60 protein-coding genes, 1 tRNA gene, 2 pseudogenes and 1 riboswitch are annotated in these 81,823 nt (G+C 56.1%); of the genes and pseudogenes, 11 read left to right on the top strand and 52 right to left on the bottom strand.

Annotation, left to right across the window (positions count from 1 at the left end):
• The 3 genes and pseudogenes from BUB22_RS11435 to BUB22_RS11425 all read right to left on the bottom strand — a co-directional run.
• Positions 1 to 557 (bottom strand): annotated as a pseudogene (locus tag BUB22_RS11435) (hypothetical protein); the annotation flags it as partial.
• Positions 558 to 859: 302 nt separating this feature from the next.
• Positions 860 to 3,547, bottom strand: coding sequence for a leucine--tRNA ligase (leuS, locus tag BUB22_RS11430; RefSeq protein ID WP_073115227.1), 2,688 nt, complete (start codon positions 3,545 to 3,547; stop codon positions 860 to 862).
• Positions 3,548 to 3,665: 118 nt separating this feature from the next.
• Positions 3,666 to 4,358, bottom strand: coding sequence for a hypothetical protein (locus BUB22_RS11425; protein ID WP_139258974.1), 693 nt, complete (start codon positions 4,356 to 4,358; stop codon positions 3,666 to 3,668).
• Between the two features lie 152 nt (positions 4,359 to 4,510).
• Between BUB22_RS11425 and BUB22_RS11420 the strand changes: the two genes are divergently transcribed.
• Both BUB22_RS11420 and BUB22_RS11415 read left to right on the top strand, forming a co-directional pair.
• Complete coding sequence (locus BUB22_RS11420; RefSeq protein WP_073115225.1) at positions 4,511 to 5,524, top strand: outer membrane beta-barrel protein; 1,014 nt, start codon at positions 4,511 to 4,513, stop codon at positions 5,522 to 5,524.
• A 138-nt stretch (positions 5,525 to 5,662) separates the two neighbouring features.
• Positions 5,663 to 6,505: an outer membrane beta-barrel protein gene (locus BUB22_RS11415; RefSeq protein ID WP_072809496.1), complete on the top strand. Its 843-nt coding sequence runs from the start codon at positions 5,663 to 5,665 to the stop codon at positions 6,503 to 6,505.
• A 177-nt stretch (positions 6,506 to 6,682) separates the two neighbouring features.
• Here the strand turns inward: BUB22_RS11415 and BUB22_RS11410 are convergent, their stop codons facing one another.
• From BUB22_RS11410 to BUB22_RS16120, 5 genes are all read right to left on the bottom strand, one after another.
• Positions 6,683 to 9,685, bottom strand: coding sequence for a fused MFS/spermidine synthase (locus tag BUB22_RS11410; RefSeq protein WP_073115224.1), 3,003 nt, complete (start codon positions 9,683 to 9,685; stop codon positions 6,683 to 6,685).
• Positions 9,686 to 9,781: 96 nt separating this feature from the next.
• Positions 9,782 to 10,177, bottom strand: coding sequence for a P-II family nitrogen regulator (locus BUB22_RS11405; RefSeq protein ID WP_139258973.1), 396 nt, complete (start codon positions 10,175 to 10,177; stop codon positions 9,782 to 9,784).
• Positions 10,174 to 10,599 carry a hypothetical protein gene (locus BUB22_RS11400; protein WP_073115223.1) on the bottom strand — a complete coding sequence of 142 codons (426 nt, stop codon included), beginning with the start codon at positions 10,597 to 10,599 and terminating at the stop codon, positions 10,174 to 10,176. The genes BUB22_RS11405 and BUB22_RS11400 overlap by 4 nt, the downstream gene beginning before the upstream one ends.
• Positions 10,600 to 10,606: 7 nt before the next feature.
• Positions 10,607 to 12,139, bottom strand: coding sequence for a DUF1538 domain-containing protein (locus BUB22_RS11395; protein ID WP_073115222.1), 1,533 nt, complete (start codon positions 12,137 to 12,139; stop codon positions 10,607 to 10,609).
• On the bottom strand, positions 12,139 to 13,491 hold the full coding sequence (locus tag BUB22_RS16120; RefSeq protein WP_254794734.1) for an FKBP-type peptidyl-prolyl cis-trans isomerase: 1,353 nt from the start codon (positions 13,489 to 13,491) through the stop codon (positions 12,139 to 12,141). The genes BUB22_RS11395 and BUB22_RS16120 overlap by 1 nt, the downstream gene beginning before the upstream one ends.
• Before the next feature lie 77 nt (positions 13,492 to 13,568).
• Between BUB22_RS16120 and BUB22_RS11380 the strand changes: the two genes are divergently transcribed.
• Positions 13,569 to 14,135 carry a hypothetical protein gene (locus BUB22_RS11380; RefSeq protein WP_072809504.1) on the top strand — a complete coding sequence of 189 codons (567 nt, stop codon included), beginning with the start codon at positions 13,569 to 13,571 and terminating at the stop codon, positions 14,133 to 14,135.
• Positions 14,128 to 16,323, top strand: coding sequence for a PorV/PorQ family protein (locus tag BUB22_RS11375; protein WP_073115221.1), 2,196 nt, complete (start codon positions 14,128 to 14,130; stop codon positions 16,321 to 16,323). Before BUB22_RS11380 ends, BUB22_RS11375 begins: the two co-directional genes overlap by 8 nt.
• Before the next feature lie 71 nt (positions 16,324 to 16,394).
• Here the strand turns inward: BUB22_RS11375 and BUB22_RS11370 are convergent, their stop codons facing one another.
• The 3 genes from BUB22_RS11370 to BUB22_RS11360 form a co-directional block, all read right to left on the bottom strand.
• Entirely contained in the window at positions 16,395 to 17,237 is an 843-nt protein-coding gene (locus BUB22_RS11370) for a 50S ribosomal protein L11 methyltransferase (RefSeq protein WP_073115220.1), read from the bottom strand.
• Between the two features lie 68 nt (positions 17,238 to 17,305).
• Positions 17,306 to 18,460: an NHL repeat-containing protein gene (locus BUB22_RS11365; RefSeq protein WP_073115219.1), complete on the bottom strand. Its 1,155-nt coding sequence runs from the start codon at positions 18,458 to 18,460 to the stop codon at positions 17,306 to 17,308.
• A 40-nt stretch (positions 18,461 to 18,500) separates the two neighbouring features.
• On the bottom strand, positions 18,501 to 20,546 hold the full coding sequence (locus BUB22_RS11360) for a TonB-dependent receptor (protein ID WP_083535512.1): 2,046 nt from the start codon (positions 20,544 to 20,546) through the stop codon (positions 18,501 to 18,503).
• Between the two features lie 4 nt (positions 20,547 to 20,550).
• Positions 20,551 to 20,746, bottom strand: a riboswitch (cobalamin riboswitch).
• Positions 20,747 to 20,816: 70 nt separating this feature from the next.
• Between BUB22_RS11360 and BUB22_RS11355 the strand changes: the two genes are divergently transcribed.
• The gene (locus BUB22_RS11355) at positions 20,817 to 21,833 is read left to right on the top strand and encodes a Fic family protein (protein WP_073115217.1); all 1,017 of its coding nucleotides are present in this window, start codon (positions 20,817 to 20,819) and stop codon (positions 21,831 to 21,833) included.
• Positions 21,834 to 21,886: 53 nt separating this feature from the next.
• On the opposite strand, the gene BUB22_RS11350 is transcribed toward BUB22_RS11355, so the two are convergent.
• The 5 genes from BUB22_RS11350 to BUB22_RS11325 form a co-directional block, all read right to left on the bottom strand.
• A complete protein-coding gene (locus tag BUB22_RS11350) occupies positions 21,887 to 23,578 on the bottom strand; it encodes a DEAD/DEAH box helicase (RefSeq protein WP_083535511.1) in 1,692 nt (563 codons plus the stop codon).
• A 43-nt stretch (positions 23,579 to 23,621) separates the two neighbouring features.
• Positions 23,622 to 24,602, bottom strand: coding sequence for a BatD family protein (locus BUB22_RS11345; protein WP_073115216.1), 981 nt, complete (start codon positions 24,600 to 24,602; stop codon positions 23,622 to 23,624).
• Positions 24,603 to 24,884: 282 nt separating this feature from the next.
• Entirely contained in the window at positions 24,885 to 26,276 is a 1,392-nt protein-coding gene (locus BUB22_RS11335) for a glycosyl hydrolase family 8 (protein WP_073115214.1), read from the bottom strand.
• Between the two features lie 180 nt (positions 26,277 to 26,456).
• Entirely contained in the window at positions 26,457 to 27,368 is a 912-nt protein-coding gene (locus BUB22_RS11330; protein ID WP_072809525.1) for a T9SS type A sorting domain-containing protein, read from the bottom strand.
• A gap of 258 nt (positions 27,369 to 27,626) precedes the next feature.
• A complete protein-coding gene (locus BUB22_RS11325) occupies positions 27,627 to 28,541 on the bottom strand; it encodes a T9SS type A sorting domain-containing protein (protein ID WP_073115213.1) in 915 nt (304 codons plus the stop codon).
• A 374-nt stretch (positions 28,542 to 28,915) separates the two neighbouring features.
• Between BUB22_RS11325 and BUB22_RS11320 the strand changes: the two genes are divergently transcribed.
• Positions 28,916 to 31,132 carry a glycoside hydrolase family 5 protein gene (locus BUB22_RS11320; protein WP_254794733.1) on the top strand — a complete coding sequence of 739 codons (2,217 nt, stop codon included), beginning with the start codon at positions 28,916 to 28,918 and terminating at the stop codon, positions 31,130 to 31,132.
• Positions 31,133 to 31,360: 228 nt separating this feature from the next.
• On the top strand, positions 31,361 to 31,597 hold the full coding sequence (locus tag BUB22_RS17360; RefSeq protein ID WP_073115212.1) for a GIY-YIG nuclease family protein: 237 nt from the start codon (positions 31,361 to 31,363) through the stop codon (positions 31,595 to 31,597).
• Between the two features lie 156 nt (positions 31,598 to 31,753).
• On the opposite strand, the gene BUB22_RS11310 is transcribed toward BUB22_RS17360, so the two are convergent.
• The 6 genes from BUB22_RS11310 to BUB22_RS11285 are packed head-to-tail and all read right to left on the bottom strand — an operon-like array spanning position 31,754 to position 41,399.
• Positions 31,754 to 32,812: a glycoside hydrolase family 18 protein gene (locus BUB22_RS11310; protein WP_073115230.1), complete on the bottom strand. Its 1,059-nt coding sequence runs from the start codon at positions 32,810 to 32,812 to the stop codon at positions 31,754 to 31,756.
• A 14-nt stretch (positions 32,813 to 32,826) separates the two neighbouring features.
• Complete coding sequence (locus BUB22_RS11305) at positions 32,827 to 33,615, bottom strand: hypothetical protein (protein WP_073115211.1); 789 nt, start codon at positions 33,613 to 33,615, stop codon at positions 32,827 to 32,829.
• Between the two features lie 11 nt (positions 33,616 to 33,626).
• Positions 33,627 to 35,756 (bottom strand): hypothetical protein, encoded by a 2,130-nt coding sequence (locus BUB22_RS11300; RefSeq protein ID WP_072809539.1) that lies wholly within the window; start codon positions 35,754 to 35,756, stop codon positions 33,627 to 33,629.
• 15 nt (positions 35,757 to 35,771) lie between these two features.
• Positions 35,772 to 38,087, bottom strand: a complete 2,316-nt coding sequence (locus BUB22_RS11295) for a hypothetical protein (protein ID WP_072809542.1) — start codon at positions 38,085 to 38,087, stop codon at positions 35,772 to 35,774.
• A 45-nt stretch (positions 38,088 to 38,132) separates the two neighbouring features.
• Positions 38,133 to 40,622 (bottom strand): hypothetical protein, encoded by a 2,490-nt coding sequence (locus tag BUB22_RS16760; RefSeq protein ID WP_072809544.1) that lies wholly within the window; start codon positions 40,620 to 40,622, stop codon positions 38,133 to 38,135.
• Positions 40,623 to 40,661: 39 nt separating this feature from the next.
• Positions 40,662 to 41,399, bottom strand: a complete 738-nt coding sequence (locus BUB22_RS11285) for a carbohydrate binding domain-containing protein (protein ID WP_072809673.1) — start codon at positions 41,397 to 41,399, stop codon at positions 40,662 to 40,664.
• Positions 41,400 to 41,646: 247 nt separating this feature from the next.
• Between BUB22_RS11285 and BUB22_RS11280 the strand changes: the two genes are divergently transcribed.
• Entirely contained in the window at positions 41,647 to 42,825 is a 1,179-nt protein-coding gene (locus BUB22_RS11280; protein WP_073115210.1) for a glycoside hydrolase family 5 protein, read from the top strand.
• Between the two features lie 66 nt (positions 42,826 to 42,891).
• Here BUB22_RS11280 and lpxA read toward each other — a convergent pair whose 3' ends face one another.
• On the bottom strand, positions 42,892 to 43,659 hold the full coding sequence (lpxA, locus tag BUB22_RS11275; protein WP_073115209.1) for an acyl-ACP--UDP-N-acetylglucosamine O-acyltransferase: 768 nt from the start codon (positions 43,657 to 43,659) through the stop codon (positions 42,892 to 42,894).
• Positions 43,660 to 43,795: 136 nt separating this feature from the next.
• Between lpxA and BUB22_RS11270 the strand changes: the two genes are divergently transcribed.
• On the top strand, positions 43,796 to 44,899 hold the full coding sequence (locus tag BUB22_RS11270) for a glycosyltransferase (protein WP_073115208.1): 1,104 nt from the start codon (positions 43,796 to 43,798) through the stop codon (positions 44,897 to 44,899).
• A 6-nt stretch (positions 44,900 to 44,905) separates the two neighbouring features.
• Here BUB22_RS11270 and BUB22_RS11265 read toward each other — a convergent pair whose 3' ends face one another.
• From BUB22_RS11265 to BUB22_RS11250, 4 genes are read right to left on the bottom strand one after another with little or no spacing between them, the layout of a single operon-like run.
• Positions 44,906 to 46,237 (bottom strand): CCA tRNA nucleotidyltransferase, encoded by a 1,332-nt coding sequence (locus tag BUB22_RS11265; RefSeq protein ID WP_073115207.1) that lies wholly within the window; start codon positions 46,235 to 46,237, stop codon positions 44,906 to 44,908.
• Between the two features lie 13 nt (positions 46,238 to 46,250).
• The gene (locus BUB22_RS11260) at positions 46,251 to 46,670 is read right to left on the bottom strand and encodes a hypothetical protein (protein ID WP_254794732.1); all 420 of its coding nucleotides are present in this window, start codon (positions 46,668 to 46,670) and stop codon (positions 46,251 to 46,253) included.
• 10 nt (positions 46,671 to 46,680) lie between these two features.
• Complete coding sequence (locus tag BUB22_RS11255; RefSeq protein ID WP_073115206.1) at positions 46,681 to 48,795, bottom strand: T9SS type B sorting domain-containing protein; 2,115 nt, start codon at positions 48,793 to 48,795, stop codon at positions 46,681 to 46,683.
• Positions 48,796 to 48,844: 49 nt separating this feature from the next.
• On the bottom strand, positions 48,845 to 49,408 hold the full coding sequence (locus BUB22_RS11250) for an RNA polymerase sigma factor (protein WP_072809559.1): 564 nt from the start codon (positions 49,406 to 49,408) through the stop codon (positions 48,845 to 48,847).
• Positions 49,409 to 49,519: 111 nt separating this feature from the next.
• Between BUB22_RS11250 and BUB22_RS11245 the strand changes: the two genes are divergently transcribed.
• A complete protein-coding gene (locus BUB22_RS11245; RefSeq protein WP_254794731.1) occupies positions 49,520 to 51,355 on the top strand; it encodes a protein-disulfide reductase DsbD family protein in 1,836 nt (611 codons plus the stop codon).
• Positions 51,356 to 51,478: 123 nt separating this feature from the next.
• On the opposite strand, the gene BUB22_RS11240 is transcribed toward BUB22_RS11245, so the two are convergent.
• The 9 genes from BUB22_RS11240 to BUB22_RS11200 form a co-directional block, all read right to left on the bottom strand.
• A complete protein-coding gene (locus BUB22_RS11240; protein WP_073115205.1) occupies positions 51,479 to 53,209 on the bottom strand; it encodes a DUF4832 domain-containing protein in 1,731 nt (576 codons plus the stop codon).
• A 250-nt stretch (positions 53,210 to 53,459) separates the two neighbouring features.
• Positions 53,460 to 55,262: a glycoside hydrolase family 9 protein gene (locus BUB22_RS11235; protein WP_254794730.1), complete on the bottom strand. Its 1,803-nt coding sequence runs from the start codon at positions 55,260 to 55,262 to the stop codon at positions 53,460 to 53,462.
• A 157-nt stretch (positions 55,263 to 55,419) separates the two neighbouring features.
• Positions 55,420 to 56,229: an ABC transporter ATP-binding protein gene (locus BUB22_RS11230; protein ID WP_072809566.1), complete on the bottom strand. Its 810-nt coding sequence runs from the start codon at positions 56,227 to 56,229 to the stop codon at positions 55,420 to 55,422.
• On the bottom strand, positions 56,219 to 57,223 hold the full coding sequence (locus BUB22_RS11225) for an ABC transporter ATP-binding protein (protein WP_072809568.1): 1,005 nt from the start codon (positions 57,221 to 57,223) through the stop codon (positions 56,219 to 56,221). Before BUB22_RS11225 ends, BUB22_RS11230 begins: the two co-directional genes overlap by 11 nt.
• 11 nt (positions 57,224 to 57,234) lie before the next feature.
• The gene (locus BUB22_RS11220; protein WP_073115204.1) at positions 57,235 to 58,080 is read right to left on the bottom strand and encodes an ABC transporter permease; all 846 of its coding nucleotides are present in this window, start codon (positions 58,078 to 58,080) and stop codon (positions 57,235 to 57,237) included.
• A gap of 2 nt (positions 58,081 to 58,082) precedes the next feature.
• Positions 58,083 to 59,450, bottom strand: coding sequence for an ABC transporter permease subunit (locus tag BUB22_RS11215; RefSeq protein ID WP_254794729.1), 1,368 nt, complete (start codon positions 59,448 to 59,450; stop codon positions 58,083 to 58,085).
• Positions 59,451 to 59,492: 42 nt separating this feature from the next.
• A complete protein-coding gene (locus tag BUB22_RS11210; protein WP_073115202.1) occupies positions 59,493 to 61,319 on the bottom strand; it encodes an ABC transporter substrate-binding protein in 1,827 nt (608 codons plus the stop codon).
• Positions 61,320 to 61,705: 386 nt separating this feature from the next.
• Complete coding sequence (gene eno, locus BUB22_RS11205) at positions 61,706 to 63,118, bottom strand: phosphopyruvate hydratase (protein ID WP_073115201.1); 1,413 nt, start codon at positions 63,116 to 63,118, stop codon at positions 61,706 to 61,708.
• A 115-nt stretch (positions 63,119 to 63,233) separates the two neighbouring features.
• A complete protein-coding gene (locus BUB22_RS11200) occupies positions 63,234 to 64,322 on the bottom strand; it encodes a hypothetical protein (RefSeq protein ID WP_073115200.1) in 1,089 nt (362 codons plus the stop codon).
• 237 nt (positions 64,323 to 64,559) lie between these two features.
• On the opposite strand from BUB22_RS11200, the gene BUB22_RS11195 reads away from it, so the two are divergent.
• Positions 64,560 to 65,768, top strand: a complete 1,209-nt coding sequence (locus BUB22_RS11195; RefSeq protein ID WP_073115199.1) for a glycoside hydrolase family 26 protein — start codon at positions 64,560 to 64,562, stop codon at positions 65,766 to 65,768.
• A 5-nt stretch (positions 65,769 to 65,773) separates the two neighbouring features.
• On the opposite strand, the gene BUB22_RS11190 is transcribed toward BUB22_RS11195, so the two are convergent.
• The 16 genes and pseudogenes from BUB22_RS11190 to tuf form a co-directional block, all read right to left on the bottom strand.
• Positions 65,774 to 66,580, bottom strand: coding sequence for a hypothetical protein (locus BUB22_RS11190; protein ID WP_072809582.1), 807 nt, complete (start codon positions 66,578 to 66,580; stop codon positions 65,774 to 65,776).
• A 77-nt stretch (positions 66,581 to 66,657) separates the two neighbouring features.
• The gene (locus tag BUB22_RS11185) at positions 66,658 to 67,671 is read right to left on the bottom strand and encodes an FISUMP domain-containing protein (RefSeq protein ID WP_073115197.1); all 1,014 of its coding nucleotides are present in this window, start codon (positions 67,669 to 67,671) and stop codon (positions 66,658 to 66,660) included.
• An 18-nt stretch (positions 67,672 to 67,689) separates the two neighbouring features.
• Positions 67,690 to 68,445, bottom strand: a complete 756-nt coding sequence (locus BUB22_RS11180) for a hypothetical protein (protein WP_139258972.1) — start codon at positions 68,443 to 68,445, stop codon at positions 67,690 to 67,692.
• Positions 68,446 to 68,730: 285 nt separating this feature from the next.
• Complete coding sequence (gene rpsG / locus BUB22_RS11175; RefSeq protein WP_073115195.1) at positions 68,731 to 69,207, bottom strand: 30S ribosomal protein S7; 477 nt, start codon at positions 69,205 to 69,207, stop codon at positions 68,731 to 68,733.
• Between the two features lie 11 nt (positions 69,208 to 69,218).
• On the bottom strand, positions 69,219 to 69,608 hold the full coding sequence (gene rpsL, locus BUB22_RS11170) for a 30S ribosomal protein S12 (RefSeq protein WP_072809591.1): 390 nt from the start codon (positions 69,606 to 69,608) through the stop codon (positions 69,219 to 69,221).
• A gap of 69 nt (positions 69,609 to 69,677) precedes the next feature.
• Positions 69,678 to 74,126: a DNA-directed RNA polymerase subunit beta' gene (rpoC, locus tag BUB22_RS11165; RefSeq protein WP_073115194.1), complete on the bottom strand. Its 4,449-nt coding sequence runs from the start codon at positions 74,124 to 74,126 to the stop codon at positions 69,678 to 69,680.
• A gap of 1 nt (position 74,127) precedes the next feature.
• Positions 74,128 to 78,408: a DNA-directed RNA polymerase subunit beta gene (gene rpoB / locus BUB22_RS11160; protein ID WP_073115193.1), complete on the bottom strand. Its 4,281-nt coding sequence runs from the start codon at positions 78,406 to 78,408 to the stop codon at positions 74,128 to 74,130.
• Between the two features lie 106 nt (positions 78,409 to 78,514).
• Positions 78,515 to 78,892 (bottom strand): 50S ribosomal protein L7/L12, encoded by a 378-nt coding sequence (gene rplL / locus BUB22_RS11155; protein WP_072809599.1) that lies wholly within the window; start codon positions 78,890 to 78,892, stop codon positions 78,515 to 78,517.
• Between the two features lie 51 nt (positions 78,893 to 78,943).
• Entirely contained in the window at positions 78,944 to 79,489 is a 546-nt protein-coding gene (gene rplJ / locus BUB22_RS11150; protein WP_072809601.1) for a 50S ribosomal protein L10, read from the bottom strand.
• 8 nt (positions 79,490 to 79,497) lie between these two features.
• Positions 79,498 to 80,184: a 50S ribosomal protein L1 gene (gene rplA / locus BUB22_RS11145; RefSeq protein ID WP_072809603.1), complete on the bottom strand. Its 687-nt coding sequence runs from the start codon at positions 80,182 to 80,184 to the stop codon at positions 79,498 to 79,500.
• A gap of 40 nt (positions 80,185 to 80,224) precedes the next feature.
• Positions 80,225 to 80,650, bottom strand: a complete 426-nt coding sequence (gene rplK, locus BUB22_RS11140; RefSeq protein ID WP_072809606.1) for a 50S ribosomal protein L11 — start codon at positions 80,648 to 80,650, stop codon at positions 80,225 to 80,227.
• A 30-nt stretch (positions 80,651 to 80,680) separates the two neighbouring features.
• On the bottom strand, positions 80,681 to 81,223 hold the full coding sequence (nusG, locus tag BUB22_RS11135) for a transcription termination/antitermination protein NusG (RefSeq protein WP_072809608.1): 543 nt from the start codon (positions 81,221 to 81,223) through the stop codon (positions 80,681 to 80,683).
• Positions 81,224 to 81,228: 5 nt separating this feature from the next.
• On the bottom strand, positions 81,229 to 81,417 hold the full coding sequence (secE, locus tag BUB22_RS11130; protein WP_072809610.1) for a preprotein translocase subunit SecE: 189 nt from the start codon (positions 81,415 to 81,417) through the stop codon (positions 81,229 to 81,231).
• A 21-nt stretch (positions 81,418 to 81,438) separates the two neighbouring features.
• Positions 81,439 to 81,511 (bottom strand) — tRNA-Trp (locus tag BUB22_RS11125).
• A gap of 12 nt (positions 81,512 to 81,523) precedes the next feature.
• On the bottom strand, positions 81,524 to 81,676 hold the full coding sequence (rpmG, locus tag BUB22_RS11120) for a 50S ribosomal protein L33 (RefSeq protein WP_014545993.1): 153 nt from the start codon (positions 81,674 to 81,676) through the stop codon (positions 81,524 to 81,526).
• Between the two features lie 12 nt (positions 81,677 to 81,688).
• Positions 81,689 to 81,823 (bottom strand): annotated as a pseudogene (tuf, locus tag BUB22_RS11115) (elongation factor Tu); the annotation flags it as partial.

Genomic DNA, 81,823 nt, shown 5'->3' with positions numbered 1-81,823 from the left:
GGAATGGATGGAAGAAAAAGCTTACTTAACCGAGAAGGAAATGGAAAAATCTGCTTTTTGTGCATGAATTTACAGAAAAAGACTTGCCTAATCGAGTGCCAATCTGTATAATCTTGTAGCAAACTATTAAGCCAATCATATTTATGTTCATGTTCCTCATCATCAATGGAGCTTACATCATAATCAATCTTGGCTTCAACCTGATAATCTTTATAAGCATCAACGCCTTGCACAATAAGGCTGTCTAGGTTTTGCTTTATCTGAACAAATTTTTCATATATTTCGGTTTCTAGTTTACGGATATGCTGGTCAAGCCGAATCAACTTATCAACATTCTCTTTCGTCCACTCGAATTCATCGTTCAATTTAAGCAAACGATCAAAAAGAAACTCTTTGTTCACCTCAGCATAACGCAATTGCGATTTACTGTATTTTCCAAATACTTTTTCTTCTTCATTAGACTCACAATAGCGTTTCATCCTTTCGACTTTTTCGAAACCACCCTCAACATTCTTGTAGAAATTTTCCAGAATATCCCATTTAACGGGACGAGCCAATCGAAACATATTATGGTTCATAACAAATCACTCTGTTAAGTTTATTCATTAGTAAATATACAATCCGAGCATAATATTTTATTGCATAACACAAAATAAAATTGTGTATTCTGTCCACTCATTTCAGGGCGGGCGGGTGGGATAAAGCCCAGGCGTTACGGGCGCGGCGACTGAGCGCCCGTTAGAAGGGGTAGCGGAAGACCCGACCAGGGCGGGTTATATAAAAGACGCCCACTCAAATGAGTGGGCGTGATTATAAGGGTGGGGTCGGGGCTGAAGCGAGGGGGATTCCTCCCCCTTTATTACTTCACCACGATGTTGACCAACTTACCCGGCACAACAATCGACTTGACGACCTGCATACCCTTGGTGAATTCCTTCACGCGGTCGTTGTCCATGGCGAGCTTTTCCAAAGCGGCCTTGTCCATGTCCTTCGCGACAGATGCCTTCGCGCGGACCTTGCCGTTCACCTGGAACACGACCTCGACGGTGTTTTCCACGGCTTTGGAGTGGTCGGCTTCGGGCCAGGCGACGTTCGTGAGCGATTCGTTGTGACCGAGGATGCTCCACATTTCTTCGGCGATATGCGGGGCAAACGGGTGCAACAGCTTGACGAAGGTTTCGCACGGTTCGCGGTAGCGCTTGTCCATCTTCATCATTTCGTTGTTGAAGATCATCAGCTGGCTAATCGCGGTGTTGAAGCTCATGTTTTCGATGTCGCTCGTGACCTTGATGACGGTCTGGTGCATCACCTTCTCGATGGCTTCAGGGGCAGTTTCATCAACGAACACCGGGGCTTCGTCAGAATCACCCACCACAGAGCGCCAGGCACGGCCGAGGAAGCGGTTCATGCCTTCAATGCCCTTGGTCTGCCACGGCTTCACGGCGTCGAGCGGGCCCATGAACATTTCGTACAAACGAAGGCTGTCGGCACCGTAGTCGCGCACGACGTCATCGGGATTCACGACGTTCTTCAGGGACTTACTCATCTTCGCCACGATCTGCTTGAGCTCGATGTCGGTGCCCTTCTTGAAGAACTTTCCGTTCTTTTCTTCCACTTCGTCGGTCGGGACCTTGGAGCCAGCGGCATCTTCGTAAGCGAAGGCGAGAATCATGCCCTGGTTGAAGAGTTTCTGGAACGGTTCGTCGGTAGAGACGAGGCCAAGGTCGAAGAGCACCTTGTGCCAGAAGCGGCTGTAGAGCAGGTGGAGCACGGCGTGTTCGGCACCGCCCACATAGAGGTCCACCGGCATCCAGTACTTTTCGAGTTCCTTTGCCACAAATGCATCGCCGTTGCAAGCGTCGATGTAGCGGAGGTAATACCAGCAAGAACCTGCCCACTGCGGCATGGTGTTCGTCTCGCGGATACCCTTGCGGCCGTTCTTGTCCGTGACCTGGAGCCATTCAGTGGCGTTTGCGAGCGGGGACTGTCCGCCGTCACCCGGCTTGTAGTCCTTGAGTTCCGGCAAGAGCACCGGAAGTTCGGAATCATCGACGGTAGATATTTCGCCGTCTTCCCAGTGGATAATCGGGAACGGTTCGCCCCAGTAGCGCTGACGGCTGAAGAGCCAGTCGCGGAGCTTGTAGTTCACGGTGGCCTTACCGATCTTGTTCGCTTCGAGCCATTCGATGACCTTCGCGATGCCCTGCTTCTTGTTGAGGCCGTTCAGGCAAAGCGTGTCGTTCTGGCTGTTGATGTAGGTGCCGTCGGCAGCCCAGCAAGCTTCGCCAGCGAGAACCTTCGGGCGAACGTCCTCGGGGCAGCTTGCATCGGGTTCCATGATGCAGATGACCGGCAGATTAAACTTCTTCGCGAAATCGAAGTCGCGGGTATCGTGGGCAGGCACGGCCATGATAGCGCCGGTGCCATAGCCCGTCAAAACGTAGTCAGCGACCCACACCGGAATCTTGGTGCCGGTGAGCGGGTTCACGGCGTAGCTACCGGTAAACACGCCGGTCTTTTCCTTGGCGAGTTCCGTACGGTCGAGGTCGCTCTTCAAGGCGGCGGCGTGCACGTATTCTTCCACGGCGGCCTTCTGTTCGGCAGTCGTGAGTTCCGGCACCATCGCGTGTTCCGGGGCGACGACCATGTAGGTTGCACCGAACAGCGTATCGCAACGGGTGGTATAGACGCGGAGCTTCTTTTCGGTCGGCTTGCCGTTAGCGTCGGCAATCGGGAAATCCACTTCGGCACCGTAGCTCTTGCCAATCCAGTTCTTCTGCATGTCCTTCACGCCCTGCGGCCAGTCAAGCTTGTCGAGGCCCTTCAGCAGGCGATCGCCATACAGCGGAATGCGCATGAGCCACTGCTTGAGGTTACGGCGTTCCACTTCCTTGGTGCCGCACTTTTCGTGGCTGCCGTCGTTCAAGACTTCTTCGTTCGCGCAAACAATCTTGCAATGCTTGCACCACCACACCTGAGCGTCGGCGTAGTAAGCGAGGCGCTTGGAATCCTTGTACTTGCGGACTTCTTCCTTGCCCTTTGCTTCGACATCGGCAGGAATCGGGAGTTCTTCGATGGGGCGGCCTTTCTGCTGGTCTTCATCGAACCAGGTGCCGTAAAGGCGCTTGAAAATCCACTGCGTCCACTTGTAATACTTCGGGTCGGTGGTGTTGACTTCCTTGTTCCAGTCGTAGCTGAGGCCAAGGCGCTTGATCTGGCGGCGGAAATTGTCGCAGTTCTTCTTGGTCGTGATGGCCGGGTGCGTACCGGTCTGAATAGCGTACTGTTCAGCGGGGAGGCCGAAAGCGTCCCAACCCATCGGGTGGAGCACATTGAAACCGCGGCTGCGCTTGTAGCGGCAGATGATGTCGGTGGCGGTGTAACCTTCGGGGTGGCCCACATGGAGGCCTGCGCCACTCGGGTACGGGAACATGTCCAGGCAGTAATACTTGGGCTTGGACTTATCGGTGCCCGTCTTGAAAGTCTGATGTTCTTCCCAGTAGGCTTGCCACTTGGTTTCGATCTCTTGCGGATTGTACTTTGCCATTTTATCCTCTAGTGCCCCGGCGAAGCCGCGGCCTCTTTAAATTTTTCGGGTGTAAATTTAGAAAGAAAAAGGGATGGCGGTCAGCCATCCCGATGTTCAAAGCCCTTAAATGAGAGCGTTAATCTTCAATTAATTCTCCATCTTCATCGATTATTTCTTCCTCTATTACTTCTTCAAAGCAATCCGGGGCTGAATAATATGCCTGAGGCAACCACTGATCACGTTCATACTCATAGAGGGCGCTTCCATACCAAGGAAACTCCTCGGTAACCTCCGCAGGCGGCGTAAAACAGCACTGATTGTCCTTTTCTGGGTCTGGCTCGCCACATTGTTCTTGCAGAGCAGCATCAAAACGATTCTGTTTTGCAATCAGCGAATCAATCTGTGCCTGATTAGTCCGTTCCCAGACACCATCGCCCTTATACACAAAGGATATTTCACCAGCCTGAGGATTCATTCCTGCCTGGAATATGTTCGACGAACCTTGCTTAACACAAGTGTCACCCACCTGCACGCCGGCAGTATCGCAAGTCAACGAAATATCGCCTTCCACCCAGGAACCGTTTTTACACCTTTTGTATGTATCGTACCCATACTTGGGATTTCCGACCCATTCAACTTTAACTTCACCCTCGTTCTCGGCATTGCAACCATCACCCATAACCGATGAGGAAGAAGCAATTTCATCACTCGAAGAGCCCGGCTGTTCCTCATTGCTCGCAGACGAGGAATCGTCACCGCAGGCGACAAGTGCCATGGAAGCGGCAAGCGCAAGCGAAGCCGCAGAAAACAAAGTCGTTATTTTATTCATAGTCATTCTCCTTTACCCCATCAATCCGTAATATACTATTTTGCCTTTCTGTAGTCCCTTCTGATTTGTAAAGTTTCGTTTACAACATAAATTTATAAGCAGTTCGCCATACAGGCCAGGACTCTCCCCGCCACAAAAACTATATTTGGCGCATGAATTTCTTCAAATCCATACTGGCCTTTGCCGCATTCTCGGCCTCGGTAGCCCTCGCGCAGGGCGAATACCCCGCCGAAACCGATTCCGCATGGATAGCCTCGCAGAACGGGGGCAGCACCGAACTGAATGACGGTTCCGAAGAACCCAACCCCGAATGCATCGGGGACGGCTGCGGAGAACAGGCCGCGCCCGAGCCGGAAAAAGCGGCCGACGCAACCCGCAAGTCTTGGGAAAAGGAAGACGCCAAGGGCCCGGCCGACGAAGACGAATGCACCCCGGCAGACTCCCTGCTCCCCGAATGCCAGGAAGACAACGTCGCAACCTACGATGACGACGCAGACGATGACACCTACGACCGCTATATAAACGACAACTCCGATATTTCCCGTGCAAGCCGCGAAGGGTTCTCCAGCGGATTCTCGCTCGGTTTCAGGGTGGCGGGCGGCCTGAACAAGATTTTCCTGGGCGACGAAATCGATGACTGGGGAATCGGGTACGAGGCCAATGGCGGCATCATCACGTTGACAAAGCTTGGAAATTCAGGGCTGTACGCCTCGGCAGAACTTTCTGTAGGCTACTACCGTTACCGCTACGAGGCCAAACTCGACGAAGAAGACTACAACGAACAGGACGAAGCCACCCTCAACGTGGTGCTATTCGAGGTTCCCGTAGTGCTCAAGTATGCCATCGGTGGCGGAAACCTCACCCTCGGGCTCGGCGTGGATATCGGCCTCAAGCTCACGGGTTCCTCCAAGTTCAAGCAGACCATCGAGACCAGCACGCTCACCGAGACGGACGAATCCGACGACGACCTTATCCCCTCCGCGTTCGTGGAAGTCGGCGGCATCTTCGAAATCGGATACACCATCAACAGGAACTTCTCCGTTGACCTGCGATTCAACCAGCGTGTGCTGAACCTCCTGAACCAGGACGTGGTCGCCGTGACCTCGATGACCGGCATGAAGTTGCTCGCATCGCACGTGACCCTCGGTTTTTCGCTGTATCTCTAGCCTAAAAGCCTTAAAATCGGTATAAAATGCCCCGGATAGCCCCGGCGGCAGGTAAAAAAAAATTTGCCACACTCCCTTTGGACAAAATAAATTTATAATAAGGTGGGTGTTTAACTTTGCTTTTATTATAATTCTAGCATGAAATCGAGAATTGCTCCATTCCTGGCAGCGACATTCCTTGCTGTTTTCACGCCATCCTTCGCGGATGAGTTCGACGAGTTTGACAATGACAACAGTGCGGTTTCTGCCGGCAGCAGTGGCTCCGCGGAAGGGACCAGCTACGACGGTTCGCAGGAAAGCGAGTTCGCTGACGACGAGGAGTACGCGGCCGAATACGCACAGTACAAGAAAGAAAAGACTTCCAAGGCTGAAATCAACCGCCAGCGTACCGAGGGCTTTGCGAGGTCCATCCTCCTGGGCGTGCATGCGAACCTCGGCGTAAACACGCTTATCGGGCAGGATACCGACGGCTGGGGACTTGGTTTCCAGGGATCGGCGGGCGTCCTTGTGACCCTGCCGCTCGGCGTGAAGAACCTGAACATGGTTCCCGAGCTGGTATTCTCGTACCGCCATTATTCCTACGCGGCAGAAACCGACTTCGGCGACGACGAGGCGAGCATCGACGTCATGATGTTCGAAATTCCGCTCATCGTTCGCTACACGTTTGCAGACTACAACTTTTTCGTCGGCCTCGGCCTGAACCTGGGCCTGAAGCTCACCGGTTCTTCTGAATTTACCCAGAACCTGGACATGGGCGACGACGAGACCCGAACGAACACCATCCCGACGACAGGATTTGAACTGGGAGCGGCGCTCGACATCGGCTACATGTTGACACGCTGGGTGCAGGTGAACATCCGCGCCGTGCAAGGATTCACGAACCTGCTGAACCCGACCCTGGCCTCCGGTGGCGAGAAGAAATTCGCAGATGCGAACTTCCTGACATCTTACGTGCAGCTCGGCGTGAGCATGCTGTTCTAGCTAGTTATTAGTCATTGGTCAATGGTCATTAGAAAAAGCGGGTATCAAGCCCGCTTATTTCTTTGATAGGTATGCGTCATCCTCGCGAGAAACGTCATCCTCGCGTAGACGAGGATCCATACAGTTATGGATAGAAAAGCGCCCATGCAAGCATGGGCGACTGCAGGTTTTAATCGCTCATCTCCGGATAGAACTGCGGCGGAGCTTCACAATCTCGCGCTCGATAAGGAACTTCTCCACCGGGAAGAAGCTTTCGTGCTCCTTGATGGCATCGAGGTAGATGGCATTCGCGAGTTCGGGTTCACCCGCAAGCATCGCGATAAGCAACACGTTGCGGAGGAAGAACTCGTCCATTGCCTTCATCTCGTACTTCTCGTAGAAACCTGCAACGAGGCGGGCGGCCGTATGGTAGTCCTTGGTGCGGGCGCATTCCATGATGTTGAACTCGTCCACGAACGACGCCGGGAAGGCCCCCTCGTCCACAAGCCTGCGGACCTTCACATAGACCTCGTTCGTATCGCGCGCTTCCAGCGGGACACCGCGAATCCACTCGATATAGTCTATGCGGAACTTGGTCCACAGGGGCGAACCTTCCGCGGCGGCAGGCAATGCGGGCATCGCAGAAAGTTCCGAAACGGAATCGGGTTCCTTGACCGTGAAGCCCCTCGCGGAATCGAGTTTCGCCTGCACGTCGTCAAGGTAGGCGTTCAGCGCGAGCTGCTTGTACGGGTCAGCCGCATTCAGCATCATCTGCTTCACGCGGGCGGGGCGACGCAGAGCGTTCTCCGCAGAATCGAGATACTCGGGCCAGCACACTTCGCAACTGTCGAACACCTGTACGATATGCGCCTGCGAATGCACGAAGCGCGCCTCTTCGGCCTTGTTGTCGACCATCGGCGTGAAGATGCTGTTCGGGGCCACACCATCCATGAGCGACTGCACCATCTTGGAGGTGAACAGGAAGTTCTGTTCGCCGAAGAATTCCGGGTCGCGGTGGATGCGCTTGAATTCCTTCACGAGCGTAGAATCAGTGCTGAAGCGCGATATCGCCTTCTGGTAAACGGGCTCGTCGCTTGCGATAATGATGATGTCGGGCTCTTCCGGCGCCTTGTACAGGCTCACGTACGGGAAAGCGACATCGAGCGCCTTCAAGATGTTCAGGAACAGCTGGTCGTTGAACTCGTAGGTCTGAATCCACTGCACCCACAGGCCACCCGGCTTGATGTAGCGGCGCATCTTGGTATAGAACTCGTGACTGAAGAGGCTTGCCACGCCGGAAACCCACGGGTTAGAGGGCACGCTGATCATCAGGTCGTACTTGCGGCGGTTCGTGAGGAAGAACGTCTGCGCGTCGTCGATGTAGATATGGATGCGCGGGTCATCATAACCGCGGGAATTCCACGGGTAGAATCCCTTCGCGAGGTCCATCATCTCCTGCTCGATTTCCACGCAGTCAAAATCCTTCAGGAGCGGGTCGGCAAGCAGGTAGTGCGCGCCCATGCCGCTCCCGAAGCCAACCATCGCGGCATCGTAGGGTTTGTCCTTCACGGCCATGGGCATGAAGGCGGTCGCGGCCTGCGTGAGTTCGTCACCCTCGATGGGGCGCGAGCGGTCCTTGCCGAGGCTTGCATCGGCCTTGCCATTCGTCTTGATGTAGTAATGCACGTTGGATTCGTGGAAACTGATGGTAGCCGTCTTGCCGTCGCGTACGATAATCTTCTCGTCCGGGTGGAGGTTCTTGTAGGCACGGAACGCGCCCGAGGTAATCAGGTGCGGGTCGAAATTCACGAAGATGGAGGGCAACACCATGAAGGCGCAAATCACGTAGAACGCGACGCTGTAGCGGAATCGCTTGCGATAAACGACAAGCAACGCGAAGCCTATCGCGAAGTCGAGAACCGCGGCGAGCACGAGGGCGCCCTTGAGCTGCAGCAGCGGGAGCAGCAGGAGTCCGCCACCCGCAGAACCGAGAATCGAGCCGACCGTATTCCAGCCGTAGACCTTCCCGATGGGGGCTTCGCTCTTGAATGCGCGCGTGAGGATAATCGTAATGAGCGGGAGCGTCATGCCCGCAAAGAAGCTCGTGGGCACCATCCACAGCACGGAGAGCGCATACTTGAAGAGGCTCCAGCAAACGTAACCGTCATTCGTGGGGTTGAATATCTGGTTCGCCTCATTCATCATCTCCCAGAACGGCTTGTGGAAGTAGAGCGTGCAGAGCGCGAAGAAGGCCATCAGGATTTGCGCCATCGAGAGCACGACGAGGGAATCCTTCTTCAGGAGCTTGCCCGAGACGGCACTGCCTATGGCCAGCCCGAGGATGAACGCCGAAAGCATCTGGTCAAAACTGTGGCTCGACGACCCCATCAAGAGGCTCAGCAGGCGAATCCACACGATTTCATAGACAAACGAAGTGAGGCCGGTGATGCCCGCAATCCAGAACCACGTGGATTTCGGGGGCATCGCAAGGTGATGTTCCGCCGCGTAGTCCTCGTTCAGGGGCTCGCGGGCAGCACTTGCCCCCTCGGCGGCATCGCCTGGAAGTTCATCCTCGTCATCCTCGTGGTTCGGCGACGTGGTAAACCCAATATACCCGAAAATAGCGGCAAGCAGGAAGTTTATCGAAGCGGCTACACACAAGGTAACGTGATTCCCGAGAACCGGGATGAGCATGTAGCTCGTGAAAAGGATGCCAATAGCGGAACCGAAACTGTTCGTAAAGTAGAGCATCGGGAGCGAGACCTCCGCGCCGCTCTTGCGCATGAGACCCGCAGCGATGAACGGGAAGGTCATGCCTACCGCAATCGCAATCGGGAGGGTCGAACCCGTAGCAAGCACAATCTTTGCAATTTCCGCACCCGTGAACCCGAGGCCGGCCACCCATTCGCTATCGAAGAAGAATCCCGTGAGCGCATTATACAGCGGGTGGTAGGCCACACCGCCAATCCCGATGGCAAGTTCCACCGCGGCGTACCCAAGCAGCGGGCGCCTCACTTTCTCGACCATCTTGCCCGCGACAAAGCTGCCTATGGCAAGCCCGCCCATGTAGATGCAGAGCGTGAGCACCTGGCCGTAGCTGGAATGCCCTAGAAAGAGTTTGAGGTACCGCGCCCACGAACCTTCGTAAATGAGGCCAGCGAACCCGGAAAGTGCAAACAGAAAATAAATGAGAACGTTCATGGTATGTAATTATAGTAAGTAGTCACTAGTTATTAGTTACTAGTTACTAGAATTGCCGGCCTCAAGATGTTTATTGCCGGTACGCGGGCAATTACTTTACTTTGTTTCTTCGGTAGCTTCGCTAGGCTTCTTGAATATGGGCATCTTGATGGTCTTGCCGTCTTTATCCACGGCCTTCCACGGGGTAAGCCCGACCACGTCTTCCACGGGGAGCGAGAACGCGATTCCCTGCCCCATCGTGTCAAGGCCCGCCTTCTGGTAAAGCGCATGCAGCACCGCGTCCTTGATTTTCGAGTCCACGAGAATCATCACGATTTCCTTTTCGGGCTGTATCGCAATGTGGAAGAACGATTCGGCCTCCTTGTTCGCCGTACCGCGGGCATTCAGGATAGTGCCTCCGCGGGCGCCGGCATCCTTCGCCGCTTCCATCACGGTTTCCGAGAATCCGGTATTCACAATGCAGAAGATGACTTCGTGGTTGAATGCGCTCATGCTTCGTTCCTCCGTACCGCATCGCGGTTATCGCTCAGGAAGTTGAAAATGGACTTGCCGATGATGCTCGACATCGGGATAGTGTAGGCAATTCCCTTGCCTCCCGCAATGGTATTGAACTTCTCGCCGAGGCTATCGAGGGCGGCGCGCAGGTTGTTCTCGCCAATGACGCTGAAGATGACTGCGCGTTCAGAATCCGCAAGGCCCATCGCAGTCGCAATCTCGCGCGGGGCGGTACCGTGCCCGAACACGAGCATCTGCATGTTCACGCCGAAGGACTGGATGTGGTCCATGTAGAAATCCGCCTTTGCGCGGTTCACGACGGTCACGAGAATCTTAAGGCGGTTCATGGACACACGCGAACGCCCGTTCGCCCGCCCGTAAAGCCTTCTCGCAATGCTTGACTTCTTGAGTTCTGCCATGGCCTACCTACACAAAATCGATAATCTGTTCGTCGTCGGCATCCTGGATGCGGCGCATCATCAGGCGGTTCTTGATTTTCTTGGACGCAATCGCCCTGAAGCCCATCACCTGGATGGTAATGAGCGGGGTCATCGCGACCATCGCGACAATCCCGAAGGCGTAACTCAGTATGGAATCGCCTCCATCGTGAATCACGGAACACGCGCCGATAGAGAGCGGGAGAATAAAGCTCGAAGTAAGCGGGCCGCTCGCGACACCGCCCGAGTCAAACGCGATGGCGGTATAGAGCTTGGGCACAAAGAACGAGAGCGCAAGCGAGATGAAGTAGCCGGGAATGAGGTAGTAGATAATCGGGAAACCCACGATAATCCGGATCATCGAGAGCCCGATGGAGAGCCCGACACCCACCGAGAGGGCGATGAGCATGGAACGCTTGCTCACGAGGCCGCCGGTGATGTCTTCGACCTGCTTGTTGAGCACGTGGACCGCGGGTTCCGCGAGCACGACCACCATGCCGATGACAAAGCCAGAAACAACAAGCGCGCGGGGCATCTTCGCGAGGTTGCACCCGAGCTCGAAACCTACGGGCATGAACCCGACCGTCACCGCCGTAAGGAACACGACAAGCCCCACGAAGGTGTAGCAGATGCCAAACGACATCTGCACGAGCTTGGAGCGCGAAAGCCGGAGCGCCACGAACTGGAGGGCGAGGAAAAATACCACGATGAGCCCGAGGGCCACAAGCACCTCGTGGGCGACCGCGGCGACCGTCGGGATAAAGTTCTCGCCGAGGCTTGCGTCAATGGAATAGCTCTCGGGCGAAAGCTTGTAGGTAAGGTCGCCCTTCGAGAAAATCACGAGACCCATGAGCGCCATGATAGGCCCGATGGAGCACAGCGCGATAAGCCCGAAGCTGTTCTCGTTCGCGTTCTTGCCGCCGATGGCGCCGGCGACACCTACGCCGAGCGCCATGATGAACGGCACCGTGATGGGGCCGGTCGTCACGCCGCCGGAATCGAAGGCGAGCGGCACGAACTGCTCCTTGCCGAAGGTGAGCATGAGCATGCCCAGCATGAACAGTGCCATGTAGAAGAAAATGATAATGGTCGAGAGGTCCTTCTTCCAGACCACCTTCACGATGGCAAGGAGCAGAAAGAACCCGACTCCGATACCCACGGTAACGATAAGCAACATCGGTTCGACCGCGTTCTTCACCTGCTCGGCAAGCACGGAGAGGTCGGGCTCCGCGACCGTAATGAGCACGCCCATCACGAAGCACACCGAAAGGAGCAAAAGGAGTTTGCGCGACTTGGTAAGGCCCGAACCCACGTGTTCGCCCATCGGCGTCATGGCAAGGTCCGCCCCCAGGTTAAACAATCCGATTCCCACCACAAGGAACACCGCGCTCACCGCAAACACGAGCAGTTCCTTCGTAGAGAAACTCACCAGCGGGGTGAACGAAAGCACGAGGACTATGAGCGTAACGGGAAGTACCGACGCGAAGGATTCCTTCAGCTTTTCGGACAGGATTTTAAGCATTACTCGCCCAGGTACTCCACTGCGAAGATGAGCGTCGCGCCGCCCGGAATGGGGCCCGCGCCGCGACTGCCGTAGCCGAGTCCCGGAGGAATCACGAGGATGCGCTTTTCACCCGGAAGCATGCCCGCGACACCCAGGTCCCAACCGCGAATCACGCGGCCCTGCCCGAGCGGGAACACGAAGGGCTGTCCGCGGTCGCGGGAACTGTCGAACTTGTAGCCGTTGGTCATCCAGCCGGTGTAATGCACCTTCACCGCGGCCCCCACCTTGGCGGGTTCGCCTTCGCCCTGCTGGATTACCGCATAGCGCAGGCCCTCGGAACCGTTCTCGAACGTGAGCGACGCCGTATCGGGGAAGAAATCCATATTGGCCGCCACCTCGGGGTCCACCATGGATTCCACGAGCTCGACGCGGAACACAAGCGTAGAGTTCGGCGGGATCATCGTGAACGCGCTCGCGCCGTACCCCATGGAAGGGGGAACGCGAAGCCAGCGGACACCGCCCTCGCGCATACCGTCAAGGCCTGCTTCCCAGCCCTTGATCATCTTGCCCACGCCGAGCACCACCTCGAAAGGCTTGCCCAAGTCCTTGGAGCTACCGAACTTGCGGCCCGACACGAGCCAGCCCGTGTAATGCACCTTCAGGGTAGAACCCGCCATCGCAGGCTTGCCCGTACCCGCCTTCTCGTCATAAATCTTGAGGCCCTTGTCCTTCGCCTTCCACGCGAGCTTGTTCACATCCTTCGGGAACACGTCGGGTTCCATCGGCTTTTCGGCAGAGACAAGTTCCACCTCGAAATACAGGTCGGAATACGGGGGAATGCCCTCGAGAGAATTCTCGCCATATGCCATCACGTAAGGGATTGTAAGCTTGCGGACCTCGCCCACCTTCATTCCCACAATACCCTTGTCCCAGCCGGCAATCACCTGGCCCACGCCAATCGTGAACTCGAGCGGTTCGCCACTTGCATACGTATCGGCAAAGGGAGTAAGCGTATCTGCCGAGGCCTCGTCCACAAGCGCGCTATCTACCGCGGCACTGTCCGCGACTGCAACCGTATCGACCGGAGCCTTTGCCTTCTTGTCCTTCGCCTTCGATTTCGAGTCCTTCTTCGCCGTAGCGGCAGCAATGGAATCCGCCTGCGCCTTCGCGATAGAATCCTGAGCCGCAGCGACCTTCAGGCTGTCATAGTGAAGCATGTCGGCATACAGGTAGCCCCTGTAGTGCACCTTGATGAGCTGCCCTGCGCGAATCTCGTCGCCTTCACCGGTTTTTACCACATCAATATTGAACGGAACCGCCCATACAACGCTAGAAAACAACAGAACAATAAAAATCTTGAATTTTGACATAAAAACTCCTACTCCACAAGATAGAAAAATGCTAGTTTTGAAAAAAAGAGGAATTGCAATATAGAACGGGAAAGATTATGCTCTCTGTCGTCATTGTCATCGTTATCGTACTCCTGTCCATAATCCTCGCAGGAATCGGTGCGTACGTGGTCATCCACAGCGCCGACGAAAAAGAGGAAATCAAGCCGGTCATTGACGTATCCGGCAAGTACGCCGTGGTGGTCCGCCCGGCAAGGGAATCCATCACCGCGGTAAAGCCCTCCGAAAATTCCATACGCGCCTGGCTCGAGACACAGATAAACCTCACGCCCGAACAGAGGAAGGAATACCTCGACAAGTGGAACGAGAGCATCGAGGAAACCATCAGGACCATCGACGAGGGCGACCAGAACGGCACCGTCACCTACCGCATAGAACTTGGCCCCAAGGGCAAGGAATACGTGAAGTTCGTCCACGAGGAAAACTTCATTACCCGCGAACAGATTAGAAACCACGCCGAAATCCTGCCACCCTACGTACTCGGATGCGACTGCAAGCTCCTGCCCAAGCAGCCCTGGGAAAACCCGAGCAAGTCCGGCTGGAAGGCGGTACTCCCCACGCACGGAAGCAGCTACGACGTTCCGGACTGGAGGCAACTTGTTTAACACGCCACGCAACCTACTTTCCGCGCTCCTTTTTGCACCAGCACTCTCGCTTGCCGCAGGTTCGGCAATCATCACGCTCGAAATGCCCGTTGGCGCACGCCAGCTCGGTATGGGCGAAGTGGGTGCAGCGCTGGCCGACGACGCAACCGCCATGTACTACAACCCCGCAGGCCTCGCCTTCGGGCCGCTTGCCGACGAATGGAAGGTTTCGTTCCCCGCCGACGCAAAGACAACCCCGCACTTTACCAACATGGCAAGCCGTGCCAAGAACGGGTTCTTTTCCAAGAGCGAACTCTGGGCAGGGACCGTGAACGGAATCCTCAAGTACGACAGCGAGCAGTGGGTGGACTACCACACCGTAACACTGCAGGGCAACGCGAAGGTGAAAGACGCCGTGCGCGTTTTCGCGGGTACCGAACGCGGGCTCGACGAATACACCCGCCAGGTCAAGAAATTCAACGACATCAAGAACGCCGACGACGAATCGCACGTGGTGGAAGTGAAAATCCCGTGGAACCTCATCGTGAAGGACACCATCACGGCGCTCCTCTACGAGAGCCGCACCGAAAAGCTCTGGGTAGGCACCCCGAAGACGCTCTACCGCTTTGACGGCAAGGCATGGAAGAACTACGAAGATGAAATCGGCAGCCACCGCATCACGGCACTCGTGAACCAGGGCGCATCGCTCTGGATAGGCACCGACAACGGGCTGTTCCTCTACCGCAACGGCCAGTTCGAGCAGAAGGGCAAGGTGCTCCCGAGCCAAAAGATTAACGCGCTCGTGTGGTCCGAAAGCCGCAAGGAACTGTTTGTCGCCGTCGATGGCGCAGGCATCGCAAGGCTCGTGCCCAAGAAGAGCGTGAACGACAAGGACCGCTGGAGCCTCTTCAACGAAGAGGACGGCATCATGGACCTGCACCCGACCGCACTCGCCGTCGACAGTTCCGCACACGTATGGGCGGCACACAAGGGCGGCCTCAGCCATTTCAACCTGCGCAAGTGGGAACAGGTGCAGTTCGACGGCAACGTGGTGAACGACATCTCGGTGGACCAGAAGGGCCACATCTGGATTGCGACCGACAAGGGCGTGTGGCGCCACCTCCCCGACTACGCAACCGCAAGCGGACGCAAGGCGGAACTTGAACGCGGAGTCGCCGAACAGGAAGGCAGCGTAAAGAAGGATGACGAATGGCTCCACTTCCATTCGGGCAACGGACTTTCCACGAACAAGGTATGGAAGGTCCTGCCGCAGGGCAACGACGTGTGGTTCAGCACCGCAAGCGGCATGGAAATCTACAAGGACGCCGACTACCAGCTGAGCGCCTTCTACGAAAAGCTCCTGCCTGTCCTGAACATTCCCGACCTCTACCACCTCTTCGGCGGCATGACCGTCCCCGTTGCGGAATGGGGAACGCTCGGGTTCTTCGTGAACTTCGTGAGCTTCGGTTCCACGGTCGTCTCGGGCGATGTTGACGCCGACGACCTGGTGGCCTACAACAGTTCCGAAATCGTGGGCGGCGTAAGCTACGGTACCCGCTTCCCGAACAACTGGGGTCTGGGCCTCAGCATCAAGCTATTCTATTCCGACCTGAGTTCCGGTGCAGGTGCCGGTGAAGAGGAAGCGACCACCTTCGGTTACGCGTTCGACATCGGCGTGCTCAAGAAGGACCTGTTTATAGACAAACTAAACTTCGCCCTCGTGCTCGCGAACATCGGCCCGAGCGTGTACTACGTGGACAAGACCATCGAAGACCCGATTCCGCTCACCTGGCGCGTCGGGCTCTCTTACGAAATCCTTTCGCTCGCCGACTACAGGCTCACCGTCGCCGCCGACTACAACCGTGAAGTCGTGTACGACGACGACAAGGGCGACCCGGAACCGTTCTACATCGCCTGCTGGAAATCCATCGGGCATCCGGAACGCGGCGGACACGGGTTTACCGCATTCAAGAACTCCCTCCTGCAGGGCGTGTTCAATACGGGCCTGGAATTCATCTACGCGAATACGGTGGCGCTCCGCGTCGGTTACCTCTACGACCAGACGGGCAAGCGCAACGAGGCCGACTTCGGCATCGGATTCATGATTTCGGACATGCTCCAGTTCGACCTCGCGACCATCATGGACGTGGGCGACAACGACGGCGTGCGCGACGGACAGATGCGTTTCGGCGCACTGTTCAAGTTCTAGCAGGCTCCCAATCCTGTAAAAGCAAAACGCGGGCAACCGACCCGCGTTTCTTTTTTAGACACATATTGATTTTAGGATTGTGCAAGCACACTCCACCACTCTGTACTTATGCGTTCTTCCTTTACCTTGAAGCCGGCTTCTTCAAACCACTTGAGAATGTAGTCCTTCTCGGTCAGGAGCTGGCCGCTGATAATCAACTCGCCACCCGGCGCGAGCAGGTCCTCGATATCGTCGCGCAGGGGCCAGAGTTCGCTCCGGATCATGTTACAGAGGATTACATCGAACTTCGCGCCATCCCGGAAGGCGTCCAGGAATCCGAGCACGCAGTCGCTCTCGCCAAAACCGTTGCGCTCGAAGTTTTCCGCGATGCAGGGAACCGTGAGCGGGTCAATTTCGGTACCTACTGCAAGTTTCGCTCCCAGGCGGCGCGCGAACATCGCGAGGATGCCGGTTCCCGTGCCGATGTCGAGCACCGACTTGCCGTCAAAATCCACCGACTCCATCAGGGCGGCGCAACTGCTCGTGGTATCGTGCTCGCCCGTCCCGAACGCGGTCTTCGCCTCGAGTTCGAGCACTACGGACTTCGGGTCGTCGGGAGTGAATTCCACCCAGGGCGGGCGCACCCAGAGGCGTTCCGACACATGGACCGGCTGCGCACGGTCGCGCCACCACTTGTCCCAATCCTTCGCGGGCTCCTCGCTCAGCGTAAAATGGTACTGCGGGAACTCCGCCACAATGCGGTCACGCTCGGCCTTGTCGCCGGTATAAAAACAGAAGTCCGTACGGCCTTCCGCCTTCGGGTCCAGTTCCTCGAGCGTCGCCACTCCCGCCTCAAAGAGCAGGTAGCTTGCAAGTTCAAATTCTTCTTCGGGGCAATAGCCCTCCGCCTTGTACCATGTGTCAATTTTCTGCATATAAAAAATTTAATAAAAGGCGCATCGGAAAACCGACGCGCCTGTTTCTTGAGGTGTAATGATTAATGCTAGAACAGAGCGACGCTGTACGGAGCGAGCGCGCCTTCGGGCTGTTCAAGGGCATTGGCCTTGCCATCCTTGATCAGGTATGCCTTTTCGGCTTCGAAGCTGCGGTCACCTACCAGCACAACGCCGTCCTTGGCGGCGATGAACCCTTCGGCATCGGCAATGCCTTCCACCTTTTCCACCTTCTTGGCAGACAGGTCAATCTTGGCCAGAGGAACATCGCCATAACCCTTATAGACAGCGGCATAGGCGGTACCCTTGTCTGCAACGAACGCATAGACGCCGCCACCGAGCTTTTCGCCAGAAACCACCAATTCGGACTTTTTATCCTTGAGGTTCACCTTTTCGATACCGCGCTTGTCATCGGCATCGGTTCCGTAAGAATCGTTGTATTCACCCTGGCTTGCCACATAAATGGCCCCATCAAAGAAAGCCATGGCAGTCGGGTTTTGCTTGAGCAACTGCACGGTATCCTTCAGGTCGCCCGTAGATGCGTCGTAAATGGCAAGGAGGCCCTTGGGGTATGTGGTCGCCCAGGTTTCAGGGTCCATCGTGTAGCGCTGCATCAGCACATAAAGCTTACCGTCGTTCAGCTCAATGTCGGCGACGTACGGAGAGGTTTCGCCCTCATAAGCGAACTTGCCCGTCTTCACAGACTTGACCACCTTGCCGTCAACCGTAGAAATCTTGACCAGGGAGTCAGCATTCTGGAGAGCGACCCAGGCATTCTCGCCGTCAAAAACCATGTCGACCGGGTTTGCGCCGTCGTCCAGGGAAGCCTGCCACACCACGGCCTTTTCGCCTTCGGCTTCCAGCTTTTCAGGGTCAACCAGCGAAATGTTGTCGGCACCCATACGTTCCATCACGTACAGGTCGGCGCCGTTCACGACAACCTTGGAATCCTGGAAGAACGAGACGCCCTTCTTGGAAACCTTGCCGTCCTTGTCAATCCAGCGGAGTTCGCCGGTCTTGTAGTCAGAACCGAAAACCACGCCCGTCAGGGACACTTCCACTTTTTCGGGATCGTCCTGCGGACCCGTGCTGGAACTGGAGTCATCACCGCAAGCGGAGAGGCCGAAAGCGAGGGCTACTGCAGCCACGGCAGCGAAGGACTGCTTCGCCACGCCCGCAACAACGTTATTCATTTTCTTATTCATGTTTTTTCCTTTTCTGGCTTTACGCTTTTAAGCGCGGGGGCTAGAACCCCTGTATGATTGTGAACTTGTATTCCCTCCCCGGCATAGGGAAGGGCGTGTAAAAATTCCGGTATTTCTCGTCGGTAATGTTATCCACAGAGAAGGTGAGGCGCGTCTTGTCGAAGGGGCGGTAACTCAGGCTCGCCCGATGGTTGTCCACGGCAGGCTGGTCCATGCGGTTCGCACGGTCGCTGTAGATAACGCTGCGCCATTCCGAAGCCCATGTAAAATCCAGGCGCAGCGGCAGGTGGAGCGTCGCCTCGGCATAGTACGAACGTTCCGGTTCGCCGGGGAGCATGTTGCCCCTGTAGGTACTGGAGTTGGAGCGGTCCTCCGTCTTCTGGAACGTGGCGCGCAGTACCACATCCAAGAACCGCGAGGGGCTGCTGTTCAGTTCCAGTTCGGCGCCGCGAACAAGCGACCGCGCGACATTTTCGGCCCGCAGGAGCTCTACCGAAATTACCCAGCAAATACCATCTTCTATATGCGATTCAAAATACGACGCCCTGAACGTGGTCCTATTCCCGGGGAACCTGTAGAGCCCCGAAGCCTCGAACTTGGTCGCCTTTTCGCGCTTCAGGTCCGGATTCGAAAGTGCCCCGGGGAACGTCCCGTAAAGTTCCATCAGGGCGGGCTGCTGGTAAAAGCGCCCCAGCGAAACCTCGCCCGTCAGCGGGGAACCGCCCGCCCCCAGCCGCGTAAAGAGGCGCCCCGCAAAAGTCAAATCGCGGTCAGACGCGTACTCCAGATGGTGCGAGCCCGAAGGCTGTACAAAGTAACCGTCGTCCAGGTGGTCCTTCAGGTACTGCGCCGATCCCTCGCCGCCAAGCCCTCCGTACTTGAACATCTGGTAATAAAGTTCACCGGAACCCATTCCCGTCCAGCGGGTCAGTTCCCAGTCCTTGGAATCGCCGCGGGCCGCCGCATTCTCCCATTCCAGCGCCAGCCGGGCAGAACCCTTCAGCCGCTCCACGGGCGCCCACTCCGCCGAAACTTCGGGAACCACCTTGTAGGTGGCCGCCCCGTATTCCATAAAGCGGTTGTTGCCGTAGCCCACGTGGTCCAGCGGGTAGTAGGTGCTGGAAAGGTTCTTGTCGAACCGGGCCGAAACCCCTCCATAAAGGAAGAGCCTGTCGTCAAAATACCCCACGGATTCTATCCCGTAGCGGATCAGTGCCGACTCCCCCACGAATTTCGCGACCTTCGTCTGCTGCTCTTCCTTGCCGGGGTTTCCGCCCTCGTAGCGGGACGCTGTTACAGACAACGTAGAAAAGTAGCCGTTCCCGTGCAGCATGCGGAACTGCACGTTGCCCGAGACGTCGGTGTACTTCGCGTTCTCGCGGGTCGCCGTGTAGTCGTCATCGTCGTTGTACTGCGTCCCGTTCCGGTTGGTGTATTCGTAATCGTTGTCGGAATGCCTTGTGGCAAAGGACGAAGCGAACATGAGGCTATCGGTCACGGGAGTCGCCACCTGGAACGAGCCCTCCCACAGGTTATGGTTCCCGTAGGCGCCCAGCACGCGGCCGCCCTTCTTTACTGCATTCTTGGTGACAAAGTTGACCGCCCCGCCCAGGCCCGAAACCCCGAACCTCGCGGGCACATTGCTCTTGTACACCTCGACCTTTTCCATCTGGTTCAGGTCTATCGAGCCGAGGTTCACCGCACCCCCGCTCGCATCGTTCAGCGGAACGCCATCCACGCAAATCAGTATATTCCGTGCGGCAATCCCGCGGATAGATACCGTCTGGAAACTCCCGTGGCCTCCCTGCCTGTACGACTGGATTCCCGGAAGAGTCGCAAGCAGGTCCGCCGCCGAAAGCATCTTGCCTTCCCATGCGGCCGAGGTAATTTCGGTGTAGTTCGCGTCTTCTGCAGGCACGTATTCTTCGACACCTGCAACCTCCGTCACTCCCAAATCCTGCGCGGGTGCGGATTCTTCAACGGCGACATCTTTGGACGATTGCGGAACTTGCGCGTGGGCGCTAACCCATGCACAGCACAAAAACACCGCAGGTACAGCGGCTTTGCAGAATGACGTCGTTCGCATCGTTCCTCAACATCACGCTTCCCGCAGTTCTTCTGGCTCGGGGATCAACCTACTCCCGGCTCCTTCACACGCGGGTCACGCGCATTGGTTCATGCCGGTTTCGTCCTCCCTTACAGCGGCGCGACCGCCCCCGGCTTTCACGGGGTTCTCTCCTTGCAAACTGCCCGGCTGGGCCACCTGCAAGAGCTTTTCAGGGCACAGGAAACTTTTTGCAAAATATAGCATCTTTTTCTACGCATACCATGCGTCAAAAAAAATTATATTCTTACCATGCTGTTCATCCACCAATTCCCCGACTGGACTCACTTCCGATTCGATTCAAAGAAAGTGCTCGACGCACTCGGCAGGGCCCGTTTTGCCGAAGGGAAACTCGCCGGCATCTACGACATCTGCGGCAAACGCGAACTCGAAAACAGGCTCCTCGCCGAAGACATCGTGGCAAACTTCGCAATTGATTCGCACCCGCTCGACACGGAACCGGTTCTCGCGAACATACTGCTGAAGGCACAGGGGAACGAACCGCACGTCAAGAACTACCTGGGCGCCATCGCGAACTCCCAGAACCCGCTCACGCCCGAACGCCTCCAAAGCTGGCACCAGGCACTATTCCGCACAGGCAGTTCCGGCCTCCGCGACACAGGAAGCACCGTAACCGAAAACGCACAGGGCTTCCAGTTCAGCGGACCCGGTCCCGAAAGGTTGCAGGGCGAACTTGAAAACTTCCTGAACTGGTTCGAGACCACCCCGCAAGAAGGCATGATAAAGGCTGCGATTGCGCACTTCTGGTTCCTTACGCTCAGGCCGTTCCGTGAAGGGAACGGAAGGCTCGCCCGCACCATTACCGCGATGCAGCTCTGCAGGGCACGGAACTCCACGCACCTGATTTACGCACTGAACACGCAGATACTAAAGAACCGCGACGAGTACCTCAGCATAATAAACAAGACACAGTGCGGGAACGGAGACATTACGGGGTGGATACTCTGGTTTTTGAACCAGGTCGAAAGCGCAGTACATACAAGCGAAAACACGCTTGAACCCGGGCTAAAACGTTTCCAATTCCAGGCAAGGCACTCGGGCACGCCCACGGGCGAACGCGAGCAGGCGCTTCTGAACGCCGTACTCTCAGGGAGTATTCCGCGGGATTTTACGGCAAAGGATGCCGCTGCCCTTTTCGGAACAAGCCACGATACCGCACTGCGCGAAATCCAGAGCCTCATGGAAAAAGGACTTGTCGCCGCAAGCAAGAAGGGCGGGCGCAGCAAGACCTACAGTGTGGTGGAATAACCGCCCGCACGTTTATCGCAGTTATTAAGCCGCTCTCGCGTTTATCGCAGTTATTAAACGGCGCCGCCGTTCTCGCGCATGCGCCTGCGGGCACGGCTACCCGGCCTGTTGCGGCGATGGCGCCTGCGAGCGTCACCATCCTGGCCGTTGCTTCCAGGCTTTTTTCCCTCGTCACCCTCGCGTTTATTACCATCGTCACCCTCGCTATACGAAACTTGGCAACTTGTTGCCTTAGTTGAGTTATCCACTTTGTGGACGACAAGGCGAGGGTCTATACGCTTCTGTTCGAATTTTGAGCCGCGCATGTTACCGTCACCCCCGCGTTTATTACCCTCGTCACCCTCGCTATACGAAACTTGGCAACTTGTTGCCTTAGTTGAGTTATCCACTTTGTGGACGACAAGGCGAGGGTCTTTGCGCATATGCTCAAATTTTGAGCCGCGCGCATTCTCCTGTTTTAAACCGCGCGCATCATCAGCCCGTTGTTTCTTCCCGCGGGCGGGTTTCTCGCGGGACTTATCCGCGCGGGCCTGCGCTTCCCCGCGGTTCATGCGACCGCGTGCATTGCGCATCTCGCTCTCGGCGGTCTCCTTCTGCGGGGGCGGCAGCTTATCGTATATCGCCTGGTCGCCTTCCGGAATCTTCACGCGGGTCAGCTTCTCGATGGCGCGCAAATCCTGCTCCTCGTCGGGCGAGCAGAAAGATATCGCGATGCCGTCCTTGCCCGCACGCGCCGTGCGGCCAATGCGGTGCACGAACGTCTCGGGCACATCGGGCAAATCGTAGTTGAACACGTGCGAAACATCGTCCACGTCAATCCCGCGGGCGGCAATGTCTGTCGCCACGAGCACGCGAATCTTTTCGCTCTTGAAATTCCCGAGGGCTTCCTGCCTGCGGTTCTGGCTCTTGTTCCCGTGAATCGCCGCACACTTGACGCCCGCCTTCTCCAAGACGCGCGTAATCTTGTCGGCGCCGTGCTTGGTGCGGCTGAACACGAGCACCTTCTTCATCTCGGGGTGGGCCAGCAAAAGCTCCTTCAAAAGCGCCCCCTTGCGGCGCTTGTCGATGCGGTAGAGTTCCTGGCGGATGCGTTCAATCGGGGTGCTCTGCGGGGCAACTTCCACACGAACCGGGTCCGGCCGCAGAATCGTCGCCGCAAGCTTCGTGATGTCGTCGGGCATGGTCGCGCTAAAGAACAGGTTCTGCCTCACCTGCGGGAGCAAGGCCACCACCTTGCGGATATCGTGTATGAACCCCATGTCGAGCATGCGGTCCGCCTCGTCGAGCACAAAGAACTCGAGCGCCTTCAGGGATACCGCCTTCTGGCCAATCAAGTCAAGCAGCCTTCCCGGAGTCGCCACCAGCACGTCAACGCCGCGCACCAGGTTACGTTTCTGCGAGGCATCATTCACCCCGCCAAAGATGCACGCCGTCGAAATCGCGGTAAACTGCGCGTACTGTTTGAAGCATTCCTCCACCTGGATAGCGAGCTCGCGGGTGGGCAGCAGAATCAGCGCACGGCAGGTCTTGGGCGCACGGAACTTTCCGGAATCGAGCAGGCGCTGCAGAATCGGGAGCGCGAACGCCGCCGTCTTCCCGGTACCCGTCTGGGCGATTCCCAGCAGGTCACGGCCCTCCAGCAGGCTCGGGATGGAGCGTTCCTGAATCGGGGTCGGTGTCTCGTAGCCCACGGCGCGCACGGCACGCTGCAGGGGATTTGCAAGGGGAAGTTCCGAAAATAGCATAACGCGCCCAAAGATAGAAAAGCACGCCCGCTTTTCCTAGAGTCTATTCCTCTATGCCCATGAGCCGCATCGCGGCCTTCCAGGTTTCCCTATTCTCGAACCCGTCGCGCTTGCCACCGCCGTAGCGGGCGTGCGCGAATTCCTCTACAATCGTTTCCCAGCCTTTGAGCCTGCCTTCCTTCACAAGGGCATCCAGGTTCACCGCGGCGGCACTTTCAAAACCCGCGGCAGAACCGCCCGCGCCGTCCTTGCCCGAATTCAATCCCGAGCCGCCGTCCTTACCCGAACCGGCATCCGCGCCAAACTTCTCGAAAACGAACTCCTTCGCGATACTTTCCAGCTCCAGGAGCCATTCGCGGCTATCCGCCACGTTCACGCGCTGCTTGAGCACCATCATACGTTCGCGCAGGGCCTCCTGGGCGGCGTTTTTCGTGGCAACGGCCTCCCGTGCCGCCGCCCGCCTTTTCGCGCGCCACAGGCCCGCAAAAAGCACGCAGAGGGCCACCACTGCACCCACCGCAATCGGGAGCGGGTTAAAGGGTTCCTCTACGCGAATATCCACGCTCTCGCTCCGCAGGTCAATCGGTTGCCCCATCTGGGTCGGAATCTCGAAGCGCAACGCCGGTATATGCAGGCTTCCCGTATCCTGTGCCGCAATCTTGTAGGTAAAGGTAATCGAGGCTATTTCCTTGCCGTCCTTCACAGACCGCGAAGATTCCTGCGACAGGCCCACCTGCGTGAGCCCCTTCGCGTTCGCGGAGCCTGCGGGCACCACCAGGAGGGCGCTACCCTGCACGCTCCAGCTCACCGTTACCGGGAACTCGAACGTATCTCCCACGGTAATCGCGGGCATGCCGTCCGCCGGCCCCGCCGTAATCGAAATCCCGAGCTGTTCGGGCGTCGGCATCGCCGGCGCAACTGCCCCCGAATCCAAAGATGCACCCGAATCTGGCGCGCTACCCGCACCAGCATTCAACGCGGAATCCGCCGCAACATTTTCCACATTCAAAGAATCATTTTCCATGGTACTTAATATACAAAAAGCCGAGTGTCGCGTGCTAGCTCGCTTGCACATGACCGAGGCGCCCAATATGCATCTGCGAAGCAGATGCCATATACAAAAAGCCGAGAACCGCGCACATCCCCACTCCCGCCATAAACTTTCCTATACCCGAAACAATCATCGCCTTCCCAACAATAAACATCCCATACCCCGCAATTCCAGTAACTAATAACCAGAGACTAATGACTAATAAAAAAACGGCCCCCCGAAGGGCAGCCGTCTTTTCCACAATTTTCGTTTATCCTAAAGCGGGAGCGTCGCGGGCTTCACGAACAGGCCGTTCAGAAGTTCGCTGTACATCGTCATCAGGATATGCGGGAAGTAGTTGAACCCGCTGAAGCTCTTCGTGTTGAAGCTCGCCGTGCAGGCATCGAGCCAGGCCTGGTTGCCGCCCATGCCGGTAAGGCACCAAGCACCGTGCCAGTTCGGCAGCAGCGAGTTCGTAGAACCGTCAGGCTGGCCAGCCACCGCAGAATACATCACCTTGCCGGTAGTCTCGAGGTTCGCCGGGTCGCCGCCCGACTTGGTCGAGATGAAGGTGTTCAGGGTGTTCAGCACCTGCTGGGCACGCGGATCCTGCGTCCAGTAGTAGTCCCACGCAATACGCCACGGAATGCGCACGGATTCGTGGTAGAACATCCAGTAGGTCTTGTCGGCACTGCCGTTCTTCGGGTTCACAGCGACACCCGCCGTATTCGTCCAGTCGGGGAACACGCCCGTGCCCGCCGCCTGCACTCTCAGCATGTAGTCGTACATCGTGTTGAGCACGCCGGTCCAGTCGTGGTTCTTGTCCACCTGGGCAAAGAGCCTGATGGCAACCGGAGAGAAGTAGCTCAGGTTGAAAATCGGGTCCGCGGTCTTCCAGGTCGCCATGTTGCCGGAATAAATCATGAGCGACGGGCTGATTTCTTCGGTCCAGATAGAGTTCGCGATGGCAAGAGCATCTTCCAGGTACGGAGCCAGGCCCGTCTGGTAGTACGCAATGATAAGCGCAGTTGCAATATCCAGGTCGGCATCCGTCGCCGAGGAGGAATTCGCCGGAGCGCCGAGGGATTCGTACGAGAACGTACCCGTCTTCCACGGGGTCAGCTGCGGGCCTCCCTGGTAATCACGGTAGCCCTTGCTGTAGTACCACAGGGAATTGAACGCATCAAGGTCACCCGCGAACAGCGTAATGAGCATGCCGTAGCCGATACCTTCCGAAACGGTGCAGCCACGCTTCTTGTAGCTGTTGGTGCATTCGTCAATCACGCAGTAGGAGTCGCTACTCGTATCCCAGATGATTCGGGCAGGGAACATTCCCGCAGCCGTATAGGCACCGAATACCACGCCCCAGTCCTGTGCAAGTATCGGGTATGCAGCCGCTTCCTCGATATAGGACTTGTAGTAGGTGCCCTTCCACGAGGCGTACCAGGTGAGCGAAGCCGCAGGATTCGCGGTCGTGGGCAAAATACCGTAGGTCTGCGTGGTAGGCGTGGTGGGCGTCGTACCAGGATCAGGCGTAGGAGTCGACGGGGTGGACGGGGTACCCGGAGTCACAACCGGCGTCGACGACGTAGAAGAATCGTCGCCACAGGCCGAAAACATCATAGCGGCGCTAACAGCGAGCGCCGGCAAGAACCAATTGCGTTTCATTCAAAAAACCTCTCTGTTTTGCCTATAATATACTTTAGAATTTGCATTTTATCTACAAAATAAACAAAAAAACAGCCCGATGCCAGCACTGCAGGCCGCTTTTGTGAATCTTATCACTTATTGCTGAAACGAAAGGCCCCGGACTTTCATCCGAGGCCTTTAGAGATTCTACACAAAAGACTATTCGAGGATAATCTTCTGGGCGAACTTGACGTTCCTGCCTGCAACGCGGAGCATGTACACGCCCGCATCAAGGCCGGTGAGGTCCAGCGTGCTGCCCACGGTCGCGCTCTTCACCACCTGGCCCTGCAGGTTAATCACTTCGGCCTTGGCAGAAGAGATGCCCGAGAACGAGACGGTGCGGCCAGAGAGCATGGCCTTGGCAGAACCGGCAGCGGCGATAGCCTTGATGCCGGAGCAGCAAGAGCACATGCCGTTAGAACCGACCTTCTGGATGAGGAAGTCGCCAGAGGTACCGGCGGTGCCTTCGAACTTCAGCTTGATAGCAGCAGTCTTCGCAAGCACGGTAGCCTGGTCAACAATCGTGCCCCAGCCGGTGCCCTGCTTGAACTTGCTCCACGGGAAGTCGGAAACAGTTATAGTGGCAGCCTTGGCAACGGTAGCCTTGTAGTTGTTGTATTTAGTCACGGTAGCTTCGTCTTCAACACCGAGTTCGATGCCGAAACCAATCGTAGACTGGTACGCAAGGCAGATGCCTCCCCAAGCGGTAATGTCAACACCTTCCTGGCCTTCGCTCCAGATGTTGAAGCCGATACCGGCATACGGATAGTCGTAGCCAGCGCCGAGGGTGACGGTGGCCTTGATGCCGCCGTAGGCTTCGACGAGCGGGCCGTAGAAGTTGTCGTAAGCGTTGGGTTCGACGTCGGCCGGGAACGTAAAGGCAGAAGAACCGCCATCGTTCGCGTCGTTGTAATCGTACCAGTAGCCGGACGTTTCTTCGTCGGAACCGGTTTCGACCTTACCTTCGGTATCGGTGGTGCCGTCCCAGAGGAAGGTCGGAGAGACTGCGCCCTGAGCAAAAGCCATAGCGGCAGCGCCAGCAACGGCTGCAAATGTTTTTACCTTGTTCATAATAACCTCCTTGTGATTACCCACGTGCTTGTACCCCTTTAATCTATACAAAAATTCTCGCACGAGTAAAAAAAATGTGCACCCCCGTAAAAAAAAGCGCACCGTTTGTGACTCCGGTCAAGCAAGGCCCTGTAAAAGAGCATACAAATTATTCCAACTTGGAATACAGATAACTTAAAAATAATCTTTTGCAAGCATTAAAAAACAGGAAACCCCGGACTCGCATCCGGGGTTCCCTTAGACATTCAATTCAGGAGATTATTCGAGAACGATCTTCTGAGAGAGCTTGACGTTCTTGCCAGCAACGCGGAGCATGTAGACACCGGCGTCGAGGCTAGAGAGGTCCATAGCGGAGCTGACGGTAGCAGACTTCACAACCTGGCCCTGGAGGTTGATCACTTCAGCCTTGGCGGAAGAGATGCCAGAGAAGGAGAGGGTGCGACCAGAGAGCATGGCCTTGGCAGAACCGGCAGCGGCGATAGACTTGACGCTGATCGGACTGGTGGAGCACATGCCGTTAGAACCGACCTTCTGGATGAGGAAGTCGCCAGAGGTACCGGCAGTGCCTTCGAACTTCAGCTTGATAGCAGCAGTCTTGGCGAGGACGGTAGCCTGGTCAACAATCGTGCCCCAGCCGGTGCCCTGCCTGAACTTGCTCCACGGGAAGTCGGAAGCGGTAATGGTAGCAGCCTTAGCGACAGTGGCCTTGTAGTTGTTGTATTCAGTCACGGTAGCTTCGTCTTCAACACCGAGTTCGATGCCGAAACCGAGCGTGGACTGGTAGGAAAGGCAAATGCCGCCCCAAGCGGTAATGTCAACACCTTCCTGGCCTTCGCTCCAGATGTTGAAGCCGATACCGGCATACGGATAGTCGTAACCAGCGCCGAGGGTGATGGTGGCCTTGATGCCACCGTAGGCTTCAACGAGCGGGCCGTAGAAGTTGTCGTAAGCGTTGGCTTCGACGTCGGCCGGGAACGTAAAGGCAGAAGCACCGCCATCGTTCGCGTCGTTGTAATCGTACCAGTAGCCGGACGTTTCTTCGTCGGAACCGGTTTCAACCTTACCTTCGGTATCGGTGGTGCCGTCCCAGAGGAAGGTAGAAGAAACTGCGCCCTGAGCGAAAGCCATAGCGGCTGCGCCAGCAACGGCTGCGAGTGTCATTTTCTTGTTCATAGTATCTCTCTCTTTTTTTTTGTGAACGCCCCCCGAAGGGAGCAAGGTTTAACGCAAATATATCTTTTTTTTTTGAATGTGCAAGAACAAAAATCAAAAAATAAGCATTTTCCGAAAATGAGTTCATTTCGTCACACTTTTGCCCACAATCGTAGAAAATAGGAACTAACTACCCCGAACCGGCATACGCGGTCCGACTTTGGTGCGACCTGCGTCACTGTAAAAAGAATTTTACTAGTAATTGTGGTTCTATTAAATATTTTTAAGGCGGGAAACGGGTGTAGTGTTTAGGACACGAAAGTAAACAAGGAAAACGACATTTTACATCAAAAATAAAGACATATAATTTATCTTTGATGCAAAAGGAGTCTTTTATGACGATGTTCAGTAAAACTGTCAAGGCGATTGCAGCAGGCGCTATCCTCCTCGGGGCGGTAGAAGCCAACGCAGCAGCCGCAAACGCAAAACCCCTCCGCATAGGTCCCGTGCAGGTGCATGGCGTCCTGGGAACCAGCGGCAACAAAATCGTCGGCCAGAAGAGCGGCAAAGAAGCCATGCTCCGCGGCATGAGCATGTTCTGGTCCGATGCTACCGGCATCCAGTACTACAACAAGGAAGTCATCAAGTGGGCCGTCAACAATCTGAAAATCGACGTGTTCCGCTACGCCATGGGTGTCCAGTACTACGATAGCGATGGCGGCACAAGCAACAAGCTTGACGACAACTATTCCTACATGAAGGCAGGGGACACGCAGAAGAGCAAGATCGACCAAATGGTCGAAGCCGCTATCGAGAACGACATCTATATCATCATCGACTGGCACAGCCACCGCGCCGACAGCGAAAAAAGCCAGGCCGCTTCGTTCTTTAAGGAAATGGCCCAAAAATACAATAACGTCCCGAACATCATCTGGGAAGTGTTCAACGAGCCTGTCAACCAAGGCTCAGGCGCTATCGCAAGCTATGCGAACGACGTCATCAGCGGCATCCGTGGCACAGGCAACAACAACCTCGCCCTCGTAGGTACCCCGAACTGGTCCCAGATGCCAAATGGGTCCTGCGGTACCGTAAACCAAAAGAACGTCGGCTACGTGTTCCACTTCTACGCAGGCACGCACTCCGTGGGTCAATTCAGCGGCAACATCAATAGCTGCAGGAGCAACAACGCCGTGTTCATTACCGAATGGGGTACCACAACCGCCGACGGTAAGGGCGATGCCAACACGAGCGCGTCTTCCAGCTGGACCGACTTCATGGAACAGAACAAGATTAGCAACTGCAACTGGAGTTTGCGCCAGAAGGTGACCACGGTCGGCAACCAGTCCGAAGAAGGTTCCGCCATGTTCGCAGGCGACAAGCCGCTCATTACGCAGGCGGCCCTCTCCGCTGCAAGCTACACCAATTCCGGCACCTTCGTGAAGAACTACCTCACCAAGAACGCTACCGACTGGGCTAGCCAATTCGCAGCGACACTCAAGAGCGGCAGCTGCTCCTTCACTGCAACTACCGTCAAGGAAAGCGCAGGTAGCATTGCAAGCTCGCTGAAGTCGGGCTGCACCTATACTTCTAGCAACGAAGCCGTCGTAACGAACGCCGGCGCGATTGTCGGTCCGGGCTTTGTCATCATGACCGGCAATGACGGTTCCCAGTCGGTCGTCACCGTGACCGAAGAACCCAAGCAGACTATCGCCGGCTTCGAGGACTTCAACTGCTACATCAGCGGTTCCTGCACCAAGAGCCACACCATGGACGATATGGATGGCGACGGCAAGCAGGAAGTCGTCGTGAACGCCACCGGCAAGACCGACCAGGGCGCCACCTACACCCTCAAGTCCCTGAACGAAAGCATCGTGAAGGTCAACAAGGCCACCTGCACCGGCAAGAAGTGCTACGGCAGCCTCAAGAACTCGCAGGTGAACATGTTCGAATTCACGGGCACCATCGGTGAAGCCAAGATCGTGGCTACGGCACCCGCCGTCACGGGCTACATCGCCATGAACGACACCATTACCATTCAGTTCACCAAGACCGGCGACAAGGTTGGCGGCGACTTCAAGAACATGAAGGTTGCGAAGGGCTCCACCACGGCAGTTACCTTCCCCACCGAAACCACCTACGGCAAGGCCGCCATCACCTACACCTTCGATGGCCAGGCTGCCTCGCCCTACATTGAATATATCCCCGGTGCTCCGGGCTACCTCATCGCGGGTAACGAAGACGCCATCGTGACGGTGACGGCAACCGCTCCCGAAACCGCGGAACGCGCCGCAACCGAGCTCTCGATTACCATCATCGTGGGCGACAGCGCCACTGCGGCAAGCAAGGGCAACGTGCCTATACCGTTCGTCGCGAAGGCAGCGGGCAAGTTCTCCGCGCAGTTCGTCAACGGCGGCATGGTCCTCAAGGCGACCCGTAGCGGAAGCGCCTCCGTCGAGGTGATTACTAGCCTCGGCCAGGTGGCAAAGAGCATGCAGGTGAACCTCGCTGCGGGCCACAACTGGATTCCGGTTGCAGGCATCAGCACGGGCAAGTACATCGTCCGCGTAAAGCAGGGAAGCAGCATCCAGAGCTTCATCCTCGAAAAGAAGTAAGCCGGATTCCCTTACGCTAAGGCATTTAATCCCCGGGCAACACGCCCGGGGATTTTTTGCATATGAGAACGAGCATCTCTGTCGAATCCACATGCCCTTTTCCATAAAATACGGGACGGGTTAATAGCCCACATACGTCACTCTCGCGAAGGCGAGAGTCTATCTAGGCATTAAAAAGAATGGATAATCTTCTGGTTATTATCTCTATGATTTTATAGATTACAGCCCATGAACAGAACAAATGATTTAAAAAGAAGAATATGCGAGCATAAATCCAAATTAGATCCCAATTCCTTTACCGTAAAATACAACGTCGATAGACTTGTCTATTTCGAGCAATTTCAATCAATAAACGATGCTATCGCCCGAGAAAAACAACTAAAACATTGGAACCGTGAATGGAAAGAAAATCTAATAAACAGAAGCAACCCTAACTGGGATAATTTGTTCGATTATTCTTTATAATATTGATAGATGTCCGCCTACGCGGACATGACAAGAAACTTAGCAAGCACTATACATGCCATCACATAGGCGAAAATACCATTCCCCCATGCAAAATACATAAAAAAAGAAGGCTCCCTGAAAAGGGAGCCTCTTAAAACATTCTGATTGCGAGAATTACTTCTTCTTCGCGGGCTTGTAGTTCACGTCCGGGCGAAGTTCCAGGCCAATCGTCACCAGGATGGAAACGATGGGTTCGTGGTGGTCCTGCGAGAGGTCGTAAACGGCCACGCCGGCGTAGCCATTGTTCTTCACGTTCTCGGCAACCGCCTTCACGGAAGGAATGCCCATGAACACGATGGCTTCTTCCTTGCTCACGGCAATTTCGGACTGGGAGTCGGAATCGTAAGAAACCTTGTAGTCCGGAGTATCGAACTTGCCCATGAGTTCCTTGTACGGCAGGTAACCTTCGTTACCGCTACCCGTACCGTTGTGCGAAGAACCGAAGCCTGTCGCACCGAGGAAGGACTTTCCATAGAAGTACACGACCGGGTTCAGGAGATCCTTCTGGATGCCCGCGCCGGCGGCCTTCTCGAGCGTCTCTGCAATGAACTTTCCGCCCTGGTTCGGAACGAGCGAGGAGTTGTCCTCGTTCATCTGGTCGGGCATGAACACGTTGATGTAGCTCAACTTGTTCATCACTTCGGCGGTATAGGGTTCCATCGCCACGTAGGGGTACATGGTAGAAGCCACGATAGAGCCGGAGAAGGCATCCACGAGGGCGTTCACCATCTTGGCATACCCTTCGGCATCTTCTGCCGTGAGATTCTGCCAGTCGAGTTCCACACCCTTTGCATTGTGGCTACCGACCCATTCCTTCACGTTCGAAACGAAGGTGGAGAGCAGTTCGTCGGAACCGGCGATAGCCTTCAGGGCGCCCTCGGCTTCCATGCCGCCCACAGAGACCACGAGGTTCACGTTGTTCGCCGCGCACATGACAGCGAGCGAATCGTAGTTGGGGGCATCGTTCTCGTCGGGGAAGGCTAGCGAGCCGTCTTCACCCGGAGTAAGGGACGAGTAGTGAACGTGGGTAACCGTGTTGTAGCGGATATCCTTCGGGTAGAACTGGGAATACTGGCTCCAGTACGGGAAATAGCCAATCACCTTGTCGGCTGCGGCCTGGGACATTGCCACGCAAGCAACCGCGACTGTCGTTACAATAAGCTTGAGATTCATGATATTTCCCACCTTTATTCAGCTGAACTTGAACTTTCTGCGGAGGCTTCTTCGCTGCTGGAACTATCGGCAACGGGTTCACCTCCTTCGCTGCTGGAGCTATCGGCAGCGGGTTCGCCACCTTCGCTCGAACTGGATTCGTCACCTGCGGCATCGGAGGATTCCGGCTTGGCGGCGGAGCTCGAGCTTTCGGGCTCGTCGACAATCGCTTCGGGACAATCATCCTCGACCGGGTCGCAATCCATGCAGTAGGTCACGCCTTCGCTTGCGCAGTACACGTGCTTGGAATAACCAATTGCGGAATTTTCGTCCTGCTGGCATTCACCCTTCTTCACGAGGTTTGCATCCGTCGTGGCGCAAGTGCGGTACGGACGGCCACCAATGACACCATAAACAACGTACTGCCTTTCGATGGCGGCCGTATCGAGCGTAAGCGTATCAAAGATGGCGGCTTCGTTGTCGACACCATAGATGTTGTACGCCCTGACAACCTTCATCTTGTTCTTGTCGGTCCAGAAGTCCGTCTTGGTAAATCCCATATAGTTCGTTGCAAGCAATTCCACCGTCGGCGTATCCGCGAGGAAGGCAGCATCGTCGTTTTCGGCACCCGAAAGGGTGTTCATGATGAGCACCTGATCCTTGAGCTGCAGGCTACGCAAATCCGGGTTCACCTTGATATACTCGGCAGCCGACCAATCCTTCGGGAAGTTTTCCTCGATCGGGTTATCCACTTCCAAGGAGGAGCAAGCCAGGAGCACCAGGGTGGCGCCGGCTGCTAAAAGAGAAATCTTCACATTCTTCATCTACGACCTCACTAGAAATTGACCGTAACTTCGGCGGTGATAAGGTTCTTGTCGATAGAAAGTTCTTTCTTCTCGAATTCGCCAACGGCATTGATCGTCTGGTAGTCGACGCTGTTCTTGAGCATGCCGTAACGGACGGTAATGTAGGATTCGGGAGCGATGCGGACCTTGGGGCCCGCGAGCAGGAGCATCTCGTCGACTGCCTGCACGAAGGACATCCCGACCGGAAGGCCGGTCACGCCGACGCCGAACCCGTCGCCTTCGAACTTCTTGTTAAGCATCTGCACGCCTGCCTGCAAGGCAACCGGGCCCCAGATATCGGCGGTAAGGCCGGCAACGATTCTCTGGGCGGAGCGCTTGAAGTAGGAATCCTCGGTAGTCTTCTCGAAGGAGCCCTGAACCTCGAGCTTGCGGGCGAGCGAAGGAACGAGACGGCCCACGTTCACGCCGAGGCCTGCGCCGATGGTCGTGAACTTGTTGTCGCCTTCCACTTCGCTGTACTGCGAGAAGCGGCCGTTCAGAGTGATAGCGTCGTTCCAGTCGGCATCGAGAGATACCGCGAAGCCCTTGCGGTTAGGAGTTGCACGGCCAAGCGGCATCGCGAGATTCACGGACGGGTCCATCATGAGGAGAGCCTGGGCCACTTCCATCTTCTTCATGGTGTTCGCGTCGTAACCGTTGCGGTAGAAGTGCGCGAGCTTGAAGTTGTTGTAGAGGCGCCAGTACATGTTTTCCGAAACGGAGTTGCCCGAAAGCACGGTAGCCGTTCCCGAACTCATGAGGGTCGAAGCCGTCAGGAGGTCGGTATTGTAGACCATGAAGTAGAGGTTCTCGAGGTTACCCGAGGCGAAGCTCGATACGAGAGCCTGGTCGACATCGCCGTACAGCGCGTTTGCATTGAAGATTACGCCGTTGTTCGTGTAGTTGGGCGTGGAGGCGAGTTCGGACCAGAACTTTTCGTCGTTCTGGAGGTAAGAGGCATTCAGGTTGAAGCCGATGCCGGAGAAGTCACCCTTCGCGAAGAGTTCTGCGTAGAAGGCGGAACCCTTCTCGTCCATGACATCAACCGTACCGCGCTCGTTGTTGATCGCATCCACGATCGTCGCCACGTAGATGACGGAGTCCATCAGGTCGCCGTACGGAGCTTCCGTAATCTTGGTGCCGAACTTGGGGCTCGGCGACATGGTCTCGGCATCGATATCCCACCAGGACATTGCGTATTCGCCGTTAATCCCGAAGGTAATCGGCAGAGACGCAAGCATCTTCTTGGAATCGAAGCCCAGCTGGAACGAAAGCACGTGGTTGTCGTCGTACATGATCGTATCGTTCAGTTCCATTTCGCGGGAACGCGTGGAAAGACGGCGGTCAAACACGCTCACGTAGTTCGCACCGACATTCGCGCCGAACAGTTCAACACCGCCACGGAGACCGTAGGCATAGCGGTCAGACCAGTCGAAGTCGAAAAACACCTGGTCGTTCTTCTTTGCGGTGTTGCGCATACGGGAACCGGTCACCTGCGCGTAGATGTTGTCGATGGAACCCACGGCACCGCTATGGTAGGCGGCGTTCAGGCCCTGCATCAGGCGGCGAGACGTAGTATCGAGGTTACGTGCCGCAAGAGCCTCCACGCGGTTCTGCGCGAAGATTTCGGGTTCCTGGAGGATTTCCATCTGCGGGGTGAAGATGGTGAGCGGGGAGTACGCAACACGCATGTAGCCCAAGTTGAAATCCACGTGGTTGTTCAGGATATTGCCATCGTAGCTGAACCAGTGGCCAATCGCAGGATTGTTGTTTTCGTCAACGCCGCTCTGCCAATCCTTGTGCAGGCGGAGCTGCACGTCGAGGCGGGTCTCGGAAGAAGGCTGGGCGAGGAACCTGAGGTTCACGTCGGTATAGCCCTGGTTTTCCTGAGTCGCGGACTGGTCGAGGAACTGGTCAGAAGAAGCCATGGAAGTGAGAGCCCCCGCCTTGGCGGTTCCGCCCAAGCGGAGTCCGAGAATGGACTGGTTCAGAGAATCCAGCTTCTGCAAGAGGGACGTCTGCTTTTCGGCAACCGCGGCATCGCCTTCAGCGAATGCGGCGACCGCAGAGAACATCAAGGCAGATGCAAAAATGATCGAGGTCTTTTTAGTATTCATCATTTTTCATTCCTCCCATTAAAATTCCACGTTAATGGAGGCTTCAACAATAGTTTGTGAGAACTTGCTGGTGAACTCGGTCGGCCAACCGGCATCCCCCTTCACGTTCTCCGCATAAACAGGCAGGTTCACAGCAGCATCCGGGTCACCGAGGGCGGTATTGTAGGTATTCTCAACCGTAACCATACCGAAATTCAGGGAGAGCCATGCGTTCTTGTCGAGCGTGTAGTCGAGACCGACCATCCACTGCATCTGCTTGCCCTTGACCATCGGGGCCGTCATAGCGATAGGAGCGTATTCAACCTGGGACTGTTTCTGCTGGCCATCGTTCAGTTCCATGTTGATCATCTGGAAGCCGGCGGTAATGCCCAGGCGCGGCAGGTACTGCACGTAGATGCCGGCGTTGATGAAGTCCGTCTTCATTTCGGCAGTGCCGTCAAGCACGGCGGGCGTAATGCCATCGGCGGAGAGGTCCATGCGGCCGACCGTCGGGTCGAAATCCATCGTACGTTCGGTATGCTTGAAGGAGCCCGAGATTTCGAGCGGCTTCGAGAAACCGAGAACCTTGAACACGTCCACCTTCAGGCCGCCACCGTATTCCGTATAAGAAACATCGGTAAACCCGAAGAGCGGGGACACCTGCGTGTAGATGCCGAACAGGCCCTGGGCTTCGAGCCAGTCACCTGCGTTGGCAATCACGGTTGCACGGCCACCTTCACGGTTGGCGGTCGCCTTGCCGTTCGGGAGCACCATCTGGATTGCAGGGTCGGCCATCGCATTCAGGAGGGCGATCTGGGCCTTCGAGTAAACGTTACCCGTCCAGGAGTTCTTGTTGTACGGGGCGATGTTGTAGCTGTCGGACTGGCCCTTGTTCTTGAACGCGTTGTCGTCCGTCTTGAGGGAACGGGCAACCGGGGAGAACTTCGGCGCAAAGTTGTAGAGAGCGTCGAACGTGGTGTAGAGCGGGGAGTTCACGCTGTACTTCACAGTCTCGCCGTCGTAGTCAGAGTTCTGCACGCGCTGCGCGAAGAACTTGGGCGACTGGGCAAGGTTGTTGAACCAGAGGCTGTCGTTGAACACCACATCGCCCACCAGGCGCACGCCCCAGGAGTCGGTCTTGTAACCGGCATTGAGGGTGGCGTTGAGGGCCACGCCGCTCTTGGTTTCCTTCTCGGAAACATTCTTGACTACCGCATTGCCCGTCTCGTCAACCACGATGTATTCGAGAACGCCGTCAGCGTCCATGTCAATTCCGAGAGCCGCCGGATCGTCGGCCGTCGTGTAGACAAAGCTCAGTTCTCTCTTGTAGTTGTCGTCCATCGACATGGCGAATTCTGCCGTAGCGTCCAAGATGAGGTTCTTGTTGTTCATCATGCCGGCAACGTCGCCACCCACGCGGCCCGCGAGGATAAGTGTCTTCTGCGGGTCAAGCTCGAACGGGTTGATATCAGAGATAAGGAGATCCTTCGTCGGGTCGGTCGTAAGCTGGCCGTCCTGGTCGGGGTCGAAGTAGCGGTAGGTGTACGTGTAGGAATCCTCGTTGTCGAAGATGTACATCATGGTACCGCCCAAGTAGGCGTTCTTCTTCAGCGGGAGGAGTTCCAGGTTACCTGCCAAGAGGAACTTGTCGGTGTTGGCGGCCTGCGTAGCACCCGGCACCGAGTCATTCGGGAGGATGTTGCCTTCCGCACCGGAAAGGTCGAGCATCTGCGCACGGTTCACGCGGGCGAAGAGGCCTTCCACACGCACCTGGCCGAAGATATCGTTCAGGTCGGCGCGGAACTGCAGGTTCACACCCTGGAGGTTACGCTGGTTGCCCTCGAGCAGTTGCTGCTTTTCGGCCATGTGGCGCTTGCGGGCGAACACCTGGGGTTCGTACATGATGTCCACATCCGGGGCGAACAACGTAAGCGGAGAGTACTGCTGGCGGAAGTCACCCACGACCCAGTAGAAGTTGTTGCCAATCTGGCCTTCGACATTGAGCCAGGGCACCTCGATAATCTTTGCCGCAGAAGCGAAGTAGTCCTGCATGCCCGCGTAAAGGCGCAGCATCGCATTCGCACGGACGCTTTCCCAGGGGCGGAAGCCGAAGTTGAAGTCGGCATTCACGAACTCGTCCCTTTCGGTATCGGGCATGATGTTCTTGCCGTACGTATCCTGGTCGGTATTGAAGTAAGATGCCTGCGCGACACCGCGAACGGCACCGGTCACTTCGAGCCCGCGATGGGCATTGGCGGAATCCACCTTGCTTGCGAGCATTTCCTGGTTGTCGGCCACGGATGCGGCAGCGACTCCGGTCGAAAGCGCAAGGGCTGTCAAAGTTCTAGTAATCATTTTTGAAGCACTTTTATTGAAATTCATACTCTTATCGCGCCTCCATTAGAACCATACTTTAGTTTCGGCGGTAATGTAATGACCGGTCCAGTCATTATCAGGTTCCGTCTCGTCGGAGTGTGTAGCCCACTTGTAACGGAAGTGGATACCGGCACGATCAGCAAAGTTCCAGTCGAAACCGAGACCGAGGGCCGTTTCGAGGTAGTTAATCGGGGCCTTGCGGAAGTACATCGTAGAGACGTCGTTGAAGTAGGGCTTCGTCTTCGCGATGGTGTTCGTCGCGTAGTCGATGATGTAGCCGTATTCAGAACGGAACGTTTCGAGGCCGAGGATACCCACGAGGTGGAAGGTCGGCGTGAGGGCGATAGCCGGTTCAAGCTGGCCGTAGAAGCTCCACAGGAGCATGTCGCTCTGGGATTCGCTGTAGGCAAGCGGGGCAATCGTCTTCGAGACACCGGAGATGGAGGCGTAGCCGCTCATCACGATGTTCTTTTCGGTACCGAACCAGTGGCCGATATCGTAACCGCCCGCGAGGGAGAGGTAGCTGGACCACTTGGTGTGGCTCGGGATAACCGTATCCTGAATCTGCTTCGCGTCTTCGTAGGCGACGAAGGTTTCCCACATTTCCCAGGTACCGCCGCGGAGGCCACCCTGCTGACGGGTCATCTTGACGCCGACACCCGGAGTGAGCACACCGGCACGTTCGATATAGCCGTTGGCGCGGGCGCCCGCGTTACCGGAGTCAGCCCAGAAGAGCGGCTTGTGCTTGGTCCAAGAGTTCGTGGATTCCCAGAGGTTACGGCCGTTCAGGCGGTAGTTGAAGAGGAGCACGTCGTCGCCGTCTTCGATCTGGCTGTGCAGGCCGTACTGGATGTCCAGGTGACCGCGGTTGAATTCGGGTTCGATCTTCAGGTTGATACCCGCCATGTTAGGAGCATAGCGCATAGAACCGGAGTTGAGGGCGAATTCATCCTTGCGCCAGGCGAGGAAGCGGGAGGGGTTGCTCATGGAGAACGGAGAGTAGAAGTCCTTCGGGAGGAAGATGGCCTCGAGGGTCATCGGCCAGCCTTCGAGGTACTTGCTCTGGGCCTTCACGTACACACCGACCTGCGGGGTGCTCCATTCGGTATCGTAGGAGCCCTTCTCGTAGCCGGAAATATCCTTTGCGCCGGTAGCCTTGTAGAACTTGAGCGAGTCGGTCATGCTCAAGGCCACATCGGCCATCAAGTAGAACTTCGGAGTGATGTTGCCCTTGAAGTCAATGGAGGCAACGTGCGTATTCATAACGTACGGGTCGACGCTCAGGGCGTTGTACTGGCCGTAGAATTCAGGCTCGTAGATAACGGCCTCGTCGAACACGACGCCCATGTAGTTGAGGCCGACCGAGAGGTTGTCCGCAATCTTGTTCTTGGCAAGGCGGCCATGGTACACGGCACCGCGCAGGTCGTAGTCACCGGACATTTCAAGTTCGCCCGGCTGGCCACCGTACATACGCAGACCGTCGCGGGTACCCACGTCCATATCGGCAGGCTGCGACACCATCGCCTGGGCGGTCATGTCGAAGGGCAGCTGGTAGGCGCTCACGAACACGCCACCGAAGGAGCGGTTGGTCCAGAAGGCGCGGCCGCCTTCCTTCACCGGCTTGAAGACCTTTTCCTTGTAGTAGGTGCTCACAGTCTTTTCGTCTTCGAAGGTTTCGTACACCCAGGCGAAGCGCGGCATGGTTTCGCGTTCCCACATGGTAAGGGGAGAAGAGTTCGCCCAGATAACGCCACCCGCCGTAACGTAGGCGCCAAAGACGCCCGCGCGGATGTCGATACCGAAGTTCATTTCTTCATCGACAGTGGAGGAGTAGTAGTCGGTGGAGTGGTCGAACAGCACGCGCTCGTTAGAGGTGGGCACGGCGGTCGGCTGGGAACCCAGGTTGTTGCTGAACAGGCCCGAGAGGTCGAACGGGAAGGTGAAGTTCGTCCAGAGGGTCATGTAGGAGTTCGGCATGGCAACGACGTTCGCCTTGAAGATAGCGTCGACAGCGAGGCGCGCCTTGTCGGAGGCAAGGAGGGCCGGAGCGTCGGGATAGCTGAAGTTCTTGAGGCGGAAGGCCATGAAGCCCGAAACCGCGAGGGGCGCGTCATCCTTGCCCATCATAGTGGATTCGAGGTTCTCGGCGATGCCATCCAGGTTGTTCTCGATGGTGTTCATCTGCTCGTCGGCAGAAAGCGTCGCCGGAGCGCCGACCACGGGAGAAGGACCGGCCACCGGAGCGGCAGATGCAAATTCCTTCTTGGGGGCTTCCTCGGGTGCCGGTTCGGCTGCAGCAGTCTCTTCGGCAGCGGGTTCCTCGGCGGCGGCCTCCTCTACAGGGGCCTCCTCGGCGGGAGCGGCTTCTTCGGCAGGGGCAGATTCCTCAGCGGCGGCTTCCTCTACAGGAGCGGCCTCTTCGGCAGGGGCGGATTCTTCCACGGCCTCAGTTTCAGGTGCGCTTGCCTCGGGGGATTCCTCCTCCTGGGCAAAGGCAAGGGAAGTGCAAAGCAAAGTCGTAAAGAGTAACGGTAATTTGCGCATGGGGACCTCTTAAATTGCGTTGCGGAACGGGTAGTTGGACGGGCCTTCGTAGGCCTTGCCCTGCTTCTTGATTACGATATCGTCAATCCAGACCTTGAAGGCCTCGTTCTCGTCCTTGCGGACTTCAAGACGGAAACCCTTGAAGTTCGACCAGGCGAACGGGAGCATGACTTCACGCGTGTTCTTCGCATCCCAGTACACACCCGTCATGCCGAACAGCTTGAGCGGGATGCTGAAATGCTTCCATTCCGTGGTAATTTCACCAAGGCTCTTGGAGCGGAGCTTCACCTGCAGGGATTCGCCGTTGCTCTTCACGCCGTCATCGACGAGCACGAACAGTGCGTTTTCGCCACCCTTGTCGCCCTTGATCCAGAACTCGAGGACACCTTCTTCCAAGTACGGGGTCAGGTCCACGGAACCGGCGATACAGATGGCCACGCCGGAGTAGTCGCTCGCGATAAGCTCGATTTCCATGGAAAGAGCGCCTTCCATGGCGTACTTGTCGGTGAGAATCGGTTCGGGGTTCTCGCGCGGGTACTGGTAGGTGTATCCACCGCCACGGGGAATGGCTTCGCGCATAACGACGCTTACCACGTCCTTGTCCGGACGGAAGGGTTTGGCCTCGCGCGTGACGAAGCGGGAATTGTCCCTATCCCTGTAATCGCTGAAAGAAGCAAAGGAGAAAGACGCAAGAAGGAGTGAGCCCACGGCACACTTCCAGATGATGGTCTGCAGATGTGATTTCATAAGATACAAGATCTCCAAATTCAATGGCAACAATATAACTTGTTTTTAGGGGGTTGTTTTTCGAAAAAAAACAAAATGGGTTTACAGATGTACCCAAACGGGGCAAAATGTACCCAAAATCGCTAATTTTCGCATTTTTGACAAAAATCACACGTTTACCCAAGTAACCGAATTATTAAAAAAAAAGCAATCTTCGGCCATAAATATGTCTAAATTATCCATGTAAACAGCAACCGGAAGGTTTCCCATGAAGTTTTTCAATTTTCTAGCCCCCATTACCGCAGCGTTCCTCCTGGCCAGCTGTTCTTCCGGCGACAGCGGATTGAACAAGGCCGACGAAGACGGCAACGGAAGCGGGCTCAACCGCACGAAGGTCGACTACTCCAAGGGTCGCGCCATGAACCAGAGGCTCGGGCGCGGCATCAACATGGGCAACTCGTGGGAATCCACGGGTACCGGAGCAAACGCCGACTGCGGGTGGGGCAACTGCCTCAAGGACGAGGACCTCCAGATAGTGAAGGCCGCCGGATTCAACTCCGTGCGCATTCCCGTACGCTGGGAAAGCGACGTCGACATCGCGAACACCATCGACCCGCAGCGCCTCGCCGGAGTCAAGGAAGACATCCAGCTTGCGAACAGCCTCGGCATGCCCGTTATCGTCAACTTCCACCACCACCAAGACATGAACAACGCCGCGGCAAACGTCGAGAACGACCCGGAATCGTTCCAGGCGGAACTGCAGAAGTTCGTCACCATGTGGACGCAGGTGGCGGCCGCCCTGAACAGCATCCCGGACGACATGATTGTGTTCGAAATCATGAACGAACCGCACGATATCAAGAAGAGCTCCACGGTGAACGAAATCATGACGGCATCCTACAACGCCATCCGCGCGGTGGCCCCGACAAAGACCATCATGTTCGAGGGGAACGGCTACTCCAAGTTCGCCGAAATCAAGAAACTCGACCTTCCCAAGGACGACGGCAACATCATCGTGAGCGGGCACTACTACGAGCCCTACGGATACACGCACCAGGGCACCGCTACCATGTACCCCTGCGGAACCGGAATTACCGGATCGGACCTGAGCAAGATTGCGAAGGACTTCAAGGCATACGTGGATAGCGCCATCGCGTACTTCCCCGACGTGGACGGAGTGCACGGGGTGCCCATGAACCTGGGCGAGTTCGGCGCCATCGGCCGTACCGGGTCGAAATGCGCAACCGAAGCGCCGAGCGAAGCCTCCCGCGCGCAGTGGGCCGACTACGTCATCAGGGCAGCCGAGAAATACGGCATCAGCTGGCACTACTGGGCCTACGGAAAGACGAGCGGGTTCCAGGCCTACGACCAGGATGCAGGCGACTGGTTCCCCGAGATGAAAAAGGTCTTTGACGCCTATACCGTAAAGGCCTTCCCGGCAATCTAGTTTTAATTTGTTCTAGAATCTATTGCAAAGATTTCTTGTAAAAAAAAGCTGCAAACCATCGAATAGTTACGGCCGGACGAGAGAACCGCCCCAGTGCTCGTCGAAAAAGGCTTGGAACAGAGGTTCCGGGCCTTTTTTCAATTCCTCGATTATCTCGGCCACAGGGCGACCGCTACGGTAGAGTTCGCGGTAGGCGCGGGAAAGCGCTTCAACGCGGGCCTCGGGGAACAAATCGGGATGCAGGCGGAGCGCATGCAGGTTGAGCCCGCCGTAGCGGATGGGGTTCCCGCACGCCTTGGTGCAGGGAGGAACGTCGCGGTCCACCTTGTGCGTGCCGCCCACGAACGCGTAGGCGCCCACCTGGTTACGCTGCTGGATTCCTGTAACGCCCCCGAGGGTCGCGTACTCGCCGATGCGCACGTGGCCACCTATCTGGCAGCCGTTCGCGATGACGACACCTTCGCGGATGTCGCAGTCGTGGGCGATGTGCGAATACGCCATAATCAATACTTTGTCCGCAATACGCGTGCAGCCGCCACCCTGAGCCGTGCCGCGGTTGACCGTCACGTATTCGCGCAGCGTGCAGCCTTCGCCGATGCTCACGCGAGTCGGTTCGCCCGCATATTTCAAATCCTGCGGGGGAGCGCCGAGGATGGCCCCGTCAAACACGTGCGTATCCTTTCCGATGGAGACGCCTCCATACACATGCACGCGAGATTCCAGGACAACGCCCTCCCCTATTTCCACGCCGGAATCCACGATGCACCACGGGCCGATGACGGCTGTTTCGTGGACTTTTGCCTGCGGGCTCACAAATACGGACGGGTGAATCATGGACTATAATTTAGTAATTAGTTGTTAGTCATTAGTTGTTAGTTATTAGCAAAAAAAATCATATAGGTACAATTATAAGAACCAATGACCAATGACTAGTGACTAATGACCACATTCTTTTTCTAACTTTGTCCATATGGGCGGTATCATTGTCGCATGTCTCACGGCACTTTACGTGCTGCTGTTCCTATTCTTCATAATAGGTGTTACCCGTACACACCGTTACAGGGGGCCAAAGGCCACGCCGAGCGTTTCGGTGGTTGTCCCGATGCGCAACGAGGAAGAGTTTGCCGAGCGTACACTGGAAGCCCTCGCCGCGCAGGACTACGTAGGCGAATGGGAAGTCATCTGCGTGGACGACCGCTCGACGGACCGTACCCGCGAGATTCTCGAGAAGTTCGCCGCGACGCACCCGAAGTTCCACGTGCTCAGCCTTTCGCCCGACCTGCCCGTAATCGCAAGCCCCAAGAAGCGCGCCCTCGAGAGCGCGTTCAAGATTGCAAAATACGATGTGCTATTGACGATTGACGCCGACTGCATACCGCGCAAGAGCTGGATTACCTCGATGGCGGGCCGGTTCACGGACGGGATATGCATTGTGCAGGGGCCAAAGCAGAACAGCGGGAACCATTCCCTGCTGCACCTGTACCAGAAACTGGAGACGCTCGGGTACACCGCGATGGAAGCGGCCGGGTTCAGCATGGGGCACCCGATTATCGCCTCGGCCACGTGCCTTGCCTACAAGAAGGAGCTGTTCTTCGCGGCAGGAGGGTTCGGCGAGCTCATCAACCTTTCGAGCGGCGACGACGACATGCTCATCCACAAGATGATGAAAATCCCGGGCACGAAGGTCTGCTACAACCTGGACAAGGATGCCGTCATAGAGACCGCACCGGTCAACACGTGGAAGCAACTATTCAACCAGCGCGCCCGCTGGAGCAGCAACGGCACGAACTACGAAAGCAAGGCGTACATCCTGTTACTGACATTAATTTATACATACTACATCTGGATGTTCATCAGCCCCTGGTGCGTGGCATTCCTGGATTGTCCGTGGCAGTGGTGCGCGTTCAGCATCGCACCCAAGATCCTCGTGGATTTCGTGTTCCTGATGACCGCCTCGTGGAAGTTGCATACCAAGCGGCGCATGCTCGCGTTTATCCCGACCGAATTCATCCAGATTCCGATGATCGTGTTCGCCGTGCCCGCAGGCATTACCGGCATGTTCCGGTGGAAATAGCGTAGGCTAGATAATGCCACGCGCCCAGGCGACCGCCTCTTCGGCGCTCGTAATCTTCCCGTCGAGTTGCAGTTCGAAACTCGCCTTGATAATCTCGCCCAGCTGCTTGCCGGGTTTCAATCCCAGGTCCAGGAGCATCTTGCCCGTAAGGAAGGGCTGCGGCGCCGATTCGAGCAGTCCGTATTTGGCGGCGGAATCCCACAGGGCAGCCGCAAAATCCGTGTTTTGCAGGGTTGCAAAATCCGTGCCACCGGTACTTTCGCAGGCGTAAAACCCGCGCGGGGCGCACTTTACCAGCAGGCAAAGCAACTTGAGGCCGCCGAGTTTCACGGCGAGGCGGCGAAGTGCGGGGGCATCGTGCACGATAGCCGGGTCAAGCGTGCGGAACGTTTCCAGGAGCGGGGGCACGACCTTCAGCAGGTGAACCTCGTTCGTGATGCGTTCCAGGAACTTGAGCGAAGTCCCTGCACTGCCGGCCAGGAGCGCGGCAAACGCGAATTCCATTTTCTGGGCATCGGTAAGCGGTGCGGAGCCACCCTCATTCGAGTCCCGCAGTTCCGCCATCTTGTCGAGAATGCCGCCCAGCGCATCCCAGGAGCCCTCGAACGGGCGGATTTCGGGGAAGTATTCATGAAGCCTTATGTCCAGGAAGGCGCGGAGCCCGAGCGAAGGCCTGCCCGGTTTGAGGAGCCACTTCTTGAATTCCTCGAACAGGCGTTCCACGCTCAGGTCGTCGAGTGAGAGCGTGCGGCAGAGTTCAACAGTCTCGGGCGCGAGCGTGCACTCGAAACGGCTCGCGAACTGCACCCCGCGCAATATGCGCAGGGAATCTTCCGCAAATGCCGGGCCCACATGGCGCAGCGTATGCGTTTTCAGGTCGCCGATGCCGTCATACGGGTCGCAGAGCGTGAGTTCGGGCAATTCCATGCCCATCGCGTTGATGGTGAAGTCGCGCCGGAGGGCCGCCTCCCTAAAACTGAGTTTCTCGTCTGTATGCACCACGAATCCGCGGTGCCCGTAACCCACCTTGCTCTCGGTGCGCGGGAACGAGAAATCGAGCGACAGCCCCTTCATGGCGAGGTGAATCACCCCGAACGCTTTCCCGACCAAATTGGTGCGGCCATACTTCGAAAGAATCGGCACCAGAGCATCCTGCGCCATGTCGTAGACCTCGATATCGTAGTCCCTGCAGGCCTTGCCCAGGAGGGCATCGCGGACCCAACCGCCTACCAGGAAGGCACGGCCACCCGCGTCGCGGATATCGCCCGCGATTTTCAATAAACGGTTCGGCAGTTCCGGCTCGAACCACTCCCCCGCTAGCGTCTGGATGCGTGCCATCTACGGGACCGCCTTACTGGAAACTGCCCGCATCGGCAGCGGATGTGTCCGCAGTGGAATCCACCGCCTTGTAGCGGTCGTATATGCTCACCGTCTCCTGGCCCGAGGAATCCTTCAGCGCCTCCGAAACGGAGATGTTATCCCTCGCAGAATCGGCAGAAGCGCTGTCCGCCTGCCCGCTCGCCGCATAGCGTTCGTAAATGCCCTGCCTTGTCTGCGCATCGGCACCGCGCTTCTTCGCTTCTTCCTCGCGACAGACCCGCAGTTCCTCCTCGATATAGGCGCGCTGGTCGGGGGAATACGTCTGCGTATCGAGCCTGTACTGGATTTCGGAACACACGAGCCCCTGACGCTCGCCCGCGCAAGCATACAGGCACAATGCGACAAGAGCCATCCCGCAAACTACAGACAAATCAAATGCAACCGACTTCATACATTCTCCGTCAGCGAATCACGAGGAACTTTCCCCGCTCCTTTTTCGACGAGGTCCTGACCACGTAGTAGTACACGCCGGGAGCGACATACCTGCCATTTTTCCCTTGCCCTGTCCACTCGACCTTCCCGCCGGCGACCTCGTCACCGACAAAGGAGCGAATCAGCGAGCCGCCCCGGTTATAGATATCCACGCGTGCATTCTCGGCAATATTGTCAATGGTCAGGAACACGTGCTGCCCCGGGCGGAACGGGACCGGGTAAGCCTTCACCTTGGCCACTGCGGAATCCGTCATGAACGTCGTTGTTTCGCGCAAGTCGTTACGCCTATAGCGGGTAATTCCGTTCTCGTGACCGAACCACGCCATTCCCAGGCCCTTGTCTATAGCCACGTCGAGAATCCCGTCCGAAAGGAGGCCGTTCTTTGTCGTGTAGTGAGTTACGGACAAAGTATCAAAAGATTCACCCTTACGCTCTAGGCGGTACGCACCTTGGTTGGTGGAGCCTACCCAGACATTCCCATGCGGGTCAACGTCTATGGCGGAATACTCCGCGCCCGACAGCCCGTTCGTAGAGCTGGGCTTGCGTATCGTATCCTGGTCAAGTTCCATGTAGCCGATATCCGTCGTCGAAACCATCCAGAGCACGTTGTTCTTTTCGTCCAGCGCAAAATCGACCGGAGTCCTCTGCTCGATATTCTGGATCGTCTTGAGCGTGGCCCCGACAATGCGCCCGCCGTTCATCGACGGCGAGGGGAAGCGGATTACATCGAGCGCGCCGGTAGAGAACGCATCGAAGGATTCACGTGCCGACACGTACACTACCCAGTCCGAACCTTCCTGCCTTGCCACGAGCGGCCCGACATGGTGCGAGCTGCCTATCCCGGTAGCGCAACTGACATCGCCTTCCTTGGTCACATAGATAAGGCTGTACGTGCCATCGCGCCTTGCCGTCGCCGAAAGGAACCCGGACTTGTCCGGAGCAACGGCAGTCCCGACCGCAACCGTGTAGTTCTCGACATACTGGTCCATGCACGTCTCTTTCCAGGGAGCAAGGAAGTAATAAGGGAGACGGCCCAGTTCCTTAAGAATCATCATCCCCTGCCCCCAGGCATGGTACATCATCAGGTCCGCGTCCAAGATGGAGAGCGCCTTCATGCGGTAGCTGAATGCCTCGGAATGGTTCCCGAACCCGCTAAAGAGGAGCATCGCGTCGGTCCAGAAAGTTCCCTCGCTTATGGCGCCAAAACCCTCGGGAGTAACGGCATACACGCCACCGCCAGGAATCGCCTGGATTTCGTAAACAGTCCCGAGCTTATAGAGCGAATAGTTCGTGACATCTTCCAGCGCTCCGTTTTCGTACCGGAGTATGATATCGGAACCGACCAGGTACGTGAAGTTCGCTCCCTCGAGAATCCAGTTGATGCGGCTTTCCCCGGACTTGAACAGGAGCGTATCCGTAAGGGACACTCCCCCGACAATCACGTGCTTCGAATCCCTCGCGAACACATCGGATTCGACATGCTCCCAGGTGGACGGATCCACCAGGCGGAAATCCCGAGAGAGGTCACTCCAGTCCATCTTGCGGGCGTATGTCCCGTGTATGGTCTGGATGAACAGGGAATCGTTACGGCCCGCAATATCCTGCGGCGGGTAAATAGAGAGGGAAACATCGCCCACGCGGTCGACCAGGAGGAGCGACGAGCCGGATTCCGTATCGAAAAAGGCGAGCCCGTCCTCGAACAGTATCGCGATGTACTTGTTTGCAGAAAAGACCTTGCCGGGAACGACGCGGGCCTTGCGCGAAAGGTAGGAACGGTTGACGACTTTCCAGCGTTCGCCCTCGTAACGCGCGACAAGCCCGTATTCCGAAACGGCAAACAGGCTACCCTTCACGTTGGCCACTGCAGAAAAGGCCGATGTTTCCAGCCCCTTCTCGGAAGTATAGAGCACATCGACTTGCGGGCCCTTGAGACGCATGCCGCCATCGGTAGCGAGCATCAGGTCGTCGCCGATGCGGACCACATGCCTAATGGGGAAAGGCTCCGAAAAGCCCTGCCATTCCTCGTTGGCGAAAACAGGAAACAGGCACCCGACAAGGGCAAGGATTGCAAGGAAATTCTTCACAGTACAAAATTACGAATTTATCGCAGGCAAGAAAAGCGATAGACTCGGTTTATTCCGCAATTTTTGTCAAGATGTCGTTTTCCGTGTAGAATCTGCGGAGCTTGGTAAACGCGTAGAGGCGCCTTTTGCGGATGGCGTTTTCGGACAGGCCCAGGATGCAGCTCAGTTCGTGAATCGAAAATCCGCCGAGGTAGCGCATCTCCAGAATCATCCGCTCGAGCGGGCCCAGCAATCCGAGCGTCTTGTAGAGGAACATGCGCTGTTCCACCGTCGCCGGTCGAGAATAAAACGCGGCGTCCTCCTCGCTGAACGGCATGTATTCCGGAGAATCCTCGAGTACCGCCGACATGGTCCTTGTGCGGTAGTGCTCCCACGCCACGTCCAGATGCGAATTCTTTAGGACGGTGATAATCCAGGGCATGACGTCTTCCCGTTCCAGGAGTCGCCCCAGATTTTCGCAAAACTTGAGCGCCACCGTCTGGAAAAGGTCCCTCGCCTCCTCCGCGGTAGCGCATTTTTGCTCACATAAAGTGTAGATTTCTTCCGAATGCCGGTTCCAGAGCTTTTCTGCCGTTTCGCGAAATTCTATTTTTTCCTGTAAGTGATTAACCATATGACCAAACCCATAACTGAAAGCAGCAAATTTATGAATATCGATACTTTTTTCAAGGCAAAAAAAAATTATGCATCAATCCGTTGCTTTTTTGCCATCATTTTCGGGGTTTTGTCAACAGCTGTTACCAAAACGCAGGCTCAAGAGTTCAACATGAACGCGATGGAGCCCCCGGAAGCGTCGATGGCGTTCTCCGCGGGCAAGCTTTCTGACAAGTCAGAAGTCACTGTTGACATCGTAGTTCCCGACAACTGGCACGTAAACGCGAACGTCGCGGCCGACGAATTCCTGAAACCCTCGTCCATCGAGATTGCTGCACGCGGGATTGAATTCGGCGAGCCCAAGTGGCCCGAGCCCATCAAGGAATACAACGAGGTGCTCGAATTCGAGAACCTCGTGTTCAAGGGACACTTCCAGATAAAGATTCCCGTGAAGGCGGTAGCCGACGGCTACGACACCCTCACCACGAACGCCACGTTCCATTACCAGGCATGCGACAACTCCATCTGCCTTGCGCCCGCGAGTGTGGACATCCGCATCGGAAGGAATGCAGGCAGCTTAAAAAAAAACGATAAAGGGAACGGGGCGGGAGATGCGCCGAGATTAAACGGTTCCGCGGGGGACGCGCAGGGATTAAACAACGCCGCGGGTAACGACGGCTCTGCGGGTCAGAGCGGCCTTGCGGGCAAGGAAGGTGCCGCCGCCGTGGCGCTCCTGCTGTTCTTCGCGTTTGTCGGTGGTATAATCCTGAACCTCATGCCGTGCGTGTTGCCGGTACTTTCGCTCAAACTGTTCAGCCTTATAAAGCAGGCAGGGCAGTCCCGAAGCAGGCTCGTCGCCCTCGGGATTTCGACGACCGCAGGCATCCTCGCGAGCTTCTGGGCGCTCGCCGGAATCGTAGCCGCCATCAAGGCCGGCGGCGGCGCCGCGGGCTGGGGAATGCAGTTCCAGAGTGCAGGGTTTATCGCCTTCATGGTAGTCATCCTCACCGCATTCGCGATGAGCTTCTTCGGGGTGTTCGAAGTCTGGCTCCCGGGTAGCGCCACAACGCGCATGGATGCCGCAGGCCACAAGGCCGGGCTTGTCGGCGCGTTCTTTACCGGAGCGCTACTCGTGCTGCTGAGCACGCCGTGCTCGGCACCCTTCCTCGGGTCAGCGATGGGGTTTGCGTTTACCGCATCGACACCCGTACTCTTCTTGTTCTTTACTGCCGCAGGGCTCGGGCTTGCGCTCCCCTACCTGCTGGTGTGCGCCTTCCCCGCCGTGCTGAAGGTCTTCCCGAAACCGGGCCCGTGGATGGTCAAGCTCCAGAAGGCGATGGGCGTGCTGCTGCTCGCGACTGTCGCTTGGCTCCTGTGGATTGTGAACCAGCAGGCCGGCAACACGGGTGTAGTACTATTCCTGTGCATTGTCCTCGTGAGCGGAGTATTCAGTTTCATCATCGGGAAATTCGCTCCGCCGGGTGTCGCGTTCTGGCGCGAAGCGGTCTTGTTTGCCGCGGCGGCCATCGCCCTTACCACAGGCTGGTTCGCCATCGCCGCACCGCAATACGAAAAAGTTCTGAGCGACCGCTTCAATGCCCGCATGGCACAGCAGGTTCTCGAAGACGGGTGGTACCGCTACTCCCCGCAGCTCGTCGCCGAATTTGCGAAGGCCGGAAGGACCATCTTCATAGATGCGACCGCCGACTGGTGCCTTACCTGCAAGGCGAACGAGGCAGCCGTCCTTAGCGACCCGGCGCTGTTGCAGAAGCTGGACAGCGCGGGAGTCGTGCGCATGAAGGCCGACTGGACCCGCGAAACGCCCGAAGTGAACGAACTGCTCTACAGCATGGGAAAGTCGGGCGTGCCCGCCTACGCGATTTACCCGAAAGGTGACAAGGGCAAGCAGGTCGTACTGCCGGAACTCTTGACCAGCGGGCTAATTCTGGAAGCAATTGTTCAATAAGACTAGGGAGGGGCTCGTTCGACGGCCCCTCCCTAAGACCCTCCCAGCGCGCACATAAAAATTTATGTGCACGTGCGCCTTTCGGCGCGTATAACTCGGGGCAACTTCAGTGGGGCTCGTACATCAGTGCACTTTCGCGCCGTTCAACTTGTAGCGCTTCTCGCCGTCACGGACAATCACGCTGTTGCGTTCCCTCTGAACGAAGGGAGCGTTTTGCTTTTGCTCAGTACTCGACGGAAGAACGCGGGGAAGACCTGTCCGTTCGCATTCTCCCATGAGAAAACTTCCTATATAGGCATCGCTTTCTAAATTGCCCACGTAAGGATTTTTATTTGCAAAATGGATGCAATCCTCAGGGTTCTTTTCACTGCAAACTTTTAATTCAACATCCAAACGGACTCCAGACCAGTTCGAAAAACAGCCCACATCCGCCTCGATAGAAAGTTCGTTGTTTCCGTCGAACGTCATCACCGTATCCGCACCCTTGATTTCAATTTTACGGCTATATACCTTCATAAAATCGACATGCTCAAGCGGTTTATTGATATTGAGTGCAGCGATTGTATCTAGCGGTCCGATATTAGTCATTCCGTGAACATATAACGACACCTTCATCTTCCGCGTCAAGTTGCCAAAGCCCACGTTCTGGATGCGCAGTTTCGCACGCAAAATTCCATCGGCGCCCACCGTATCGCTCAACCACGATTCGCGCAGCACAAAGCGGTAACCCAGGTGGTCGTTGACGTACTTGAAACCTGTCAATGAATCTATTTTCGAGCCGTCATATTCAAAATCTTTCCCTTCAAAATGCGATTTTTTCCAGCTGTCAATCAGGTTGTTGTTCCACTGGACATTCAAATAGCTTGTATGCGTACGGAAGCCCTCGTACGCAAGAAACTCCGGCGTATTGATAACCTGGTAACCGCTCGCCGTCGTGAGCGCCTCGCCGCCGTAGGGCGTGTTGATGCTGTACTTTTCAAGCCAGGCTACACCTTCTTCGCGACAGATAGAAGTCTTGCAATCCGCGCCCCAGGTACCGTAATCGTATTGCGTTCCCAAATAGCCGTCGTTGAACATTCCCACGCGGTACATGGTGTCGCCCTTTGCCTTCGCAATCTCCGCAAACTTCTCGCCGTCAATGTGGAAGTCAACGCCCCAGTTGTCAAAGCCCAAGACCTTCGCTGAATAGTTTCCTGTGCGGGTCAGAATTTTCAATTCCGGTGGAGTGTTTCGCAGCATCAGGTTCACCGCTTCTGCAACGCGATCGTAAGTGATATTCGTGTCAGAATGCATCTCGCCGTAGGCGCCGTGCATGCCCATCTCGAGCGCTACAATCACGTCGGTATTCTTCGAGAGCACAGGAGCGAGCTGTTCCACGTGCTTCAGTACCCACTCGTGAGCCGGAGTCACGTTACTGCGACCATTGTACCACGGGTCGTAACAGATGCGCACGATTACGTGCCCGCCAAAGTTGCGAATGTTGTCAAAGGTCTGTTGCAAAACATTCAGGGCGTCTTCGGTCAAGTCCTGGCTCACGCCGCGCACCGTATCGCGCTTCCCACCCGTCGTGTCAATCGAGAGCCACGCATTGCTGCTGAATTCCGAAATCTCCGCACGCAAGTGCAACAGCTTGCCATACGGCTTTTCAATCGGCTTGCCGCCCGAAGGTTTTAAATGCAACACCTGCGGCGTATAGAACCCGCGGTCAAAATTTTCGAGCGTCGCCATCGCATCCGTCGTATCGATAGACTGCTTCACGAGGCCAGCCGCAAAGAGCGGTACCGTCGCAAACAAGAATATGCCGATCACGGCAATCTGCATGACATTCCGCGTAATCTCAGAAATCTTCTTCATCGACACCCCCTAATAAAAAAACGGGCATGAGGCGAACTCATACCCGTAATATACCTCTTTTTTCTCTAAATAGAAGATGCCCGGTCAAGTCGGGCATGACAATCTTCTAAGTTCTACCCGCTAAATAGCTCCTGCTCCTTCGAACCTAATTCAACTAACGCTCTAAAGAGCGAAGTTTCATATATCGATTCCGTGCTTCGCTCTTCACTCAGGATGACACGGAGCCTGCCCTGAGCATAGCGAATGGGTGTCACTTGTTATAAATCGCCTCGAGCGCGGCGGCCAGGTACGCCAGTGGTGCGTTCCAGTTGATGGCCACCTCGTTGGTCGCATAGCTGCAGCGGTCATCGATGTAGGCAAGCGCAGGCTTGTCGGCGGCGGCATAGTTCGGGCACTTCCAGGGTTCCTTGCCATCCAGGTTAATGTCCTGCTTACCCAGGTGCGGGCCACCCACGAGCATTCCCGGCACGGGGTCGTCCACAAAATCCGATTCGCTCGGGCGGTGGTGCGGGTTGCGCGGGCTCCTGTAGCCGAATCCTGTCACGTAGGTAATGTCCATCGGGTTCTTGCCCAGCAGGTAGTCGAGGCACTGCTGCGCGCCATCCAGATAACTCTTGTCGCCCGTCAGCAGGTAGGCATGTACCAGCACCATGCCGTTGTTCGCCATCGCGCTATTGCTACCCCAGTTCCAGCTCCACGGGAATGCGGGAAGGCGGTAGGCGCTCGTGTCGCCCACGGCACGCAGGTTGTTCGCCTCGTTCATCACGGTCTTCTTCGCAGCGGCAACCACGTCCTTGTCGAATACTGCGGAATCGAGCGCCACGCGGAACGCGGCAATCATGTTCATGTCGCCCCACCAGGCACCGTTCGCCGTAAACGCGTTGCCCTTCAGGTCCTTCAGGTAACCGGCGGCAGCCTTGTCGCCCTTCGCACCCGCAACAGCCTTCGCGCGGTAAAGTTCGGCAGCGGCCCAGCGGAACTCGTCCTTGCCGTCCTCGTTACCGGGCGCATAGCTACCCGTGTTCACGTCGGAAGGTTGCTTGTAGAACGCCTTCGGGTTCTTCTTCGCCCAGGCGTACGCGCTTTCTGCAGCCTTGAGCATCTTGTCGGCATACGCCTTGTCGAACTTGCGGTACACCACGCTCGCCTGCGCCATCACGCCCGCAAAGTCGAGCGACGCGGTCACGTTCTTGATAATCGCATAGCGCGGGGCCGTATCGTCCTCGGGCAGCACGCTCCCGCAGAACTTGAGCGTAGATACCTTGTGGTACACGCCGCCGTCCTTGTCTTGCATGGTAAGCATCCAGTCCAGGTTGTAGCGCACCTCTTCCAGCAGCAGCGGGAGCTTGCCGAATTCCCGCGGGATATTCCAGGAGAGCGAATCCGCATATTTCGGGAAGTTCTCGTATATCTCGAGCAGGGTCCACACGGTAATGCCCGAATTCACGATGTACTTGCCGTAGTCGCCCGCATCGTACCAGCCGCGTGCGGAATTGAATACGGCCGCCTTCGGGTTCTTCGCCACATTCTTCGCGCCGGTCGCCTCGGCAAACGTCTTCGCCGTCGCCGCATCGCTCCCGTAAACAATCACCTTGTCATCCATGTGACCCGCGGCGCGCGCCCACTTGCCCACGTACTGCGGTTCGAGCGGCATGCTCGCACGCTGGTAGTAAAACCACTTGAGGGCCGCCTTCACGAGGTCGCCGTAGACACCCTTCCCGACCGCAATCGGGTTGCCCACGTAGGCGCCGGCGCGGAACAGGCGGTAGGTTCCCGGAGCCTTTACCGCAGAGATATCGAAGGTCTGCACCTCCTCGCCGCTGTAGTCCCAGTCATAAACATCGGGAGCGTCGAGGGTCAGCACCGTCTTCCCGTTCATGTCGCGCACCTCGAGGCCGCTCGCGTCGTTACCCGGATACACAACCGTCTTCTCGGCATCGGGGTAATACCCGAGCTGGTTCACGAGAGGGCCCGCGAAGGCAGAAACTGCAGACAACGAAAGCGCGGCAACAGCGGCCACGCGCACACCAAATACATTCTTGTATACACTCATACCCAGAATATACCTAAAAATACCAAGCACCGGAACCGTTTCAAGGGCATTTCCCGTTTTCAAGTGAAAACATCTCCCCAAACAAAAGAAACCCGGCTCAAGCGAGTCGGGTTTTCTTTTCCAAGATCCTCGCTTTCGCGAGGATGACATCCGTCTATTACTTCTTAGAACGGTGGCTGTTCTTGATCCATTCGGTCTTGTGGACTTCCGGGATATCGTCGAGCAGGCGGAGCGTGTGCGGTTCGGTCGTGTTGTCGAGCACTTCTGCCGGAGTACCCTGGTTCACGATCTTGCCGTCGTGCATGATGAAGATACGGTCGCTAACGTAGTTCGCAAGGCCGATATCGTGGGTCACGAACACCACGGTCATCTTCAGCTCGTCTTTCAACTTGCGGAGGTAATCGAGGATGTTTGCACGCACGCAGGCGTCCACCATGGAGGTAGCTTCGTCGGCAATCAGCACCTTCGGGCGGAGCGCGAAGATACGGGCCAAAAGCATACGCTGCATCTGGCCACCGGAAAGCTCGAACGGGTACTTGCCTTCGATGTCGGCAGGCATCACGTTCACGGCCATCAGGCCTTCGTCCACACGGCGGCGGATTTCGTCCTTGGAGGGTTTGTCCTTCAAGATGTTCAGGGCGTCTTCCAGCTGGCTACGGATAGTAAAGAACTGGTTGAAGCATCCGAACGGGTCCTGGAACACGGACTGGACTTCGTTCCAGTGGTCCCTCAGGTTCTTGATGGGCTTGTCGCGGTAAAGGAACTGGCCACGCGTCGGCTTGTAGAGGCCGAGCATGATCTTTGCGAGCACGGACTTGCCGCAGCCCGAACCACCCACGATGGAGATGAATTCCTCGTCATAGATATCAAAGGAAACATCCTTCACAGCGGTCTTCAGGCTCTTGCCCGCACCAAAGTCCTTGCTGATGCGCTTGGCAGAGAAAACAACGGGCTTATCACTTAGCATAATCGCACCTCACGTCACGATCGCCGACAACGCGGAGATTCTGAGTGTTCTTCTTAAACGGGCAGTCCTTGGCCTTGCTGCAACGCGGAGCGAAGCGGCAACCCTCAATCTTGTTCTTGAGGCTCGGGGGAGCGCCTTCAATAGCCACCGGGTGGCGGCCACGCTGGCTTGCCTCGGTACTGAGCATGGCGCCCATGAGTGCCTGCGTGTACGGATGGCGCGGGTCCTTCACGACCTGTTCCGCAGTGCCCTTTTCCACGAATTCGCCGGCGTACATGATTGCAATGTTGTCTGCAACGTGGTACAGGAGCGGGAGTTCGTGGGTAATGAAGATCATCGTGCTGAAGATGCCCTTGTCAAGAAGATCGAAAATCATCTTGATCACTTCCTTCTGGGTCGAAACGTCCAGGGCGGAAGTCGGTTCGTCGGCAATCACCATCTGCGGGTTGAGCAGGGTGGAAATACCGATAACGGAACGCTGGCGTTCACCGGCGGTCAGCTGGATGGGGTAAGAATCGAGCACGCGCTTCGTGTCCATTCCGAACAGGTCGAAACGTTCACAGAGGCGGTCGTAAATTTCCTTGTGGTCGAGCTTCTTGCCGGGCTGCTGGTGAGCGGCAATCACGTCGGCGGCGATGTCCTTAATCTTGCGGACCGGGTTCAGGGCGTTGAACGCACCCTGCGGAATCATCGAGACCTTCTGGGCCAAGACGTTCGCACGAACGTCTTCCACCTTGCGGTTCATGAGCGATTCCATCTTGGTGCCGTTCCACACGCGCACGTCGCTCTTGCCTTCGGGGTAAAGCGGCGGGATGCACATGCCCATAAGGCCAGACACGAGAGTCGACTTACCGCATCCGGATTCGCCCGCGATGCCGAGGATTTCGCCCTGCTTCATGGAGAAGCTCACGTTCGTCACAGCATGGGTCTTATCGCCGAAGCGGCCCAAGTAATACAGGCTGAGGTTATCTACTTCAAAAACATTTTCTGCCATTTCGTTACCTCTTACTTGCGGAGCCTGGGGTTAAACACGCCTTCCATCGAAGTATTGATGAGGTAGAGCGCGAAAACCGTGAGAGTAATAATGATGGTCGCCGGGAGGAACGCAATCCAGATACCGCCGGAAAGCGCACCGTTGTCCTTCGCCTGGTTCAAGATGATACCGAGGGAAGTGGAATCCAGAGGACCGAGGCCAATCATGGAGATGGAGGCTTCGGAAAGGATACCCGAGGACACCTGCATGATGAACACCATGAACACGTACGAAAGCAGGTACGGGAGCACATGCTTCAGCACGATGGTGAGCGTCGATGCACCGTTGATGCGGGCGAGCGCAATGTGGTCGCGGCTACGCAGGGAGGATGCCTGCGCACGCACGGCACGGGCAGACCAGCTCCAGGCGGTAAGGCCGATGATAAGGCCAATCAGCGTGAGCGAACGGCCATCCTTCACGGCAGAGCTGATGAGCACGAGAATCACGAACTGCGGAATCACGATAAAGATGTTCGTGAGCATGTTCAGGACTTCGTCAATCCAGCCGCCACGGAAACCGCCGAACAGGCCGACAAGCACACCAATAGTCGTAGCGATGACACCGGCAACCAGGCCCACATAGAGCGAGGAGCGGAGACCCGCAATCAGGAGCGACACGTAGTCACGGCCGAGGTGGTCGGTACCGAGCAGGTGGTCTGCGCTGGAACCGGCGTAGGGGCCAGCCATCATGTCGCGAGCGTTGATGTCAACGTGATAGAAGAGAGGTCCAAAGAGCGCAATCAAAAGCGTGAGCACGAAGATCGAGATACCGATGACAAACATCGGGGACTTGAGAAGGTTTCTTAAGAGTTTCAACATGATTACTTACCTCCCATCTGGAGACCGGCCTTGACGCGCGGGTCAAAGATTGCAATCAAAACGTCAACCGCGAAGTTAGCGACGAGCACGCAGGTCGAAATCATGAGCGTGCAGCCCTGAATCGTGGCGTAGTCGTTCTGCTGGATGGCGGTGAGCATCGCCATACCGAGGCCGGGGTAAGAGAAGATCATTTCGGTAATGAGGGCGCCACCCACCATCGCACCGAGGCTCTGGGCAAGGCCAGTGAGCTGCGGGAGCATGGCGTTACGGAACACGTAGCTGATAATCTTGCCTTCACGGAGGCCCAGCCACTTCGCGTACTTCATGTAGTCGGTACCGAGTTCGTAGATGGACATGGAACGCATACCGGTCGCCTGGCCCGAAAGAAGAATCGGGAACACAGAGAAGAACGGGAGCACGTAGTAGTACCCGACGCTCTTGATGTTGCTCCAGGTGAAGGTAAGTTCCGGAATATCCGGGCTGTAGGCGCCCATGGCCGGGAACCAGCCGAGCGTAATGGAGAAGAGCGCCACCAGGAGCATACCGAACACGAAGAACGGCACGCCGTTGAGGAACATGGCGCACGGGAAGAACACCTTGTCGAAGATGCCGCGCTTGTATGCAGCGAAGGCACCGAGGAGGTTACCGACAATCCAGCCGAGGATAATGGTCGGGGCCTGGATAGCGAGGGTCCACGGGAGGGATTCCTTGATAATATCGGTAACCGGCTTCGGGTACTGGCTGTAAGAAAGGCCGAGGTCACCCTTAAAGACGTTCTTGATATACACAAAGAACTGGGAAATGCCCGAGGCGAGTTTCGGGTCGGTCTTGAGAACGACCTGATCAACCATGACCGTATCCTGATGCTCGGCCTGGACCTGCTCCATGACGGCGACAGTCTCGACCTTCGCGACCTTCTTCTTGGTCTTCGGGTCCTTCTCCATCACGGGCTTGCCCTTCGCGTCGAGAACCGGCTTCTCTTCGAAAACCGGATTGCCCTGTTCGTCAACCTTCTGGCGTTCGACCATGACCGGGTTGCCCTCGGCATCGACGTCCTTGACCACCCTGAACACGGGCTTGCCACTTTCATCGAGCTTGGGGACCTTCACTGTCTTGACCTGGCCGTTCTCGTCGACCTCAGGTTCATAGACAACGTTGCCTTGATCGTCAAGTTCGGCCATGCCGAATGCCTTGAGCAAGGTTTCCTTCTTGAGCTTGGCCTGCTCCGGAGAGAGCCCCTGGGCGGCCTTACCCATGATGATATCGACGGGGTTGTTTTCACCCATGCGCGGCAGGGTGAAGTTGATTGCAACCGCTACGACAAACGTCAGAAGGTACCAGAACGCCTTCTGCAGGACATAGCGTAGCATAGGATACTGTTTAAGCATTTATAGTCCTTTTATTCCTTTGAATTACTTGAGCTTCAGGTTCCAGAGGACCTTCGTGCCAGAAGCGATCCACGGCAGCTGGGCCGGGGCGTAGGCGTTTTCTGCAGAGGGCCAGTTGGTCCAGACCTTGTCGCTGAACTCGTAGTACTGTTCCGGGAGGTAAGCGAGCGGAATCGCCGGCTGGTCTTCCATGAAGATCTTGTTGAGTTCGCGGTAGGCTTCAGCCTTCTTGGCTTCGTCAGTCATGAGCGGGATTTCGGCGAGGAGCTTGTCCACTTCGGGGCGGAATTCCTTGGTGCCCGGCTGGTTGTAACGGCCGATGTTGGTGCCGGCCCAGTCGCCGAGCTTCTGCCAGTCGCGGCTAGACATGACTTCGTTGAAGCGGCTCCACGGGAGAGACGGAGACACGTCTGCAGTCGGCTTGTGCATGATGAGGTCGAAGTTGCCGGTGCCCATGGCAGGCCAGTACTGACCGCCATCCACGAAGCCTTCACGAACGTCGATACCGGCCTTGCGCATGCCTTCGACAGCGATGTTCACGATGGATTCCCAGTCGGTCCAGCCGGCCGGAGAGGTAATGAAGAGGGTCGGTATCTTTTCGCCCTTGGCGTTTTCCATGTGGTCGAGAGAACCGTCGTCCTTGAACACGGACTTGTAGCCGGCTTCGGAGAGCATGGCCTTCACGGTGTTGAGACGTTCGGCTTCGTCAACAATGTCGAGCTTCACGCCGACCTTCTGGTCTTCAGCGTTGATGTACTTGCCTTCGAGGTTCGTCGGCATGATGAGGCCCGGCTGCAGCTGAGAGGTGTAACCGGAAAGGGCGAACTGACGGATAGCGTTGTAGTCGATAGCCGTAGCGAGGGCACGACGGAAGCGCTTGTCGTTGAGGGGTTCCTTCATGGTGTTGATCATGAGCATCGGCATAGCGCCCGGAGTGAAGAACGGAGCATCGTTCAACCAGGTGTGCACGCCGGCGCTCTTGAGGTCGCCGATACGCGGAATGAAGGACATGGAAGCATCGAGTTCACCCTTGCGGAGAGCGATGGTGTTGTGCTCGTTGCTCTTGTAAATCGGGTGGACGATGAACTTCGGAGCCGGGAGCTTGCCCTCGTGGAGAGCGGCGTTGCCCCAGTAGTCGTCACGACGTTCGAGGATAATCTTGTTCGCGGAGTAGTCCTTGATGGTGTACGGGCCAGAAACGACCGGGTTCTTGTCCATCATGAGCTTCTTCACTTCGTCGAGACCCTTTTCGGCAACGAGCGGTTCAAACACGTGAGCCGGCACGATGCGGATGGCCTGGAGGAGGTCCATCACGGAAAGCGGGTTGTTGCGCTTGTCCTTGGCAACGATGAAGGAAATGCGTTCAGCAACGGGAGCGTCCGCCGCTGCCGGTTCGGCCTTGAGGGTATCCACATGGATTGCGGAAATCTGTTCGGTGGTGTTGATGGAACCGTTCGTGAAGATGAACTTCACGTCGTTGGAGTTCACCTGCTTGCCGTCGCTCCACTTGGCGGCGGGGTTCAGGTCGACCACGATGCTGTCGTTGTTGGAAAGTTCCGGAACCAGCGTGCCAAGAAGGGCTTCGATCTGACCGTTCAGGGTGTTGTAGGTGACGAGCGGTTCGTACACCAGGTTGAAGCGGCCACCCACCGGCCATGCAGCCATCCAGCTTTCGGCGAGCGGGTTGAACGTAGCGGGGGCACCCCACTGCTGGCCAGACAAGTAAAGCGTCTGCTGACGGGGCAGGGCGCCTTCGGCGGCCTGCTGCTCGCTGCTGCTATCACACCCGAAAAGGGCACCTGCTGCCGAAACAACGGCCACAGTCTTGACAATCGATTTAATTCCGATCATGTGTATCCTCTTATTGTAAGCCTATTTACGACTTTTGATGAAATTCGGATTCTAATATAGATTTAAACGTATTGTTTGTTGCCTCCCCGACCTAAAAATTACGTTTACAAGGCGACACAGGGGCCGGTCCAGGGCACAAGTTAGAACCACCGCACAGGCTATCCACAATTCTTTAACAACACGAATGTTTACAGGAATTTACAAACCAGAGAAAAGGCCGCTTTCTTGCCACAAGAACATCCGGTAGGCCGTAAACCCGCTACAGGTTTCTCGACAAAAGATTTCAAACAAAGTAAACGCGCGATTGCCACCCGCAAGCGCATTACATACAAAAGAAGCGCCCCTGATAGGGACGCCTCTTTCAGTAATTCTAATGGTTTAAGAAATTACTTGGCCTTCTTGCAGCCGCACTTCTTGCAAGCCTTAGCAGGGGCCTTGCAAGCCTTGCGCGGGTCACCGGCATAGACAGCAGCCTTGCCGAGTTCTTCTTCGATGCGGAGGAGGCGGTTGTACTTGCAAACGCGGTCCGTACGGGAGAGAGAACCAGTCTTGATCTGGCCAGCGGCAGTACCGACGGCGAGGTCAGCGATGAAGGTATCTTCGGTTTCGCCAGAGCGGTGAGAAACGATCGGAGCATAGCCTTCGTTCTGAGCGCGCTTGATAGCGGCGAGAGTTTCGGACACAGAACCCACCTGGTTCACCTTGATGAGGATGGCGTTAGCGATACCGGCCTTGATGCCTTCGTCGAAGATGGTCGGGTTGGTAACGAACAGGTCGTCACCCACGAGGTTGATCTTGCCACCGAGCTTGTCGGTCATGACCTTCCAGCCAGCCCAGTCAGCTTCGTCGAGACCGTCTTCAATGGAGAAGATGGAGTACTTGTCGATGAGCTTTTCGTAGAGCTTCACCATGTCGGCAGACTTGACAGTCTTCTTGGTGCTCTTCTTGAAGGTGTAGGTTTCCGGCTTGCCATCCTTGGTGTTCTTGTCGCAGAATTCAGAGGAAGCAACGTCAAGAGCGATCTTGATGTCAGTGCCGAACTTGTAACCGGCATTGGTGGTTGCAGCCTTGAGGGCGTCGAGAGCCTTTTCGAGGGTCATCACGCCAGTGATTTCGTAACCGAACTTGTTCTTGGCCGGCTTGATGCTGACGCCAGGAGCGAAGCCACCTTCGTCACCGACGGTCGTGTCGAAGCCACCCTTCTTCAGCACAGCCTTGAGGGCGTGGAAGATTTCGGTGACCATCTGGAGGCCCTTGGAGAACGTCTTGGCGCCAACCGGGGCGATCATGAATTCCTGGAAGTCGATCGGAGCGGAAGAGTGAGCACCGCCGTTGATCACGTTGCACATCGGGCACGGGAGCGTGAGCTTCTTGGTGCCATGGAGCTTGGCGATGTACTGGTAGAGAGGCATCTTGGCGTCGTTAGCAGCGGCGCAGCAAACAGCCATGGAAACGCCGAGGATAGCGTTTGCACCGAGGGTGTTCTTGAGCATGCGGTTGCCGTCGAGAGCGATCATGGCGTCGTCGACTTCGGTCTGCTTGGCCGGGTCCATGCCGATGATCTTCTTCGCGATCTTGGTGTTCACGTTCTTCACTGCAGTGAGCGTGCCCTTGCCGCAGTAGGTCTTCTTGTCGCCGTCGCGGAGTTCGCAAGCTTCGCGTTCGCCGGTAGAAGCACCGCTCGGGACAGCAGCGTGACCCTTCACGCCGTTTTCGAGGGTAACATCAACTTCGAGAGTGGGATTGCCGCGAGAGTCGAGGATCTGGCGGGCAACAACGGATTTGATTTTAGAAGCCATTTTTTAGCCTTTTGGTTTAGTGTGAAAATTTAACGGGGAATAATATAGAAAAACTGGTTAATGGTTTGCAGTCGATGGTTAAGAAAATGTGGGCAAAAAAGGCCCGTTTTTTCTTCTACGACATCCAACCGTCACGGCGCCTTACGACTTCCCATTTTCCCGAACGCTTGGACAAGTAGTAAAAGCTTCCGCTATCGATGCCGTCATTCACATTTAAACTTACCATATCATGGTTTTTATTAAACACCGCAGTCAATATGGTCGGGATTGAGTAAAAAGAAAAATCGTCATCCCCAAAATGCGGCAAAACGGGAATCTCTCGTAGCAAAAAAAGGCGGTCCTCACGGGCTTTCGTTTTCATAAAATTGTTCAATAACGATTCATATTCCTTGTTTAGAACAAGAACCTGTTGGCCTATCGGAGTTTTTTCCATGCAGGCAGATTTCGCTTCTTTCATTTCGCTTCGCTCTATACCGAACGGAATTATCTTATGCCAAGTTTTCATATCTGTGGCTACAGTATCAACATACAACACCTTCAGTGTCTGGACAAAATAAGCATGACTAAATACATTATTTGAATCCTTTTTCACGCCCGCCAAAGCATCTTCGAACAGAATACCATTAATTTCAGCACGCTCGGCACTATCTTGTCGATTTCGAAGGGCTCGTATTGTGTCCGGATCAAGTCCTTCGTAAACCCTTTTGAATAGTTCCTTGCTTTTTACACTATCATCCATAACCTGCATAAGATTCTTCATCCAATCCATCGCCCCCCTATTTGGCATGCTATCATTCCTCTCCGATGCTTCTTTCCGTTGCATTTCTCGCTTTTCCCTGTCAAGAATATCACGATACTTACGTTTAACTTCAAACTCCAATACAGCCTTGTAGATGGCCAGCAAATCGGCCGCCAACGAATCATCGGCCGGAACCGTAGCACAGATAGAATCCGTAGAAAGTTTCCACCTCGCAAAGAAGTGATTTCTGTAATCGTTCATGGAATCGCGCAGCAGCGTATCACCCGTCGCCCGGAACTGCTCGTAGAATTTATACGCACGCGTAAGGACCGTGTCCAACGGCAGTCCTTTTAACGCCTCAAAGCGTTTCGCCTTTCGCACTTCATCTTCATTGGACTGCGAGCACCCGCCAAGGAACATCGCCATCAATAAAACCGACAACCAAAACAATTTCAAAATTTTCATACAGCAATCCCTGATTGTCAAACAAACTAGAAAAAAATAAAGAAGGAGTTCCTATTTGGAGAATCTTATTCGGACAATGTGAATTTGCGGCAGTATCGGGGAACTCCAGGATGTTCTAAAACACTAGATACACTTTGGCACAAATATCCGTTTTAGAAAATAGTCCGCGCTGGCTGCACAATCTATTTTTAGGGCGTATGGGAACATTTTGCGGACGGAAGCCCGCCGGAGGCATTTATGAACAAGAAGTTCCTATTCTCGATGGTTCTCGCACCCGTAGCGGCAATGGCATTCCAGGTCGGCGCATGGGTCGGCGGTCCCGGGCAATACCCGCAGCCCACACAGCAGAACGTGCAGGCGTTCCAGGATTTGCAGGGCACGCACCTCGACCTCATCAGCTACTTCGCACTCTTCGATATCAACGACTGGAATGCGACCGCGCAGTACGCGAACGTCGCCAAGAACAACGGTTCCACGCTGGTGGTGACCTGGATGGCGAACGGCTACAACGCGCAGGAACTGGTGAACGGCAAGGCCGACAACTACATCCGTGAATATGCAAAGGGCGTCAAGGGCTTCGGCGACGAAATCTGGCTCAGACCGCTCCATGAAGCAAATGGAGACTGGTATGACTGGGGGGTAGGAAAATCAGGCGCCGGCAATACCGACGCGAACGTCGCCGAAGCTTTCCGCCACATCGTGAAAATCTTCAAGGAAGAAGGCGTCACGAACGTCAAGTGGGTATGGACCACCAACGCCTCGAACCAGGGCAGCGGCACCACGCTCACGGGCAACTATCCCGGCGACGAGTACGTGGACTACATCTCCATCGACGGCTACAACTGGGGCACGTGCCAGAGCTGGTCCAGCTGGCAGACGTTCTCGCAGGTATTCAAGAAGGCGTACAACGCGCTCGCGAACATCAACAAGCCGCTCTTTATCGCCGAGATTTCGAGCTCCGAGAGGGGCGGAAACAAGGCCGAATGGATTACCGACATGTTCGAGCATTTTGCCACGGACTTCTCGCGCGTTTTCGCGGTGATGTGGTTCAGCCAGAGCAAAGAAGCGAACGAGGGCGACTGGGCGCTCAACACTTCGCAGGCCGCCGTTGACGCATGGAAGGCGGGCATCGCGAAGATGAAGGCGATGGCGCCCGAATCTTCGAGCAGCGAAGCGGTTATCGAATCGTCAAGTTCGGTCAATTCGTCCAGCAGCACTACCGCCATACGCACCGGCGGGATTACAGACAAGTTCTCGTTTAGGCAGCAGGGCGGCAAGTTGCTTTTGCAGGTTGACCGAGCCATGACCGCGAGCGTCGTGCAATTTGACTACCAGGGCCGTATTTTGTGGCAGAGCGCAATGCAAAAGTTCACCCCGGGCAAACACACGCTGGACGTTCCCGAGGCGGGCACGCGCAGCATCTACAGGCTAAACGTACAGCGATAAGGGAATTACTTCCTCACGAACCGCAACCCCGCCCAGATGGTGTGGAGGTTGAACATGCTGTATTCCTTTTCCGATTCGACCGGATTTTCAAACGCGGCGGTCAAGGCGACACCCATGTTCCACCTTTCGTTAAAGGCCCACGTGTGACCGACATCGAATACGATGCTCTGGGTCAACGTTGAAATTTCCATAGCACCGTGATTACGGTCCCTTACGGCGTTCTTTTCCTCATCTACCTGGGTTTCGATAATGGAGAAGCCGAACGACGCGCCGGCATGGAATCCCGTCAGGGGCGATTCCTTTTTAGCAAAGGGGTAGAACGTAAAGCCGCCACCAAGGAACAGTCGCGTTGAAAGGGAATGGAGTTCACTGTAACGAATATACTCCTCATGCTCGACCCAATGATTGTGGAATGCATAGCCGTCATCGTCGCCAGTGTATTCCACGGGCTCCTTCACCACATAACAGTCAAAATTATGGAACCCTTCGGTGTAAGTCCCCTGAATGACGCCAAATACGGCCAGTTTTTCCCAACCATAGCCTACCTTCAGGTCAAGCACGGGGCCATAGCCCACGTACTCCACCTTGTCGCGTGGCGCATATTCCCCGCTGGGCCCCGTATCCTCGCAACCCTCAATGCCGAGGCATTCCCCCACATGGTCATCGGCCTGCTGCAACCTGCGGGGGCGTTCCTGCTCAACATAGTCCGCCTTGGCAATGCCCAAGGAGCCCTCCAGATAAAGTCCTTCGGCCGAAGCGCCCGCCGCAACAACACAAGCCGCCAAGATGCAATTCTTAAAAACGTTTCCCATAAATCCTCCTAATGCAATACAAGTAAAGTAGCACCATTTTAGTCTGTATTTCGCAGGCTTAATGCAAAAAATGCGCCCTATTCCTTGCTCCGGATGCAGCGCACGTAGCGGTACGCCTTCTTCCATGCCGGGAGCTGCAGGTCAAATATATCGAAGTTGTACAGGTCAAAGCCGAAACGATAGGCGTGGTTCACGCTCTCCTCGGTAGACGACCAGAACCCGACAGTGCTATCGGAGAACGACTCCACCGTCGGGTCGTAGATGCCCGACACAAGAATGCGGAATCCGGAAAGGTCAGACCCTATGGTGATATCGTCACGCTTGCTGTCTTCGGGTTTCGCCATCAGGCTTATATACACGGGTTCGCTTCCATTGTGCTTGTCGACGTAGGCCTCCAGCGTCAGCCAGTCCTTCTGGGTCGGGACAGTCCAGCCTTCCGGGCATATCCCCGGCGACAGCGGGAAGTTCCCCTTGCACATCCAGCCCGGGCCACATTCATTCTCGGCGCGGCCCATCGCCTGGGCATACGTGTACAGCCGCCCGAACTTTTCGCAATTGGCGAGACTGTCCCTGATGCACGCGGACCCGGGAGCATCGTAATTCAGGTTCTCCCCCATCCAGGTCTGCGTCCCGATTTTTACCGTGCAGTACGACTTGCCGTCGCGGGCATCCACCAGCGACCCGCATTCACGCTCGTACGTGAGGGTGGAATCGCCTGCATCCACGGAACTGGAGGAACTTTCGGGCCGTTCCGCAGGAGCGCTGGAACTGCTGGAAGCCTGCGGTTTCGATTCGGAAGAAGCGACGCTGCTCGAGGAAACACCCGGCTTTTCGCCGGAAGAGGACTGAACCTTCTCGCTGGAGGAGGAACGCTCGACACCGCTCGAAAAATCCCGTGCAGAACATGACGAGGAAAGCGACGAGCTTGATGAAGAACGCCCGGAACCCGAAGTGTCCGGAAGCGCCTCGCTTGAAGAATACGCATCGTCCGCGTAGGGATTGTCCAGGACGGCGGTCGTGGAGCCGTCATCGCTACAGGCAAGCAAGAACGCACAGCAGGCGCAACCGAGAATTACAGATAAACTTTTCATACTCCCCAATATAACAAATTAGAACTTGATCGTGACATCCAGTCGCTTGGTATCCCTCGTTACGGCTATGTAGATTACACTATAGCTCGTAAACCCGACAAACCCTGCAAGCGTTATCCAGCCCACGTCCTTCCAGTCGTACGGCTTGTCCATCACATACGCAATCGGGAATTCGGCAATCATCACCGCTAGAGCCGTGAAGGCCCCACCCATAATGCCGCCATACAATCCCCAAAGCAAATCCATTTTCTCGTCCTTATACATGTGGATTGACTTCACAGAATTTATCTGATCCCCCAGTTGCATGTTTATCCAGCCCCTCCACTGGTCTCTTGACAAGTCCCTAGGCATCCCATCCTTGACGTAGGAGTCCCCGACATCGCTCGCCATTATAGGCTTATCGCCAGCATCAAGGAACTCGATGCGGCATTCCGGGTCAGAATCAGCCGATGACCAGCATCTATAAAAGTCAACAACGGTCTCTATAGGGTATCTCGCAACCCCTTCCGCATTCCAATACCACAACAGGGACGCCCTGGAAGACGTGTCCATATTCAGGAACGCTTCACGCGACGCTTTGAAAGCGTACTTGCGGATTTCAACTTCCTTGCCGTCGATGACTGCCGTATCAAGGACAGGTTCCGGCCTGCGGGTAGCCAATTCGGGATTGTGTCCGAACTGCCCCTCGACAAGGTTTGTGTCCGGCATAATCTCGGCCGCCGCCGGCAAGGCCAGCAACAAGGCGCAGACGACTATGTATAAACGAAATCTCACTATCCTTTCCCTTTAGGTGACGTCCTAAATGTAATTCATTTTTCCTGGGAAAGGACAACCCCCACCCAACCCGCTGACAACAGGAAAAAACACAGGGACAAGCGGCACAATAAGTGATAATCAAGTGATTGTGTGAGCGTGCAAGGCCGTCATCGTAGCAAACATTATAAAAGGAGATCCCCGGTCAAGCCGGGGATGACAATACTGACGACGGGTATTGCAATACAGAAAAGCTCCGCTTTGAAGCGGAGCCTTCCTCTAGGATATTCTGTGCTAAGGCAAGAATTAGAAACGGAAGTGGGCGAAAGCCTTGTTGGCTTCGGCCATCTTGTGCGTATCGTTCTTCTTGCGGACAGCGTTGCCTTCACCGTTCTTGGCAGCAACGAGTTCGGCAGCAAGGCGGTCGGCCATGTTGGGTTCGTTGCGGTTGCGGGCGGCATCGAGGAGCCAGCGGAGGGCGAGAGCCTTGGCGCGGTCCGGAGCGACTTCCATAGGAACCTGGTAGTTCGCACCACCGACGCGGCGGGACTTGACTTCGACGCGCGGCTTGATGTTTTCGAGGCAGAGTTCGAACTTCTCGAGAGCGGTTTCCTTGCCTTCGAGCTTCTTGTCGAGTTCATCGAGGGCGGTGTAAACGATCTGTTCGGCGATGGTCTTCTTGCCCTGCTTGAGCACGACACCGACGAGTTCGGTCACGAGAGTGGACTTGAAACGCGGATCCGGGAGGATGGAGCGATGGAGAGCCTTTCTTCTTCTAGACATATTCTACTTCCTTACTTCTTTGCCGGAGCGGCGCCTTTCTTCTTAACACCATACTTGGAACGACCGTTCTGGCGACCGTTAACGGCCTGGGTATCCAGGGCGCCACGGATGATGTGGTAACGAACACCCGGAACATCCTTCACACGGCCACCGCGGATGAGCACGATGGAGTGTTCCTGGAGGTTGTGTCCTTCGCCGGGGATGTAAGCCGTAACTTCCATCTTGTTGGAAAGACGCACACGGGCAATCTTACGAAGAGCAGAGTTCGGCTTCTTCGGAGTGCTGGTGTAGACACGGGTGCAAACGCCACGCTTCTGCGGGCAGGACTTCAAGGCCACGGAAGCGGTCTTGTTGCTGATCTGTTCACGTCCGTTGCGGACGAGCTGTTGAATAGTAGGCACTATTAATCTCCTAGATTTTGGAGTGCAAATATAGTTTTTTTTCCAAAGTTTTCAAGTACATGGCCAAAATTAGTCCACATCTTCTTCGTCAGAGGATCCCATATCGAAATCCTGCATCTGGATTCCGGTATCGGAGGAACTGTATTCGGCCTGTACGTTCTGCAAACGCCGGCGTTCTTCCATTTCGGCATCGGCATCGATCACCTGGACGTTCCTCAGGTGGCGGGCACCGGTACCGCACGGAATGAGACGGCCCATGATCACGTTCTCCTTGAGGCCCAGGAGCGGGTCAACCTGCCCTTCGATAGAAGCGCGGGTAAGGATCTTGGTGGTTTCCTGGAACGAGCAGGCAGAGATGAAGCTGTCTGTCGCGAGGGAAGCCTTCGTGATACCCAGGAGCATCGGCGTGTATTCTGCAGGCTGCTTGCCCAGCGCGCGCAAACGGTCGTTTTCGGCGCGGAGACGAGCCTTGGAAATTTCCTCGCCCGGAAGCAGGTCGGAATCACCGGAAGCGGTAATGCGGACCTTGCGCATCATCTGGCGGACGATACATTCGATGTGCTTATCTGCGATAGCCACACCCTGCAGACGGTAAACCGCCTGGATTTCGTTCACCAAGTGACGCTGCACTTCTTCAGGACCGAGGATATCGAGGATGTCGTGCGGATCGGCGCTACCTTCGCTAATCTTCTGGCCAGCGCGGACGCGGTCACCCTCGTTAACAGCCAAGTGGACACCGCGGGGAACCAGCACTTTCCTTTCCTCGGTATCGCTCTTGATGATAACTTCCTGGTTGTTGCGAACTTCGTTACCCATAGAGACGAGACCGTCAATCGGGGCAAGTACCGCAGTGTTCTTCGGCTTGCGGGCTTCGAAGAGTTCGGCCACGCGCGGAAGACCACCGGTAATGTCGCGGGTCTTACCTGCGGCACGCGGGAGTTTCGCAACCGTAGAACCGACAGCCACCATGTCGCCGTCCTTAACCGTAAGGATGGCGCCATCCGGAAGCATGGAGTTACCGACCTTGTTGCCGGAAGCGTCGAGGACGGTGATAGCCGGACGGAGCTGCTTTGCGCTGCCACCGTGCTTTTCGCTAATCACGACCCACGTTTCGACGTCGGTGTTCTCGTCGCGTTCTACGCGGAATGTCTTGTTTTCAACGAGGTCGACAAGCTTCACCTTACCGGCCACGTTGGTGATGATCGGGCTGTTGTACGGATCCCATTCGAACATCACCTGGTCCTTCTTGACCTGGGCGTTGTTCTCGACGAACATGATTGCGCCGTACGGGATCTGGTAACGACCCTTGTTAATACCTGTTGTGTCGTAAATGACGAGTTCCGCCATACGGCTCGTAACGACCTTCTGGCCCTCGTGTTCGACAGTAACGAGCTGTTCGAGTTCCACGCGGCCGTCCACGATAGCCTTCTTGTTGTTCTCGACAGTCAAGCGAGAAGAAGCACCACCGATGTGGAAGGTACGGAGGGTAAGCTGCGTACCCGGTTCACCGATGGACTGGGCAGCAAGCACGCCGACCGCTTCGCCGAGGTCGACGGGGCGACCGGACGCCAGCATACGGCCGTAGCACTTGGAGCACACGCCGGTGCGGGAATCGCAAGTGAGCACGGAACGCATCTTGATGTGTTCGAGACCGGTTGCGGAAATCTTCGGGAGGTCACGTTCGGTGACGAGTTCGCCAGCCTTCACGATCACTTCGCCCGTAACCGGGTGCTTGATATCTTCGACGGGGGCGCGACCGAGCAAGCGTTCTTCCAGCGGGATCACGGTATCGTCGCCGTCCTTGAAGGCGGAAACTTCGATGCCGTTGGTGGTACCGCAGTCAGCTTCGGTCACGACGAGGTCCTGGCCCACGTCCACGAGACGACGGGTAAGGTAACCAGCGTCAGCCGTCTTAAGGGCGGTATCGGCAAGACCCTTACGGGCACCGTGAGACGAGATGAAGTATTCCATCACGTTAAGGCCTTCACGGAAGCAGGACTTAATCGGGTTCTCGATAACTTCCTGACCGCCGAGCTGCTTGATAGGCTTCTGCATCAGGCCGCGCATACCGGACAGCTGCATAATCTGCTGGCGGCTACCACGAGCACCAGAGTCAGCCATCATGTACACCGGGTTGAAGCCGTCGCGGTCGTGGGAAAGCAAATCCCACTGCTTGGCAGCAACGTCGCTAGTGGTCTTGGACCACACGTCAATAATCTGGTTGTAGCGTTCACCGTCGGTAATCACGCCGTCCTCGTAGAGGCTGCGGATTTCGTTCACCTTCTGGGTGGCGGCATCGAGCATGGCCTGCTTCTCTTCCGGAATCACCATTTCGGCGATAGCCACGGAGGATCCGGCGCGGGTTGCCCACTTGTAACCGTTGGCCTTGAGGTTGTCGAGGTATTCGACAGTCACGCGGTTGCCGGTACGGCGGTACAGGTCGTCGATGGACTTCGCGATGACCTTCTTGCCGAAGGTTTCGTTCGCGTAGCCGAGTTCGTTCGGAACGAACTCGTTGAAGATGATGCGACCGATGGTCGTCTTGATAACGTTCGGTTCCTTGAGGGTAAGGAACTTGACCTTTTCGCCGGCCTTGACGTTTTCCTCGATATTGCCGTTGTCGTCAGCGATTTCGCGGACGCACACGCAATCCTTCTCGAGGGCGCCCATGTAGATCTTGCGGCCCGCGGGGAGCTTCAAGTACACGGTAGCGTTCAGGTCGACAACCTCGTTCTCGTAGGCGCGGATGGCTTCGGCAGCATCGAAGAAATGCATGCCTTCGCCCTTGCGGCCCGGACGCGGCTTGGTCAGGTAGTAGAGCCCAAGCACGATGTCCTGGCCCGGCACGGCAATCGGCTGGCCGGAAGCGGGGTGCAGGATGTTGTTCGAGGACAGCATGAGCACGCGGCATTCGAGCTGGGTTTCGAAAGAAAGCGGGAGGTGCACGGCCATCTGGTCACCGTCGAAGTCCGCGTTGAATGCGGTACAGACGAGCGGGTGGAGGCGGATGGCGTTACCTTCGATAAGCTTCGGGTAGAACGCCTGGATACCCAAGCGGTGAAGCGTCGGGGCGCGGTTCAGCATCACCGGGTGGTCCTCGATAATCTCTTCGAGGATGTCCCACACTTCGGGGCGTTCGGCGTCGACGTACTTCTTCGCGGACTTGAGGGTATAGACGATGCCGTCTTCTTCCAGGCGCTGGATGATGAACGGCTTGTAAAGTTCGAGGGCCATGCGCTTCGGGAGACCGCACTGGTGCATCTGGAGTTCCGGGCCCACCACAATGACGGAACGGCCGGAGTAGTCCACACGCTTACCGAGGAGGTTCATACGGAAGCGACCCTGCTTGCCCTTCAGGAGCTCAGCGAGGCTCTTCATCGGGCGTGCGCCACCTGCACGGGCACTGCGGCGACCGCTGTCGAACAGCTGGTCCACTGCCTCTTGCAGCATGCGCTTTTCGTTGCAGAGAATAACGTTAGGGGCACGGATGTCGATCAACTTCTTCAAGCGGTTGTTGCGGTTGATGACACGGCGGTAGAGTTCGTTCAGGTCGGAGGTCGCAAAGCGGCCGCCTTCGAGCGGAACGAGCGGGCGCAGGTCGGGCGGAATCACCGGAAGCACGTCGAGAATCATCCAGGAAGGCTGGTTCGCGAGAAGGCGGGCTTCGTTCGGGTATTCGGCGCGGAAAGCCTCGTAGGCATCGGCAAGGACGAAGTCATCGTGCTTGGATTCGTAATCGGCCTTGAATTCGGCAACCGCTTCGGCGAGACCCTTGAGCCAAGCCTTGCCCGTATCGCGGTCGGCACTGCCCTTCGGGTTGTTGTAGTAGTTGCGGAAGCTTTCCATCTGGGACTTGCGGAAGGCATCAACAATCTTGAGATGCTTGATGGCTTCGTCCACCTTGGTCCTGGAGTTGCTACGGGCCTGGTCGCGGAGCCTCTTGGAAAGTTCGGTGAGGTCGAGACGGTCGAGCAACAGCTTGATGGCGGAGGCACCCATGCGGGCGTCGAACTTACGGCCTTCGGCGACGAGGTCCTGGTAAGTCGTTTCGTCGATGAGCTGGTTCTCTTCGAGTTCGGCGTCGCCCTTGTCGATAACGACATAGCGTTCGTAGTAGATAACCTGTTCGAGATCCTTGGTGTTGAGGCCGAGGAGGGCGCCAATCACGCACGGCTGGTTACGGACGAACCAGGTGTGTGCGAGAGGAATGGCGAGTTCGATGTGGCCCATACGTTCACGACGGACGCGGGAGTGAGTCACTTCGACGCCGCAACGGTCGCAGATCACGCCCTTGTAGCGGGCGCGCTTGAACTTACCGCAGTTGCATTCCCAGTTCTTGACAGGTCCGAAGATCTTTTCGCAGAAAAGACCATCACGTTCCGGCTTGTACGTACGATAGTTGATCGTTTCCGGCTTCGTAACTTCGCCGTAAGACCAGTAACGGATAAGGTCCGGTGCGGCGAGATGAATCGAAATATCGCCGGCGTTGTCTTGTACTTCCATCATTTCTTCGGACATATTACTTATCTCCAATGGTCTCGATGTCAAGACCCAAAGAATGAACTTCGCGAATCATAACGTTGAAGGATTCGGGGATACCCGGCTTCGGGGTGTTCTTGCCATGGACAATGGCGTCGTACACCATGGAACGGCCCTGCACATCGTCGGACTTGACGGTGAGGAGTTCCTGCAGCGTGTAAGCGGCACCGTAGGCTTCCATGGCCCACACTTCCATTTCACCGAAGCGCTGGCCACCGAACTGGCTCTTACCACCGAGCGGCTGCTGCGTCACGAGGGCGTAGCTACCGATAGAACGGGCGTGGATCTTGTCGTCCACCAAGTGACCGAGCTTGAGGTAGTACATGTAGCCGATGGTGACCGGGTTCAGGAATGCTTCGCCGGTACGGCCGTCATAGAGCTTGGCCTTACCGATAATCTTGTCGTGTTCCGGGTCCATCTCGTAGTTCACGATCGGGTTCTTCTGGTAGGCCTTCTCGAGTTCCTTGCAGATGTCCTCGAACTTGGCGCCGTCAAACACCGGCGTAGAAACCTTGAAACCGAGGGTCTTTGCAGCCCAGCCCAGGTGAACTTCAAGCACCTGACCGATGTTCATACGGGAAGGCACGCCCATCGGGTTCAGAAGAATCTGGAGCGGACGACCGTCTTCGGTGAACGGCATGTCTTCGACCGGAACAATCTTGGACACAACGCCCTTGTTACCGTGACGACCTGCCATCTTGTCACCGATGGAGAGGCAGCGCTTCTTCGCGATGTAGACCTTCACGTTCTTGAGAACGTTCGGCTTGAGTTCGTCGCCCTTCGTGACCTTGTCGATTTCCTTTTCCATGGTGCGGGTAAGGGTATCGAGGTTGTCGCGTGCAACGAGCACGAGCGAGAGAACCCTTTCCTGGAGTTCGTCATCGCCAACGACGAAGGTGGACATCGGGGAAACCTTGGTCACGTCGATAGCGGCAAGGTTCTGTTCGGTGTAGGTCTGGCCTTCGCGGATAAGGAGTTCGTGCGTTTCGTTGTCCATCACCTTGCCGGCAGCCTTGCCACCGAGGAGTTCGAACAAGTGTTCGCGGCAGGATTCCTTGATCTTGTCGATCTGGCTCTGGAAGGTAACGCGGATGGACTCGATCTGTTCCTGGTCCTTTTCCTTGCTCTTCTTGTCGCTCTTGTCCTTCTTGCTGAAGATACGGGTTTCGAGCACGACGCCCTTCATTCCCGGAGGAGCCTTGAGGGAAGAGTCGCGCACGTCGCCGGCCTTCTCGCCGAAGATGGCGCGGAGCAGGCGTTCTTCCGGAGAAAGTTCGGTTTCGCCCTTCGGGGTGACCTTGCCGACGAGGATATCGTCCGGGCCGACTTCGGCACCGACGCGGATAACGCCGTTCTCGTCGAGGTTGCGGAGCGCGTCTTCACCGACGTTCGGAATTTCGCGGGTCAGTTCTTCCGGACCGCGCTTGGTTTCACGCACGTCGATTTCGTAGACTTCGATATGGATGGAGGTGAACGTGTCCTTGATGGCGAGTTCTTCGGAAATGATAACGGCGTCTTCGTAGTTGTAGCCGTTCCACGGGAGGAACCCGATAAGGATGTTCTTACCCAGGGCCAGTTCGCCGTGGTCGGTAGACACGCCGTCGGCAAGCACGTCGCCAGCCTTGACGAAGTCGCCCACGTTCACGATAGGCTTCTGGTTCACGCAGGAATCCTGGTTAGAGCGCTCGAACTTGCGGAGCACGTACTCGTCGATAGGATCCTTGCCGAGGAATTCGTAGTTTTCGCCGAGACCGGTGAGAGGCTCGAAGTTGCCGTTCACCATGTTGCCGCGCTTCACCGTAATGTTGCGGGCGTCGACAAACGTCACGAGGCCATCGTGCTTGGCACGCACGACCGTACCCGAGTCGAGGGCGGCGCGGCGTTCGAGGCCGGTACCCACCACGGGGGCTTCGGCGCGGAGCAGAGGCACTGCCTGGCGCTGCATGTTAGAACCCATCAACGCGCGGTTGGCGTCATCGTGTTCGAGGAACGGGATGAGGCCAGCAGCCACAGACACAATCTGCATCGGTGCAACGTCCATGAGATCGATGCGTTCGACATCCTCGTCGCCGATTTCGATGCTGTCCTGACGGAGAACATGCGGGTATTCGCTCTTGTCGCGGACGATGACGTATTCTTCCTTGAAACGGTTGTCGTCGGTGAGCTCGGTAGAAGCCGGAGCCACCTTGAAGGCGTCTTCTTCGTCGGCGGTGAGGAACGTGATAAAGTCAGAAACGACCTGGTCGATAGCGTCGCTGGCCTGCACATAGTCGGCCTTGCCGCTGAAATCGAACTGTTCGAAGCCGTTCTTGAAATAGTGCTTGGAGCCATCGGCGTACTTGACCTCGAACACCTTGCCCACGAACATGTCGAACAGGTCGCGCTGGCGGTTGTCAAGGTTCATGCGGATGGAATCCTTTTCCTTGCTGGAAAGTTCCTGCTCGGTAAGGAAGTAGTGCGGGTCGTGCACGAAGGCCTTGAAGATGCCGAAATGCCACTTGGATTCGGGGAACTTCACGATGCCACCCTGGGCATCCTTGAAGTTGATAAGGCCCACGATGCGGTACGGCGTCTCGATGAAGCCGAAGTGGTTCACGATGGCGTAAGATGCGAGCGAGTTGATAAGACCGATGTTCGGTCCTTCAGGGGTCTCGATCGGGCAGAGGCGGCCGTAGTGCGTGTAGTGAACGTCACGGACCTCGAAGCCTGCGCGTTCGCGGGAAAGGCCACCGGGACCGAGAGCGGAAAGACGACGCTTGTGCGTGAGTTCGGAAAGCGGGTTCATCTGGTCCATGAACTGCGAGAGCTGGCTGGAACCGAAGAACGCGTTCACGACAGAAGAAACCGTGCGGGTATTCACGAGGTCGCGCGGAGTGGTCTGTTCGTCGTCATTGTGGATGGAGAGATTCTCGCGGATGACGCGAGACATGCGGGAAAGGCCCACAGAAATCTGGTTAGCGAGGAGTTCGCCAACAGAGCGGGTACGGCGGTTGCCCAAGTGGTCGATATCGTCCTTGGCGTAGCCGTCTTCGCCGTCGTAGAGGCCGACCATGTACTCGATAACGGCAAGGAAGTCCGCCTTGCTCATCGTCGTGCGGGTCAGTTCCGGAAGGGCGAGTTCCTTTTCCATGTTGAACTGTTCGCCGATTTCCTTCAGGAGGGCAATAATCTTCGGCGTGTACACCTTGGCGTTCAGGCGGTAACGGCCAACTTCGCCCAGGTCGTACTTGCGGGGGTCATCCAGGAACAGGTTGTTGAAGAAGTCTTCAGCAACGGTCATGTTCGGGGAATCGTCCTGCTGCTGGTGCGTCACGGAGTAGATAAGGCGGAGAGCCTCTTCGCGAGTCTTCGTCTTGTCGTTCGCGAGCGTGTTGTGGATGAGGAGGTTTTCTTCTTCCTTGGAAAGGAGCGTAATCGTCTTCACGCTGCTTTCGCGGAGACGTTCGAGCTTCTTGTCGTCAATGACGGTATTGGCATCGACGATAACTTCACCGGTAGATTCGTCGATAACATCCTTGAAGATAACGCGGTCGATAAGGACGCAGACGCCATCGTCGTTGAACTTTTCGGATTCTTCGGCGATGTTGACTTCTTCGGACTTCTTGTAGAAGAGGTTCAGGATATCCTGCGTGGTCTCGAAGCCGATGCTACGGAGCATGGCGGTAGCCGCAATCTTCTTCTTGCGGTCAATGACGAGGTACAGGACATCGTTTTCGATATTGAACTCGACCCAGGCGCCGCGATGCGGAATGATGCGGCTCTTGTAGTCAGAACGGCCGTTGGGCTGGAGTTCTTCGTCGAAGCTCACACCGGGAGAGCGGTGCAGCTGCGACACGACAACGCGTTCGGCACCGTTCACGATGAACGTGCCGTTCTCGGTCATGATAGGAAGTTCGCAAATCAAGACATCGTTCTTGACTTCTTCCTTGAGCTTGGTGTCTTCACCGTCCTTCTCGAAAACGCGAAGGGCGAGAGTCGCGTAGAGCTCCATGCTGTAGGTAAGCCCACGTTCGCGGCACTCGGGGATGCTGTATTTCGGTATTCCGAAGTAATACTTTTCGTATTCGAGGGAGAAGAGCCCGTTAGGATCGGTAATCGGGAAGATGTCCTTGAATACGCGCTGCAGGCCAGCGTCCAGGCGCCTTTCCTGCGGGATATCGGCCTGTAAAAATTGCTCGTACGAAGCCTTCTGAACTTCGATCAAGTACGGCAGTTCCAGCTGGAACTTGTTGGAGGAATAACTCTTTCGCTCCGTTGTCATTTGAAATACCTCATCCGGTGAAGAAGATCCTGATTAAGCAAAAAACACCAAAAGCCCGCACTCGCGTGCAGGCGATTGGTAAGAGCAGTTCAAAGAACTGTGAGCATTACTTGAGAGTAACCTTTGCTCCGAGTTCTTCGAGTTTCTTCTTGAGGGCTTCGGCGTCAGCCTTCGGGGCAGCTTCCTTGATGACGCTGTTGGCCGTTTCGACGACCTTCTTGGCTTCACCGAGGCCGAGACCCGTGATAGCGCGGACTTCCTTGAGGACAGCCATCTTCTTGGCCGGATCGACTTCGGCGAGGATAACGTCGAATTCGGTCTTTTCTTCAGCAGCGGCAGCAGCGCCAGCAGCCGGGGCAGCCATTACGACGCCACCAGCGGCTTCGATGCCGTGCGTTTCCTTGAGGTAGTCAGCCAAAGCCTTGGCTTCGAGAAGGGTAAGACCAACGATTTGATCGCCCAGTGCCTTGATATCAGTTGCCATGATGTGTTTCTCCGATTATTCCGTTTAAAATTTTTGGTTTGTGGTTTGTTGTTAAGCTTCCGGTGCAGCGGCAGCTTCAGGGGCTGCGGCTTCGGAACCCGATTCTTTTTCCAGCTTTTCCTGGAGTGCCTTGATCTGGCCAGCAATCTTGCCACCAGGTCCGAGAGCGATGGCGACGATCTGAGCGATCATGCCCTTGCGATCCGGGATCTTGGCGAGGTTGACGACTTCGGAGCCAGGCATGGGCTTACCGTCGAGGTAAACGCTCTTGGCGACCAAGAAATCAGGGTTAGCTTTGTGGAATGCTTCAATTTCGCGGGCAGGCAGAAGAGGATCTTCTTCGAAACCGACCATCACGGATGTTGCACCGTTCAGGAGTTCGTCGAGACCTTCGACCTTGAGAGCGGCGAGCACGCGCTTGAGAAGAGTATTCTTCACAGCGTGGTACTTGACACCCTTAGAAGCGAGAGCCTTGCGCAGGGCGTTGTCCTTTTCGACAGTGATACCCTGGTAATTGAGCAGATAGACGGCGGTTGCGCCCTTGAAGGACTCGACGAGCGAATCCACGGTCTGTTGTTTTTTAACTACAGCTTTCATGGTATCTCCTAGCGCGTCAGTGCCATATCAAGTTTGATGCCCGGGGCCATCGTAGCCGTCAGAGTGAGGCTCTTGATGTATGTGCCCTTAGAAGTTTGAGGCTTGTTCTTCACGACAGAGTCAATCACAGACTTGGCGTTTTCAGCCAGCTGGTCGACAGTGAAGGAGAGCTTGCCAACAGGAGCATGGACGTTTGCGCCCTTGTCGACGCGGTAAGAAATCTTACCTGCCTTGAGTTCCTTGACGGTCTGGGCGACGTTAACGGTCACCGTACCAGCCTTGGGGCTCGGCATCATACCGCGAGGACCGAGGACACGGGCCACCTTACTAATCACCGGCATCATGTCGGGAGTAGCAACGACGGCGTCAAAGTCCAGCCAGCCTTCCTGAATCTTCTGAACCAAGTCAGCACCACCCGCGTAGTCAGCGCCAGCGTTCTTTGCAACTTCAAGGTTGTTGTCCTTGCAAAAAACGAGAACGCGGACCGAACGACCGGTACCATGCGGAAGCACGACAGTGCCACGAACCACTTGGTCGGAATGTTTTGGGTCCACACCGAGATTGAAGTGGATTTCGACCGTCTGGTCGAACTTCAATTCGGACTTTTTGAGTATTTCGATTGCCGCCTTCAGATCGTAGGCTTGATTACGATCAAAAGATTCAGCAATCTTCTTGTATTTTTTTCCTCTGAACATGAAATTTTCCTGTCAGATACGTAACGGTGAATTACCTGCCTCAGTCAACCACATCAATACCCATGGAACGAGCAGTGCCCGCAACCATGCGCATGGCGGCTTCGAGGTCGATTGTGTTTAGATCCGGCATCTTCTTTTGGGCGATTTCCTGGATCTGGGCCTTGGTGATCTTGCCAACCTTCTTACGGTTGGGTTCACCAGAACCACTCTCGATACCGACGGCCTTCTTGATGAGGGCCGGAACCGGCGAAACCTTCGTGATGAAGGTAAAGCTCTTGTCGGCATAGACCGTGATGACGACCGGGACAATCATGCCCTTGTCGTTCTGGGTCTTAGCGTTAAACTGTTTGCAGAACTCCATGATGTTCACGCCCTTCTGACCGAGGGCAGGACCCACCGGAGGAGCCGGGTTGGCAGCGCCTGCGGGAATCTGGAGCTTGATATAACCTGTGATTTTCTTTGCCACTGTTTTATCTCCGTTGCAAAAACCGTAACATTAAGCGGTAGCGGACTCGACCTGGTTAAAGGCAAGCTCGACAGGCGTAGAACGACCGAAGACGGTAACCATGACCTTGATCTTGGTCTTGTCTTCCATGATTTCGTCTACGACGCCCACAAAGTCCTTGAACGGACCTTCCTTGATGCGGACATTATCGCCAATGCTGTACGGGATTTGGATCTCGCCTTCTGTAGAAATTTCAGGATCAACTCCAAGAAGACGATCGACCTCGCTCTGTTGAAGCGGAATAGGAACACGAGAAGCGCGTGTCATTCCGGCGAAATGGGTGACGCCATTGATGGTCGACACCAGGTGCTGGGTGAGCTTGTCCAGCTCCATTTCTATAACGATGTATGCAGGAAACAGGTTCTGCTTAGAAACGCGACGACGCCCGTGGACGTTGCTCACGACTTCACGGGTGGGGACGAGAATCTGGCCGAACTTGTCTTGAACGCCCTCGCGCTCAATCATCTGCTCGATGTGTTTCTTGATATTGTTTTCCTGACCGGAGAAGGTATGGATAGCGTACCACTTCTTCATAGTGATTAACCCCTACCCATAATCTTGTCGATGATTACGGAAAACACGACATCAAGACCGGCAATATAGCAGCCCATAATGACGCTGAAGAGCATGACAACGAGAGTCGATCCCTTGAGTTCTTCCCAAGTAGGCCAAGTGACCTTCTTCAGTTCCTGGATGCATTCTTTGACATATTGCTGAATCTTACGCATGATGACTCCGGAGGAAATTCCCAGGTCGAGAGGGACTCGAACCCCCAACCAACGGTTTTGGAGACCGTGACTCTACCAATTGAGCTATCGACCTAAGCGGATTTCCTTACTTGGATTCCTTGTGAACAGTATGCTTGCGGCAGAAGCGGCAGTACTTCTTGTATTCCACGCGGGAAGGGTGAAGACGCTTGTTCTTGTCGCAATCATAGTTGCGCTGATTGCATTCTGTGCATTCGAGCACGATGAGTTCTCTAGGCATTTTTAATCCTGATTACTTGATGATTTCGGTTACGGAACCGGCACCAACCGTGCGGCCACCTTCGCGGATAGCGAAGCGGAGCTGCTTTTCCATGGCGATCGGGGCGATGAGGTTCACGTGGATCGTGACGGTGTCACCCGGGGTCAC

Origin of the sequence: Fibrobacter sp. UWCM, assembly GCF_900129735.1 — a bacterium.
Taxonomy (GTDB): domain Bacteria; phylum Fibrobacterota; class Fibrobacteria; order Fibrobacterales; family Fibrobacteraceae; genus Fibrobacter.
This window is presented reverse-complemented; position numbering and strand designations above follow the sequence as displayed.

What these genes read in the sequence shown, in the direction of transcription:
- BUB22_RS11415 (WP_072809496.1), top strand. Translation starts at nt 5,663, where the DNA reads ATGAAATCGAGAATTGCTCCATTCCTGGCAGCGACATTCCTTGCTGTT.
- BUB22_RS11220 (WP_073115204.1), bottom strand. Translation starts at nt 58,080, where the DNA reads ATGTTGAAACTCTTAAGAAACCTTCTCAAGTCCCCGATGTTTGTCATC.
- BUB22_RS11265 (WP_073115207.1), bottom strand. Translation starts at nt 46,237, where the DNA reads ATGGCACGCATCCAGACGCTAGCGGGGGAGTGGTTCGAGCCGGAACTG.
- BUB22_RS11330 (WP_072809525.1), bottom strand. Translation starts at nt 27,368, where the DNA reads ATGAACAAGGTAAAAACATTTGCAGCCGTTGCTGGCGCTGCCGCTATG.
- BUB22_RS11300 (WP_072809539.1), bottom strand. Translation starts at nt 35,756, where the DNA reads ATGATGAATACTAAAAAGACCTCGATCATTTTTGCATCTGCCTTGATG.
- BUB22_RS11295 (WP_072809542.1), bottom strand. Translation starts at nt 38,087, where the DNA reads ATGATTACTAGAACTTTGACAGCCCTTGCGCTTTCGACCGGAGTCGCT.
- BUB22_RS11360 (WP_083535512.1), bottom strand. Translation starts at nt 20,546, where the DNA reads ATGCGAACGACGTCATTCTGCAAAGCCGCTGTACCTGCGGTGTTTTTG.
- rpsG (WP_073115195.1), bottom strand. Translation starts at nt 69,207, where the DNA reads ATGTCTAGAAGAAGAAAGGCTCTCCATCGCTCCATCCTCCCGGATCCG.
- BUB22_RS11350 (WP_083535511.1), bottom strand. Translation starts at nt 23,578, where the DNA reads ATGCTATTTTCGGAACTTCCCCTTGCAAATCCCCTGCAGCGTGCCGTG.
- BUB22_RS11270 (WP_073115208.1), top strand. Translation starts at nt 43,796, where the DNA reads ATGGGCGGTATCATTGTCGCATGTCTCACGGCACTTTACGTGCTGCTG.
- BUB22_RS11200 (WP_073115200.1), bottom strand. Translation starts at nt 64,322, where the DNA reads ATGAAAATTTTGAAATTGTTTTGGTTGTCGGTTTTATTGATGGCGATG.
- BUB22_RS11325 (WP_073115213.1), bottom strand. Translation starts at nt 28,541, where the DNA reads ATGAACAAGAAAATGACACTCGCAGCCGTTGCTGGCGCAGCCGCTATG.
- BUB22_RS11400 (WP_073115223.1), bottom strand. Translation starts at nt 10,599, where the DNA reads ATGGCAGAACTCAAGAAGTCAAGCATTGCGAGAAGGCTTTACGGGCGG.
- BUB22_RS11410 (WP_073115224.1), bottom strand. Translation starts at nt 9,685, where the DNA reads ATGAACGTTCTCATTTATTTTCTGTTTGCACTTTCCGGGTTCGCTGGC.
- BUB22_RS11235 (WP_254794730.1), bottom strand. Translation starts at nt 55,262, where the DNA reads ATGAGTGTATACAAGAATGTATTTGGTGTGCGCGTGGCCGCTGTTGCC.
- leuS (WP_073115227.1), bottom strand. Translation starts at nt 3,547, where the DNA reads ATGGCAAAGTACAATCCGCAAGAGATCGAAACCAAGTGGCAAGCCTAC.
- secE (WP_072809610.1), bottom strand. Translation starts at nt 81,417, where the DNA reads ATGCGTAAGATTCAGCAATATGTCAAAGAATGCATCCAGGAACTGAAG.
- BUB22_RS11185 (WP_073115197.1), bottom strand. Translation starts at nt 67,671, where the DNA reads ATGAAAAGTTTATCTGTAATTCTCGGTTGCGCCTGCTGTGCGTTCTTG.
- BUB22_RS11230 (WP_072809566.1), bottom strand. Translation starts at nt 56,229, where the DNA reads ATGCTAAGTGATAAGCCCGTTGTTTTCTCTGCCAAGCGCATCAGCAAG.
- BUB22_RS11420 (WP_073115225.1), top strand. Translation starts at nt 4,511, where the DNA reads ATGAATTTCTTCAAATCCATACTGGCCTTTGCCGCATTCTCGGCCTCG.
- rplL (WP_072809599.1), bottom strand. Translation starts at nt 78,892, where the DNA reads ATGGCAACTGATATCAAGGCACTGGGCGATCAAATCGTTGGTCTTACC.
- BUB22_RS17360 (WP_073115212.1), top strand. Translation starts at nt 31,361, where the DNA reads ATGAACAGAACAAATGATTTAAAAAGAAGAATATGCGAGCATAAATCC.
- rpmG (WP_014545993.1), bottom strand. Translation starts at nt 81,676, where the DNA reads ATGCCTAGAGAACTCATCGTGCTCGAATGCACAGAATGCAATCAGCGC.
- BUB22_RS11345 (WP_073115216.1), bottom strand. Translation starts at nt 24,602, where the DNA reads ATGGAAAATGATTCTTTGAATGTGGAAAATGTTGCGGCGGATTCCGCG.
- BUB22_RS11305 (WP_073115211.1), bottom strand. Translation starts at nt 33,615, where the DNA reads ATGAAGAATGTGAAGATTTCTCTTTTAGCAGCCGGCGCCACCCTGGTG.
- BUB22_RS11280 (WP_073115210.1), top strand. Translation starts at nt 41,647, where the DNA reads ATGAAGTTTTTCAATTTTCTAGCCCCCATTACCGCAGCGTTCCTCCTG.
- BUB22_RS11320 (WP_254794733.1), top strand. Translation starts at nt 28,916, where the DNA reads ATGACGATGTTCAGTAAAACTGTCAAGGCGATTGCAGCAGGCGCTATC.
- rplJ (WP_072809601.1), bottom strand. Translation starts at nt 79,489, where the DNA reads ATGAAAGCTGTAGTTAAAAAACAACAGACCGTGGATTCGCTCGTCGAG.
- BUB22_RS11365 (WP_073115219.1), bottom strand. Translation starts at nt 18,460, where the DNA reads ATGAATAAGAAAATGAATAACGTTGTTGCGGGCGTGGCGAAGCAGTCC.
- BUB22_RS11240 (WP_073115205.1), bottom strand. Translation starts at nt 53,209, where the DNA reads ATGAAGAAGATTTCTGAGATTACGCGGAATGTCATGCAGATTGCCGTG.
- BUB22_RS11260 (WP_254794732.1), bottom strand. Translation starts at nt 46,670, where the DNA reads ATGAAGTCGGTTGCATTTGATTTGTCTGTAGTTTGCGGGATGGCTCTT.
- BUB22_RS11210 (WP_073115202.1), bottom strand. Translation starts at nt 61,319, where the DNA reads ATGATCGGAATTAAATCGATTGTCAAGACTGTGGCCGTTGTTTCGGCA.
- BUB22_RS11370 (WP_073115220.1), bottom strand. Translation starts at nt 17,237, where the DNA reads ATGCAGAAAATTGACACATGGTACAAGGCGGAGGGCTATTGCCCCGAA.
- BUB22_RS16120 (WP_254794734.1), bottom strand. Translation starts at nt 13,491, where the DNA reads ATGTCAAAATTCAAGATTTTTATTGTTCTGTTGTTTTCTAGCGTTGTA.
- BUB22_RS11215 (WP_254794729.1), bottom strand. Translation starts at nt 59,450, where the DNA reads ATGCTACGCTATGTCCTGCAGAAGGCGTTCTGGTACCTTCTGACGTTT.
- BUB22_RS11310 (WP_073115230.1), bottom strand. Translation starts at nt 32,812, where the DNA reads ATGAATCTCAAGCTTATTGTAACGACAGTCGCGGTTGCTTGCGTGGCA.
- BUB22_RS11380 (WP_072809504.1), top strand. Translation starts at nt 13,569, where the DNA reads ATGCTCTCTGTCGTCATTGTCATCGTTATCGTACTCCTGTCCATAATC.
- BUB22_RS11405 (WP_139258973.1), bottom strand. Translation starts at nt 10,177, where the DNA reads ATGAGCGCATTCAACCACGAAGTCATCTTCTGCATTGTGAATACCGGA.
- BUB22_RS11250 (WP_072809559.1), bottom strand. Translation starts at nt 49,408, where the DNA reads ATGGTTAATCACTTACAGGAAAAAATAGAATTTCGCGAAACGGCAGAA.
- BUB22_RS11395 (WP_073115222.1), bottom strand. Translation starts at nt 12,139, where the DNA reads ATGCTTAAAATCCTGTCCGAAAAGCTGAAGGAATCCTTCGCGTCGGTA.
- BUB22_RS11285 (WP_072809673.1), bottom strand. Translation starts at nt 41,399, where the DNA reads ATGAAATCACATCTGCAGACCATCATCTGGAAGTGTGCCGTGGGCTCA.
- lpxA (WP_073115209.1), bottom strand. Translation starts at nt 43,659, where the DNA reads ATGATTCACCCGTCCGTATTTGTGAGCCCGCAGGCAAAAGTCCACGAA.
- BUB22_RS11225 (WP_072809568.1), bottom strand. Translation starts at nt 57,223, where the DNA reads ATGGCAGAAAATGTTTTTGAAGTAGATAACCTCAGCCTGTATTACTTG.
- BUB22_RS11425 (WP_139258974.1), bottom strand. Translation starts at nt 4,358, where the DNA reads ATGAATAAAATAACGACTTTGTTTTCTGCGGCTTCGCTTGCGCTTGCC.
- BUB22_RS11195 (WP_073115199.1), top strand. Translation starts at nt 64,560, where the DNA reads ATGAACAAGAAGTTCCTATTCTCGATGGTTCTCGCACCCGTAGCGGCA.
- BUB22_RS11335 (WP_073115214.1), bottom strand. Translation starts at nt 26,276, where the DNA reads ATGAAACGCAATTGGTTCTTGCCGGCGCTCGCTGTTAGCGCCGCTATG.
- rplA (WP_072809603.1), bottom strand. Translation starts at nt 80,184, where the DNA reads ATGTTCAGAGGAAAAAAATACAAGAAGATTGCTGAATCTTTTGATCGT.
- nusG (WP_072809608.1), bottom strand. Translation starts at nt 81,223, where the DNA reads ATGAAGAAGTGGTACGCTATCCATACCTTCTCCGGTCAGGAAAACAAT.
- rpoB (WP_073115193.1), bottom strand. Translation starts at nt 78,408, where the DNA reads ATGACAACGGAGCGAAAGAGTTATTCCTCCAACAAGTTCCAGCTGGAA.
- BUB22_RS11190 (WP_072809582.1), bottom strand. Translation starts at nt 66,580, where the DNA reads ATGGGAAACGTTTTTAAGAATTGCATCTTGGCGGCTTGTGTTGTTGCG.
- BUB22_RS11355 (WP_073115217.1), top strand. Translation starts at nt 20,817, where the DNA reads ATGCTGTTCATCCACCAATTCCCCGACTGGACTCACTTCCGATTCGAT.
- eno (WP_073115201.1), bottom strand. Translation starts at nt 63,118, where the DNA reads ATGGCTTCTAAAATCAAATCCGTTGTTGCCCGCCAGATCCTCGACTCT.
- rpoC (WP_073115194.1), bottom strand. Translation starts at nt 74,126, where the DNA reads ATGTCCGAAGAAATGATGGAAGTACAAGACAACGCCGGCGATATTTCG.